The 82,143-nt window shown below is 68.1% G+C and carries 80 protein-coding genes, 1 tRNA gene, 1 rRNA gene and 1 other RNA gene (1 of these 83 only partly in view); 41 read left to right on the top strand and 42 right to left on the bottom strand.

Going from position 1 to position 82,143, the window contains the following annotated elements; all coding sequences use genetic code 11:
• Positions 1-76, bottom strand: a 16S ribosomal RNA gene (locus tag ACWEVR_RS26310); the annotation flags it as partial.
• 538 nt (positions 77-614) lie between these two features.
• Between ACWEVR_RS26310 and ACWEVR_RS26305 the strand changes: the two genes are divergently transcribed.
• Positions 615-1,193, top strand: coding sequence for a SanA/YdcF family protein (locus ACWEVR_RS26305; protein ID WP_452469129.1), 579 nt, complete (start codon positions 615-617; stop codon positions 1,191-1,193).
• 3 nt (positions 1,194-1,196) lie between these two features.
• Here the strand turns inward: ACWEVR_RS26305 and ACWEVR_RS26300 are convergent, their stop codons facing one another.
• Entirely contained in the window at positions 1,197-1,817 is a 621-nt protein-coding gene (locus ACWEVR_RS26300) for a hypothetical protein (RefSeq protein WP_452469128.1), read from the bottom strand.
• 145 nt (positions 1,818-1,962) lie between these two features.
• Here ACWEVR_RS26300 and ACWEVR_RS26295 point away from each other — a divergent pair, with 145 nt between their 5' ends.
• A complete protein-coding gene (locus ACWEVR_RS26295; RefSeq protein WP_067487404.1) occupies positions 1,963-2,217 on the top strand; it encodes a hypothetical protein in 255 nt (84 codons plus the stop codon).
• Between the two features lie 78 nt (positions 2,218-2,295).
• On the top strand, positions 2,296-5,640 hold the full coding sequence (locus tag ACWEVR_RS26290; RefSeq protein ID WP_452469127.1) for a DEAD/DEAH box helicase: 3,345 nt from the start codon (positions 2,296-2,298) through the stop codon (positions 5,638-5,640).
• On the opposite strand, the gene ACWEVR_RS26285 is transcribed toward ACWEVR_RS26290, so the two are convergent.
• The 3 genes from ACWEVR_RS26285 to ACWEVR_RS26275 form a co-directional block, all read right to left on the bottom strand.
• On the bottom strand, positions 5,622-6,677 hold the full coding sequence (locus ACWEVR_RS26285) for a class I SAM-dependent methyltransferase (protein ID WP_452469126.1): 1,056 nt from the start codon (positions 6,675-6,677) through the stop codon (positions 5,622-5,624). The two genes, ACWEVR_RS26290 and ACWEVR_RS26285, sit on opposite strands and share 19 nt — an antisense overlap.
• 496 nt (positions 6,678-7,173) lie before the next feature.
• Positions 7,174-7,623: a PTS sugar transporter subunit IIA gene (locus ACWEVR_RS26280; protein ID WP_452469125.1), complete on the bottom strand. Its 450-nt coding sequence runs from the start codon at positions 7,621-7,623 to the stop codon at positions 7,174-7,176.
• Positions 7,620-7,850 (bottom strand): glucose PTS transporter subunit EIIB, encoded by a 231-nt coding sequence (locus tag ACWEVR_RS26275; protein WP_067487390.1) that lies wholly within the window; start codon positions 7,848-7,850, stop codon positions 7,620-7,622. Before ACWEVR_RS26275 ends, ACWEVR_RS26280 begins: the two co-directional genes overlap by 4 nt.
• 174 nt (positions 7,851-8,024) lie before the next feature.
• On the opposite strand from ACWEVR_RS26275, the gene ACWEVR_RS26270 reads away from it, so the two are divergent.
• From ACWEVR_RS26270 to nagB, 4 genes are all read left to right on the top strand, one after another.
• Positions 8,025-9,350: a PTS transporter subunit EIIC gene (locus tag ACWEVR_RS26270; RefSeq protein WP_452469124.1), complete on the top strand. Its 1,326-nt coding sequence runs from the start codon at positions 8,025-8,027 to the stop codon at positions 9,348-9,350.
• A gap of 6 nt (positions 9,351-9,356) precedes the next feature.
• Positions 9,357-11,021 (top strand): phosphoenolpyruvate--protein phosphotransferase, encoded by a 1,665-nt coding sequence (gene ptsP / locus ACWEVR_RS26265; protein WP_452469123.1) that lies wholly within the window; start codon positions 9,357-9,359, stop codon positions 11,019-11,021.
• Between the two features lie 849 nt (positions 11,022-11,870).
• Positions 11,871-13,154 carry an N-acetylglucosamine-6-phosphate deacetylase gene (locus ACWEVR_RS26260; protein ID WP_452469122.1) on the top strand — a complete coding sequence of 428 codons (1,284 nt, stop codon included), beginning with the start codon at positions 11,871-11,873 and terminating at the stop codon, positions 13,152-13,154.
• A complete protein-coding gene (gene nagB / locus ACWEVR_RS26255; protein WP_439263267.1) occupies positions 13,154-13,933 on the top strand; it encodes a glucosamine-6-phosphate deaminase in 780 nt (259 codons plus the stop codon). The genes ACWEVR_RS26260 and nagB overlap by 1 nt, the downstream gene beginning before the upstream one ends.
• A gap of 2 nt (positions 13,934-13,935) precedes the next feature.
• On the opposite strand, the gene ACWEVR_RS26250 is transcribed toward nagB, so the two are convergent.
• Positions 13,936-14,577: an HD domain-containing protein gene (locus ACWEVR_RS26250; protein ID WP_452469121.1), complete on the bottom strand. Its 642-nt coding sequence runs from the start codon at positions 14,575-14,577 to the stop codon at positions 13,936-13,938.
• Between the two features lie 71 nt (positions 14,578-14,648).
• A complete protein-coding gene (locus tag ACWEVR_RS26245; RefSeq protein ID WP_452469120.1) occupies positions 14,649-15,314 on the bottom strand; it encodes a class I SAM-dependent methyltransferase in 666 nt (221 codons plus the stop codon).
• Between the two features lie 98 nt (positions 15,315-15,412).
• On the opposite strand from ACWEVR_RS26245, the gene ACWEVR_RS26240 reads away from it, so the two are divergent.
• Positions 15,413-15,994, top strand: coding sequence for a TetR/AcrR family transcriptional regulator (locus ACWEVR_RS26240; protein WP_067642187.1), 582 nt, complete (start codon positions 15,413-15,415; stop codon positions 15,992-15,994).
• Here the strand turns inward: ACWEVR_RS26240 and ACWEVR_RS26235 are convergent.
• Entirely contained in the window at positions 15,927-16,223 is a 297-nt protein-coding gene (locus ACWEVR_RS26235; RefSeq protein ID WP_452469119.1) for a hypothetical protein, read from the bottom strand. The two genes, ACWEVR_RS26240 and ACWEVR_RS26235, sit on opposite strands and share 68 nt — an antisense overlap.
• A 134-nt stretch (positions 16,224-16,357) precedes the next feature.
• Here ACWEVR_RS26235 and ACWEVR_RS26230 point away from each other — a divergent pair, with 134 nt between their 5' ends.
• From ACWEVR_RS26230 to ACWEVR_RS26220, 3 genes are all read left to right on the top strand, one after another.
• Positions 16,358-17,311 (top strand): NAD(P)H-dependent flavin oxidoreductase, encoded by a 954-nt coding sequence (locus ACWEVR_RS26230; RefSeq protein WP_452469118.1) that lies wholly within the window; start codon positions 16,358-16,360, stop codon positions 17,309-17,311.
• 37 nt (positions 17,312-17,348) lie between these two features.
• Positions 17,349-17,903 carry a TetR/AcrR family transcriptional regulator gene (locus ACWEVR_RS26225; RefSeq protein ID WP_452469117.1) on the top strand — a complete coding sequence of 185 codons (555 nt, stop codon included), beginning with the start codon at positions 17,349-17,351 and terminating at the stop codon, positions 17,901-17,903.
• Between the two features lie 73 nt (positions 17,904-17,976).
• Positions 17,977-19,686: an alpha/beta fold hydrolase gene (locus tag ACWEVR_RS26220; RefSeq protein ID WP_452469116.1), complete on the top strand. Its 1,710-nt coding sequence runs from the start codon at positions 17,977-17,979 to the stop codon at positions 19,684-19,686.
• On the opposite strand, the gene ACWEVR_RS26215 is transcribed toward ACWEVR_RS26220, so the two are convergent.
• Positions 19,683-21,326, bottom strand: a complete 1,644-nt coding sequence (locus tag ACWEVR_RS26215) for a CocE/NonD family hydrolase (RefSeq protein ID WP_452469115.1) — start codon at positions 21,324-21,326, stop codon at positions 19,683-19,685. The two genes, ACWEVR_RS26220 and ACWEVR_RS26215, sit on opposite strands and share 4 nt — an antisense overlap.
• Before the next feature lie 739 nt (positions 21,327-22,065).
• On the opposite strand from ACWEVR_RS26215, the gene ACWEVR_RS26210 reads away from it, so the two are divergent.
• Positions 22,066-22,899, top strand: a complete 834-nt coding sequence (locus tag ACWEVR_RS26210; RefSeq protein ID WP_452469114.1) for a lipase family protein — start codon at positions 22,066-22,068, stop codon at positions 22,897-22,899.
• Between the two features lie 130 nt (positions 22,900-23,029).
• Here ACWEVR_RS26210 and glnA (ACWEVR_RS26205) read toward each other — a convergent pair whose 3' ends face one another.
• Positions 23,030-24,466 carry a type I glutamate--ammonia ligase gene (gene glnA, locus ACWEVR_RS26205; protein WP_067642193.1) on the bottom strand — a complete coding sequence of 479 codons (1,437 nt, stop codon included), beginning with the start codon at positions 24,464-24,466 and terminating at the stop codon, positions 23,030-23,032.
• 253 nt (positions 24,467-24,719) lie between these two features.
• Here glnA (ACWEVR_RS26205) and ACWEVR_RS26200 point away from each other — a divergent pair, with 253 nt between their 5' ends.
• Positions 24,720-25,172, top strand: a complete 453-nt coding sequence (locus ACWEVR_RS26200) for an RDD family protein (RefSeq protein WP_067487354.1) — start codon at positions 24,720-24,722, stop codon at positions 25,170-25,172.
• A 39-nt stretch (positions 25,173-25,211) separates the two neighbouring features.
• Positions 25,212-25,595, top strand: a complete 384-nt coding sequence (locus ACWEVR_RS26195; RefSeq protein ID WP_452469113.1) for a YrdB family protein — start codon at positions 25,212-25,214, stop codon at positions 25,593-25,595.
• 52 nt (positions 25,596-25,647) lie between these two features.
• Here ACWEVR_RS26195 and ACWEVR_RS26190 read toward each other — a convergent pair whose 3' ends face one another.
• Positions 25,648-26,394 carry a DUF4191 domain-containing protein gene (locus tag ACWEVR_RS26190; protein ID WP_067487348.1) on the bottom strand — a complete coding sequence of 249 codons (747 nt, stop codon included), beginning with the start codon at positions 26,392-26,394 and terminating at the stop codon, positions 25,648-25,650.
• Between the two features lie 100 nt (positions 26,395-26,494).
• Between ACWEVR_RS26190 and ACWEVR_RS26185 the strand changes: the two genes are divergently transcribed.
• From ACWEVR_RS26185 to ACWEVR_RS26175, 3 genes are read left to right on the top strand one after another with little or no spacing between them, the layout of a single operon-like run.
• Positions 26,495-27,952 (top strand): M20/M25/M40 family metallo-hydrolase, encoded by a 1,458-nt coding sequence (locus tag ACWEVR_RS26185; protein WP_452469112.1) that lies wholly within the window; start codon positions 26,495-26,497, stop codon positions 27,950-27,952.
• On the top strand, positions 27,949-28,782 hold the full coding sequence (locus ACWEVR_RS26180; RefSeq protein ID WP_452469111.1) for an alpha/beta hydrolase: 834 nt from the start codon (positions 27,949-27,951) through the stop codon (positions 28,780-28,782). The genes ACWEVR_RS26185 and ACWEVR_RS26180 overlap by 4 nt, the downstream gene beginning before the upstream one ends.
• 24 nt (positions 28,783-28,806) lie before the next feature.
• The gene (locus ACWEVR_RS26175) at positions 28,807-29,268 is read left to right on the top strand and encodes a 6,7-dimethyl-8-ribityllumazine synthase (protein WP_452469110.1); all 462 of its coding nucleotides are present in this window, start codon (positions 28,807-28,809) and stop codon (positions 29,266-29,268) included.
• 1 nt (position 29,269) lies between these two features.
• Here ACWEVR_RS26175 and ACWEVR_RS26170 read toward each other — a convergent pair whose 3' ends face one another.
• A complete protein-coding gene (locus ACWEVR_RS26170; protein WP_452469109.1) occupies positions 29,270-30,721 on the bottom strand; it encodes a metallopeptidase in 1,452 nt (483 codons plus the stop codon).
• Between the two features lie 73 nt (positions 30,722-30,794).
• Positions 30,795-31,745 carry an endonuclease/exonuclease/phosphatase family protein gene (locus ACWEVR_RS26165; RefSeq protein ID WP_452469108.1) on the bottom strand — a complete coding sequence of 317 codons (951 nt, stop codon included), beginning with the start codon at positions 31,743-31,745 and terminating at the stop codon, positions 30,795-30,797.
• Between the two features lie 94 nt (positions 31,746-31,839).
• On the opposite strand from ACWEVR_RS26165, the gene ACWEVR_RS26160 reads away from it, so the two are divergent.
• Positions 31,840-32,097 (top strand): hypothetical protein, encoded by a 258-nt coding sequence (locus ACWEVR_RS26160; protein WP_452469107.1) that lies wholly within the window; start codon positions 31,840-31,842, stop codon positions 32,095-32,097.
• Here the strand turns inward: ACWEVR_RS26160 and ACWEVR_RS26155 are convergent.
• Together ACWEVR_RS26155 and ACWEVR_RS26150 are read right to left on the bottom strand one after the other, a co-directional pair.
• Positions 32,094-34,610: a GmrSD restriction endonuclease domain-containing protein gene (locus tag ACWEVR_RS26155; RefSeq protein ID WP_452469106.1), complete on the bottom strand. Its 2,517-nt coding sequence runs from the start codon at positions 34,608-34,610 to the stop codon at positions 32,094-32,096. The genes ACWEVR_RS26160 and ACWEVR_RS26155 overlap by 4 nt on opposite strands.
• 114 nt (positions 34,611-34,724) lie before the next feature.
• A complete protein-coding gene (locus ACWEVR_RS26150; protein WP_452469105.1) occupies positions 34,725-35,720 on the bottom strand; it encodes a hypothetical protein in 996 nt (331 codons plus the stop codon).
• 221 nt (positions 35,721-35,941) lie between these two features.
• On the opposite strand from ACWEVR_RS26150, the gene ACWEVR_RS26145 reads away from it, so the two are divergent.
• The gene (locus ACWEVR_RS26145; RefSeq protein ID WP_056821080.1) at positions 35,942-36,145 is read left to right on the top strand and encodes a cold-shock protein; all 204 of its coding nucleotides are present in this window, start codon (positions 35,942-35,944) and stop codon (positions 36,143-36,145) included.
• A gap of 59 nt (positions 36,146-36,204) precedes the next feature.
• On the opposite strand, the gene ACWEVR_RS26140 is transcribed toward ACWEVR_RS26145, so the two are convergent.
• The 3 genes from ACWEVR_RS26140 to ACWEVR_RS26130 form a co-directional block, all read right to left on the bottom strand.
• Complete coding sequence (locus ACWEVR_RS26140) at positions 36,205-39,216, bottom strand: bifunctional [glutamine synthetase] adenylyltransferase/[glutamine synthetase]-adenylyl-L-tyrosine phosphorylase (protein WP_452469104.1); 3,012 nt, start codon at positions 39,214-39,216, stop codon at positions 36,205-36,207.
• A gap of 61 nt (positions 39,217-39,277) precedes the next feature.
• Positions 39,278-40,618, bottom strand: coding sequence for a type I glutamate--ammonia ligase (gene glnA / locus ACWEVR_RS26135; protein ID WP_067487327.1), 1,341 nt, complete (start codon positions 40,616-40,618; stop codon positions 39,278-39,280).
• Between the two features lie 115 nt (positions 40,619-40,733).
• On the bottom strand, positions 40,734-42,275 hold the full coding sequence (locus ACWEVR_RS26130; RefSeq protein ID WP_452469103.1) for an alpha/beta hydrolase: 1,542 nt from the start codon (positions 42,273-42,275) through the stop codon (positions 40,734-40,736).
• A gap of 203 nt (positions 42,276-42,478) precedes the next feature.
• Here ACWEVR_RS26130 and panB point away from each other — a divergent pair, with 203 nt between their 5' ends.
• From panB to ACWEVR_RS26110, 4 genes are all read left to right on the top strand, one after another.
• Positions 42,479-43,336, top strand: coding sequence for a 3-methyl-2-oxobutanoate hydroxymethyltransferase (panB, locus tag ACWEVR_RS26125; RefSeq protein ID WP_357151621.1), 858 nt, complete (start codon positions 42,479-42,481; stop codon positions 43,334-43,336).
• 107 nt (positions 43,337-43,443) lie between these two features.
• Positions 43,444-43,875 carry a hypothetical protein gene (locus tag ACWEVR_RS26120; protein WP_357151623.1) on the top strand — a complete coding sequence of 144 codons (432 nt, stop codon included), beginning with the start codon at positions 43,444-43,446 and terminating at the stop codon, positions 43,873-43,875.
• A complete protein-coding gene (gene pip, locus ACWEVR_RS26115) occupies positions 43,875-44,837 on the top strand; it encodes a prolyl aminopeptidase (protein WP_452469102.1) in 963 nt (320 codons plus the stop codon). Before ACWEVR_RS26120 ends, pip begins: the two co-directional genes overlap by 1 nt.
• Positions 44,838-44,840: 3 nt before the next feature.
• Positions 44,841-45,689, top strand: a complete 849-nt coding sequence (locus tag ACWEVR_RS26110; RefSeq protein ID WP_452469101.1) for a CHAD domain-containing protein — start codon at positions 44,841-44,843, stop codon at positions 45,687-45,689.
• A 187-nt stretch (positions 45,690-45,876) separates the two neighbouring features.
• Here the strand turns inward: ACWEVR_RS26110 and ACWEVR_RS26105 are convergent, their stop codons facing one another.
• Positions 45,877-47,334, bottom strand: coding sequence for an RNB domain-containing ribonuclease (locus tag ACWEVR_RS26105; protein ID WP_452469100.1), 1,458 nt, complete (start codon positions 47,332-47,334; stop codon positions 45,877-45,879).
• Between the two features lie 19 nt (positions 47,335-47,353).
• Positions 47,354-47,686, bottom strand: a complete 333-nt coding sequence (locus ACWEVR_RS26100; RefSeq protein ID WP_067487308.1) for a hypothetical protein — start codon at positions 47,684-47,686, stop codon at positions 47,354-47,356.
• A 394-nt stretch (positions 47,687-48,080) separates the two neighbouring features.
• On the opposite strand from ACWEVR_RS26100, the gene ACWEVR_RS26095 reads away from it, so the two are divergent.
• Positions 48,081-48,443 (top strand): hypothetical protein, encoded by a 363-nt coding sequence (locus ACWEVR_RS26095; protein ID WP_067642205.1) that lies wholly within the window; start codon positions 48,081-48,083, stop codon positions 48,441-48,443.
• Between the two features lie 61 nt (positions 48,444-48,504).
• Here ACWEVR_RS26095 and rnpB read toward each other — a convergent pair.
• Positions 48,505-48,914, bottom strand: an RNA gene (rnpB, locus tag ACWEVR_RS26090) — RNase P RNA component class A.
• Between the two features lie 36 nt (positions 48,915-48,950).
• On the opposite strand from rnpB, the gene ACWEVR_RS26085 reads away from it, so the two are divergent.
• The gene (locus ACWEVR_RS26085; RefSeq protein WP_452469099.1) at positions 48,951-49,838 is read left to right on the top strand and encodes an alpha/beta hydrolase; all 888 of its coding nucleotides are present in this window, start codon (positions 48,951-48,953) and stop codon (positions 49,836-49,838) included.
• 48 nt (positions 49,839-49,886) lie between these two features.
• On the opposite strand, the gene ACWEVR_RS26080 is transcribed toward ACWEVR_RS26085, so the two are convergent.
• Positions 49,887-50,018 carry a hypothetical protein gene (locus ACWEVR_RS26080; RefSeq protein ID WP_452469098.1) on the bottom strand — a complete coding sequence of 44 codons (132 nt, stop codon included), beginning with the start codon at positions 50,016-50,018 and terminating at the stop codon, positions 49,887-49,889.
• A 115-nt stretch (positions 50,019-50,133) separates the two neighbouring features.
• Here ACWEVR_RS26080 and ACWEVR_RS26075 point away from each other — a divergent pair, with 115 nt between their 5' ends.
• Positions 50,134-50,919: an MmyB family transcriptional regulator gene (locus ACWEVR_RS26075; RefSeq protein ID WP_452469133.1), complete on the top strand. Its 786-nt coding sequence runs from the start codon at positions 50,134-50,136 to the stop codon at positions 50,917-50,919.
• Between the two features lie 30 nt (positions 50,920-50,949).
• Here the strand turns inward: ACWEVR_RS26075 and ACWEVR_RS26070 are convergent, their stop codons facing one another.
• The 3 genes from ACWEVR_RS26070 to ACWEVR_RS26060 all read right to left on the bottom strand — a co-directional run bounded on the left by ACWEVR_RS26070 (position 50,950) and on the right by ACWEVR_RS26060 (position 53,635).
• Positions 50,950-51,654, bottom strand: a complete 705-nt coding sequence (locus tag ACWEVR_RS26070) for a S1 family peptidase (protein WP_243749924.1) — start codon at positions 51,652-51,654, stop codon at positions 50,950-50,952.
• Positions 51,655-51,752: 98 nt separating this feature from the next.
• On the bottom strand, positions 51,753-52,880 hold the full coding sequence (locus ACWEVR_RS26065) for a bifunctional RNase H/acid phosphatase (protein ID WP_452469132.1): 1,128 nt from the start codon (positions 52,878-52,880) through the stop codon (positions 51,753-51,755).
• A 17-nt stretch (positions 52,881-52,897) separates the two neighbouring features.
• Positions 52,898-53,635 (bottom strand): zinc ribbon domain-containing protein, encoded by a 738-nt coding sequence (locus ACWEVR_RS26060; protein ID WP_452469097.1) that lies wholly within the window; start codon positions 53,633-53,635, stop codon positions 52,898-52,900.
• A gap of 73 nt (positions 53,636-53,708) precedes the next feature.
• Between ACWEVR_RS26060 and ACWEVR_RS26055 the strand changes: the two genes are divergently transcribed.
• A complete protein-coding gene (locus ACWEVR_RS26055; protein WP_452469096.1) occupies positions 53,709-53,987 on the top strand; it encodes a hypothetical protein in 279 nt (92 codons plus the stop codon).
• Position 53,988: 1 nt separating this feature from the next.
• Here ACWEVR_RS26055 and ACWEVR_RS26050 read toward each other — a convergent pair whose 3' ends face one another.
• Both ACWEVR_RS26050 and ACWEVR_RS26045 read right to left on the bottom strand, forming a co-directional pair.
• Complete coding sequence (locus tag ACWEVR_RS26050; RefSeq protein ID WP_452469095.1) at positions 53,989-55,104, bottom strand: Nif3-like dinuclear metal center hexameric protein; 1,116 nt, start codon at positions 55,102-55,104, stop codon at positions 53,989-53,991.
• 162 nt (positions 55,105-55,266) lie between these two features.
• Positions 55,267-56,511: an aminotransferase class I/II-fold pyridoxal phosphate-dependent enzyme gene (locus ACWEVR_RS26045; RefSeq protein WP_452469131.1), complete on the bottom strand. Its 1,245-nt coding sequence runs from the start codon at positions 56,509-56,511 to the stop codon at positions 55,267-55,269.
• 71 nt (positions 56,512-56,582) lie between these two features.
• Here ACWEVR_RS26045 and ACWEVR_RS26040 point away from each other — a divergent pair, with 71 nt between their 5' ends.
• Entirely contained in the window at positions 56,583-57,086 is a 504-nt protein-coding gene (locus tag ACWEVR_RS26040; protein ID WP_452469094.1) for a low molecular weight protein-tyrosine-phosphatase, read from the top strand.
• Positions 57,086-57,943 (top strand): SURF1 family cytochrome oxidase biogenesis protein, encoded by an 858-nt coding sequence (locus ACWEVR_RS26035; RefSeq protein WP_452469093.1) that lies wholly within the window; start codon positions 57,086-57,088, stop codon positions 57,941-57,943. The genes ACWEVR_RS26040 and ACWEVR_RS26035 overlap by 1 nt, the downstream gene beginning before the upstream one ends.
• A 3-nt stretch (positions 57,944-57,946) precedes the next feature.
• Here ACWEVR_RS26035 and ACWEVR_RS26030 read toward each other — a convergent pair whose 3' ends face one another.
• A complete protein-coding gene (locus ACWEVR_RS26030; RefSeq protein WP_452469092.1) occupies positions 57,947-58,864 on the bottom strand; it encodes a cobalamin biosynthesis protein in 918 nt (305 codons plus the stop codon).
• Between the two features lie 111 nt (positions 58,865-58,975).
• Between ACWEVR_RS26030 and sigJ the strand changes: the two genes are divergently transcribed.
• The 3 genes from sigJ to ACWEVR_RS26015 all read left to right on the top strand — a co-directional run bounded on the left by sigJ (position 58,976) and on the right by ACWEVR_RS26015 (position 61,449).
• Positions 58,976-59,914, top strand: coding sequence for an RNA polymerase sigma factor SigJ (gene sigJ, locus ACWEVR_RS26025; protein ID WP_452469091.1), 939 nt, complete (start codon positions 58,976-58,978; stop codon positions 59,912-59,914).
• Between the two features lie 128 nt (positions 59,915-60,042).
• Entirely contained in the window at positions 60,043-60,903 is an 861-nt protein-coding gene (locus ACWEVR_RS26020; protein ID WP_452469090.1) for an SDR family NAD(P)-dependent oxidoreductase, read from the top strand.
• A gap of 51 nt (positions 60,904-60,954) precedes the next feature.
• Positions 60,955-61,449 carry a nuclear transport factor 2 family protein gene (locus ACWEVR_RS26015; RefSeq protein ID WP_452469089.1) on the top strand — a complete coding sequence of 165 codons (495 nt, stop codon included), beginning with the start codon at positions 60,955-60,957 and terminating at the stop codon, positions 61,447-61,449.
• On the opposite strand, the gene ald is transcribed toward ACWEVR_RS26015, so the two are convergent.
• Positions 61,446-62,558 (bottom strand): alanine dehydrogenase, encoded by a 1,113-nt coding sequence (ald, locus tag ACWEVR_RS26010; protein WP_067642215.1) that lies wholly within the window; start codon positions 62,556-62,558, stop codon positions 61,446-61,448. The genes ACWEVR_RS26015 and ald overlap by 4 nt on opposite strands.
• Before the next feature lie 136 nt (positions 62,559-62,694).
• On the opposite strand from ald, the gene ACWEVR_RS26005 reads away from it, so the two are divergent.
• Both ACWEVR_RS26005 and ACWEVR_RS26000 read left to right on the top strand, forming a co-directional pair.
• Positions 62,695-63,210, top strand: a complete 516-nt coding sequence (locus ACWEVR_RS26005) for a gamma carbonic anhydrase family protein (protein ID WP_452469088.1) — start codon at positions 62,695-62,697, stop codon at positions 63,208-63,210.
• 313 nt (positions 63,211-63,523) lie between these two features.
• Entirely contained in the window at positions 63,524-64,141 is a 618-nt protein-coding gene (locus ACWEVR_RS26000) for a TetR/AcrR family transcriptional regulator (protein ID WP_067487261.1), read from the top strand.
• Here the strand turns inward: ACWEVR_RS26000 and ACWEVR_RS25995 are convergent.
• Positions 64,135-66,177 (bottom strand): Eco57I restriction-modification methylase domain-containing protein, encoded by a 2,043-nt coding sequence (locus tag ACWEVR_RS25995; RefSeq protein WP_452469087.1) that lies wholly within the window; start codon positions 66,175-66,177, stop codon positions 64,135-64,137. The two genes, ACWEVR_RS26000 and ACWEVR_RS25995, sit on opposite strands and share 7 nt — an antisense overlap.
• Positions 66,178-66,289: 112 nt before the next feature.
• On the opposite strand from ACWEVR_RS25995, the gene ACWEVR_RS25990 reads away from it, so the two are divergent.
• Both ACWEVR_RS25990 and ACWEVR_RS25985 read left to right on the top strand, forming a co-directional pair.
• Positions 66,290-66,577: a hypothetical protein gene (locus ACWEVR_RS25990; protein WP_452469086.1), complete on the top strand. Its 288-nt coding sequence runs from the start codon at positions 66,290-66,292 to the stop codon at positions 66,575-66,577.
• Positions 66,578-66,718: 141 nt separating this feature from the next.
• Positions 66,719-67,408: a nitroreductase gene (locus ACWEVR_RS25985; RefSeq protein WP_452469085.1), complete on the top strand. Its 690-nt coding sequence runs from the start codon at positions 66,719-66,721 to the stop codon at positions 67,406-67,408.
• Between the two features lie 67 nt (positions 67,409-67,475).
• Here the strand turns inward: ACWEVR_RS25985 and ACWEVR_RS25980 are convergent, their stop codons facing one another.
• The 7 genes from ACWEVR_RS25980 to aceE all read right to left on the bottom strand — a co-directional run bounded on the left by ACWEVR_RS25980 (position 67,476) and on the right by aceE (position 76,468).
• Positions 67,476-67,931, bottom strand: coding sequence for a winged helix-turn-helix transcriptional regulator (locus ACWEVR_RS25980; RefSeq protein ID WP_357151661.1), 456 nt, complete (start codon positions 67,929-67,931; stop codon positions 67,476-67,478).
• A 78-nt stretch (positions 67,932-68,009) separates the two neighbouring features.
• Positions 68,010-69,455, bottom strand: a complete 1,446-nt coding sequence (locus ACWEVR_RS25975) for an acyl-CoA carboxylase subunit beta (protein ID WP_452469084.1) — start codon at positions 69,453-69,455, stop codon at positions 68,010-68,012.
• Between the two features lie 106 nt (positions 69,456-69,561).
• On the bottom strand, positions 69,562-70,812 hold the full coding sequence (locus tag ACWEVR_RS25970) for a KasA/KasB family beta-ketoacyl-ACP synthase (protein WP_452469083.1): 1,251 nt from the start codon (positions 70,810-70,812) through the stop codon (positions 69,562-69,564).
• An 11-nt stretch (positions 70,813-70,823) separates the two neighbouring features.
• A complete protein-coding gene (gene acpM / locus ACWEVR_RS25965) occupies positions 70,824-71,150 on the bottom strand; it encodes a meromycolate extension acyl carrier protein AcpM (protein ID WP_067487247.1) in 327 nt (108 codons plus the stop codon).
• 56 nt (positions 71,151-71,206) lie between these two features.
• Positions 71,207-72,121, bottom strand: a complete 915-nt coding sequence (locus ACWEVR_RS25960) for an ACP S-malonyltransferase (protein WP_452469082.1) — start codon at positions 72,119-72,121, stop codon at positions 71,207-71,209.
• Between the two features lie 127 nt (positions 72,122-72,248).
• The gene (locus ACWEVR_RS25955; protein ID WP_452469130.1) at positions 72,249-73,550 is read right to left on the bottom strand and encodes a PucR family transcriptional regulator; all 1,302 of its coding nucleotides are present in this window, start codon (positions 73,548-73,550) and stop codon (positions 72,249-72,251) included.
• A gap of 44 nt (positions 73,551-73,594) precedes the next feature.
• Positions 73,595-76,468: a pyruvate dehydrogenase (acetyl-transferring), homodimeric type gene (gene aceE, locus ACWEVR_RS25950; protein ID WP_452469081.1), complete on the bottom strand. Its 2,874-nt coding sequence runs from the start codon at positions 76,466-76,468 to the stop codon at positions 73,595-73,597.
• 207 nt (positions 76,469-76,675) lie between these two features.
• Between aceE and ACWEVR_RS25945 the strand changes: the two genes are divergently transcribed.
• The 4 genes from ACWEVR_RS25945 to ACWEVR_RS25930 all read left to right on the top strand — a co-directional run bounded on the left by ACWEVR_RS25945 (position 76,676) and on the right by ACWEVR_RS25930 (position 78,416).
• Positions 76,676-77,233 (top strand): hypothetical protein, encoded by a 558-nt coding sequence (locus ACWEVR_RS25945; RefSeq protein ID WP_452469080.1) that lies wholly within the window; start codon positions 76,676-76,678, stop codon positions 77,231-77,233.
• A gap of 118 nt (positions 77,234-77,351) precedes the next feature.
• A complete protein-coding gene (locus tag ACWEVR_RS25940) occupies positions 77,352-77,774 on the top strand; it encodes a DUF3052 domain-containing protein (protein ID WP_067487242.1) in 423 nt (140 codons plus the stop codon).
• A 74-nt stretch (positions 77,775-77,848) separates the two neighbouring features.
• Entirely contained in the window at positions 77,849-78,313 is a 465-nt protein-coding gene (locus ACWEVR_RS25935; RefSeq protein WP_067487241.1) for a peroxiredoxin, read from the top strand.
• A 31-nt stretch (positions 78,314-78,344) separates the two neighbouring features.
• Positions 78,345-78,416: transfer RNA gene (locus tag ACWEVR_RS25930), tRNA-Val, on the top strand.
• Positions 78,417-78,439: 23 nt separating this feature from the next.
• Here the strand turns inward: ACWEVR_RS25930 and ligD are convergent.
• Both ligD and ACWEVR_RS25920 read right to left on the bottom strand, forming a co-directional pair.
• Positions 78,440-79,414 (bottom strand): non-homologous end-joining DNA ligase, encoded by a 975-nt coding sequence (gene ligD, locus ACWEVR_RS25925; RefSeq protein WP_452469079.1) that lies wholly within the window; start codon positions 79,412-79,414, stop codon positions 78,440-78,442.
• Positions 79,415-79,492: 78 nt separating this feature from the next.
• Complete coding sequence (locus tag ACWEVR_RS25920; protein ID WP_452469078.1) at positions 79,493-79,966, bottom strand: hypothetical protein; 474 nt, start codon at positions 79,964-79,966, stop codon at positions 79,493-79,495.
• A 51-nt stretch (positions 79,967-80,017) separates the two neighbouring features.
• Here ACWEVR_RS25920 and ACWEVR_RS25915 point away from each other — a divergent pair, with 51 nt between their 5' ends.
• Positions 80,018-80,920 (top strand): aminoglycoside phosphotransferase family protein, encoded by a 903-nt coding sequence (locus ACWEVR_RS25915; RefSeq protein WP_452469077.1) that lies wholly within the window; start codon positions 80,018-80,020, stop codon positions 80,918-80,920.
• Positions 80,921-80,953: 33 nt separating this feature from the next.
• On the opposite strand, the gene ACWEVR_RS25910 is transcribed toward ACWEVR_RS25915, so the two are convergent.
• The 3 genes from ACWEVR_RS25910 to ACWEVR_RS25900 form a co-directional block, all read right to left on the bottom strand.
• Complete coding sequence (locus ACWEVR_RS25910; protein ID WP_452469076.1) at positions 80,954-81,223, bottom strand: hypothetical protein; 270 nt, start codon at positions 81,221-81,223, stop codon at positions 80,954-80,956.
• Positions 81,216-81,767 (bottom strand): RNA polymerase sigma factor, encoded by a 552-nt coding sequence (locus ACWEVR_RS25905; RefSeq protein ID WP_452469075.1) that lies wholly within the window; start codon positions 81,765-81,767, stop codon positions 81,216-81,218. Before ACWEVR_RS25905 ends, ACWEVR_RS25910 begins: the two co-directional genes overlap by 8 nt.
• Positions 81,768-81,917: 150 nt before the next feature.
• Positions 81,918-82,143 carry the end of a class I SAM-dependent methyltransferase gene (locus tag ACWEVR_RS25900; RefSeq protein ID WP_452469074.1) on the bottom strand. The gene runs 536 nt beyond the window's last position, so the window shows 226 of its 762 coding nt (coding positions 537-762); its start codon lies beyond the right edge, outside the window; its stop codon occupies positions 81,918-81,920.

The raw sequence follows: 82,143 nt of genomic DNA, 5'->3' as shown, positions 1-82,143 counted from the left end.
GGCCTTACCGCTCGACTTGCATGTGTTAAGCACGCCGCTAGCGTTCGTCCTGAGCCAGAATCAAACTCTCCGTTGAAGACTCTCAACCACACCCCAAAAGGGGTGTAATCAGAAATATCTAACTAGAGTCCGAAAAATCTAGCAAAGCGAACACCAGCAAAAAGATTCGCTGTTGTTCAAAATGTCCAACCTCCCACGACCGGGGGGGTACGCGAAGGCTGGAACCAATAAAATATTGGCACTGACATTCATCGACACACTATTGAGTTCTCAAAGAACACACGCACAAACATTCACCCGATGAAGGGCTTCAGTGAGGCAAGGGTTCGTACTGTAGCCCAGAGCTTCGACCGGACGCAAATCCGGAGGACCTCTGAACACATGATCGGTCAGGCGCTCATCGTCCTACCTCGTTTCCCTGTACCGTAGCGGCCCTGTCGGACCAGCTCTTCGGCACCGGGTCGGTGTCCGTGTCGCTCTGACTGGAATAAAGTTACGTGGCTGGAATTCCGATGTCAAATTCCCTAGTCAGGCCGGGTTTCGAACCACAACAATGGGAGGGTCACGTGTTGAGCGAGGAACGTAGTGGAAGGCGGCGGCGGATACGTCGCGTTATGAAGGCCGGCGCGGTGTTGGCGAGTGGCGTGGTGTTGGTGACGGTGTGTGCCAATGCGGCCATGTGGATGTTGTCGTCGGGGCATCGCAGTGATGTGGCCGGAGCGCCCACTGTTCCGGTTGTCATCGTTCCCGGTGCGCGGGTCGCGCCGGACGGGACGCCGATGGCGTATCTACGGGGTCGCCTGGATGTGGCGATCGAATTGGTCGCGGCGGGGAAAGCACGGGAGATCCTGCTGTCCGGGGATGCCGGCGGGACTTCCGGCGACGAGATCGCGTCCATGCGGCGTTACCTCCTCGCGCGCGGGGTCGACCCGGGCATCGTGCGGGAGGATGGGGAGGGGCTGTCCACGCGGGAGACGTGTGAGCGGGCGCGGTCGATGTTCGGGGTCGATCGCGCGATCATTGTCAGCCAATACCAGCATCTGCCGCGGGCGGTCGCGTTGTGCCGGGCGGCGGATATCGACGCCGACGGGGTTGTCGCATATTGCGAGTGCAGGCGGGCCACCGAGGTGCGCAACAACGTCCGGGAATGGTTGGCGGCGCCCAAGGCGGTCGTCGAGATGATCCTGCGCTGACGGTTATCGCCGAAGTAGTGCTGCCATCCGGGCGCGCAGCGCGCCTACCAAAGTCGTGCCGGCTGGTGCTGCAGCAGGGGCCTGTTGCGGCGGTGTGGTTTCGTCCACAAACCGTTCGATCCGCTTGTACACGCGCTCGTACGGAGGGCCGGCCAGCAGGTTTCGGCATCCTGTGCGGATCTCGTCCCAGATGATCGCGGCATCCAGGCCGTCCTCCAGGCTGATTTGCATGGTGTAGAAGTCCCAGGCCAGTTCCTCCAACTCCGGTGGTTCGGGCTCGGGACGCATCGTCAGCTCGAACAGGTCAGTGAAGATCAGGCTCAGGCACTCGTCGGAGTCTCCCTCGTCGGCCAGTAGGGCGGCGGCGTTGCGATTCGCGCGACTGAGCCGGACAGCTACCTCCCGTTCGCGCCAACCCCCGACGTGAACGATCTCGAGTTCGGCGAGCGCAGTGCGGAACAGTTCCGGGGCGTCGCGGCAATCGGTTCGGTGCAGGCAGGCGAGTTCGATCAGCGCCGGGGAATCGACCCCTCGGGCCAAAGCCTCTGCACCGATCATCGTCAGATGCGACTCGTCCAGCTCGCCGAGTGCGAACAGGTCTGCGGCGCGGTTCAACTCGTCCATCGGGTCAGCGTGCGGTTCCGGGGGTTCGGCCGTCAACGCAAATATGGACCGGACTCGAGGTTTCTGTGGAGGGGGTTCGGTCAACCCTCTCGTCGGTCCGCGACCGGATGGACCGAGTCCGATCACCGCAATTCGAGGAGAGCTAGTGCGCATCGTCAAAGCTGTTGGGATCATGCTGGCCGTTGTGGCCGCCACGGCGGTGGGGGCCGGTTCGGCTGTCGCGGAACCGGAGTCCAAGGAGAACATTTACATCGACGTCAATGTGCTCGGGTGCTCGATCGGTGCCGGACTCGGTGGTGACGTGCTGGTGGCGCTCACCGGCGGCGGCGGGTCGAGCGCGATGGTGAATTCGTCGCTGGCGGCGCGGCTTCGGGCCGCCGGGTGCCTGCCTCGCCTGTAGGACCAGCGCCGATGGTCTCGTCGACGGCGACGGGACCATCGGCCTACCGTGCTCGTGCACGCGCCATCACGTACCGTGGTGCGAGTTGTCAGCATGCTGGCCGACGGAATGGGGTGCATCGTGAACGGGTCCGAGCATGCCGCGCGGCTCGTGCGTTTCTGGCGGACCGTCGAACTGTTCGGTCCGCAACTGGTACCGGAGGTCGGCGTCTGCCGCGAAACCGGTGCGCTGGTGGTGGAACTCGGCGCCGACGAACCGGCACCGTGGGAAGACCTCACCGCGCTCCCCGCGCTGCAACCGGGCCGGGTATGGCAGTTCGTGGTGTTCGGTGGGTTGTTCGAAGTGGGGCGTGCGCGTGAATCGCTGATGCGCGCCTTCGGTCGGGACGGCCTCGAGGCGGACGCGCGACAGTCCGGAACCACAGCTACTTTCGCGGTGACATTGAGCGACGACGGCATGGTCGTCGAGGGATCGGCGACGCTGTCGGGGCTGGCGTGGGCGATCAACCGGTTGCGCTCCCCCGGCCCCGCCGACCCGGGTTGGGCCGACGGGTTCGAGCACGATTCCTCGGCCTTCACCGCCGCGTTCGACCTGCTGACCACCGAGGTACCGAGCGTCGACCCGGAGGCCGACGATCCCGGCCCGCGTTGGCGTGCCCTGGATGTGGTCGGTCGTGGCGTCGGCGCGTCGCTGATCGCGGCGGGTGCGGACGGTGTCGTTTCGCCGGGGCTGGCGGGGATGTCGGCCACCGCATTCGTGCGCGGTGTCATGGCGAACGACGAATTCGGTACACCGCTGGTGACCGGGCGGGCATTGCAGACGTTCGCGGGGGATCTGTGCGGGGCACTCTCGATCCGGTCCGAATTACGGGCCGGCGGAGTGCGGGTGGCGTGCGTGCAGGTCGCGGCCAGGGATGCCGACAGCACGGCGGCCGAAGATCGGCTCAACAGCGGACTGGGCGCGGAGCTGCGAGCGCTCGCCGCGGCGGTGGAGCGCGGAGACGTCGGGGCAGCGCTGCGGGACTACCTCGCGGCGAGTGAAACCTTGCCCATAGATCAGCGGATCGACGTTCGTCAACGGCAGGACGTGATGGTCGAAGGGCTGCTGCCCCAGCGCGTGCCGGACGGGCGGTGGCCGGGTGATCCGCTCGTCGCGGGCCAGCAGTTCGCGGTAGATCAGGCGATGACCGAACTCCGCGACAGCGCGGGGATCTTCGCCGTGCATGGCGCGCCGGGCACCGGAACGACGACGATGCTGCGGGACCTGCTCGCGGCGATCGTGGTCGAAAGAGCGGAGCGGCTGGCCGCTTTCGACGACCCGATGGATGTGTTCACCGGTGTCACCGAGCAGGTGCAGGTCGCTAAGAACTACACCGTCGGCGCGCACCGGCTCGCCCCCGAGACGACCGGGTTCGAGGTGGTGCTCGCCACCGGTAGCGACCGGAGCGCCGCCGATGTGGTGGCCGAGATCCAGCACCGCCACGCGATCGACTCCGACGTGCGGCTCAACCACTTCGGCGAGCTGGCCGAATTCGTCAGCGGCGAACCCGCGTGGGGGTTGATCGCCGCGGCGCTCGGCGGGGCGCGACGAACCTTCGGGGAACAGTTCTGGTTCGGCGACCGGTTCGCCACCGAACGTAAGGCGCAGGCCGGTTCGGCGGGAATGCTCGATCTGCTCAAACAGGCCGAGGCGGACCCGGATTCGGTGCCCGACTGGCAGACCGCCGTGCGCGACTTCGAGAGCAGGCGCGAGCACGTTCGAACGCTCGCACAGCAGCGTCAGGACGTGGCCGACGCGGTCGCCGAACTGCCCGCGATGAACGACGACCTGCTGTCGCTGTCGGCGGAGATCGCCAATGCCGATGCGGCACACGCGCACTGGCGCGCACAGCATCAGCAGGCAACCGAACAGCTGCGTACGGCGCAGGCCACGCATCATCGGGTCAGCACGTTGCTCACCGAGCACGGCGGGCGTAAACCAGGGTTCGCGGAGTCGTTGTCGACCGGGTTCCGGGCGGGGCGGCGGTGGAGTGCGCGCTCCAACGAGCTGTTGCGTGAACGGCACGACGCCGAGTCAGAGATGCGGCGCAGGCAGGGCGAGGTCGACCATGCGCGTGAGCAGTGGGCGCAGGCGGCCGAGCACGGGCGCACTCTCATTCGTGACCACGTCGCTTTGACCGAGCGGCGGGCACGAGCACTCGACATCATCGAAGCGGCGCGCGAGAACTGGTCGGAGACAATACCTTTCGGTGATGTCGCGGCAGACGACGAGCAGTTCCAGCTGTGCAATCCGTGGGCCGACGAGCAGTACTCGACGGCTCGGCGTGAGCTCTTCCTCTCGGCGCTGCGGCTGCACCGCGCACTGCTGCTGAACGCCGCGCCGCGGGTGCGCGACAACTTGATCGTGGCGATCGCGCTGATCCGCGACGAGCTCGCGGTGGCGCCGAAGCCGGAAACCATCGCGGCCGCCTGGCAGACACTGTTCCTCGCGGTGCCGATGCTCACGACGACATTCGCCGCGCTGCCCAAGTTGTTCGCCGGGCTGGGGCGTGAAGCGCTCGGTTGGTTGTTCGTGGACGACGCGGGCCAAGCCGCGCCGCAGGCGGTGGCGGGTGGTCTGTGGCGTGCGCGCCGGGCGGTGATCGTCGGTGATCATCGTCAGCTGGGACCCGTTGTAACGCTGCCGACTTCGGCGCAGGAGGCGCTGGTTCGCCAGTACGGGCTCGATGCGGAGTGGATGCCGGATCTGGCCTCGGCGCGGCAGGCGGCAGATCGTGGAGTCCGGTTCGGGACCTGGCTGACGCCCGCCGATTACGACCGGCCGGTGTGGGTGGGAACACCGTTGCGAGTGCATCGGCGCAGCGACCTGCCGATCTTCGAGCTGACCCACCGGATCGCCTACGACGACGACCTACTCGTCTTCGGCACGCCCGAGCGGCCCGACTTCCCGGGGCACGATCGGTGGATAGATGTGAGATCCGCACGCGCCGAGGGGAACTGGATCCCCGGTGAAGGTGAGGCGCTCGGTGCCTTGCTGACGGAGTTGCGCGAGGACGGGGTCGCGGCCGACGACATCCGGGTGGTCAGCCCGTTCCGCGATGTCGCCGACGGTGCGCGTCGCGTCGCCCGCGAGGTGCTCGGAGACGAGTTCGCCGCCGCCCAGGTGGGCACGATCCATGGCATGCGTGGCAATTCGGCCGAGGTGGTCGTGCTGGTACTCGGCACCTCGCCCGCTGCGGGCGGTTCGCGGCGCTGGGCCGCGGCCAACCCGAACGTGCTGAACGCGGCGGTGTCGCGGGCGCGGCGGCGGGTGTACGTGATCGGCAACTACCGATTGTGGAGCAGCCAGCGGTATTTCGACGTGCTCGCCCGGCATTGGCCGGCCGAGGCCGATCAGCTGGTCGCTCAGACCGTCAACCGGTAGAACCGCCAGAAGCCGAAGTTCTCGATGGGCAGGATGTCGAGGGTGGTGAAGCCCGCCTTGTGCGCGTACTCCGCCAGCTGCCCGGCGCGCATCACGGTTCCGGTACCCGCCGAGCCGGGGTGTGCCATGCCGTCCGGCAGGCAGACGAGCAGGCTGAACCCGTACATGAGGCGGTCGACATCGCTTGCGGGAGAAGCGAAGTCCGGGTCGACGGCTTCGTCCATCACGATCACCACCCCGCCGGGACGCAGCGCACGGCGTGCGGCCGACAGCACCTCGATCGGGTACGGCATGTCGTGCACGCATTCGAAGGCGAAGACGGCGTCGTAGGCCGATTCCGGGAGGTCGGTCGTGACGTCGGCGTGGTGGAAATGGACGCGGTCGGCGAGGTCGGCGGCGTTGGCGGTGGCCATGGCGATCGACGGCGGGTCGATGTCGTAACCGTCGACCCGCAGGTCGGGGTAGGCGCGGGCCAGGGCGATCGAGGACCAGCCGCCGCCGGAGCCGATATCGGCGACTCGGGCGCCGGGAGCTGACAACAAGGTATGGATGTCGGGGACGGTGGCGAGGTCGGCGGCCAGGCGGTGTTCGAACCAGGGGCGGTTCATGTCGGCTTGGGATTCGCGCACGTCGGCGCCGTATTCGGACCAGCCGACACCGCCGCCGTCGCGATAGGCGCGCACCAGGGCGGGCAGCTGGACCGCCGCACCGGCCAGCATCCGGGCGAGCGGGGCGAGGTAGTCCAGGCTGTTGGTGTCGGTGAGCACCTCGGCCGCGCCCGCCGGGAGGGCGAAGCGGCCGTCCGGCGTCACCGTGAGGATGCCTGTGGCCGCTTGCTGTTCGAGCCATTCCTGCGCGTATCGGCGATCGCCGCCGGCTCGGGTGGTGAGCTCGGCCGCGTTGGCGGGGCCCGCGGCCAGCGCCGAATACCAGCCGAGCCGGTCGCCCAGATGGATGGCCAGGATGTCGACCGTGCCGAGCGCCGCTTCGAACAATCGCTGCGCGAACTGCTCACTGGTCTGCTCCACTGCGCTCACTTGGGTCCTCCCGATTCGATGCGGGCCGGAACGGCCTGCTGAAAGAAGAACGGACAAGGAAACGTCACGGTTCACAACGCGCCCAACGATTCGATCTCACCGCTGTCGGTTGCCGCCTGTTTGCGAGAGGCTGGGCAGAGTTCACAGGATCGGAGTCGTCATGAGGCCGAGCTCATTTCTCGGACCAGCCTGTTGTGCCGCGATAGCTCTTGCTGTCGTGCTTCCGGCGCAAGCCAGTGCTGATCCCGTCACCGATCTGCTGTGCAACAGCGGATCGAGCCAGTTCTGTCCACCGCCACCGCCGCCGCGCGAGTGCCATCCCTCCTACGATCCGTGCGTTCCGATCGCCCCCGATGTCGACTGTGCGGGCGGCAGCGGGGACGGGCCCGAATACACGGGCCCGGTTCGAGTAGTCGGCCCCGACGAATACGGGCTCGATGCCGACGGGAACGGGATCGGCTGCCAGAACAGCTGATTCTCGGCTGGCTACGCGCGGTTAAGGCGTATCGAACAGGGGTGCACCGGGTTCCACGTCTGTGTCGATCGTGTCGGGATTGATGGAGTTCTTCGGGGAGTCCATTACGACGATCGGGCAGATGATCGGGTTGCCGGTGGCGGCGATCTCGGTGGGGTCGAAGGTGACAATGGGGGTGCCGGTCTCGACGGTGTCGCCTTCGGCGGCGTGGAGGGTGAAGCCTTCGCCTTTGAGTTTCACCGTGTCGATGCCGAGGTGGACCAGGACACCGATGCCGCCGCCGAAGACGACGAAGGCGTGGGGGTGGAGTTTGAGGAGTTTGCCGCTGATGGGGGCGGTGACGGTGAGGGGGCCTCGGGTGCGGTCGGGGTCGATGGCCACGCCGGAGCCGACCAGTTGATCGGCGAAGACCTGGTCGGGAACTTCCGACAGCGGGATGACGCGGCCGGCGAGGGGGGCGGTGACGTTCACAGGATGTCCCCGATGTCCTCGGCCAGCGTGTCGGCTTCGGGGCCGACGACGACCTGCACGACGGTGCCCGACTTGAGGACGCCGTGGGCGCCTGCCGCCTTGAGCGCGGCCTCGTCGACCTTGGCGCCGTCGCGCACCTCGGTGCGCAAACGGGTGATGCATGCCTCGATCTCGACAATGTTCTCGGCGCCGCCCAGGCCCTGGACGATCGCTTCCGCTTTGGACATGTGTTCTCCCTTTCCGCAGTGATAGCCGGTTCCAGTATGGGAGCCTCGGTTGTGCGCCACGTCATATTTCACGGTTGACATCCGTCGGCCACCTGGTCAAACTGACAACTGGTTATGACCGGACAGTACCCGTCAGAGCCACTGGTTCACAACCGCTGGACGAAGAAGGTCGACATGACTGCCGTTACCGACAGCCCCAAGCAAGAATCCAAAACATTCGCGGGATTGCAGCGCCTCGGGCGCAGCCTGATGCTGCCCATCGCCGTACTTCCCGCGGCGGGCATCCTGTTGCGTCTCGGCCAGGACGATCTACTCGGCCGCTTCTCCGCGCTGGAAAGTGCGGCGTCGGTGATCTCGGCAGCGGGCCAGGCGGTGTTCACCTGGTTGCCGCTGATCTTCGCCGTCGGCATCGCCATCGGCTGGGCCAAGAAGGCCGACGGGTCGACCGCGCTGGCCGCGGTGGTCGGTTACATGGTGATCGACGGGGTTTTCAAGGCGATGTCGCCGATCGTGCTGGAAGGCAAGACCGACCCCAAGGGCGCCCAGGCGCTGATCAACTACGGCGTGCTCGGCGGCATCGTGATGGGTCTGCTTTCGGCGATCCTGTGGCAGCGGTTCTATCGCACGAAGCTGCCCGACTTCCTCGGGTTCTTCAACGGCAGGCGGCTGGTTCCCATCCTCACCGCCATCACCGGCCTGGTGGTCGGTGTCGCGATGGCCTTCCTGTATCCGGCGTTCAACTCGGCGCTCACCTGGGTCGGTGAGGCGGTCGCGGACAATTCGGTGGTCGGTGGCGGTGTCTACGGCGCGGCCAACCGGTTGCTGATTCCCACCGGTCTGCACCACATTCTGAACTCCACCGTCTGGTTCCTCGTCGGCGATTACACCGATGCATCCGGTCAATTGGTGCGCGGCGACCTGAACCGATTCTTCGCGGGCGACCCGAGCGCGGGCACCTTCATGACCGGCTTCTTCCCGATCATGATGTTCGCGCTGCCCGCCGCTGCCTTCGCCATCTGGCGCAATGCGCGGCCGTCGCAGAAGAAGCTGGTCGGCGGCATCATGCTCTCCACCGGGCTCACCGCGTTCGTCACCGGTATCACCGAACCGCTCGAGTTCTCGTTCATGTTCGTGGCGTGGCCGCTGTACGTGGTGCATGCGATCCTGACCGGCACGTCGATGGCCTTGGTGAACGCACTCGGCATCCACGACGGATTCACCTTCTCGGCGGGCGCAATCGACTATCTGCTCAACTTCGGCAAGGCGACCGATGCGTGGCTGCTGATCCCGATCGGCCTCGGCTACGCGCTGGTGTACTACCTGCTGTTCAGCTTCGTGATCAAGAAGTGGAACCTGCGTACCCCTGGCCGCGAGGCGGAGACCGATGACGAGGTCTCCGGCGTGGCCGAGGCGCAAGCCGAACCCGCAGCGGCGGACAGCGGCGATACTCGAAACGATGGAACCGAGACGAAGCTGGACAAGAAGCCGGAAGGTGAGTGACGCCCGATGCCGGAACAGGTGATCCGTGGGCTCGGAGTCAGTCCCGGGGTGGTGTGTGCGCCGTGGTTGCGATTCGGTTCGCAACTCGAGACCTCCGCGCAGGACCCGGTCGGCGGGCCACCCGACGAGGAACTGGCCCGGGTGAAAGCGGCGCTCGCGGGGGTGGCCGATGAAATGGCCGCCAGGGCGTCGCGCGTGGACGGTGTTGCGGCGGAGATCCTTTCGATGTCGGCGACGATGGCCCGCGACCCGGGCATCGTCGCCGCCGCCGAGAAGGAATTGAAGGCGGGAATGCCGACGGCACACGCCGTGCACCTGGCGTTCGAAGGGTTCTGCGCGAAGCTCGAGGCGCTGGGCGGGTACATGGCCGAACGCGCGACCGATCTGCGCGATATCGGCGGGCGAACCATCGCGGTGCTGCTCGGTGAACCGATGCCGGGCATCCCCGAGCCGGGATTTCCGTTCGTGCTCGTCGCGCGCGATCTGGCGCCGGCCGACACGGCGATGCTGGGTGGCAGTGATGTGGTCGGCCTGCTCACCAGTGAAGGCGGGCCGACCAGCCATACCGCCATCCTGGCGAAATCGCTCGGTCTGCCCGCTGTGGTGAACTGCCCGCAGACCGACGAGCTCGTCGAGGGCGCGCCGGTGCTGCTCGACGGCGCGACCGGTGAAGTGGTGATCGACCCGAGCGCCGAGCGTCAGCAGGCGGCGGCCGAGCAGGCGGCCGCCGACAAGGCGCGGCTCGCGGCGGCCAGTGGGCCGGGGCGCACGGCCGACGGCACCCCGGTGCACCTGCTGGTCAATATCGGCACGGTCGACGACGCGGTGAAGGCGGCGCCGGTCGACAGCGAGGGTGTCGGCCTGTTCCGCACCGAATTCATGTACCTCGGCAAGGCGTCGGAGCCTTCGCTGGACGAGCAGACCGCCTCTTACACAGCGGTTCTCGAACAGTTCGCGGGCCGCCGCGTGGTGGTGCGCACGCTCGACGCGGGCTCGGACAAGCCGCTGCCGTTCCTCGATCTCGGGACCGAGGAGAATCCGGCGCTCGGTGTGCGCGGATTGCGGATCGGGTCGGTGTTCCCGGAGACACTGGCCACCCAGCTCACCGCTCTGGCTCGCGCGGGTGAGGCGACCGGTGCCGATCTGTGGGTGATGGCGCCGATGGTCGCCACGGCCGACGAGGCCGCCGGATTCGCGGCGCTGGCAAGAGAATCCGGGGTACGCAAGGTCGGAGCGATGATCGAGATCCCGGCGGCGGCATTGCGGGCGGCCGATCTGCTGGCGCACTTGGACTTCGTGAGCATCGGTACCAACGACCTCAGCCAGTACACCTGTGCCGCGGACCGGATGGCGGGCAGCCTCGCGCAGCTCCTCGATCCCTGGCAGCCCGCGGTGCTCGACTTGATCGCGATGGTCGGCGCGGCGGGAACGGCGTCGGGCAAGTCCGTCGGTGTGTGTGGTGAGGCGGCATCGGATCCCCTGCTGGCCCCGGTGCTGGTCGGGCTCGGAGTGACGAGCCTGTCGATGTCGGTACCCGCCTTGCCCGCTGTCCGAGCTGCCTTGGCAGGGATCGACATTCAGCGTTGTCAGGAAGCGGCCGACGCGGCGTGTGCTGCGCGTGGGCCACAGACGGCACGTGAGGTGGTCGCGGCGATCGTTGGACGGGCATGAGGTGGTGACGGCGGGGTCGAGCGGCTCGGTGGTCGCTGCGGCTGCACGCGGGATGCGACGTTCGGCCGCCGACAGCGTGGTGGCAGCCGTCCCCTCGGCAGTGGGTATGTCACTGATCGGGCCTCCCGTCGCAACCGCGTCACCGGCAGGGTCGCCGCCTGCGGTCGGCGCGGGCGGGCCCCAGGCAGCAACGGTGCCACCGGTCGAATCTGCAGCGGCGGTAGTCGCCACCTGGCCATCAGTAGCAACGACTTCGCCCGGGCAACCGTTCGTAGGCGCGGCGGAGATGCCCCCAGTGGCAACGCTGTCACCGATCCTGCAACCAGCGGTCGCGGGACACCCGCCCGCGGTCATGGCGGGCACGCTCCCGGCAGCAACGGTGCCACCAGCCAGGCGGCCAGCGGCGGTCGTGGCAGCCGAACCAGTGGCAACTGCGTCACCGGCCGGGACGCCACCTTCGGTCGTGGCGATCATGTCCCCGGCAGTAACGATGCCATCAGCCGGGGCGCCGGCTGCTGTCGTGGCAGCCGAGCTTCCAGCAGCAAGGCTGTCCGCGATCGCGCAACCAGCGGTCGCGGGGCACCCGCTCACGGTAGTAGCGGGCACGTTCCCGGCAGTAACGGTGCAACCAGTCGAACCGTTGGCCGCGGCCATGGCAGCCAAGCTTCCGGCAGCAAGGATTTCAGCGGTCGAGCCAGTGGCGGGGATGGTGGTCGGCGCATACCGGGCAGTGACGCTGCCAACGGTTGGGCCGCTGCCGGCGCGCTGGTCGATCATCGGCCCCCGGGGTGCCGCGGTTGCGGGCAGGCCGGTATCCGACGGTGTCGGGAGAGGGCAAGGTGGGTCGGCATGACTGCCTTGCGGGGGTGTGTCGTCGGTGCGGATGAGGGTGAGATTGCCGATGGTGTGGTCGAATTCGATGGGGCGACGATTAACTGGGTTGGTGCGGCGGCGAATTATCCACGCCCGCAGGAACTTCCGGAGGCCACGGATGACCTTGTGCTGCCCGGGTTGATCGACCTGCATTGTCACGGTGGGGCCGGGTTCGGGTTCCCCAACGCTGACGGGGTGGGGGCGCGGATCGCGGCGGCACATCATCGCGCGCACGGTACGACTGGGTTGCTCGGCAGCTTGGTGTCGGCAGCGCCGGAGGTGTTGGTCGAGCAGGCGGCGGTGCTGGCGGATCTGGTGGACGACGGGGAGCTGCTCGGGGTCCACCTCGAGGGGCCGTTCATCAATGCGGTGCGGTGTGGTGCGCAGGATCCGGCGGCCATCGTCGCCGGTGATCCGGTGCTGTTCGAGCGGATCTACCTGGCGTCGCGCGGGACCGTCCGGTCGATGACGTTGGCGCCCGAAACCGCGCACTTCGGCGAATTGCTGGCCGCGATGCGCGAATACGGTGTACTGCCGAGCCTGGGGCATACCGATGCCGACGCGGCGACGACGTCGGCTCGGATCGCCGAGTGGGTCCACTCGCGTGGAACAACCGAGCAGGCATCCGCACGGCGAAGCCCCGATACGGCACCGCAGCCTGTCGAGAGCTCCGGAGCGACTCGAACCGACGCCCGTGGGCCAGTGCGGTTCGGTGGCGAACCGATCACCGCCACCCATTTGTTCAACGGGATGCCCGAGCTGCATCACCGCAGGCCCGGACCCGCTGCCGCCTGCCTGGCCGCCGCCGGCCGCGGCGAGATGGTCGTCGAGTTGATCGCCGACGGTGTGCATCTGGCGCCCGAGACCGTCGCGATGGTGTTCGACACCGTCGGCGCCGACCAGATCGCCCTGGTGTCGGACGCGATGGCGGCCGCCGGGATGAGCGACGGTGATTACCGGCTCGGCGCCCTGGATGTGCAGGTGCGGCACGGGATCGCTCGGCTCGCCACCGAAGACGGTTCGCCCGGCGCTATCGCGGGTGGCACGGCGACACTGCTCGAGGTGGTGCGGTGGTCGGTGGAGCATGCGGGTATCCCCCTCGTCGATGCGGTCAGGGCTGCCACGCGCACACCTGCGCGGGTGCTCGGGCTCGAGGCCGAACGCGGCACGTTGCGGGCGGGTGCGCGGGCCGATGTGCTCGTGGTCGATCGGCAATGGCAGGTGCGGCGGGTGTTCGTCGCCGGAACGGAAGGAAGCTGATGGAAATCGTGATCCGCGCGGACGAACACGAAGTGGCCACCACGGTCGCCGATATCGTCGGCGGCTATGTGCGCCAAGGCAACGCGATCCTCGGCCTGGCCACCGGGTCGTCGCCGCTCGGCAGTTACCGGGAACTGGCGCGCCGCTACCGCGACGGTGAACTGGACTTCACCACGGCCAGCGGGTTTCTGCTCGACGAGTACGTCGGGCTGCCGAAAAGCCATCCGCAGTCGTACTTCTCGGTGATCCGGTCGGAATTCGTCGATCATGTGAACCTCGATCCTGCGCGTGTGTTGAGCCCGAACGGGGAGGCGGGCGACATCGCGGGCGAGGGCAGGCGTTACGACGCCGCGATCGCCGCCGCCGGTGGGGTGGACGTGCAGCTGCTCGGTATCGGCACCGACGGACACATCGGTTTCAACGAACCCGGTTCGTCGCTGACCTCACGGACCAGGGTGAAGACGCTCACCGAGCAGACCCGCCGGGACAATGCCCGGTTCTTCGACGGCCCCGACGACGTCCCGCACCATGTGCTCACCCAAGGGCTCGGCACCATCTGCGAAGCCCGGCACCTGGTGATGATCGCCCTCGGCGCGGGGAAGGCCGACGCCATCGCGGCGGCCGCCGAGGGGCCGCTGTCGGCGTTCTGCCCGGCCTCGGTGATGCAGTGGCATCCGCATGTCACCGTGGTGATCGATGAAGCCGCCGCGAGCAAGCTGAAGCTGGCCGACTATTACAAGTACGCCCTCGCGAACAAGCCTGTATGGCAGTCGTTCTGAGGTCAGGCGCGTTCGGCCAGGATGCGTTCGGCTTCGCCGGGGTCGCAGTCGAAGGCAGCGCGGACGGCGGCCACCGCCTGTGCGTGTTCGCCCGCCGCGACGAGCCGGTCGATCTCGGCCCATTGCGCGGACGGCGCAGCCACCTCGGGGTCTAATCGGCGGTCGAGACGTTCCCACATGCGGGCGACCGTCGGGTCGTCGGCGAGCAATCCGCCGAGATGCGCTTTGAAGGTGGGGTGTTCAGTGCGGTACATGCCCATCCAACTGGAGGCGGGTGGGCTCGCCTCGGCATTGGCCGTGCGGTCGGCGAGTTTCAGGATCACGGCGCGGGGGTGGGCGGCGATCTTGGTGTAGGCGTCAAGGTTTCGAGCCTTGCGGTCCGAACCCACGCCGGTGACCGCCCAGACGAGATCGAGAACGGCACGCCCGAAACGGGATTCGACCTCTTCGGCGGTGACCGGGGTGTCCTCGATGACGTCGTGCAGCCAGGCCGCCACCGCGAGATCGCCGCCGAAGCCGAAGTCGTCGAGCACTCCGCGCACGGCCGCGAGATGGGTGACGTACGGCCGCTCCCCATATCGCTGGTCACCGTGCGCCGCCACGGCGAATTCCCGTGCCTGCGCTTCGCGCTGATCGAACTCCATGCGACACCCCCGTGCTCGATTGCGATCCTGTTGCCCCGACCCTAGCCGAGGGCACCGACAAGTAGAGCCGATCAGCGCTGAGCGGTCCCGGATGCGGGTTTCACACAGGTGAGAATGCCAGTCTGATAACGGCTCTGGGTGTAGTCGAGCTCGGTGAATCCGATGGCCGCCAGCTGGTCACGGTAGCGGCGGATATCGACAGAGTCGAAGCCGCCGAACATCGGTGCGAGCAATCTGCGCATTCGCGGCGACGGCGAGGCATCGGCAAGCAGCAACCTGCCACCGGGACGCAGCACACGCCACATCTGCGCCAACGCCTCCGTACGGTGTTGCTCCGGGATGTGATGCATGACGAAAGTGCTGGTCACCACATCGAATTCGGCATCACCGAAAGGCAATCGCTGCGCGGGCCCCTGCTCGTAGCGGTGATGAGGTGTGCGGTCGCGCCGCCGGTTGTCGTCGATGGCGGCCGCCGACGGGTCGACACCGACGGCGGCACCGGTCGAGCCCGTCGCGATACCGAGGGCGCGGACGAGTTTTCCCGGACCACAACCTATATCGAGCACACGGTCACCGGGGCGCACCCCTGCGGCCGTGACGAGTTCGGTGAGCAGCGCGCGATGCCTGCCGAGGAAGAACACGCTGGTGAACAAGTTGTACCGGCGCAGGCCGACGATGAGCAGACCAGTGTCGCCGTCGTCGACGAACATGGGGGTGAGAAGCTGATTTCCTGTCATGAACCTATGGTCGGGCGAGGTCGTGGCCGCGACCAGGCGCAAGATGTGGCGATCTGTCCGTTTCCGCACAGATCCGGGAAATCCGTCCGGGAGGCACGATGTCCGAGCACACCGATCGCCGTGTCCGGCGCACCCGCGACGCCCTGCACCGCGCGCTGATCGAGCTGATGATCGAGCGTGGCTACGAGCGGGTGACGGTGAGCGACATCATCGAACGCGCCGACGTGGGCCGGTCCACCTTCTACGCCCACTACCGGGACAAGGACGACCTGTTGCTGGTGAGCTGCACCGAATTCCTGCGCCGCGAAATCGCGAACACCGCGGCCGGGGCCTCTCCGCTCGGCCGGCTGCGGGTCCTGTTCCAGCTCGCGGGCCGGTATCCCGAGGTGTACCGGCCGCTGGTGGGGCCCAAGGCGGCGACCACCGTGATCCACGCCTACCGGCGCGGATTGGCGGAGCTGATCGCCGAACTGTTCGGCGATTGGCCCGCGACCACCGTCGCGTTCGTGTCCTGGGGACTGCTCGGCCTCACCGCGGAGATCATCGACCCGGCCGATCCGCTGCCCGCCGAGCGAGCATGGCAGCAGTTCGAGAAGCTGGTGGCGACCGGGATCAGTGGCGGCGCAGATCCGGCCACGGCGGACGGCGCAACAGGGCGAGCGCCAGGATCACGCCGGTGAGCAGACCGATCCACTCCCCCAGTTGGGCAATGCGATTGGCGTCGACCGCCGGTGACCAGTGCGCTCGGCCTTCGTGAATGACGAAGACACCGACGGGCCGTGCGGGCCTGCCGAATCCGCCGGCGCGAGCGACGGTGATGACGGTGGCGCCATCGGCCGTGTCGGTAGGTTCGCCGAAGACTGTCGGCGGTTCGGTGATGGCCTGTTCCAGTCGATCTCTGATCGTCATCCGGACCCCCGTTGGTGTCGATGCGGCAGTGCCGTCGAACATACGCGCCCAGGCCGACAGGTCGCGTTCATTCGGGCTGTCATGATGGGAACTGCCGCGCCCGGCGCCCGTCCGGGACGAGAGGAGCCGCGCCGATGACCCCCGATCCGGTCCTGTCCACCGCCTGGTCGCGCTCGCTCGGTCTGCGGGTCCCGATCGTGAACGCGCCGATGGGCGGCGCGGCGGGTGGGCGGCTCGCGGCCGCGGTGACCGAGACGGGTGGGCTCGGCATGATCGGGATGGGCAGTGCCGGATCGGCGCAGGCACTGCGCCGCGAACTGAGCGAGGCAGGCGGCGCCCCGGTGGGGATCGGGCTGGTCGACTGGGTACGCACACGCGAAACCGACCTGCTCGACACCGCTCTCGCCGCCCGGCCACGGGCGTTGTCGATCAGTTTCGGTACCGATTTCTCGTGGGTGCCCGAGGTCCGAGCGGCGGGCATTCTCGCGATCACGCAGGTCTACGACGTGCCCGGCGCACACCGAGCACAGGAGGCGGGCATCGACGTGATCGTCGCGCGCGGCAGCGAAGGCGGCGGGCACGGCGCCGACCGGCTGGCGCTCATGCCGCTGCTCGACGCGGTGCTCGACATCGCGAGCGTGCCGGTGCTCGCCGCGGGCGGCATCGGTTCCGGACGGACACTGGCCGCGGTTCTGGCCGCCGGGGCGTCGGGCGTGTGGCTCGGTACTTGTCTGGCCGCCGCCGAGGAGTCGCTGCTGGGTGAGAACGCGCGGCGGGCCATGCTCGCCGCCGACTCCACCAGCACCGTGGTGACCACCGAATTCGACGAGGCACTCGACCTGCCGTGGCCGCCGATCTATCCGGCGCGGGTGCTGCGCAACGAATTCACCGATCCGTGGACCAGGGCCGAGGGCGACGAGAACCCGCCCGGTGTCGATGATCTGCGCGCGGCCATTGCCGCCGACGATCCACGGATCGCGCCGGTCGACGCGGGTCAGGGCGTCGGGCTGGTCGCGCATGTGGAACCGGTCGCCGAAACCATCGCGCGCCTCTGCGCCGAAGCCGCCGAGCTGCTCACGGCAAGCTGACCTTGCGAAAATATATTGACCGGTCTAGTTTTATCTCGTGGGTGCAAAAGGAGCCGAAACCCGGTGCAAACTGATCAGGACCACCAGGTCGCTGATCGAATCGCGCGGCTACTTCGGCACCGGACTCAAGCAGATCGTCGAGGACAGTGGAGCGCCGCGCGGGTCGCTGTATTTTCACTTCCCCGGCGGTAAGGACGAGCTGATCTCGGCGGCACTCACCGACAGTGGCACCGAGATGGCGCAGTTGATCCGCACTGTCGAAGCGAACGACGCACGGGAATTCGCACACACCATGCTGCGGCTGCTCGGCGACCAACTCGAAGCCTCCGACTGGACCATCGGCTGCCCGGTGGCGGCAGTGGCATTGGATACCGCGTCGACCAATGACGCTGTGCGACAGACTTGTTCGGCTACCTACCGCCTCTGGGAAGACGCCATTCGAGAGCGCCTGACCGGGTTCGGCCACCCCGAGCCCGAACGCCTCGCCACGGCGTCGCTCGCCCTGATCGAGGGCGGACTGGTGCTGGCCAGAGCACACCGCGATCGTCGACCTCTCGATCAGCTGGCCGACACCATCGACCTCCTCGTCTGACCCCGCAGCGCCCGCGGCGGGGCTCTTTGATCACCACAAAATATGCCAATCGGTCTACTGAAAGTAGGACACCATGGTTCATACCGATTCGATCGTTTTCGGGGCGGCCGGATTCATCGGCCGCTCACTGGTCGCGGAATTGCTGCGCACGGGGCACACCGTCACGGCTGCCTTGCGCGCCGGCAGTGAGCAGCGCCTGTCCACGTGGCTGGTCGAGCAAGGCGTGGACACCACCGGTCTCACGATCACCACCACCGATATCGCCGAACCAGATCTGGCATTGGGTGACTCGATCGAAGGGGTACGCGATGTGTACAACGCGGCCGCGTTGATGAAGTTCGGGCTCGATGCCGACGTGGCGCGTCGGGTCAATCTCGACGGTGCGCTGCACGTGCTGGAATGGGCGGCGCGGCAGCCGGATCTACGCAGAATCGTGCACATCACCGGATATCGCGCCGAGGCCGGACACACCGACTACCGTTCCGGCGCCTACGAGGCTTCGAAAGTCGAGGCCGACGCGTTGCTGCGAAAAGTTGCTGCCGACAGGGACATTCCGCTGACCTTCGCCAACCCGTCCGGCGTGGTCGGCCCCGGTCAGTTCTTCGGGCTCGCCGACCTGATCGACTTGCTGTGGCACGGAAAGTTGCCCGTGCTGCCGGGGTCGGCCGACACGTTCATCCCGGTCGTCGACCTGGACTACCTCACCCGTTTCATCGTCGGGCTGCCCACCTTGCCCGACACAGAGGGGCGTTCCTATCCCGTCCTCGACGCCACAACCCCGAATCTTCCCGAGCTGATCCGCCTCGTCGCCGATCACTTGCATGTCCGCGCGCCGCGCTTCACTGTCCCCGCTGAACTGTTGCGGCGGCTACCCCAGGCGCTGACGAGGACCGATCCCGAGACGCTGTCGTTCATCAGCAGCGACCGATACGACACCTCGGCCAGCGACGAAGTCGCCGCACGGCTAAGTATCACGCAGCCACCGGTCGGCGATCTCCTGCGGTCCTATGCCGACCGGATCATCGCGACTCGTAACGGTGCCGTGGAGACGACGCGGGCAGCCGGCTTCCGCACGGGAACCTGGCTGAGTGGCGATGATGCCGACCCAGATTATGTGCTGCTGCACGGCATTCCGCTCGACAGCGATTCATGGGCTGATCTCACCGATGCGCTGGACGGTTCGGTCCTCGCCGCGGATCTGCCCGGACTCGGCCGCTCGGCCGCGTCGGACATGTCGACAGCCGAGTGGATCGACGACCTGCTCGCGCCGGTACGCAGCACGCCCGTGCTCGTCGGGCACTCCCTCGGCACCGGCGCCGCCGTCGAATACGCGCTGCGCCACCCGGATCGGGTTTCGCGGCTGGTGCTGATCGCACCGTGGTTCCTCCAGTCACAGCTGCCGTGGATTACCGCTTCGCCTCTCGCTGCCGCTGTCGTGAAGCGGCTTCCGGCCGCGAAACTGGCCGCGCGTCTGGGTATTCCGAACGGCACGGCGATCGAATCGGCGGTCGCGGGCTTGCGGCGCAACGGGGTGGCTCAGCGTACGTTCGCGATCATGCGGTCGGTACGCACTGACCGATACCGTGCCGATCTGGCCGCGAAACTCGCCGAGGTCCGGGTCCCGGTCGACATCGTGGTCGGTGCCGACGACCCGCTGACGCAGCCGACCGCACACCGGGTCACTACCATCGCCGGTGCCGGGCACTATCCGCAGCTGACCCATCCCGACCAGGTCATCCGCGTGCTCGAGGGCTCGGAAAAGGCTGTCTCCCAGCAGGTTTAAGCAGGCAGTTCGACCCGCACGGCCGGATCGTTCAGCAGCGCCTGCCCGAGTTCGACGGTTTCGGCACCGCGCCACCGCGCATGCCAGGTCGGCACACCACCGGACAGGTTCAGCTCGCGGGCGGCGGTGAGCAACGGCAGTTCCACCCGGGCCGCCTCGACGGTGACCCGCGCATTGGTCGGGGTATGCGACCACACGTCGTCGACCACATCGGTGATGCGCACGCCCAGCCGATGCCCGACAGCCAACCGCGCGTCCTGCCACAGCAGCCGGACCTGGGTTTCGGTGCGAACCGGGGCGATCCCCCGGCTCATCACCGTGGCGCGGCCATCGGGGGCGATGTCGTAGAGCTCGAGCGCGACCGTCGCCTCGGGCGGGCCGGACAGCGTCAGGGACGCGGTGGGGCGGCCCGCCAGGTGCACCGGCTGGGTGACCGGATCCGAGATGGACCAGATCTCCCGGTCGGCGCCGGGCAGCAGACCTCGATCGACATAGGTTCCGGTGCGCAACTGGACCGTCGTGCGGCGGGTGTCGACCGGCGGCCACACGTCTTCGCTGCGCCACCCGCCGTCGAACTGGCCGACGGTGACCGGCGGGCCGGGCACCTCGACGTCGGCGCCGGCCACATGCCGGTCCAGGAATGCGTACAGTTCGGCGGCGAAATACGGTGTGCCGCACTTCTCCCGGCAATCGGAGTGACCCCACTGTCCGAACCAGGCCCGATGCTCGCCCGGGCCCCGCGCTTCCCAGGCCTCGATGACCCGGTCGGCGCGGGTATTGGCGTCGAGGAAGCCCTGGCCGAGGAACAGCGGGGTGGTGTTGCCACGCAGGTCTTCGACCATGTCGCGCTCCCGCCAGCCGGGGTCGGCGCCGTTGTGGTTCATGGTGAGCCCGAGGTAGCTGTCGGCGCAGGCCTGGGTCATCTGGACGGCGTTGGATTTGTACTCTTCGCTGTCGGCCCAGTGGCCGGGGGTCGACGCGATGGCCAGGTGCTCACCGCCTGCCATGTCGGCGGGGCGCACACCGTCCTCGGTCAACGGTTTGCCGCCGAACTTCCACGAGGTGCCCTGCATGTACAGGTACGAATACGGGTCGACGACCGGCGCGAACGCCGCGACCGCCGCGAGCCCCTTCGGCTTCTCGGCCAGCGCCATCATCCCGGTCCAGCCCTCGTAGGAGGTGCCGACCATGCCGACCCGGCCGGTCGACCACGGCCTGCTCGCCGCCCACTCGACCGCCGCGACCACATCCGAGCGCTCCCCCGGCCCGCCGTAATCCGGACATCCGTTGGACCCGCCGAAGCCGCGCAGATCGACGATCACATAGGTGTAGCCCGCCTTCAGCGCCCATTCGACCGGCAGATTCTCGGTCGAAGGCCCGCCCTCGGGTCGAGGCACACTGAGATAGGCCAGATGCGCTCGGTACGGGCTGGCGGTCAACAGCACCGGCGTCCGCACATCCGGCGCCAGACCGGGAGGCCGCAACACATCCGCGTGCAACCGGGTTCCGTCGGCCGCGGTCAGATACTCCTGCGTCCACGTGAACTCCACCGGCGCCTCGGCCACCACCGGCGCCGCCGCCATCCCGACCACCAACGCCACGCCGGCCATCGCCCGCGCCGCCACAACGCCCCATCGCACCCCTGGACTATTACCGCAATCCGCTCACCCGTCCAGCCCCGATATCCGGGGGCCGCTCGCCCTCCCCGACCATCCGTCGTCGGCGGCCTCGAACCGCCTCTGGAAACACCCAACGCTCCCCTGAGACGGAACAGGTATTTCCGGTCGATCGTCGAACCTTCTGCGACTTGCACTGCTGTCATTTCGGATATTTGTCGCGATCGGCGGATGTACTCTGACTGCCTTCAGGGGGATTCTCGGGTGGCAGTTCCCCTCGAGGGAGGGATGGTCCCCAGGATGGGCAGAGCCGTATCAGCCTGTGGTGCAAGGCGTTCAGTCGAGCGCGGTCAGATGCGCTCGATCCTGATCGCGGCTGCGGCCGCGCTGTGCTTCACCAGTACTTCCATGGCGGTCGGTAGTGCGGATCCGCTGACCACTCCGCAGCACGACTCGTTCTACACCCCGCCATCGGGATGGGACTCGACCGCGCCTGGCACCATTCTGAACTCGCGGCCCGTCGAGGTGGCCTCGCTCGGACCTCAGGCGCAGAACGCCCACGCCTGGCAGTTGCTGTATCGGACGACCGATACCGACGGCAGACCCATGGCGACCGTGACGACGGTGCTGCGCCCACGAAGCGGGCAGGTCAAAGGGTTGATCAGCTATCAGGCCGCCACGGATGCATCGGCCCCACAGTGCGCTCCCTCGTACGTGCTGCGCCCAAGGAGCGCCCGACAAGTACGACTCCTCACTGGATCTCATGCAGATCGACCAGATGTTGTCGTCCGGTCATGCGATTTCCGTACCCGACTGGGAGGGCCCGAAAGGGTCGATGTTCACCCCGAGACAGCCGGGTTACGCCGCGCTCGACGGCGTGCGCGCGGCCGAGGCTTTCACACCGCTCGGACTGTGGGGCACCGAGACCCCGGTCGCCGCGATGGGCTACTCCGGCGGGTCGTTCGGTACCAGCTGGGCCGCGCAAGTCCATCCGACCTACGCTCCCGAAATCCACTTGGTCGGTGTAGCCATGGGTGGTTGGACCGCGCCGATCGGCCGCTATCTGGAGGAGCTCGACGGCGGCCCGTTCTCCGGCTTCCTGCCGTCGCTGCTGCCGGGCATGATGCGCGCCGATCCACGGCTGGCGGCGGCTTTCGCCGAATATCTGACGCCGGCCGGACACGCTCTGATGGCCGCGGGCGACAGCAAATGCGTGACACCGAACGTGGCTCAGCACGCGTTCCTGCGCATGGACGACTACCTGACGATCCCGTTTTCACAACTGATGGACCAGGTACAGGCATCGTTCACCGGCCTCGAATTCGGCACCGTGGTACCGACCGCACCGCTGCTCAGCTACAACGCCGTGCACGACGAGATCCTCGACATCACCTGGGCCGACCAGGCGACGGCGTGGTGGTGCGCAACGGGAGCACGGATCACCTCGGTGCGCGACCAGTTGAGCGAGCACGTGAGCCTGCAGATCAGTGCGACGACCGCGGTCCTGCGCTGGATCGATGACCGTCTCGCTGGGCAGGCCGCGCCGGAGGGTTGCTCGACGCGCACGGTGCCGACCATGGCACTCGAGGGCGCTTAGCTCCGTCGCGAACCTCGGATACGGAAAAGTCCACCCGCCGTGTGCTCACGGAACGGGTGGACTCAACCATTTACTGCGTACCCACTGCGTATGGAAACGGGCCGATCAGGCCCGTCCCCGCAGGTCAGGCTTACACGTCGTAGTAGAGCTCGAACTCGTACGGGTGCGGACGCAGGTTCACCGGCGCGATTTCGTTGTCGCGCTTGAGCTGGATCCAGGTCTCGATCAGGTCCTCGGTGAAGACGTTGCCTTCGGTGAGGTAGTCGTGATCCTGCTCGAGGCGGTCGATGACCGTCGCGAGGCTGGTGGGGGCCTGCGGGATGTTCTTGGCCTCCTCGGGCGGCAGCTCGTAGAGGTCCTTGTCGACCGGAGCCAGCGGCTCGATCTTGTTCTTGATGCCGTCCAGGCCGGCCATCATCATGGCGGCGAAGGCCAGGTACGGGTTACCCGAGGAGTCGGGCGCGCGGAACTCGATGCGCTTGGCCTTCGGGTTGTTGCCCGTCACCGGGATACGCACGGCAGCCGAGCGGTTGCGCTGCGAGTACACCAGGTTGATGGGGGCCTCGTAGCCCGGCACCAGACGGTGGTAGGAGTTCACGGTCGGGTTGGTGAACGCCAGCAGCGACGGGGCGTGGTGCAGGATGCCGCCGATGTAGTGACGCGCCAGATCCGACAGGCCGCCGTAGCCGGCCTCGTCGTGGAACAGCGGCTTGCCGTCCTTCCACAGCGACTGGTGCACGTGCATGCCCGAGCCGTTGTCACCGAAGAGGGGCTTCGGCATGAAGGTGACGGACTTGCCTTCCTGCCACGCGGTGTTCTTCACGATGTACTTGAACAGCTGCAGGTCGTCCGCAGCGCCCAGCAGGGTGCCGAACTTGTAGTTGATCTCGGCCTGACCGGCGGTGCCGACCTCGTGGTGGCCGCGCTCGAGCTCGAAGCCCGCGTTCTGCAGGTTGGTCGAGATCTTGTCGCGCAGGTCGACGTAGTGGTCGTACGGGGCGACGGGGAAGTAACCGCCCTTGTTGCGGACCTTGTAGCCGAGGTTGCGGCTGCCGTCCGGGTTGAACTCGTTGCCGGTGTTCCACGAGCCCGAGATCGACTCGATCTCGTAGAACGAGCCGTTCATGCCCGAGCCGTAGCGGATGCCGTCGAAGATGTAGAACTCGGCCTCGGCACCGAAGTACGCCGTGTCGGCGATACCGGTCGAACGCAGGTACTCCTCCGCCTTGCGCGCGATGTTGCGCGGGTCGCGGGAGTAGGCCTCACGGGTGAACGGGTCGTGCACGAAGAAGTTCAGGTTGAGCGTCTTCGCGGCACGGAACGGGTCGATCCGGGCGGTGCTGAAGTCGGGGAGCAGGAGCATGTCCGACTCGTCGATCGACTGGAAGCCACGCACCGAGGAACCGTCGAACGCGAGACCCTCTTCGGCCAGGTCGGCGGTGAACGCCTTGGCCGGGATCGAGAAGTGCTGCTGGACGCCGGGAAGGTCCGAGAAACGGATATCGACGTACTCGATGTCCTGTTCCTTGATGTACTGGATGACCTCTTCGGCCGTGCTGAACGTCACTTGTTCTCCTTACGGATCGGTTCCCAGCCCGTCACGATGCGTGGGTTCGTCGCGACCTGACGTTATGGACGCGGTGTTTCCCTACAGTCAAGGCTGTGTTTCGCCAGTGTTACGCGCATGCCGGGCGACGGTGATGTCTGCCATCCGGGCGCGACCTGCAGGCCCAATCCTGCCATCTCCACCCGCGCGCGCTCACGTGACCTCCGTCAATGCGGTCGGTAGCCGCCCCCGACCCGGCTCTATCCTGGAACTCATGGCGCGCATCACCGGCACATGGCTCTCGGGCAATCCCACCGAAGGCGACGACGAGACAGCGGGTTACCCCGGCGAGCTCTACGGGTTGCCTCGCGAGGGCGCTGGCTCGCTGGCTCCGACGTGGCGGCGGGTGGTCGCGTTGTTCGTCGACTGGTTCATCGCGGTGGGTATCGCGGCCGTCATCACCGGCAGTTTCGCGTCGTCGTCGGTGCCGCTGCTGGTGTGGTTCGTGATCGGTGTGCTCGCGGTGACGCTGTTCGGGTTCACCCCCGGCCAGTACTTCCTGCGGATGCGGGTGGCGCGGATCGACGCGCCCGTGCCGGTCGGGTTCGTGCGCGCGCTGGCCCGGCAGGTGCTGGTGTTCTTCGTGGTGCCCGCCCTGTTCACCGATGCCGACGGCCGCGGCATGCACGATCAGGCCACCGGCACCGCGCTGGTCAACGCCCGCTGATCGAGCGCGCGGCGTGCGGCGCGGCCATACGATCAGGCCGTGTCACTGAATCCGGCCCTGTTGGCCGTACGTTTTCTGCTCGAACTGATCGCCATCACTTCGTTCGGGGTGTTCGGCTGGCGTGCCTTCGATTCCCCGTGGCGATATCTGCTCGTCGTGGTGCTGCCGGTCGCGGCGGCTGTGCTGTGGGGCACGCTCGCGGTCCCCGACGACCCGAGCCGCAGCGGTGACGCGCCGGTGCCGGTCCCCGGTCCGGTGCGGCTCGGGGTCGAGCTCGCGGTGCTGTTCGGCGGGGCCGCGGCCCTGTGGGCAGCGAGTCTGCCCCGATTGGCACTGATCTCGGCCGCTGTCCTCGTCGGCTATCACCTGCTGGCCTACGACCGTGTGCTGTGGCTGCTGACCGGCCGCACGTCCCAGGCCTGAAAAAGCGGCGAGCCCGTCACCTTGCACGGTGACGGGCTCGCGACGGGGTGGATCAGCGGCGACGGATGGCGCGCTGCATGCCCTTCATCTTCGCGCCGGGGGGCATCGGGCCCTTCGGCATCGCGGGACCGCCGCTGCGGGAGCTGAGGGCCGAGAGCCTGCCCTCGATCTGGTCGATCCGCTTGACGTCGATGTTGCGCGGCAGCTTGGTGAGGAACTTCTGCAGGTCCTTGAGCGGGGTCTGGCCTTCCTCGTTGCCGACGATCACCTCGTAGATGGGGGTGTCACCGATGAGGCGCCCGGTGCGCTTCTTCTCCTGCGCGATGAGCGACTTGACCCGCTGCGGCGAACCCTCGGCGACGAAGATGACGCCCGGCAGACCGATCACGCGGTGCACCGCGTCGAGCTGGGTGGTCGCGGCCACGCCGTTGGCGACCCGCCACTTGCCCTGCAGGTTCTCCAGCACCCACGCCGCCGCGCCCGCCTGGCCCTCGGCCTTGCGGTAGACGTTCTTCTGCACGCGCCGCCCGAAGATGATGAAGGCGAACAGCACACCGAGCAGCAGACCGAGCGGCAGCAGGAACCACTGCATGTCGAAGATCAGGCCGATGACGAAGAACACCACCGTCGTGGCCACGAGTGCGCCGATCATCAGCGGCAGCAGCGCCTTGTCTTCCTTGCGCTGCATGTTGAACGCCTGCCACAACTGCTGACGACGTTCGCGTGATGCCTGCTTGCGGGCCGCTTTAGCCGCGGCCTTGGCTTCCTTCGACGGCTTGCCGCCCTTGCCTCCTGCCATGGTGTTCAGCTTAGATGCACGCTCGCTCGCCGGTCGGACCGCATGACACTCGCGACGATTCGTCGCGCTTTCCGCCGCGTGTCCGGCGAGAATGGCGCAGGTGCGCCCGATCACCGACAACAGTGCCCACTCCCCCGTCACCGACGGTGCCGACGACGAGGTGGCCGAACGGCTGGCCGCGGCCCTGCGCTGCGCCACGGTCTCGGCCGACGATCCCGCCCGCAGCGCCGACGCCGAGTTCGCCCGCCTGGCCGAGCACCTCGAGGCCGCGTTTCCGCTGACCCACGCCGAGCTCGAGCTCACCGTGTTCGGCCGCAGCAGGCTCTACCGCTGGCCGGGCGTCGAGGAGGGTGTGTCGGCGATTCTGCTGGCCCATCAGGACGTGGTCCCGGCCGACGACCCGCAACGCTGGACCTATCCGCCGTTCGCCGGTGTGGTCGACGACGAGTTCATCTGGGGCCGGGGCGCGATCGACGACAAGAGCCGCGTGCTCGCCGTTCTCGAGGCCGTCGAGTGGGCATTGCGGAACGGGATCCGGCCGAGCCGCACGGTCTACCTGGCCTTCGGTCACGACGAGGAGGTGTTCGGTGACGGCGGCGCTGTGCGTATGGCCGGGCACCTGCGCGACCTCGGCGTACGGGCCGATCTGCTGCTCGACGAGGGCGGTGTCATCACCGACGGGGTCGCCGACGGCGTCGACCGGCCGGTCGCCAGCATCATGCTCGGCGAGAAGGGCTACGCGACGGTGCGGCTTTCGGTGACCGAGACCGGCGGCCACTCCTCGATGCCCGGGCGCCAGACCGCGGTCGGCAGGCTGGCTCGCGCGGTGGCCCGGGTGCAGGACCGGCCGATGCCGTTGCGGCTGACGCCGGTGATCGCCGACATGCTGGCCCGGATGCGCGTGGCCCTGCCCGGGCCACGCCGCAAGCTGCTCGGGCTCACCGATTCCGAGGTGCTGTCGCGGCTCGCGGCACCGCTGCTCACCCGGATCATGGCGCTGGCTCCCAGCACCGAAGCGCTCGTGCGCACGACGACGGCACCCACGGTGATCGCGGGTGGGGTGAAGGCCAATGTGCTGCCGCAGAGCGCGGAGGCGCTGGTGAATTTCCGTATCCTGCCCGGTGATTCGGTCGCGGCCGTCCTCGCGCACTGCCGCCGGGTGATCGGCGACGACGGCGTGACGGTCGAACTCGTCGGCCCCACCTCCGAGCCGTCACGGGTCGACGGCCCCGGGCCCGCGTACGAACTGATCGCCGAGCTCGCCACCGGCCTGGTGCCAGGCATCGTCACCACCACCGGTCTGGTGCCGGGTGCCACCGATTCGCGCCACTACGACGATCTGGTCGAAACGCGCTGTAATTTCGCGCCGATTGTGCTCGACGCCAAAGACCTGGAGCGGATACACGGAACCGACGAACGGATCTCGCGGCTCAACTACGCTCGGCTGATCGAATTCAACCGGCGTCTGATCCAGCGGCTCGCCGCACCGAGCGACCGGCCCGAGCAGGCCGCGTCCACCGACCGGACAGCGCCCGAGCCGACAGGAACGCAGCAATGACCACCGAGACCGGTGAATTCGCGGGCAACGGCGGGCGGATCGCCTGGCGCGCATGGCAACCCGACGCGCCGCGAGCCGTGGTGACACTGGTCCACGGCGTGGCCGAACATTCCGGCCGCTACGAATATGTCGGTGCCGCGCTGGCCGAGGCCGGGTTCGCGGTGTACGCCCTCGACCATGTCGGGCACGGGCACTCGGCGGGTCACCGGGCCAATATCGGTTCGATGGATGCCGCCGCCGACAATGTGGCGGCCCTGCTGGAAATCGCCGGTGCCGCCAACCCCGGCCTGCCACGCTTCCTGCTCGGGCATTCGATGGGCAGTCTCGTCGTCCTGCATCTGGCCACCCGCGCGGCCGTCGACGTGACGGGTGTCGTGGTGTCCGCACCGCCGCTCGACATCCCGCTCGGCAATCCGGTGCAGCGTGCGGCGGCGCCACTGCTCACCCGGTTCGCCCCGAATCTCGGTGTGCTGAAACTGGATTCGTCGGAGATCAGCCGCGATCCCGAGGTGGTCCGCGCCTACGACAACGACCCGCTGGTGTTCCGAGGGAAGCTGCCCGCGCGCACAGCCGTCGAGATCCTGCGCCACACCGAACTGGTGAAGCAGCGCCTCGGCTCGCTCACCGCACCGCTGCTCGTGCTGCACGGCACCGGCGACGCGATCGCCGCGCCGTCGAGCGCCGACGTGCTGGAACGCGACGCGGGGTCGGCCGACAAGACCGTGCGCCGCTATGCGGGCTACTACCACGAGGTCTTCAACGAACCCGAGCGCGACGAGGTGATCGGCGACGTCGTCGAGTGGCTCACGAACCATATTACCGACAAGTAACTTGTCGCCTAGTAGACTCCGACCATGGGAAACACCACTTCCGGCGCCGTCGCCTTCGTCCGCGCCAGCTGGCACAGTTCCATCGTCAACAAAGCACACGAGGGCTTCCTCGCCGAGTACGCCGACCTGGGCTTCGACCAGGCGGTGGTCGAGGTGTTCGACGTGCCGGGCGCCTTCGAGATCCCGCTGCACGCCAAGCGCCTGGCCACCACCGGCCGCTACGAGGCGATCGTCGCCGCCGCATTGGTCGTCGACGGCGGCATCTACCGCCACGACTTCGTCGCCTCGGCGGTGATCGACGGGCTGATGCGCGTGCAACTCGACACCGATGTGCCGGTGTTCTCGGTGGTGCTCACCCCGCACCACTTCCACGAGCACAGCGAGCACGTGGACTACTACACCAACCACTTCGTGACGAAGGGAGCCGAGGCCGCCCGCGCGGTGGCGAACACCCTCAGCTCCCTTCGATCGCTGCCGGTTTCCTGATTTACTCGAACTGAGTCCAGCAGACCTGCTCGCCCTGCAGGACGCCGGTGCGGAAGGCCTCGAGGCGCTGGTATCCGCTCGGCACCACCTTGCCGTCGACATCGCTGGCGGCGAGGCCGTCGGCGAGCAGGCCGGAGACCGCTTCGTCGAGGTCACCCGCCGACAGTCGCGGATCACTGCCCGGCTCACTGAGTTTCGTGGTGAGCGCACCCGACAGGCAGGCCGTGCGAAGGCCGGCGGTGGCCGCGCCGGTCAGCGAGACCTTCCGATCCTGTTGCAGCGCAAGGGCGTAGCGGGAGACGAACACCACGGCGGCGTTGTAGTCGCCGGTGACGACCGCCGACAGCGGTTCCTCCTCACCGCTCGCGCCTTCTCCGGCCCGCTTGGCCATGGCGGGCACGTCGGTGCCGATGGTGTTGGACGACGGGCAGTACGAGACCGGTTCGGTCGTGGTCGTTTTCGCGCAGTTGCGGGTGACGCCGCTGTAGTCGAACTTGGGCGCGTTCTGCACCGGCATCGACTTGCCGAGCTGGGTGGCGAGCGTGCTGAGCGTTTCCTGGTCCACCGGCAACTGCTTGTCGCGCTCGTCCTCCTCGAAGGTGACCGGCAGCCCCTCGCGGCGCTTGGCGATCTCGTCCTTGTCGATGGCCTTGCACGCCTTGGCGCCGTCGGTGTACCCCATCTGCACCGCGGTGACCCGCTCGAACGCCGAGCCGTGGATGGCGTCGGGGTCGTTGGGGTCGCGGTCGCGCACGGCGACGGTCGCGCCGAGGACACCGTTGAGGCCGTCGGTGGTGTTGAGGGTGAAGTGCTTCGAATTGCCTTCGGCCACATGGCGGAGGAACACACCGGCCAGGCAGTCGGCCTGCTGTTCCTTCACCAGGCCGTCCATCAGGAAGCCGCGCAGCAGGTCGGCCTGCGCCTGGATGGCGTGCCCGTACTCGTGGGCCAGCACCATCACCACCGACATCTCTTTGTACTTGTCGACCAGCAGCGGCAGCAGCACCTCACGGTCCCAGCCGATGGTGTGGTCGAGCGGGCAGTACGCGGCATTGACCAGCTTGTAGGTGCTACCGAAGCAGAACTCCACCGACTCGGCCTCCGAGGCACGCGCCGACCAGGAGATGTACTTCGAAGCCGGTTTGAAGTCGCCGCGGAAAGTCTTGGAATACTCCCCCTGCCAGTACTCTTCGATGTCGGCGATCGCGTTCATCGCGAGCTTGTCGATGGCACCGTTGTCGGTGTTCTCGGCCTTCTTGTCGGTGTCGGGCACACCCGGGCGCGGGCCGCTCGGCCCCTCGCTCGAGGTCGCGCCCGCCACCTCCCACGGGTTGTCCTGCGTAGGTACCGCCTGGTCGCCGGTGACGGTGTTCGCCGTCGAGCAACCGGTGACCAGCACCCCCACACTCATCAGTGCCGCGGCCACGGCCACGCCGAACCGATGTCTTCTCATACGCTGTCCTCCCCGGAAATGACGCGGACACGAAGCCTCCGCTGTCGAGCGCTCACATGGTAATCCAGAAGTGTCAGCGGTCCATTCGGAGCGTGGCGAGCACAGCGCGATGGTCGGTTCCCGGAAGGGTCAGTGTGCGAACGTCTTCGGCGACGCCACCGGCGACGAGCACGTAGTCGATACCGAGCAACGGACCCCAGCGGCGGTCGGCGGGGTAGGTGAGCAGGATGCCGTCGCCGGTCTGGTCGGCGGCCGAGGCGAACGGGCCGTCGAGCAGTGCCCGGTAGGCCGAATGATTCTGGGTCGCGTTGAAATCCGCGCCGACGATCGCGGGCGCGCTGGTGGCGGCGAGGATCTCGTCGACCCGGCGCATCTCGTTCGACCACGCCACGAAGTCCAGGTTCGGCGGCATGGGATGGAAGGCGAACACCGAGATCGGACCGCGCTGCGGGTGTTCCATGGTCGCGCCGAGGTTGCTCATCACGAATCCGTCGAACTTCTCGGTGTCGCGCAAGGGATAGCGGCTGTAGATCCCGGTGCCACCCCCGCCCGCGTGGGCCGCTTCGAGGTAGACGTGCGGAAGCTGCTCCTCCAGCCCGGCCGCGCGCAGCGCCGTGATCGCGTCGAAGGTCAGTTCCTCGACGGTGAGTAGATCGACATCGTTGTCGCGCACCGTCGAGACCACCGCTTTCGGGTCGGCCTTGCCGAAGAGGATGTTCGACTGCAGCACAACTACTTCCGGCCCGTCGGCGGCACGCGCCTCGGGCACATAGGACGGCACGACCAGCGCACCGGCCCCCACCAGCACCGCGGCCCCCGCGGCGGCGCTGCGCCACCCGCGCGCGAGCATCAGCAACACCACCCCCACCACGGCACCGAGCATCAACCACATCGCCCCCGAAGCCAGCAAGACCAACGTTCTCTGCTGCCAGTTCCCGACGTGCAACACGATCCCGGCCACCGCCGCGATCACTGCGCCCCACCCCAGGACGAGCAGCGCTCGATCCATCCATTCACGCATCATGCGAGCAGCCTAAGCGGGCACGCATCGGGTCTGGATGTGGTGCCTCTGAGGATTCTCTGAGGGGCCTACACTGGCCGCCGAGAAGGAGGTGGCCGTGTACATCGAACAATTCAGTGCCGCCGGACAGCTCACCGAGCAGGCGATCGAGGACCTGATGACCGTCGCGACGAGCCGCACCCCCGCGATCACGGTGACCGTCGGTACCAGGACCGTTCAGCTGCCGGTCCTGCCCGTCTGCTGGCCGGAACTCGACGTCCGTGCGGGCACCCCGATCACCGTGGAAACGGCCGACCCCGATGCCCTGCGCGAGTTCGTCACGACCTTCCAGCGCGTGACCGGTGCGCCGGACTAGAGCGGCATGCCCGCTTCGATCCAGTTGTAGGCCTGGATCTTTCGCGACGCCGGATCGTTGACGACCTGGTTGATGAGGTCGTTGATCTGATCGGTCGACAGCGGATAACCGTAGTGTTCGGCCGCGCCCGCCGAGGCCCAGAGCGAAGCGAACAGGCCAGGCCCGCCCAGGATGTGGGTGAGCGCGTTGGCCACCTCGTCGACGGTATCGATGACGCCGTGCACCAGGGCGATCGCGATGTCCTCGTCACCGGGGACCGCACCGGGCGCCAGCGCACCGGACTCGACCGCCCGCGCGGCGAGCCACTCACGCGGGATCAGCGGGTTGGAGCCGATGGCATCGCCGAGGTAGTAGCGCCATTCACCGGGGTTGCCCTGGTCGAAGGCGTGGATGTAGAAGGTGCGCGTGAGCGCCCACAGCGCGATGTAGCGCAACGCGACCTGTTCGGGGCTCAGTTCCACCACCTCGGGACCGCTCGCCCGGTCCTGCTCGAGCAGCCCCCACGAGTAGGTGAACCAGACCAGTTCGGAATTGCCGACCCAGGTGGCGGGCAGCCGTTCGGCCAGCGCGGCCACATCGGCGGCGGGGCCGTCGAACCCGGGAGCACCGGACGCCTCGGCGCGCAGGTTCTCCACGTAGCCGCGCAGGGCGTCGACGGAGGTGAACACCGCGTAGCCCAGCTGGGAGAAGCGGGTGAGGTCGGCATCGGCCGGTTCGAGCAGCAGCACCACGGGCATCCCGACACCGGGCTGCAGGCCCTCGGGCCAGAACGCCTCCGCCACCGCGAGTTCACGGCCGGTGATGGGGTCGGAGACCTCGCTGTCGAGCAGCGGGAAACCGAAACCGTCGGCGACGAGATCCTCGACGAGGGCATTCACCTGGTCGACGGCCGGGTCACCGACCGTGACACCGGCAACGCCGACAGTCAGCAGCGTCGGCCGGTGCAGGTTGCCCGTACGCAGCTTCTCCAGGAACGTATCGGCCGCCCGCGACAGCTGCATGCGCCGCGCGCGCAGGAATTCGCGATAGTTCTCCACGCGCCAGAGGTTGGGGTCGGTGGGTATCCACTGTGAGGCGAGGACGCCCGGGTTGCGCCGCTCCATCTCCGCGAAGTAGTCGGCCGGTTCGCGCTCGCCCACTTCGGCTTCCGAGCCGGGACTCAGGAAGCAGAAGTTGGCGATCGCATTGATCTCGTTGCGTTCGTAGCCGTATTCGCGCAGCAGGGTTTTGGGGAACAGGTAATGCACCTGCACCGGGGTGCGGTCGCCGAACTGTTCGATGCCGAGTTCGGTTCCGGTGCCGAGATCGCGCGAACCGTCCACGCGGGTGAGCAGGTACAGCAGCGGGTAGAAGCGCGAACCGCGGGTGGCGCCTGCGAAGTCGTCGGCGCACAGGTCGAGCGAGCCGCCGCGCAGGCGTTCCAGGGAGGCGATCAGCGCGTCGATACCGCCGCGTTCGAGGGTGTCGTAGTCCTGCTGCAGGAAAGTCTCGGTCGACCCGCTGAAGCGGCCCCACAGCGCCGAATGGATGTACCAGTACAGCACCCGGTCGCGGTGCAGGTCGTTGTCGAACTGCCCGCCGTTGAGGAAAAGCAGCCGGGTGATGACCGGAATCGCGTAGCGGCCCATCAGGACTCGGTCGTGGTCGAGGCCGAGCCTACCCGCGACGGTGTCGAGGAAGGTGTCGACCTGGCGCGCCGACTCGCTCAGCGCCAGCTCGAATTCGGCGGGCCCGAGGTCGCCGAGCGCGTCGAAATGCGAGCGGCCGTTGCCGACCGCGATCACATTGCGCAGCAACCAGTCGAGGGTGAAGGTGTAGCCGTCCTTGTCCCAGCGGATGAGGTGATCGCGCAGGTTGCCGCGCGCCTGCGGCCACTGGGCGCACAGGGTGGCCAGCGCCAGGTCGCCCTTGGAGAGTTTGGTGCCACCGGAGTTCACCCGGTTGAAGATGTCGACCACCTCGTCGACCGTGCGGTCCGAGCCGGTGATGGTCTCGACATTGAACTCGCGATGGGTGATCTCGCGCAGCTTGTTCAACCGGTCCAGGTACAACGCCAGCGTTTCCGGCGACTCGTCGGGGAACCGGGACATGTAGTGCATCGGGCCGAGCGCGAACAGTTCGGTGACATCGATCCACGCCGGACTGATGTCGCGACCGGGCACCTGGAACTCGAAAAGCTCACGCTCGACATCGAAATGGAGGCCGGTGAACGCGACCGCGTCGCCCTCGAAGAACGACGGCGCCTTCCCGCGCACGATGCCGTAGAGGGTGGTGATGCGCTGCTGGCCGTCGAGCAGCAACTGCCGCAGGCCCGAGCCGGCGGCCGTGCCGCGCACCGCGATGTCGTCGGATCCCGTCTCCCACACCAGCAAGCCACCGACCGGGTACCCCAGGTACAGCGACCGCATGAGCCCACGCACCTGATCGCGGTTCCACACGTACCCGCGCTGGAACTCCGGCAGCAGCACGGCCCCGGAATCGATCTGGTCGAGCAGGGTGGACAGACGTGTCACGACAGCCTTTCGATCGCGTTCTCCCAGCGGCGAACCGCCCCATCGTCGCACGGATCGTACCGACAGGCTCCGACATCCCAGCGCCCGAACAGGACTGGCGGGTCGAGTGCCGCGCTACCCGGTCCCGGCCACCGCGGCACGGAACTCCGCCGAGGCGTAGAACGGTGCGAGCCTGCGCCGCAACAGTGCGTCGAGATAGCCGCGTTCGTCGAGCTTTTCGAGCACCGACGGGCCGAAACGCAGTGCCTCCTCCATGATGTCGGCGCGGCTCACGCCGAGCTCGGCCAGGAGTTCGGTGAGCGCGGTGTCGCCGTACTTGTCGAAGACGTGGTCGATGCCCTCGTCGAGCAGCGCGTGGAAGTAATCGGTGTCGCGGAACGAGCGCCAGAACTCGAAGGCGAGCACGACGATGTCCTCGACGTCGTCGGCCGAGACCACCTCACGGAACGTGCCGACCGAATCGCCGACGTGCTTGCGCCAGGTCTCGCGGGCGGTGTCGATGAGTACCTCGTCGGCGTCGTTGCTGTTGCCGCGCAACACGAATCGCGCACCGGTGCGGGTGATGCGGCCGACACCGTTCTCGATCACGGGCATCGCCGGTTCGGCCAGTCGCGACAGCGCCCCGCGCAGCGAGGCGGCCAGCCCGCCGCCCTCCACGTGACGCCCGTCGTCGACCGCGGTCACCACCGCGCGCTGCACGGCCTCCACGCAGGCGTCGACGGTGACGGGGCTGTTCAGCACCATGCGCAGCAGCCGGTGCGTCACCTCCATGCCCGCGATCGCGTCGACGAGGTCGTCGAAGTGGCGGGTGTCGACCACCTCGCCGACCTCGATCTCGTCGTTGACGCGATGGTTGTACAACCGCGCGGCTACCTCACCGACGAGTTCGGGGATGGCGCCCTCGACGGGGAACTGCACCGCGTACTTGTGCGCGACGGCCTTGATCTGCTCGCGGGTGACGGCCTCGGCCAGGGTCAGCACGTCGGCCTCGGCGAGCGCGCCGTCCACCTCCTCGGTGATCAGTTCGAGAAAACCCGCGGGATCGCGCAGCCGCCGCTTCTCGAAGGCCACGTGTGCGTCGAGTACCCGCATGGCGAGGTCGATGTCCATGGTGCCCAGATTGGCACACTTCGCGGCGGCGGGTGAGCGAGGTCGAAGGATGACCGAAACCGCGTGCGACACGCCCGGGAATTTCCGCAGACTCCGCCCATACGGTGGTGTGATGCAGCCCAATGCGCGGTTTGCTGACGAGTGTGGCATACTTGGACGCTGAGACTGGGCTGATCGCAAGTGATCGCCGTGGCTCACCTACGGAAAAGACTTTTAAAAACATGACTCAAGGCACTGTTAAGTGGTTCAACGGCGAAAAGGGCTTCGGCTTCATCGCCCAAGACGGAGGCGGCCCCGACGTCTTCGTGCATTACTCGGCCATCGGCGGCTCGGGCTTCAAGTCGCTCGAAGAGGGCCAGCGCGTGGAGTTCGAGGTCGGTCAGGGCCAGAAGGGCCCCCAGGCTCAGGACGTCCGCGCCATCTGATTTCGGCGTGATGCTGTAGAAAGGCCCCGCACCACTGGTGCGGGGCCTTTCTCATGTCCTCATACCCCGAAGACACGCTCGACGACGGCCCGGGCCCGGCGCGTGATGCGCAGGTAGTTGTCGAGGAATTCGCTGCCGTCGTCGTTGGGCCAGCCGGCCACGCGCGCCACCGCCGACAACAATCGACCGGGACCGGGCAGCTGATCGGTCGGCTTGCCCTTCACCAGCACCAGCGCGTTACGGGCCGCCGTCGCCGTGAGCCACGATTCCCGCAGCAGCGCAACGTCTTCCGGCTCGAGGATGCCCTCGGCCTCGATCACGTCGAGCGACTGCAGTGTCGAGGTGTTGTGCAGGGCGGGCACCTCGTGGGCGTGCCGCAACTGCAGCAGTTGCACCGTCCACTCGATGTCGGCCAGGCCACCGCGACCGAGTTTGGTGTGGGTGGCGGGATTGGCGCCGCGCGGCAGCCGCTCGGAATCCACGCGCGCCTTGATCCGGCGGATCTCGCGCACCGCCTCGGGCGACACACCGCCTGCCGGGTAGCGCACCGGGTCGATGACATGCAGGAACCGCACACCAAGGTCCTGATCCCCCGCAACCTGGTGTGCGCGCAGCAGCGCCTGCACCTCCCACGACTGCGCCCACTGGGCGTAGTAGGCCTGATAGGCCGCGAGCGTGCGAACCAGGGCGCCTTGACGACCCTCGGGGCGCAGGCCCACATCGACCTGCAGCGGCGGATCGACACTCGGGGCACCGAGCAGCCGCTGCACGTTCTCGGCGACATTGGTCGCCCATTTCACCGCGGTCGTCTCGTCTTCGCCGGGCCGAGGATCGCACACGAACAGCACGTCGGCGTCGGAACCGTAGCCGAGTTCCTTGCCGCCGAGCCTGCCCATGCCGATCACCGCGATGTCGGCGGGCGCCGGTGCGCCACGCTCGGCTTCCGAGGCCCGGATGACCGCGCTGAGCGCCGCCTCGAGCACCGCGACCCACACCGACGACAGCGCCGCGCACACCTGCGGCACGTCGAGCATGCCGAGCAGGTCGGCCGAGGCGACCCGGGCCAGTTCGTGTCTGCGTAGCGAACGAGCCGCCGCCACAGCGCGTTTCGGGTCGTCGTAGCGGGCGGCGGCGGTCTGGATGCCGCGTGCCACGTCCTCGGGTTGCGGTCCGAGCAGCTGGGGTCCGCCCGGACCGTCGGCGTACATGCGGATGGTCTCGGGGGCGTTGATGAGCAGGTCGGGCAGGTACTCCGAGGAGCCGAGCACGATCATCAACCGCTGGGCGATGGCGCCCTCGTCGCGCAGTTCGCGCAGGAACCAGATCTGGTCGTCGAGCCCCTCCGACACCCGGCGGTACGCGAGCAGGCCCGCATCGGGATTCGGTGTGTCACCGAGCCATTCGAGCAGAGTCGGCAGCAGCAGCGCCTGGATGCGGCCCTTGCGCGACACTCCACCGGTGAGCGCCTTGAGGTGACCGAGCGCGTTCTCCGGGGCGGCGTAGCCGAGGGCGGCGAGCTGGCGCACGGCGGCGTCGGGGCTCAGGCGAAGCGCGTCGGAATCCATCCGGGCCACCGCGTCGAGCAGCGGCCGGTAGAACAGCTTGGCGTGCAGGCGGCGCACCCGCACCGCGTTGCGGCGGATCTCGGTGTCGAGCACGCCGACCGCGTCCTGGCGGCCGTCGGGCCGGATGTGGGCGGCGCGCGCCAGCCAGCGCATGCCTTCCTCGTCGTCGGCGGCGGGCAGGGTGTGTGTTCGTTTCAGCCGCTGCAGCTGCAGGCGGTGCTCGAGCAGGCGCAGGAATTCGTAGGAGGCGGTGAGATTGGCGGCGTCGTCGCGCCCGACGTACCCGCCCGCCGCGAGCGCGGTGAGCGCCTCGACGGTATTGGTGACGTGCAGCGAGTCGTCGACGCGCCCGTGCACCAATTGCAGTAGCTGCACAGCGAATTCGACATCTCGCAAGCTGCCCGCACCGAGTTTGAGTTCGCGTTCGCGCAGGTCGGCGGGCACCAGGTCTTCCACCCGGCGGCGCATGGCCTGCACGTCCGCGACGAAGTCGGTACGTTCGGAGGCGGCCCACACCATCGGCATGAGCGCGTCGCGGTACTGCTGTCCCAGTTCCAGATCGCCGGTCATCGGGCGGTTCTTCAGCAGGGCCTGGAACTCCCAGGTGCGCGCCCAGCGCTTGTAGTAGGCCAGGTGCGAATCGAGGGTGCGCACCAGCGCACCGGCCTTGCCCTCGGGGCGAAGCGCGGCGTCCACCTCGAAGAAGGCCGAGCTCGCGACACTCATCATCTCGGCGGCCAAGCGCGTGGCGGTGGCGTCGGCGGGCTCGGCGACGAAGACCACGTCCACGTCGCTCACGTAATTCAGTTCGCGCGCACCGCATTTGCCCATCGCGATCACCGCGAGACGCACCGGAACCTCGCCGTTCTTGCACACCCGTGCCACCGACACCGACAGGGCGGCGGTGAGCGCGGCGTCGGCCAGATCCGACAGGTGCCTGCCGACCACCTGATACGGCGGCACCGGTTCGTTCTCGACGGTGGAGGCCAGGTCGATCGCGGCGAGGAGCATGAGCTGATCGCGATACCGGTCACGCAGCAACGCGATCGACTCGGGACCGGAGATACCTGCCCGGAACAGCATGGGTCCCGCGTTGGGGCCGGTCTCGGGTTTCGCATCGACGGCGTCGAGCAGGTCGGCGATCAGTTCGTCGCGATCAGGAAGCCGACCGGCGCGCAGCACTTTCCAGCGCCGCGGTACGGCGACGAGGTGGTCGCCGAACGCCGTCGAGGAACCGAGCAGCGCGAAGAGCCTGCCACGCAGCGTCGTTTCGGAACGGATCGCCGAATCCAGTTCGCCCCAGTCGTTTCCGAGCGCTTCGCGCAACCGCACGAGCGTGGACAGGGCCAGATCGGCGTCGGGCGAACGTGACAGCGCCCAGAGCACGGGCACGCCGTCGACATTGTCCCAGCCGAGCTGGTGCAGGGAGTCCGCCGCGGTGGGTTCGAGTAACCCGAGCCGACCTACGCCGGGAACAGCGGAGCGGGCAGTCGGTGGCCGGACCATGCGTCAAAACTTACATGGTCCTGGCAACGACAGCGTCACGCCGGATCCCCCGGCGCAGGAATCACAGGCTGAGGTATTCCTTGAGCTCCCAGGGGGTGACCTGGCTGCGGTAGTCGGCCCATTCGCGGCGCTTGTTGCGCAGGAAGAAGTCGAAGACGTGCTCGCCGAGGGTCTCGGCGACCAGCTCCGAGCGCTCCATCGCCTGTAGTGCCTCGTCGAGGGTGCCCGGCAGCGAGCGGAAGCCCATCGCGCGGCGCTCGGCGTCGGTCAGCGACCACACGTCGTCCTCTGCCTCGGGCGGCAGGTTGTACCCCTTCTCGATGCCGCGCAGACCGGCCGCGAGCAGCACCGCGAAGGTGAGGTAGGGGTTGCAGGCCGAATCTGGGCTGCGGATCTCGACGCGCCGCGACGACGACTTGTTCGGCGTGTACATCGGCACGCGGACCAGCGCCGAGCGGTTCGAACGGCCCCACGACGCGGCAGTGGGGGCCTCGCCGCCGTGGATGAGGCGCTTGTAGGAGTTGACCCACTGGTTGGTGATCGCGCTGATCTCCGGGGCGTGCTCGAGGATGCCCGCGATGAACGAGCGAGCGGTGCTCGACAGGTTGTTGGGGTCGTCCGGGTCGGCGAAGGCGTTGGACTCGCCCTCGAACAGGCTCATGTGGGTGTGCATGGCCGAGCCGGGGTACTGGGAGAACGGCTTGGGCATGAACGTCGCGCGCACACCCTCGTCGATCGCCACCTCCTTGATGAGGTAGCGGAAGGTCATCACGTTGTCGGCCATCGATAGCGCGTCGGCGTAGCGTAGGTCGATTTCCTGCTGACCGGGCGCGCCCTCGTGGTGGCTGAACTCCACCGAGATGCCCATCGACTCGAGCGCGTCGATGGCGTGGCGGCGGAAGTTGGGGGCGGAGTCGTGCACGGCCTGGTCGAAGAAGCCGCCGTTGTCGGCGGGCATCGGCTGGTAGCCGTCCTTGAGCTGGTTCTCCAACAGGAAGAACTCGATCTCGGGGTGCACGTAGCAGCTGAACCCCACGTCGGCGGCCTTGTTCAGCTGACGGCGCAGCACGTGGCGCGGGTCGGCCCACGACGGCGAACCGTCGGGCATGGTGATGTCGCAGAACATGCGCGCCGAATGCTGGTGGCCCTTGGAGCTGGCCCAGGGCAGCACCTGGAAGGTCGACGGATCGGGCCGCGCGACCATGTCCGCCTCGGACACGCGCGCGAAGCCTTCGATGGCCGAGCCGTCGAAGCCGATGCCCTCCTCGAAGGCGCCTTCGAGCTCGGCGGGGGCGATGGCGACGGACTTGAGGTAGCCCAGCACGTCGGTGAACCAGAGACGTACGAAGCGGATGTCCCGCTCTTCGAGCGTCCGCAGCACGAATTCCTTCTGGCGATCCATACGGCGAGCGTAGGCACCCGGCGTTAAATCCGTGTTACATACGCCGACTCGTTTGCTATCACGTCACATCGTCCGCACTTCTCACCTGGCGTGACCGGGCGGTGTGCGCGGTCTCTCACCCGCCGCAGGTGAGTCCGGGCGCGGGCGTGGCGAGTTCGGTGAGGTAGGCGATGACGGCGTCGTCGAGGCATCGGTCACCGGCGACGAGGGCGGCGGTGTGCCGGTTGCCCCGGAAGGTGACGAGCGCGGCGCCGAGTTGCTCGGCCAGGTCGACACCGGCCTGGTACGGGGTGGCCGGGTCCTCGGTGGTGGAGACGACCACGATCTTCGCGACGCCGGGCGCCGATACCCGGTGCGGTTCGCTCGTGTTCGGCACCGGCCAGGACGCGCACAGTTCCAGCGGAGCGGCGCCGGTACCCTTGCCGTCGTCGAGAAAGGGTGCGGCCCTGCGGTATTCGGCGTCCTGACGGGCCACGACCGCGGGGTCGGTGATGCGCGGGTCGTCGACGCAGCGGATGGCGTTGAACGCGTCCTGGGTGTTGGCGTAGGTGCCGTCGGCCCGGCGGCCGTCGTAGAGGTCGGCCAGTTGCAGCAGGGTGTCCCCCGTGCCGCCCTGCAGCTCGGTGAGGCCGCGGGTGAGCAGGGGCCACATCTCGTCGCTGTAGAGGGCCTGCTGGACACCGGTGATGGCGTCGTTGTAGCTCAGGCCGCGCGGATCCTCGGTGCGGGCCGGGGCGGCTTGCAGCGGGTCGACGAGTTGCCGGAAGCGGGCGACGGCGCCGGCGGGGTCGGTGCCGAGCGGGCAGTCGGCGCTTTGGGCGCAGTCGGCGGCGTAGGCGTCGAACACGCCTTGGAAGCCGGCCGCCTGGCGCAGCGATTCCTGCACCGGCTCCTGGGAGGAGTCGACGGCGCCGTCGAGGACCATCGCGCGCACGTTCTGCGGGTACTTCTCGGCGTAGGCGGCGCCGAGGCGGGTGCCGTAGGAGTAGCCGAGGTAGGTCAGTTTCGCGTCACCGAGGGCGGAGCGCAGCACGTCCATGTCCTGGACGACTTCGCGGGTGCCGACATGGCCGAGCAGATCGAGGCCCGAGCGCTCGGCGCAACGACCGGCGTATTCGCGGTTCTCGGCTTCGGCCTCGGCGATGCCCGCGGGGGTGTTGTCGGTGGGTGGTTCGGCGCGCTCGGCATCGGCTTCGGGCGGGGTCAGGCAGACGATCGCGGGCAGCGACGAGCCGACGCCGCGCGGATCGAACCCGATGCGATCGAATCGTTCGGCCAGCTCGGTGCGGTGTCCGACGGTGACCATCGACAGCCCGGAGACGCCTGGGCCGCCCGGGTTCATCAGCAGCGACCCGATCTTGTCTCCCCTGGCCGGGATGCGCGACAGGGCGATCTGGGCGGTCGGGCCGTCGGGCCGGGCGTAATCGATCGGCACGGTGACGCGCGCGCACTGGGTGCTCGGCGGCAGCCGTTCCTCCGGGCTGCCGAACTCCTCGCAGGAACCCCAGTCGATGCGCTGTTCGTAGAAATTGTTCAGGCCGGGGGGTGACGGCGGCAGCGGAGTGGGCGGGGTGGCGCTGTCGCTGCCGGTTCCGCATCCGGTGGCGACCAGCGCGCAGATCGCGCCGAGAACAACGACGAGCCTGCTTCGCTGCACAGTTGGCCAACCTTTCCGCGCCGGGCGGCGCAACACGACGCACCCGAACGGGCTCGCCATCACGGTAACCGAAGCGCGGGTGTGACCGATCCCACCGGCCACGCCCTTAAAACGGTTCGGGGCGAGGTGGCACACTGGATGCGTCAGAAAAACCCGGGGACCCGCTACGGGCCTCGAGGAACCAGACGAAAGTAGGGACGATGATGTCCGTATCCGATGAGCAGAGCCCTGCCTACGGTGCCGCTCCCGCTACCACCCCCAAGCCTCGCCGCAAGACCCGCGTCCAGCATCTGCAGCAGATGAAGGCCGAGGGTGAGCGCTGGTCGATGCTGACCGCCTACGACTACTCCTCGGCCCGCCTGTTCGAAGAGGCGGGCATCCCTGTCCTGCTGGTCGGCGATTCCGCCGCCAACGTCGTGTACGGCTACGACACCACCGTGCCGATCACCGTGGACGAGCTGATCCCGCTGGTCCGTGGCGTGGTGCGCGGTGCCCCGAACGCCCTGGTGGTCGCCGACCTGCCGTTCGGCACCTACGAGTCCTCACCCCAGCAGGCGCTGGCCACCGCCACCCGCTTCATGAAGGAGGGCGGTGCGCACGCGGTGAAGCTGGAGGGCGGCGAGCGGGTCGCCGAGCAGATCGCGCTCATCACCGCCGCGGGCATTCCCGTGATGGCCCACATCGGTTTCACCCCGCAGAGCGTGAACACGCTCGGCGGTTTCCGGGTGCAGGGCCGCGGCGACGGTGCCGAGCAGCTCGTCGCCGACGCCATCGCCGTGCAGGAGGCCGGTGCCTTCTCCGTGGTGATGGAGATGGTCCCCGCCGAGCTGGCCGGGCAGGTCACCCGCAAGCTGACCATCCCGACCGTCGGGATCGGCGCCGGTGCCGATTGCGATGCCCAGGTGCTGGTCTGGCAGGACATGGCCGGATACACCAGCGGCAAGACCGCCAAGTTCGTGAAGCGGTTCGGCAATGTGGGCGACGAATTGCGTTCCGCCGCAGCGGCTTACGCCGACGAGGTGCGTCAGGGCACCTTCCCGGGACCCGAACACAGCTTCTGATCCGCACGCATCCGACCCCGTCACCCGGCGGGGTCGGGCAGCGGCGCGGCGGACGGCGAGATGGCAGACTCGGAGTCGAAACAGCCGACTCGAAGAGGTACTTACGCATGCATCGCCGATGGAAGACCAGTCCCGGGCTCGTTGTCACCGGTGTCCTCGCCGCCGTGACCCTGACGGCCTGTGGCGGTGCAGAAGTCACCCCGAGCGGGTCCGCCACGACCACGACCGCCGGCGCCACCACCACCAAGACCGCGACGCCGAGCACCACGCTGGAGATCAGCGACTCCTCGGCGAACCAGTTGTGCGACATGATCCGCCCTGAGCTGTCGAACTTCCGGGTGCAGGGCCCGACGCTCGGCCGGCTCGCGCTGAACACGATGGTGCACGAGTGGGCGCTGCGCAACGGCGGCATCAACGGGCACGTGCTGGCCGACAAGGCGATGATCGACCGGGTGACGACCGAGGCCTGCCCCGATGTGCGCACCGAAACGCTCACCGCACTCGACCTGCCGAACCTCGCCGCGGGATTGGCGTTCTGATGCGCACTCTGTACCCCGAGATCGAACCGTTCGACAAAGGTCTTCTCGATGTCGGCGACGGCCAGTCGGTGTACTGGGAGGTCAGCGGCAATCCCGATGGCAAGCCGGTGGTGTTCGTGCACGGCGGACCCGGCGGCGGCACCGGTCCGCTGCAACGCCGGTTCTTCGATCCGGCGGTGTACCGGATCGTGTTGTTCGATCAGCGCGGGTGCGGAAAGTCGGTGCCGCACATCGCCGACGGGGCGAGCCTCGAGTTCAACACCACACCGCACCTGATCGCCGACATGGAGGCACTGCGCGAGCACTTCGGTGTCGAACGCTGGCAGGTGTTCGGCGGGTCGTGGGGTTCCACCCTCGGCCTCGCCTATGCCCAGGCGCATCCGGAGCGGGTCACCGAACTGGTGTTGCGTGGCATCTTCCTGTTGCGGCGCAAGGAGATCGACTGGTACTACAACGGCGCGGCGGGCAACATCTACCCCGCCGAATGGGCGAAGTTCCTGGCACCGGTGCCGCCCGAGGAGCGCGGGGACGACCTCGTCGAGGTGTATCACCGGCTGCTGCATTCGCCGGATCCGGAGATCGCGCTCGGCGCCGCCGTCGCCTGGTCGACATGGGAAGGCGCCACGAGTTCGCTACTGCCGCACCCGGATCGGGTCGCCGAGACCGGTGAGCCACGCTTCGCGCTCGCCTTCGCCCGCATCGAAAACCACTATTTCCGGCACGGCGGATTCCTCGACGAGGGACAGTTGCTGCGTGACATCCATCGGATCGCCGACATCCCCGGAGTGATCGTGCAGGGCCGCCACGACGTGGTGTGCCCCGCGGTGAGCGCCTGGGAACTGCACAACGCCTGGCCCGGCTCCACCCTGCACATCGTCGAGGACGCCGCACACACCGCGCACGAGCCCGGCATCACCCACCACCTGGTCGAGGCGACCGACCTGTTCGGGAAGCGAGGCTGACCCATGGCGATCGAAGCCGGACCCGCCGTCGTCGCGGCACTGCGCGAGGACATCGACCGGCTGCTCGCCGCCGAACCCGATGTCCGCGCCGACGCCGAGGACTCCGTGCACCAGATGCGGGTGGCCACGCGCCGGTTGCGCAGCGTATTGCGTTCCTACCGCAAGCTTTTCGACAGCGACGCCGCCGCCGAGACGGTGACGGAGCTGAAGTGGCTCGCGGAACTGCTCGGGGTCGCCCGCGACGCGGAGGTCCGGGGTGAGCGGTTCGCGAAACTGCTCGACGGGTTCGGCGAGGTGCCCGTCGAGGTCACCCGCCGCCTCGTCGGCGCCGCCGACGACGCCTACGCCCAGGCCCATGAGGAGATCCTCACCGCTCTCGACGGCAAGCGGTACGCGGCCCTGCGCGAGGTGCTCACCACATGGCGCACCGATCCCCCGCTCGACGATTCCCTCGCCGGTGACGACGCGGACGACGTGTTCGCGCGCGTGCTCGGCCGCGACCGCAAACGCCTGCGCAAACTGGTCTTCGCCGAGCCGACCGCCACCCCCGCCGACCGGGTGGAACTGCTGCACGACATCCGCAAGGGCGCCAAGCGTTTACGTTATTCCTGCGAAGCGGCGGGCGAGGTTCTCGGCACCGACGCCACCGACCTCGGCACGCGTGCCAAACGCCTGCAATCGGTCCTGGGCGACCACCGCGACGCCGTGGAATCCCGCGAAGCCATCCTCGCCGCCGCCTCCGATGCCACCGACGCCACGGTCTACGAACTCCTCGCCGACACCGAGGAAGCCGCGGCGGGCCGGGCGATCGCGGGTTATCCCGCTGCTGCTGCGTTCATCTCGACCGACTGATCGTCGGGCGGACGCGGCCGCCCGACGACCTCACCGGCACTCGCCCCGCACGGCGTCGAGTGACCACCGCAGCCGAGCCGTCACTCACGACACCGTTGCGGCCGCCCATGCCGAACAGAATCGATGTCACGTCGCTCGCGGCGGGGTTCGAACCTTGGGAGCGCGCCGACACCGACGCGCGCCGGGTTCACCCGATGTGGGCGGGCTCGCCGTTTCGGTCGGCGGTATAGGCGAATTCGATGGTTCTCGTCGCGGGATCGGCGGTGCGCAGGCGCACGGAGACCCGTTCGCCTTCCGGTGGCTTGCCCGCGCAGCGCGCCAGGATCGGGGGTTCGGCGACGAAGATCTCCGCGTCGCGGGAACCGTTGGCCTCGCGCAGGACCAGGGCGGCGAAGTCGGTGCCGACGCGGGGGCCGAGGATGGTGGCCTCGGTGAGGTCGACGCACGCGCGGTCGACCTTGTTGGCGAGCGAATCGGTGCGGCGCAGTGTTTCCGCGGCGGGCGCCAGGCCGTCGAGCACCCACTGCGGTACCTCGGTGCCCGCGCAGTGCGCCAGGCAGATCTCGGTGGTGAAGCGGTCGGCCAGGCGGCGCAGCGGGGCGGTGACGTGGGCGTAGGGGGCGCCGATGGCGCTGTGCGTCAGCTGGTCGGGAGTGGGGTCGTCGAGGTCGGCGAGCAGGGTGTAGCCGGCGCCGCGCAGCAGGGTGGTCGCCTCCGACATCAGGACCAGCCCGGCCGGAGTGTTGGGGTCGAGTGCTGCCAGCATGCGGCCGACCGGCAGGTCGTCGGGCCAGGCGATGTCGAGGGCGGCGGCGGTGCGACGCATCGAGGCGACGGCGGTGTCGGGCGGCGGCGGCATCGTGCGCAGCAGGCCGACCCGGGTGCCCTTGTGGTCGAGCATGATTCGCGCCGCGCACATACCGGTGAGCAGGGAGACCTGCTCGTTCCAGTCGTCGGCGGCGGTGCGCGGTTCCAGGTCGAGGCGCCAGTTGTCGCCGTGGCGCACCACGTCCTGGGCAGGCAGGCGCAGCGAGATCGCGCCACGCTCGAGACCGGCCTCGATCCGCAGCCGCCCGAATTCGGGCAGCGCGGCCAGCGAGGGGTGCAGCGTCCCGGCGTCGGCGGCGGCCTGGACCTGCTGGTAGTCGAAGCGTTCCCGGGAGCGCACCAGGGCGCGCTCGACCGAAAAGCGAAGGGGCGCGGCGTCGTTGTCGAGTTCGACGGTCCACAGCGCGACGGGCCGGTCGACACCGGGCAGCAGGCTCGCGGTCCCCTCCGACAGCACGGGCGGATGCAGCGGTACGGTGCCGTCGGGGAGATAGAAGGTCTGGCCGCGTGATTCGGATTCGCGGGCGAGGGCACCGCCGGGCACGATCACCGCGCCGAGATCGGCGATGGCGTAGTGCAGGGTGAAACCGGTCGCGGTGCGTTCGAGGTGCAGTGCCTGGTCCAGATCCATGGCGCTGGGTGGGTCGATGGTCACCAGCTCGAGGTCGGTGCGGTCCACCCGGGTGCCCGCGAACGCGTCGACCGCGTCGCGGGCCTCGGAGACAGCCTCGGCCGGATAGTCCGAGGCCAGTCCGAATTCGGAACGGATGGCGCCGAAATCGACCGGCGCCGAGACGATCCGTTGATGGAGTTCCATCCTGGCAGCGTAGCGAGTTCTACTGCAGTGCCAGCATGGTGCCGTTGAGCTGATCGAACGGGCCGTACACGGTGAAGGTGACCCGGCCACCCGGCACCGACGACGACACGGCGGCCGCCGCGTCGAGCGCCTGACCGAACGAGGCCGCCGACGGATGCGGCAGACCGGCGACGGTCCGGCCGAACTTGTTCTGGTGCACCCAGGCGGTATCGGCCGGGCTCAGGTCGACCTGGACCCCGCCGGGCAGCGGGGTCACCGCGACCGCACCCGCCGAACCGGCACCCATCGAGGTGAGCACCGCGGCGGCTCCGGCGATCAATGCACCGGCGACAATGGAACGAACTACCCGCATGGAAATGTGACCTGCTTCCGCGATCGATGTGTTGAGCCCGCACAACGGGCCCTGCCGACGGGCAACACTCTATGACCTCGCTCACGTTCCCGACGAGTTCCCGCGCATATTCACCGCCCCGTCGCGCGTCTCGCACGAATTGTTACTGTGGCGGCGGCACACCCGGCACAAGCCGGAAAGTGTTGCACCCACGTCGATAAATGGGAGTTCCGAGCGTATGTCGTCGCTGATTTACGATTACCTGTTGCCGATCCTCGGGCCTGACCAGGCCACCTACTGGGCCCAGGTGCTGATGATCAACCCCGCCTGACTCACCGCCTCACGAATCAACATGTCGCCTCCCGTTAACCTGACGGGAGGCGCCTTGTTTCCTGGGCCGCTAGCATCCCGCTGCGTGAGTAGAACTACCGCCGCCCTCGCGGCAGGCACCGCCGTCTTCGCCCTGCTTCTGACCGGTTGCGGCGAGGACTCGTCCACCGCCGCAGCCCCCGCAACCACCACCCCGGCCGTTCAGGTCGATCCCGGCAAGGCCGGCATGTTCGTGGTGAGCTATCGCAACGCTTTCCCGAAGCTGGCCGCAGGCCGTGACGACCTAGCGGTGAGCGGGGTGCTCAACCAGACGTGCTCCGACATCAAGGCGGGCAAGTCCGAGGCCGACACCATCGCCGGCATCGTCAAGAGCTCGACCAACGGCTCCGTCTCGGCCACAGAGCAGGAAGCGCGCGCGGTCTACGACATGGCCAAGCTGATGTGCTGAGTCCCCCGGACAGACGAGGCGGCGGTCCCGTGCGGGACCGCCGCCTTCGTCGTTTCCTGGGCGGGCGAGCCGGCCTGTAAGCCGGATCCTGTCCCCGGCTCGCGCCGGGGGGCGACCATCCATCTGGACACACCGTCGCCGGGTGCCTCGAGCGGTCCACCCGCAGGCTCGGGCGAGCAGCCCTCGAACACCTGCGCAGCCGCACCGTCGCCGGTGCGGCCTTCGACCTTGCTCCGGGCGGGGTTTACCTAGCCGCCCCGGTCACCCGGGGCGCTGGTGCGCTCTTACCGCACCGTTTCACCCTTACCGCACGTTGGGCGTGCGGCGGTTTGTTTTCTGTGGCACTGTCCCGCGGGTCACCCCGGGTTGCCGTTAACAACCGCCCTGCTCTGTGGAGTCCGGACTTTCCTCGGTGGCGGGCGGCGACACCGATGTGCCCGTTCCCGTCACCGCGGTCGCCCGGCCGACTCGTCCGCTCCGCCATGGTACTCGGTACGGTTGTCAGTCATGGAACGTGTCGACGTCAGTTTCCCATCGGGTGACCAGCAATGCGCCGCATGGCTCTACCTCCCCGATGGTGCGCCGAGGCCGCGTCCGCTGGTGATCATGGGACACGGGCTGGGGGCGACCCGCGAGATGGGGTTGGATCGGTATGCGCGACGGTTCGTCGCGGCGGGAATGGGGGTGCTGGCCTTCGACTATCGGCATTTCGGCGCCAGTGAGGGTGCGCCCCGCCAGGTGCTCAATATCGCCAGGCAGCGCCAGGACTGGAAGGCCGCGATCGCCTACGCGCGCAGCATCCGCGGCTTCGACGCCACCCGGATCGCGTTGTGGGGCACGTCCTTCGGTGGCGGACACGTGCTCTCCGTCGCTCCCGACGACGACTATCTGGCGGCCGTGGTCGCCCAGGTGCCGTTCACCAGTGGCTGGGCGTCGGCGCGGGCCAAGGGACCGATCAGCCTGACCAAGGTGGCGACCGTCGCCGTGACCGATCTGCTGTTCGGCCCGTTGCGCCGCAAGCCGATTCGCATCCGCCTGGCAGGCCGCAAACGCGCCGCCGCCCTGATGAGTGCCTCCGATGTGCCCGAGGGCTTCGGCAGGCTCGCCGAGGAGAGCCCGACCTACGATCCCAAAGTGGGTGCGCGCGTGGCTTTCTCCACCCTGTTCGACGCCCCCGGCCGACGCGCCAAGGCGCTGAAGGTCCCCGTGCTGTACACGATCGCCGAGAACGATTCCGTCGCACCGTCCGGCCCCACCCGCAAGGCCGCCGCACGCACCAAACACGCGGTGGTCAAGGAATACCCGGTCGGCCACTTCGACGTGTACTTCGACGACGTCTTCGAACAGGTCGTGCGCGACCAGACCGACTTCCTGGTGTCGATCCTGCGCCCCTGATCAGGCGGTCAGCCGTCCGCGCGCCGAGCAGGACGGCATAGGGGTGGCTCATCGGGTGGCCTGCCGCAGGCCCGCGTATTCGAGGGCGGCGAAGATTGCCACCAGGGCCGCACCGGTGGCGAAGAAGGCGATGCCGAGGCCGGTGAGGTCGAGGATGCCCGCGGCGGTGATCGTGGTCATCGTTGTGCTCCTGTTCCTTGGTCGCAGAACAACAGTGCGCAGGTGGTGGTCATCGCCGCAATGACCTCGGAGGTCATGGTGGCGCTGTCGGCGGGGTGGATAGGGTCGGGTGGTGATGGGGGCGCGGATCGGTTCGCTGGTGCGGGAGTGGCGGCAGCGGCGCAAGCTGAGTCAGCTCGATCTGGCATTGGTGGCCGATACTTCGGCACGGCACCTGTCGTATGTGGAGACGGGGCGATCGCAGCCGAGCCGGGCGATGGTGCTCCGATTGTGCGAGGCGCTGGAAGTGCCGCTGCGGGAACGGAATACGTTGTTGCTGGCGGCCGGGTTCGCCCCCGCCTACCGGGAGTCGCGGCTCGATGACGCCGAACTCGCGGCCGCGCGAACCGCGATCGACACCATGCTGCGCGCGCACGAACCGTATCCGGCGGTGGTCGTGGACCGGTGGTGGGATGTGGTGGCGGGCAATGCGGCCATGCCACTGCTGATGAGCGGAGTACCCGAGCACCTGCTGCTCCCCCGGCCCAATGTCTACCGCCTGGTGCTGCACCCCGACGGTCTGGCCGGGCGCTTGGAGAACCTGCATCAGGTCAGGGAGCTGTTTCTCGAACGTCTGCTGCGTCAGGCCGAGTCGACCGGCGACGCACGACTGCGCGCGCTCTACGACGAGGTGAACGACTATGTGGCGCCGCGGGATTCGCCGGGCAGACCCGAACCGACGGGCCCGTTCCAGGTGCCGATCCGCATCACCAGCCCGGCGGGCACGCTGTCGATGTTCTCCACCATGGCCACCTTCGGCGCACCGGCCGACGTGACCCTGTCGGAGCTGGCCGTCGAGTTCTTCTACCCGCTCGACGACTTCACCGCCGCCGTCATGAAACAGGGCGCAGCATCGCGATGATGCTGCGCCCCTGAGTGTTTCGTGCGGTGGTCAGATCGGCTGGAAGCCCGCGCCGACCCCACCCGCGCGGTTCACCACGTCGAGGATCACCTCGATCGGCTGGAAGTAGGCGGGCGAGTGGATCGGATTGGCGCCGTTGGTGCACGGCACGTCGAAGTCCACCGGGCCGAGGCCGGTGAGCCTGCCCTGGTTCATGCCGACGAGCCGGTCACCGACAACGACCGGACCACCGGAATCGCCCGGCTGCGAGCAGTACTGGTTGATCGAGTTGCCCTCGAGCTCACCCCACACCACACCGCAGCTGCGGCCGCTGGTGCGCCCGTCGGAGCACACGGTGGAGCCAGGCGCAGGCGCGGGGCCCAGGCCCGCCACGGTGGTCTGGCCGATCGTGCGCGTGGGCACCACCTTGGACGCATCCAGTTGCAGCACAGCGAAATCCAGGTAGTCACCGTCGTCGGAGAAGGCGACGGTACCGATCACGCCGGCGTGCAGCGCCTGCTCCGCGCCGACCTTGGCACCGGTCGACGCGCAGTGCCCGGCGGTGAGACCGACCAGCCGGCCCGCGTTGTCGTGGCCGATGGCCGTGAGCGAGCAGCCGGAGTTGTTGTCGAAGACGATGCCCGAACCGGCACCGAGCACCACGCTCGGATCAGCCGAAACGCTGCCTACACCGGCAGACGTGGTGAGCGCCCCCGCGATGGCCGCCGCGAACGCCGCCATCCGTAGAAACTTCATCAAGTACCTTTCTCCACGGCCGCGACCGGCTATGCGTCGACGTGACGCGCATCGCGAACCCGGGCGACCGTACCGCGCCCGGGTGACACGGGGCCACCTCAGAGATAGGAAGTGTCGTTGACCAGGCGCACCGAAGCGCCACCGTCGGGATAGAACTCGGCGACACACAGCGACGCCAGGTCCAGATGCAACCGGTAGAGCAGCGACGGGCCGACCCCGAGCGCCAGCTGCAGCAAGGTCTTGATGGGGGTGACATGACTGACCACGACGACGTTCTCGCCGGGATACAGCGCCACCAGGTCGCGGCGCACACCCTCGATCCGTTCGCGCACCTGGTCGAAGCTCTCGCCACCGGGCGCGGGGATCGACGGGTCGCCCAGCCAGTCCGCGTGCAGCGCCGGATCGCGCTGTGCCGCTTCGGCGAAGGTGAGTCCTTCCCACTGGCCGAAATCGGTTTCGATGAGGCCGTCGAGAATGCGCAGGGGCACATCGAGTGCGGTGGCGGCGGCCTCGGCGGTGGACCGCGCCCGCTGCAAGGGTGAGCTCACGACGGCGGCGATATCACCTTTGGCGGCAAGCATTTTCGCGGCGCGGTCGGCCTGCTCGCGGCCGAGGTCGGTGAGGGGCGGGTTACCGCGGCCGGAGTAGCGGCGTTGCACCGACAGCTCGGTTTGGCCGTGGCGCAGCAGGAGTAGGCGGGTGGGGCGGCCGATGGCGCCGGTCCACCCCGGGGAATAGGTGGTGGGGGCCGCCGCGCCGGGGGCTACCTGATCTCCCGGCGTGTAGCCCGCGGCGAGCGATTCGCGGACGGTGCCGACGAGGGCGCCATCGTCCATCGCTTCGTTCGCCAGCCGGTCGGCGTGGGAGTTCTCGGCGCGTGGGATCCAGGTGAAACTCACCCGGTCGAAACCGGCGACGAGCCGACGTGCCTGTTCGGCGAGCGGAATCATGGAGGCGTGCTTGATCTTCCAGCGGCCCGACATCTGTTCGACGACGAGCTTGGAGTCCATGCGCACCGTCACCACCCGCGCACCGAGTTCGGTCGCGGCTTCCAGACCCGCGATCAACCCACGGTATTCGGCCACATTGTTGGTGGTGACGCCGACGTATTCCTTGCGTTCGGCCAGCACGCGCACATGGTCGTCGGCGAAGACCACCGCGCCGTAGCCGGCCGGGCCGGGATTGCCGCGTGAGCCGCCGTCGGCTTCGACGATCACCTCACGCACACCAACCGGCCCAGCGCTCACAGTCCGGATTCCTTGGTGCGCACCATGATCGCGCCGCATTCGGGGCAGCGGACCACCGCGTCGGGTTCGGCCTTGGCGATGCGCTGCATCTCACCGCGGTCGATCTCGATGCGGCACGCGCCGCAGCGGCGGGCCTGCAGTAGGGCTGCGCCGACACCGTGGGCGGCGCGCTGCTTGTCGTAGACGGCGAGCAGTTCGCCGGGGAACAGGCCGATCAGGGCGGCGCGGTCGTTCTCGCACCGTTGCTGCGCGACCTCCAGGTCGGCCATCGCCTCGTCGCGCAGGCGTTCGGCGTCGGCGAGGTCCTGGTCGGCCTTGCTGAGCCGGGCACCGGCGTGGTCGTGGTCGGCGGCCATCGCCTCGCGCTGCTCCATCACGGTCAGCAGTTCGTCCTCGAGGACGGTGCGACGGCGTTCCAGGCTGCCCAGTTCGTGCTGGAGTTCGGAGAGCTGTTTGGCGGCGACGGAGCCCGAGGTGAGCATGGCGCGGTCGCGGTCCTCGCGCTTGCGCACCGCCTCGACCTCACCCTCGAGTTTGCGGATGTCGCGATCCAGGTCGTCGATGCCGATCTCGACCGCGACCGCGGCGTCCTTGTAGCCGTTGCGTTCGGCCGCCAGCCGCGCGACCTCCTGCTGCTCGGGCAGCGCGGTGCGCCGGTGCGCGATCCGCGTCAGCTCGGCATCGACAGCGGCGAGCTGCAACAGCTTGGACTGGACCGACGGTTCGACATTCAACGGGCACGAACTCCTGAACACGGTGGACGGATGGATCGATCAACCGTACCGCGCCGCACGAGGCGAACACGCCATGACCCGGTTCCGCGACCGAGCGGAACCGAACGTCATCTACTTCGGTCTTGCCCCGACCTCCCTGATGATCGGCATCGCGTTGCTGACGATCCATGCGTCGGCGTTCGCGTTCCTGACCTGTGTCATCTCCGCGCTGGTGATCCTTTCGCTCGCGTTGTTCGCGGGGCAGGCGGTTTTCGTGAAGGACGAGCGATACCTCGAGGCCGAGCCGGCGCCGGACGGGAGCCGGTTGACCGTCCCGGATTTCGTGGCCGCGTGGGGGCAGCGGGTGCGGTGACTCAGCCGGTGACCGTCCACGGATCCGTGCGGAGGGTCGACACGCGGGTGGTGAGGGCGGGCAGCGCGCGCGTGACGACGGATTCGGCCTGGGCACACCATGGGAATTCGGTGGCCCAGTGGGCGGCGTCGATGAGGGCGGGGCCGCCTCGGCGGAGGTGTTCGTCGACGGGGTGGTGGCGCAGGTCGGAGGTGAGGTAGGCGTCGACGCCCGCGCGGATGGCGGCGTCGAGGTAGGAGTCGCCGGCACCACCGCAGACCGCTACCCGCTCGATCGTCCGGTCCGGGTCGCCCGCGGCTCGCACGCCCCAGACGGTGCGCGGTAGACCGTTGCCTACGCGGGCGGTGAACTCGCGCAGTGTCTCGGGTTCGGCGAGTTCACCGATGCGGCCGATGCCGAGGGACGACGGCAGGGGTGCGCGTTCGGTGACGTGATAGGCCGGTTCCTCGTAGGGGTGGGCGGCGCGCAGGGCCGTAAGGACAGCGGTGCGCGCGGACGGCGCCGCGACCACCTCGACCGCGTCCTCGGTGACGGTCTCGACGGTTCCGACGGCGCCGATGGCCGGGTTCGCGCCGTCGACCGGCAGGAACTGGCCGGTACCAGCGGTGTACCAGGCCGCCTCGCGGTAGTCGCCGATCGCGCCCGCACCGGCCGCGAACAGTGCCGACATCAAAGCGGCGGTGTGCGTCTGCGGCACCTGGATGACCCACTTGTCCATCGGGGCAACCGGTTTGGGGTCGAGCGGGCCCGTGACGGTGAGGCCGACCGCGGCGGCGAGCGCGTCGGAGACGCCGGGCTCGGCGGAATCGGCATTGGTGTGCGCGGAGAACAGTGCGCAGTCCGAGCGGATCAACCGGTGCAGCAGAGCGCCTTTCGGTGTATTCGCGGCCACGGTGTCGACGCCGCGCAACAGCAGCGGGTGGTGTACGACCAAAGCCTGTGCGCCCCAAGCGATCGCCTCGTCGACGACGGCGGCGGTGGCGTCTACGGCGAACAGCACCTTCGAAACCTCTTGCGCCGGATCACCACACACCAGGCCGACCGAATCCCACGATTCGGCCAGTTTCGGTGGGTACGCCGCGTCGAGCACCCCGATCAGTTCGGCCAGGTCGGTCACCGCTGCCTCCTTCGCTCCACTGGAACCGTCCCCGTAGTGGGTAGGTTCGCCACTCGTATCATTTCGGGCCACCGCATATTTCATCGTGGGCTACGGCACGTTCCGGCCATCGACCGCCCGCCCGGCCTCTTGATCGCATAAGACCCCCGCGAGGAATCGGCATCACCACAGCGCGGCCCGCAACCCGTCGATCAACTGATCCACCTCGGCGCGGCCGCGCACGGCGACGCGCAAATAGTCGGGGCCGAGACCCGGGAAGGTGTCGGCTCGGCGGACGGCGATGCCACGGTCGGCGAGATGCTTGCGGACCAGGGCGCCGTCCGTGACGCGCAGGAGCAGGAACGGGCCGGTGGCCGGGGTGTGCACGTCGATACCGAGCGCGGTGAGACGGTCGATCATGGCGTCACGGTCGGCGGCGATGCGCTGGGCGAGGTGCTGGGATTCGGCGACGGCGGCGGGTTCGGCGGTGGCGCGGATCGCCTCGAGCTGCAGTGTGCCGAGCGGCCAGTGCGGGCGACCCGCGGTCAACCGGGCCAGCACCTCGGGAGCACCGAGTACATATCCGCAGCGCAGACCGGCCAGCGCCCACGTCTTGGTGAGACTGCGCAGCACCAGAACGTCCGGTGCGCTCAGCCCGGCCAGCGACTCGAGTTCGCCACCGATGCCCTTCGGACGTACCGCACCGGGGACAGCGTCGGCATCCGCACTTAGGGGCGCAGCACCACCGGCATCCCCACGGTCGGCCGCAGCACCACCGGCATCCCCACGGTCGGCCGCAGCGCCACCGGCATCCCCACGGTGGGCCGCAGCGCCACCGGCCTCTACACGCTGGGTCGCAGCGCCACCGGCCTCGGGTCGTGCAGTCGACGAACCCGCCGACGCTCGGAGGTAGCCGACCGCGTCGGCGAAGGCTTCGTCTACGACGACGATGCGGCCGGGGCGGCGCAGGGCCTGGATGGTTTCGGCGGGGTGCAGGATCGAGGTGGGGTTGGTGGGGTTGCCGAGGACGACCAGGTCGGCTTCTTCCGGTACCCGGGCGGGGTCGAGGGTGTACGGGCGTTCGAGGACGACGCGGGTCACCGGGATGCCTGCCTCACGCAACGCCAGTTCCGGCTCGGTGAAGGACGGGTGGATGACGGCGGCGAGGCGAGGGCGCAGGCGGGGCAGCATCGCGAAGCCTTCGGCGGCGCCTGCCAGCAGCAGGACTTCGTCGGGGGTACGCCCGTGGCGGGCGGCGACGGCCGTGCGGGCGGCGAGTTCCTCGGCTGCGTCCGGGTAGCGGCCCAGGTCGGTGAGGCGGGCGGTGAGGCGGTCGCGCAGCCAGGCGGGTGGGGCGGTGCCCTGGACGTTCACGGCGAAATCGAGCATGCCCGGGCGCGCTTCCACGTCGCCGTGGTGGCGCAGCATCGCGGGGTCGACCGAGTCCTCGAACACAACTGAACACCCTACGTGGCACCGCCACGGCCCTACCGGCGACAATGGGTGCCGTGGGAGAGCTGCACGTGACCTTCGTCTGCACAGGGAACATCTGCCGGTCGCCGATGGCGGCGAAGATGTTCGAAGCGCATCTGTACCGTGCCGGTCTGGCGAACCGGGTGCGGGTGAGCAGCGCGGGCACCGGATCGTGGCACGTCGGTGACCCGGCCGACCCGCGTACCGCCGCCACCCTGCGCCGCGCCGGTTACGCCGCCGAACACATCGCCGCCACCTTCGGCGACGAGCATCGCGACGCCGACCTGATCGTGGTGCTCGACACCAGCCACGACCGGGAACTCGCCCACCGAGGCGTCCCCACCGAACAGCGCAGACTGCTCCGCAGCTTCGACCCCGCCGCGGACGGTGTCGACGTGCCCGACCCGTACTACGGCGACCAGACCGACTTCGACCTGGTCCGCGACCAGATCGAGGCCGCTGTCCCCGGCCTGCTCGACTGGGTGCGGGCCGAACTCGAGGCCCGCGACCCGGCCGCCGCGCGACGCTGATGCGCAAACTCACCTTTCTGCTGCGCCCGAGCTGGTTGATCCTCGCGCTCGTCGTCGTCGCGTTCGCCTACCTGTGTTTCACGATCCTCGCGCCGTGGCAGCTGAACAAGAACAGCAGCACCGAGCACCGCAATCAGCTGATCGCCGATTCGGTGCAGGCCGATCCGGTGGCTGTTACCGACCTCCTCGCCGGTGATCCCGGTACGCATACCGAGTGGCGTAAGGTGATCGCCACTGGCACCTTCCTGCCGGATTCGACGGTGCTCGTCCGGTTGCGCCACCTCGACGGTGCGCCGGGATACGCGGTTCTCGCCGCGTTCCGGCTCGATGACGGTCGCACTCTGCTCGTCGACCGTGGTCTGGTTGCGGCCGTCGACGGGACGCGGCCGCCGGCGATTGCCGAGCCGCCGGGCGGGGCGCAGCGGATCGAGGCGCGAGTGCGGGCTTCCGAAGGGGTCGTTCCCGATAAGGTGCCGAGCACGCAGGACGGGTTCCGGCAGGTGTACACGGTCGACACCACTCAGGAATCCACAGTTCTCGGTATCCCGCTGACGCCGATTCCTACCGGTACCGACAAGGGCGGTTATCTTCAGCTTGCCGAGGGGCAGCCGGGGGCGTTCACGCCTGTTCCCCTCCCCCAACTGGATGCGGGTCCCTACCTCTCCTACGGCCTTCAATGGCTGGCCTTCGGTGTGATGGCTCCGCTCGGGCTCGGGTATTTCGTGTTCGCCGAAATGCGGGCTCGCCGTCGTGAGCGTGGCGAGGTCGGAGCCGAGGTGACCGATCAGCCTGCTTCGACTTCCCAGGAGACCACAACGGAAGCACGTCTCGCTGATCGGTACGGCCGCACTCGCTGACGCTCACCTACGCAGCAATGCCAGCGCGGCGCTGACTGCTACGGCTCCGATCTGTACTGCTTCCGACATGCGGACGGCTCTGCGGAGATCTTCGGTTTCGGGGGCGCGCCCGGTTCCCAGTGTCGGGCGCAGTTCCGCTCCGTAGCGGTACTGGGTGCGGCCTCCGAGTCGGACCCCGAGTGCGCCTGCCATCGATGCCTCGACAACACCGGCGTTGGGGCTCGGGTGTTTGCGCGCGTCCTGGCGCCAGGCTTGCCAGGACTGGCCGGGGGTTCCGCCGACGAGCGGCGCCAGCACGACCGTGAGCAGTCCGGTCACCCGCGCGGGGACGAGATTCGCCACATCGTCGGTGCGGGCGGCTGCCCAGCCGAAACGCAGGTAGCGCTCGTTGCGGTAGCCGATCATCGCGTCGAGCGTGTTCACCGCTCGATATCCGAGCAACCCGGGCACTCCGGCCACAGCACCCCACAGCAGCGGTGCGACGGTGGCGTCGGAGGTGTTCTCGGCGATGGATTCCAGTGCGGCGCGGGCCAATCCGTCGGCGTCGAGGACCGAGGGGTCGCGTCCGCACAGTGAGGGCAGCACTTCGCGGGCGGCGTCGATATCGCCTGCGTCGAGCCGGTCGGCCATGTCGTGGCCGGCCCGGGCAAGACTGCGGCCGCCTAGAACCGTCCAGGTGGCGAGGGTTGTCGCGAGGAGGCCACCGCGCGCGGCTACGGCAGCGAACGCGAGGACCGAGCCGACCGTCACGGTCTCGTGCAGGATTCCGGCGCGGTGGGTGTCGGCGTAGGTTCGCTGCTCCAATGCCGCTGCCGCCGTGCCGAATCCGGCTACCGGATGCCAGCGGCGTGGGTCGGCGAATACCCGGTCGAGTGCGAAACCGAGCAGCAGTCCCGCGGCGGTCGAAATCCCCTTGTGCACGGGGCGAGGTTAACCGGTGGGGCAGCGATGTCACACCGGATGCGTCCGCTTCGTCGTCTCCATGACAGCATCCTGGGCGACCCGCCCACTCTCGACCGAACGGCTGGCACGATGACCGACACCGCGAACCTCGACCGCGCGGAACTGGCGCGGCGCTTCGAGGAGCACCGCGCCTACCTGCGCAGGCTCGCCTACAGCACCCTCGGCAGCTTGGCCGACGCCGAGGACGTGGTGCAGGAGGCGTGGCTGCGGCTGCAACGGCAGCACGAGGCGGGCAAGGCGGACGAGATCGACAATCTGCGCGCCTGGCTCACCACCGTGACGGGCAGGCTCGCCCTCGACCAGCTCGGGTCCGCGCGGGCCCGGCGCGAACAGTACGTCGGCGAGTGGTTGCCGGAACCGGAGGTCAGCACCATGGACGATCCAGCCGACCGCATCACCCAGGACGAACGGGTCACCACCGCACTGCTTGTCGTGCTCGAATCGCTCTCACCCGCCGAACGCACGGCCTTCGTGCTCCAGGATGTGTTCGGCATGTCGGGTCCTGAGGTCGCCGAGGTGGTCGGGCGCACCCCGGCCGCGGTGCGTCAGCTGGCCTCGCGTGCCCGCAAGCACGTGGAGAGCGGCACGCCGCGATTCCCGGCGTCGCCCGCCGAACAGGAGAAGGTGGTTTCGGCCTTCGCCCTGGCCTGGCGCTCGGGTGACCTGAGTTCACTGCTCGGCGTGCTGGACGAGAAGGTGGTGCTCACCGCCGACGGTGGCGGCAAGGTGCCCGCGATCCGCCAGCCGGTGCGCGGCGCCGAACTCATCGCCAAGATGCTGCTCGGCTGGTACCACGCACCGTCGGCGACCGATGCCTGGGGCCGTGCGGTGCTGGTCAACGGCGCACCGGGGCTGGTGGTGTTCGACGGCACCCACATCGGTGTCTTCTCGTTCGTCGTCGACAACGGGCGCATCGTCGCCATCAACGTGGTCCGCAACCCCGACAAGCTGCGCGACCTGCCGACCGATGGCGCACCCGACTGGTACATGGGCCGCGCCGAGGACTAGCCCTACACGCGACATGTCGAGCCTTCGCCTTCCGGCTACCGGGAAGGTCTCTGTGCCACCCCCGGCCGGTCCGGTTCAGTAGTGGAACGTGTCGCACGGTGTGACCCGTCGGACAGGGTAGGGAGTCGATGGTGGGTTCGGAACGAATCGTGGTGGTGACCGGCGCGAGTCGCGGTGCGGGCAAAGGCATCGCGCTCGCGCTGGGGGAAACCGGGGCGACGGTCTACGTCACCGGGCGAACGCGGAACGAAGGCGATTCCCCACTGCCGGGCACAGTGTTCGCGACCGCCGAGGAGATCACCCGCCGCGGCGGCCACGGCGTGCCCGTAGTCCTCGACCATCGCGACGATGCCCAGGTCGAGTCCTTCTTCGCACGTCTTCGCGACGAGCACGGACGGCTCGACATCCTGGTCAACAACGCTCTCGCGGTACCCGACGGCCTGACCGAGAAGGGGCCGTTCTGGGAAAAGCCGCTCACCTTGCTCGACCTGCTGGATGTGGGTATGCGCTCGAGCTACGTCGCCACCTACTACGCCGCACCGCTGCTGGTGGCCAATGGGGCGGGGCTGGTCGTGAACACGTCGTCGTTCGGCGGCACCTGCTATATGCACGGGCCCGCATACGGTGCGGGCAAGGCGGCAGTGGACAAAATGGCGCACGATATGGCCGTCGACTTCCGTCCGTGGAACGTGGCGGTCGTCTCGATCTGGATGGGTCTGCTCGCGACCGAGCGCACGCTCGCCGCCTTCGCCGCGAATCCGGGCGCCTATGACGGTCTCGCCGCGACCGCCGAATCGCCGGAATTCACCGGTCGGGTCATCGATGCCCTCGCGCGCGATCCCCAGTTGATGGACCGTACCGGCCAGGTGCTCATCGGCGCCGAGATCGCACAGGAACTCGGCGTCGAGGACACCCGTGGCCAGCAGCCACCTTCGCACCGGCCATTCCTGGGTAACCCTCCGGCGTTCTCCGACGCGGTCGTCGACTGACCTCGCAAACCCGACATTCGCTCATAACCTCCACACCCGGGCAGGCAACCGATGGATCTCGCACAACGCATCGACACCCTCGAACAGATCGAAGCGATCAAACAACTCAAGCACCGGTACTGGCGGGCCTGTGACAGCAAGGACCCGAAGACGATGCGGGACTGCTTCATCCGGTCCGGCGCCGACCTGGACTACGGCCGTATCGGCACCTTCGACGACGCAGGGCCCCTGGTCGACATCTTCACCCGCATCGCGTTGCACAAGGTCGACGGCAAACACGTCGTCCTCGACATGCATCACGGCATCCACCCCGACATCACCCTCACCGGGGAAAGCACCGCGACAGGCCGGTGGACCCTGCGGTTTCGCCAGGTGAACCTGATCGACAACACCGAGTTCGTCTCGACGGGCGACTACGACGACGACTACGTGATCGAGGACGGCCGCTGGAAGATGTCACGCAGCCATTTCACGGAGCGCTGGTCGATCACCCGCCCGCTCCTGGCGGACTCGGTCATCGCCGAGGGAATCTTCGCCGAGCCCTAGACCCCGAGCGAATACCCGTGCGCTGCGGCCACTTCCGCCGACAGCAGCTTCCCGTCGACCGCCGTGAGCCCCGCCGACAACCCCGGGTCGGCGGTGCATGCCCCACGCCAGCCGTTGTCGGCGATGGCCAGCGCGTAGGGCAGGGTGGCGTTCGTGAGCGCCACGGTGGAGGTGTGCGGGACCGCGCCGGGCATGTTCGCGACACAGTAGAACAGCGAATTACCCACGGGAAAGGTGGGATTCGCGTGCGTCGTCGGCCGGGTCGACTCGAAGCAACCGCCCTGGTCGACGGCGATGTCGACGAGTACCGACCCCGGCCGCATCCGCGCGACCAGCTCGTCGGACACCAGCTTCGGCGCCTTGGCCCCTGGCACGAGCACCGACCCGATCACCAGATCGGCGGCGAGCACGGCCTTCTCGATCTCGAGGGCGTGCGAGGCCAAGGTGCCGACCCGACCGGCGAACCGGGCGTCGAGCTCACGCAACCGGGCCAGATTCGTATCGAGCACGCTCACCCGCGCACCCATCCCCACCGCGACGCTCGCCGCGTTGGTGCCCGCCACGCCACCGCCGAGCACCACCACGTCGGCGGGCCGAACCCCGGGCACGCCGCCGAGCAGCACGCCTTCCCCGCCCATCGGCGCCATCAGGTGATACGCACCGACCTGCGCGCTGAGCTTGCCCGCCACCTCGCTCATCGGCGCGAGCAGCGGCAACGAACCGTCGGCCGCCCGGACCGTCTCGTAGGCGATGGCGGTGATCCCCGACGACAGGATCGCGTCGGTACAGTCCTTCGACGCGGCCAGATGCAGATACGTGAACAGCACCTGCTCGCGCCGCATCAGCGAATACTCCTGCGCGATGGGTTCTTTCACCTTCAACACCAGATCGGACTCGGCCCACACCTGGTCGGCGTCGACCGCGATCCGCGCACCGGCGGCCCGGTAGTCGTCGTCGGCGAAGCCCGAGCCGACGCCCGCACCCGCCTGCACGAGCACCTCGTGCCCGTGGGCGGCGAGCTCCGCGGCACCGGCCGGAGTCAGCGCGACCCGGAATTCTTGCGGTTTTACCTCGGCCGGAACACCGGAAGTTACGCCCGTTGCCGTCATTCACCCAGACTAGATCCTGTTTCGACGGCCCGCAGTCGAATCCGTCGCGTGTCCGGATCCCTACCTGGGAGGCGCTGGGACCTCCTGGCGGCGGCCCACCGCGCCCGGCGCCGGAGCACAGCGCGATAATCGCCGCATGATCATCAAGGTGAGCGGGTTCGCGCCCGAGATCGACGAGTCAGCATGGATCGCGCCGAACGCGACCGTGATCGGGCGGGTGCATCTGGGCGCCGAGGTCGGCGTCTGGTACTCGGCGGTACTGCGCGGGGACCTGGAACAGATCACCGTCGGCGCCCGCACGAACATCCAGGACGGGTGCGTGCTGCACGCCGACCCCGGTTTCCCGCTCACCGTCGGTTCCGGTGTGTCGGTGGGGCACAACGCGATTCTGCACGGGTGCACCATCGGCGACGACGTGCTCGTCGGCATGGGCGCCACCGTGCTCAACGGCGCGGTGATCGGGGCGGGCACCCTGATCGCGGCCAACGCGCTCATCCCCGAGGGCGCCCAGATTCCGCCCGGCTCGCTGGTTGCCGGGGTGCCCGGCAAGGTGCGTCGCGAACTCACCGAGGCACAGCAGGACGGCATCAAGCTCAACGCCGCTGTGTACCTACACAATCTCGCCAACCACCGGGATGCCGAATTGTTGTGACGCATCACACTGAGCAAATGACCAGTAGGGAAACCTGATAGCATTTGCCCTGCGTATCGCGACCGGTCCACCGAGTCTTCAGGGCCGGCACCGGTACGCGGGGCAGGAGGTATCACGGTGGCATACGCGCAGGTAGGTGTGCACCGATCCGGGGGCAGGCTCAGCGTGGCCGATATCGCGGCACAACCAGGCGGTATCGAGGCACTTCAGTGCCGTGTTCACGAATTACGTTCCCGGGGTGTGCATTTCGCGGCAAACGCGATAGAGCAAGAGATGGTCGCGCTGGATCTCCCACCACGGGGATAATGGGCTGATGCCCACTGTCTCGACCATCCTCGCGCGGATCCTGGAAAAGCCCGTCACCGACGGGGAGAAACTGCTCGACAGCGCGCTGTCGGCGTTTCTGGATTTCGGGATCAAACGGACAAGCATGGGCGAGATCGCGCGCCGCGCCGGCATCAGCCCGGCCACCCTGTACCGACGCTTCGAATCCAAGAACGACCTGGTCGAAGCAGTCGGCGTGCGTGAGGCGCAGCGCTATGTCGGCGAGATCGACGAGCGGGTCCGCGCGGTCACCGAGCCCGAGGACCGGCTGGTCGAAATCTTCGTCGCCTTCGTCACGACCATCGCGGGCAACGAACTGCTGCGGCGGTTGCTCGGCACCGAGCCGGAGATGATCCTGCCCAAACTCACCACCGACGCCGGGCCCATCCTGGCGGTGGGACGCGAATATCTCGCCGACAAGTTGCGTGAGGTGCAGGCGGGCTCCCCCGACTTCGACCCCGACCTGGTCGCCGAGATCATGGCCCGGCTCGCCCTCTCGCTGGCGCTGACACCCGACGGGCTGATCCCGCTCGACGACGCCGAGGCCGGGCGGGAGTTCGCGCGCCGCACGCTGCTGCCGATGGTCGGCGTGCGGCCCTCCTACTGAGCGGACACCCCGAACGCCTCGGCGACTGCGTCGTCGACGGCGGCATCGGATACCGGCACACCGTCCTCCATGAGCTCGCGCACGCGGCGCACGATCTCGACGGCCGCCGGACTGCATGGATCAGGCAGGGGCAGCCGGGCGACGTACTGGGTGATCCAGCGCCGCCTGCCCGAATACAGACGGTTGCCGCAGACCGCGTCGTAGAAACGCAGGCCCAGCGCCGAATTCGCCACGCCCATCAGGAGATACGCCAGGTCGGTCGCGGACTTTCCTGCGTCGAGGTCGGTGAGCGAGATCCAGTAGCAGTCGCCGTTCACCACGGCACCGGAGCGGTCGAGGGCGAAGCGGGGACGTTCGCTGATGTCGGGGAAGACGAGTTTCGGCGCACCCCACAGGTGCGGTCGTTGCGGCACCCAGATCTCGTACCACTTGCGGCCGCCGTCGAGAACATAGCGTCGACCGGACAGAGCCTTCTCATGGGTGCGCAGATACTCTGCTGCGCAAGGGAATTCGGCCAGATCGACCGGGGTGCGCCGTGTTTGCCGCAGGTCGTAGGGGTAGAGCACTCTGGTGCCACGATCCTTCTTGATCTCCCATCGCTCGAGGTCGTGGTGAGTGATCAAGGGCTGCAGCAGTTCTCGCTCGGGCGTGGGGTCGAAGTCGTCCCAGTGGTCGGAGATGAACACCCGATCGGCGGTCGTCTTGATACCCACCCGGATTCGCGCGGTCTCGCCGAAGGTGTGCCAGGTTCGGTCGGCGATCTTGTCGAGCCAGCGGTCGACGGCCGGACGCGACATCCGCCAGACCGTCTCGCCGTGCGGAGGTTCGTGATCGGTGATCACCCGGCCGGCCGCCGCTTCCCGCCCCTGCGATGCCAACGTCCCCACTTCAACCGCGAATACGCGTCCGCCGGCCCCGATCAGGCAGTCGGTCTCCCCGGCCAGCGCGTCGAACAGATCTGTACCGCAGCCTGTTTCGTCGCCGGTTCGCTCATAGACGGAGACGTACCGGCAACCGACCGAGCTCTCGGCAACGTTCGCCGGATCGCTTCGCTTCGAGAATCCGCCGGCGGACAGGGAATCTCTGGGCACGATCGCGGGCGCCGCAGCACCGCCCGCCGCGGCACCGCCCGCCGCAGCAACGCCCGCCACAGCAACGCCCACCGCAGTGCCGCCCGCCGCAATGCCGCCCGCCGCAATGCCGCCCGCCGCAGTTCGGCCCGCCGCAGTGCCGGACGCCGAGGTGGAAGCTGCGGCATACGTGCGCGTTCCGCGGTTCTGATGCGCGTTGTCGGCGCCTACACCGCTCGCACCGTCACCGACCGGGATCGTGTCGTCGCCGGGAAGCACGCGGGCATGCGCGACGCTCGCGGCTGATCTGGTGGCGATGGTGATCGCGGGGAGGACGGCGGCGGAGAAGAGTTTGGTGTCGCCGAGGTCGTAGAGCTCGACCGGGCTCAGATCGGCGGTCAGGATGCGGCGCAGGTTGGCACCCGCTCGGGTGGTGAGAAACCTGTTGGCGCAGAGCAATCCGAGCACTCCACCCGGCGCGAGGAGACGCGGCGCCAGGGCGACGAAGGGGTGGGTGAGATCGATGCGCCCACGAAGCCCGAATTTTCGGCTGAGCAGTTGCGCGGTGGCCCCGCCGAGCTGCTGCGTGCGCACATACGGCGGGTTGCTGATGATCAAATCGAAGGAGCCCTTCGCCAGACGCGGCGCCTTCGCCAGGAAATCCCCGGCCCGGCACTGGATCTCGACCCCTTCGGCCGCGGCCCGCGCCACCGTTTCACCGACGGCGGCACGGTCCAGGTCGTACCCGGTGAGCCGGACCGCGACATCCGGTGCGCACGACACCATCTCCCGATGCACCGCGAGCAGCAGCTCCCCGTCCCCACAGGCCGGGTCGAGCACCCGCAACTCGGCGCGGTACGGGGCGTACAGCAGTGCCCGACGCGCCAGAAACCGCGCCAGCTCCGGCGGGGTGTAGTGCCTGCCGTGCCGTTTGCGCTCCTGCGCATCGCGGGACTGCAACGCCATGGGTCCGATTCTGCCCCGCCACGCCCCGATTGCGCGTCAGGCGCGGGCCGCCGTCGCCCCCGGCCACAGTCGGCCGCCCCCGACCCGCGCGTAGCCGTCGGGCGCGGATGTGATGCCGCCGACGCCGGTGCAGCTCGACGTCAGCGTCTCGGGCACGGCCGAACCCGGCCCGGCCTATCGCGGTGGTAGCGACGTGCTCGGCGAGCAGAGCCAGAACCAGCTGGTGACGGTGGACGGATCAACGGCCACCACCCGCCCGTGGACCCTGTACGCGCTGTCGGCGCGGGCATCGCATTGCTCGTCGGTATCGGCGTCGCCGTGGTCGTGGTCGTGCGCCGCCGAGCTTGATCCCGCCCGGATCCCTTCTCGCGCCCCTACCGTGCCAGTCGGCGGTCCATGACCGTCGGACGACGGACTCGCCGATCAGAACCCGCCCCCGCCCGAATCTTCGTGGCGCGGGCGGGTTCCGCGTTTCCGCCCCGACTGCTAAGTTGGTCTCAAAATGAGACCAGTTCTCACGACCGACCGAGGGAGCCGCGCGATGGCGCCGACCGATCACCCCGATTTCGACGCTCTACGGCGCCTGGCCGACGAGCGCTGGACCTGCCGCCAGTTCAAGCCCGACCAGGTCGAGCGCGCCACGATCGAACAACTCCTCGCCCTCGGGCAGCGCACCCCGTCCTGGTGCAACACCCAGCCCTGGCAGATCGTCGTGACCGCGGGCGACGGCACCGACCGATTCCGCAAGGAACTGTTGGCTCACATCCAAACCGCCGCCAACACACCGGATTTCGAATTCCCGGCCGCGTACGAAGGCGTCTACCGGGAACGGCGGCGCGCCTGCGGTTTCCAGCTCTACGACAGCGTCGGCATCGTCAAGGGCGACCACGAGAAGACCATGCGCCAGATGGTCCGCAATTTCGAACTCTTCGACGCACCGCACGTCGCGATCGTCACCTCCGAGGCCGACCTCGGGGTGTACGGCGCCATCGACTGCGGGCTGTGGCTGGAGAACTTCCTGCTCGGCGCCCAGGCTCTCGGCCTCGGCGCCGCACCGCAGGCGGCGCTGGCCTCCTACTCCCCCTTCATCCACGAGTACTTCGACATTCCCGACACCCGCAAGGTCGTCTTCGGCGTCTCCTTCGGCTACCCCGACCTCGACCACCCGATCAACGGCTTCCGCACCGCCCGAGCCCCCCTCGACGACCAGGTCACCTGGCACACTTCCTGAATCACGCTCTGGTGGCGGCATCGCCCGAGAGGGAAACGCCAGCAGAGCGTGGTGATCGGTTGACCAGTCAGGCGACGCCGGTGATGCCGGGGCCCGCCTGCGGATCGATGTCACGGGCGGTGACCTCGGCGTGACACGCGTCGCAGGTGAGGTGGACGTGGGCTTCGCCGGTGCAGTCGTGGTGGCGGTACTCGACAGGTGGGCCTTCGGGGGCCATGTAGGCGTCGCCCCAGTCACGGATGGCCATCAGGATCGGGTAGATGGCGTGCCCTTTTTCGGTGAGGCGGTATTCCTCGTAGGCGCCGTCGTCGACGGGGCGTTTGACGAGGATCTCGTGCTCGATGAGGCGATCGAGTCGGTCGTGCAGGCGGCTGCGGGAGATGCCGAGCGCGCTCTGGAAGGCGTTGAACCGGCGGACGCCCGCGAAGCAGTACTTGAGGATCAACAGGGTCCAGCGGTCACCGAGGATCACCAGGGGCCGCGTGATGGAACACGGGGCATCGGCAAGCTCCTCATAGCGCACCCTGCCATTATGCGCCGCGGTGCTGTGCGGACAGGAAAACGGCCGCCTCGACGACGAGGCGGCCGTTTCCCGGTCAGCTCACAGCGGGATGTTCTTGTGGTGACTCTTGCGGGCAGGCGCCGAGGCCAGCGCCGCGGCGAGGGTGCTGCGGGTCTTGGCCGGGTCGATCACCTCGTCGACCACGCCGATCGCGACGGCGCGTTCCACTCCGCCCGCGATCCGCTCGTGCTCGGCGGTGAGCCGCTCGTGCAGCGCCTCACGCTCCTCTTCCGGTGCGGCGGCCAGCGCCTTCTTGTGCAGGATGCCGACCGCGGCCTTGGCGCCCATGACGGCGACTTCCGAACCGGGCCAGGCGAATACGGCGGTGGCACCGAGGGCGCGCGCGTTCATGGCGATGTAGGCGCCGCCGTAGATCTTGCGGGTCACCAGGGTGACGCGCGGAACGCGGGCCTCGGCGAAGGCGTGCAGCAGCTTGGCGCCGCGACGCACCACACCCTCGAGTTCCTGACCGACACCCGGCAGGTACCCGGGAACGTCGGTGACCACGATCAGCGGAATGCCGAACGCATCGCACAACCGCACGAAACGTGAAGCCTTCTCGGCACTTTCGGAGTTCAGGCAGCCGCCCAGGCGCAGCGGGTTGTTGGCGAGCACACCGACGGTTCGCCCGCCGAGACGGCCGAGACCGGTCACCATGCTGCGGGCGTAACCACCCTGCAGTTCTTCGAACGACGACTCGGTCGTGCCGTCGGGCGATTCCACATTGTCGAGCAGCTCGTGGATGATCGGCTTCACGTCGTAGGCGCGTTTGGCCGACTCCGGCATCATCGCCTTGAGGTCGACATCGCCGTGCGCGGCGGCGACCAGGTCGAACTCGCCCTGCTCGGCGAACATCGACACCAGCCTGCGGGCCCGGTGCAGCGCGTCGGCCTCGTCGTCGGCGGCGATATGGCAGACGCCGGACTTCTTGAAGTGTGTGGTGGGACCACCGAGGGTCTCCATGTCGACGTTCTCGCCCGTCACCGAACGAACCACGTCGGGACCCGTGACGAACACGCGGCCCTCCGGCGCCATGATGACCACATCGGTCAGCGCGGGACCGTAGGCGGCGCCACCGGCGGCGAAGCCGAGCACCACCGAAATCTGGGGAACGAGCCCGGACGCGCGGACCATGGCCTCGAAGACCAGCCCGACCGCGTGCAGAGCCTCGACACCCTCGGCCAGGCGTGCGCCACCGGAGTGCCACAGGCCGACGACAGGGATGCCGGATTCGATAGCAGTGTCGATCGCGTCGACGATGTGCTTGCAACCCTCGACGCCCATCGCACCACCCATCACGGTGGCGTCGGAGCAGTAGGCGACGGTACGAACACCGTCGACCTCGCCGATCGCGGCGAGCACACCGGAGCGGTCGCGGGGATGCAGCGGCAGGATCGTGCCGGGGTCGAAGAAGCGCTGGAGCCGGCCGAGCGGGTCACGCGGGTCGGTGACCGAATCCTGAAACGCGGGAGCAATGATGGTCATCGCGTCCACTCCTACCTTCGTTGTCGAAAATCTCTCGGCCTCCGCCGGATCACGGCGGAGGGTCGAACCATTCAGTTGGCCGACCCCCCACCGGGAAATCCGTGCGTCAGGCCCGACCGAAGGCGAGCGCGACGTTGTGCCCACCGAAGCCGAAGGAGTTGTTGATCGCGTACTCGATTTCCTGGCGACGGGCTTCCCCGTGCACCACATCGAGATCGATCTCCGGATCCTGGTTGTCCAGGTTCAGCGTCGGCGGAACGATGCCGTCCCGAATCGCGAGCACAGTGAGCACCGACTCGAGGGCACCGACTGCACCGATCGAGTGACCGAGTGCCGACTTCGGCGCGTACACCGAAGCGTGGTTGCCCACCGCCAAGTTGATCGCGTTCGCCTCGGCGGTGTCGCCGATCGGAGTCGCGGTCGCGTGGGCGTTGATGTGGGTGATGTCGCGCTTGGTCAGACCGGCGGACTGGATCGCGCGGGTCATCGCCCTGGCCGCACCGGTGCCCTCGGGATCGGGGGCGACCAGGTGGAAACCGTCGGAGGTGATGCCCGCACCGAGCAGACGCGCGTGGATGGTCGCACCGCGAGCCTTCGCGTGCTCCTCGGTCTCGATCGTCATGAGCGCGCCCGCTTCGCCGAAGACGAAACCGTCACGATCCTTGTCGAACGGACGCGAAGCACCCTTGGGGTCGTCGTTGCGCGTGCTCATCGCCCGCATCATGGAGAACGCCGCGATCGGCACCGAGTCGATGAAGCCCTCGACACCACCGGTGACGACCATGTCGGCGTCACCCATCACGATCATCCGCCACGCGTTGGCGATGGCCTCCGAACCCGACGAGCACGCCGAGACCGGAGTGACCACTCCCGCCCTGGCCTTCAGCTCTAGACCGACGACCGCCGACGGACCGTTCGGCATGACCATCTGAACAGCCAGCGGCGAGATCTTGCGATAGCCGCCGTTCTTCAGCTTGTCGACCGAGTCGATCAGCGCGTCGCCGCCACCGAGGCCGGTACCGATCGCGACACCCAGGCGGTCGTGGTCGACCTCCGGGCTGCCCGCGTTCTTCCACACCTCGCGACCGAGCACGGTCGCCAGGCGCTCGACATACGCCATGCGGCGGATCTCGACCCGGCTCAGGAGGGTGTCGGGGCTGACTTTCAGGTGACCGCCGATACGCACCGGCAGGTCGTATTCCTCGATGAAGGAATCCTCGAGAACGTCGATTCCGCTCTCACCGTTGAGGAGTCCCTTCCACGTCGCATCGACATCACCCGCGATCGACGTGGTCGCCGCCATGGAGGTGACGACGACGTTGGGGAAATTCCCGTTCAAGGTGGAAGGAGTGGTCACTGGTTCAGCCTCTATTCGGCGTCGAACTTGGCCTTGAGCTCCGCGGCGGCGTCGGAGTTCTCCGCCTCGAGCTTCTGGATGTAGGAGACAGCGTCACCCACGGTCTTCAGGCTGGCGAGATCCTCGTCGGGGATCTTGACGCCGTACTTGTCCTCGGTCTGCACAGCGATCTCGACCATGGACAGCGAGTCGATGTCCAGGTCGTCGACGAAGGACTTCTCGATGGTCACCTCGGAGGGTTCGATACCCGTAACCTCTTCGATGATCTTGCCGAGTTCTTCGACGATCTGTTCCTGGGTCAGAGCGGCCACTTTGGTGGCTCCCTTCTTGTTTCTCATTTGTAGGGTCTTGAACAGCCGGCGCACTTCGTCGTGCGTGACTGCCGGGGGGAAAGCTAGCCCGCGGAGGTGAGTTCGGCCAACGCGGGGAGGTCTTCGGGAGTCTTGAGGGCGAGGTTGGGGGTGCCCTTCAGTTCCCGTTTGGCAATGCCGACCAGGGTGCCCGCCGGTGGCAGCTCGGCCACCGCCGAGACGCCCGCGGCGCGGACGGTCTCGGTGCACAGGTCCCAGCGCACGGGCCGGGTGACCTGCGCGGCGAGCTTGTCGATCGCGTCGGCGCCCGAGGTGACCGGTTGTCCGTCGAAGTTCGACAGCAGGGTCCGGATCGGGTCGCTCGGCGAGATCTGGGCGATGGCATCGGCGACAGCTGCCTGTGCCGGGGCCATGAAAGCGGTGTGGAACGCACCGGCGACGGGCAATGCGCGGACCCGTGCCTTCTCCGGCGGGTTCGCGGCGAGCTCCGCCAGAGCTTCCAGGCGGCCCGCCGCGACGATCTGGCCGACCGCGTTGCGGTTGGCCGGGACGAGATCGAGTTCGGCGAGCCGTGCGAGCACGGTGGCTTCGTCGCCACCGAGCACCGCGGACATGCCGGTCGGTTCCTGCGCACACGCCTTGGCCATCTCCCGGCCGCGGATGGCGGCCAGGCCGACAGCCTCGTCGGGGGTGATGACGCCCGCGACAGCGGCCGCGGCGAATTCGCCGACCGAATGCCCGGCGACGATCGTATCCGCGGGAAGGGTTTCGGGGGCGATTTCGGCGAAGGCCAGCAGTGCGGCCGCGACCACGAGCGGCTGCGTCACCGAGGTGTCGACGATCTCCTCCGCCGTCGCGGTGGTGCCGAGACGGACCAGGTCGAGGCCGGCGGCCTTCGACCACAGCTCGAGGCGATCAGCCGCACCGGGGAGTGCGAGCCAGGGCGTGAGCATGCCGGGTGTCTGGGACCCCTGTCCAGGGGTGAACAACGCGATCACCCCCTAAGAAAACACTGTGACCCCCGCCGCACGAGATGTCGGCGCGAATGAAGGTTTGGAACGCGTTTTGTAGGGGTCCCACAAAATCCGAGGTGGGGCGTCCGGATCGACCGATTCACGAATCCCGTTACAGGGGGTCGTGAGCCACTGGGGTTGACGGGGTTTCCGTGACAGAAGTGGATGATTCGTTATGCGTTCGTGTCAAACGGCCCACTGTGGCCGCGATCCGGAGCACATACGCGTCGCGAGGATTGAGCGGATCACGTCCGGTCACCTCGCCGATTCGCTTGAGGCGATACCGGACAGTATTTGGATGGACGTACAGCTGACGTGCGCACGTTTCTACTGCTCCGCCACAATCCAGGTAGGCGTCCAATGTGTCGGACAACGAAGATCCGGCCGACGCCAACGGGAGGACAACATACTCGTTCAGCGCCTCTATCGCAGCTCTATCGCCCAGCAGGGCCCGTTCCGGTAACAACTCCGCGGCGTGAACGGGCCTTGGCGCGCCTCGCCACCCGACAACGGCCTCCATTCCGGCCAATGCCTCGATGGCGGAGGCGTGCGCGGCGCCGAGGGTGCGCATGGTCGGGCCGATCACCACCGGACCGTCGGAGAACACCTCGGCGAGCAGATCCGACAGGAACGGCGAACCGATCCCCGCGTCGCCCAGGTGCCCGCTGACCACCATCACCAGCCGCGCGCCCTGCACCACCGCGAGCGCGGCGCGACCGTGCCTGGTCGCGATGGTGTGCACCGCCCCGACCGTCGACACACCCTGGTCCTGCGGCGGGGTGCCGACGAGCACTGTTGCCGGTGCGGTGGCGTCCCAGTTCAACGTGGCCGCCCGGGAGAGCATGTCCGGGCCCGTGTCCCCGCGCACCACCGCGTCGACCACCAACGCCTCCAGGCGGGTGTCCCAGGCGCCCCGCGATTCGGCCGCGCTGGCGTACACCGAGGCGGCCGCGAAACCGAGCTCACGCCCGTATCGCAGCACCGCCTCGGTGAGTGCGACCAGCTGGCGGTCGTTGCGGGCCAGGGCGGGCAGCCACTGTTCGAAGAAGTCCATGGCCACCCGGACCATGTCCACGGTCTGGCGCAGCGTGAGCCGCCGCGCCAGATCCTGCGGAATCACCTGGAAGGCGTCCAGGCTGAAGCGGATGTCGGATTCGGGATCCTGCAACCACTCCAGGAAGTTCACCACCGCGGTCTGCACCAGCATCTGGACGCCTGCCCGCTGGGCGGCGTCCAGATCGGCGAAGAACGGCAGCCGGTCCTGCATCGCGCCGACCGCCTCGGTCGACAGCCGGCCCGAGAACTGCTTGACCCGTCGCAGCAGCGTGTCGGGCAGCGGGTCACGGGTCTGCCGGTTCGGGGACAGCGCCCCGGTCGGCAGGTAGACCTCGTGCGTGCTTGTGCCCTCGGTGATCCGACGGGGCCGCGGCGGTTTGCGCTCCACAGTCCAATAGTCCGCTACGCCAGTTCCTCCGGTGCGTCCGCACTCGGCTTCGGCGCGGCGGACACATCGTCGATGCGGTATTTCGCGGCCGCTTCCACGGCTTTGGCCTTGTCGAAGGTGCCGTCCTTCACCAGGCCTTCGAGCACCGCGACGACAATGGACTCCGCGTCGACGTTGAACACCCGACGGGCGGCGGGACGGGTGTCGGAGAAGCCGAACCCGTCGGTGCCGAGGGTGATGTAGTCGCCGGGCACCCACTGCCGGATCTGATCGGGAACCGCGCGCATCCAGTCGGTGGCGGCCACCACGGGTCCACGTGCCGAGGCGAGCGCCTCGGTGACGTAGGCGACGCCGGGGTCGGCATCAGGGTGCTTGAGCGCGTGGATCTCCTTCTCGACGGCTTCCTTGCGCAACTCGCCGAACGAGGTCACCGACCACACGTCGGCGGCCACATTCCACTCCTGCGCCAGGATCTGCTGGGCGCGCAGACCGGCGGGCACGGTCACGCCGGAGACCAGGATCTGAGCGCGCACCTCGCCCTCACCACCGCGCTGGTACAGGTACAGGCCCTTGAGCAAGCCGGCCACGTCGAGGTCGTCGGGCTCGGCCGGCTGCTGGTAGGGCTCGTTGTAGAGCGTGATGTAGTAGAAAATGTTCTCCCCGCCGAAGGTTCCGGTCTCCTGCGGGTGGGTGCCCGGCAGCGTGCCCGGCTCCGGGTTGCCGCCGCCGTACATGCGGCGCAGACCGTCGCGCACGATGTGTGCGATCTCGAACGAGAACGCCGGGTCGTAGGTGACCACGGCCGGGTTGGTCGAGGCGAGCAGCAGCGAATGCCCGTCGTTGTGCTGCAGGCCCTCACCGGTGAGCGTGGTCCGCCCGGCCGTCGCCCCGAGGACGAAGCCGCGGGCCAGCTGGTCGGCCGCGGCCCACAGGCCGTCGCCGGTGCGCTGGAAACCGAACATCGAATAGAAGATGTAGAGCGGGATCATCGGCTCGCCGTGCGTCGCGTACGCGGTGCCCGCCGCCGTGAACGACGCCGTCGACCCGGCCTCGTTGATCCCCTCGTGCAGGATCTGGCCGACGTTGCTCTCCTTGTAGGCGAGCATCAGTTCCGCGTCGACGGAGGTGTAGAGCTGGCCGTTGCGGTTGTAGATCTTCAGCGACGGGAACCAGGAGTCCATGCCGAAGGTGCGTGCCTCGTCCGGGATGATCGGCACGATGCGCTTGCCGATCTCCTTGTCGCGCAGCAGTTCCTTCATCAACCGGACCAGCGCCATCGTGGTGGCCACGTTCTGCTTGCCCGAGCCCTTGCGCACCGAGCGGTAGGCCTCGTCACCCGGCAGCGTCAACGGCTTTGCCGCACTTCGCCGTTCGGGCAGGTACCCACCGAGCGCCTTGCGCCTGGCCTGCATGTACTGGATCTCCGGCGCGTCCTGGCCGGGGTGGTAGTACGGGGGCAGATACGGGTCCTTCTCCAGTTCCGCGTCCGAGATCGGGATGCGCTGCAGATCGCGGAAGTCCTTGAGGTCCTGCAGCGTCAGCTTCTTCATCTGGTGGGTGGCGTTGCGGCCCTCGAAGTGCTTGCCGAGGGTGTAGCCCTTGATGGTCTTGGCCAGGATCACCGTCGGCTGGCCCTTGTGCGTCATCGCCGCCGCGTACGCCGCGTAGACCTTGCGGTAGTCGTGGCCGCCGCGCTTGAGGTTCCAGATCTCGTTGTCGGACATGTTCTGGACCAGCGCCTTGGTGCGCGGGTCGCGGCCGAAGAAGTGATCGCGCACATAGGCGCCGTCGTTGGCCTTGTAGGTCTGGAAATCGCCGTCGGGGGTGGTGTTCATCAGGTTCACCAGGGCACCGTCGCGGTCGGCGCCGAGCAGCGCGTCCCACTCCCGGCCCCAGACCACCTTGATGACGTTCCAGCCCGCGCCGCGGAAGAACGACTCGAGTTCCTGGATGATCTTGCCGTTACCGCGCACCGGCCCGTCGAGGCGCTGCAGATTGCAGTTGATGACGAACGTCAGGTTGTCGAGCGCCTCGTTGGCGGCCACCTGGATCAGGCCGCGCGATTCGGGTTCGTCCATCTCGCCGTCGCCGAGGAACGCCCACACGTGCTGGTCGGAGGTGTCCTTGATGCCGCGATCGTGCAGGTAGTGGTTGAACCTGGCCTGGTAGATCGCGTTCATCGGGCCCAGGCCCATCGAGACCGTCGGGAACTCCCAGAAATCGGTCATCAGGCGCGGATGCGGGTAGGACGGCAGGCCCTTGCCGAGGCCGCCGTGGCTGTATTCCTGCCGGAACCCGTCGAGCCGGTCGGTGCTCAGGCGACCCTCGAGGAACGCGCGCGCGTAGATGCCGGGCGAGGCGTGGCCCTGGATGTAGATGTGGTCGCCGCCGCCGGGATGGTCCTTGCCACGGAAGAAGTGGTTGAAACCCACCTCGTAGAGCGCCGCCGACGAGGCATACGTCGAAATATGCCCGCCCACACCGATTCCGGGACGCTGCGCGCGATGCACCATGATCGCGGCGTTCCAGCGGATCCAGGCGCGGTAGCGGCGCTCCACTTCCTCGTCGCCGGGAAACCACGGCTCGTTCTCGGTGGGGATCGTGTTGACGTAATCGGTGGAGGTGAGCGCGGGAATCGACACGCGACGCTCACCGGCGCGTTCGAGCAACCGCAACATCAGGTAGCGCGCACGGCCCGGGCCTTCCCGGTCGAGCATCTCGTCGAAGGACTCCAGCCATTCGCTGGTTTCCTCCGGATCGATATCGGGTAGATACGATGCCACGCCTTCGCGGATCACCCGCACGCGTTCCCCGGTGGGTTTGGCACCGGGCGCCGCGGGGTCGGTCGGCGAATCGGAAGAAGCTGCAGAGTGGATCAGGTCGGTCAAATCTGCTCCTCGTACTGGGGGCTGAACTGCTTGTCGGCGTCGCGGTCCCCGGGCTTGCCCGCTTGGTGTGCGGAGCACCCGTCTCGAAAGGTTCGGGCGACCCCCATCCTTGCCGAAAGGGTCGCCCAGGTCATCATCCCAGCAGGAAATCCACTAGATTTGCGATGGGCCTACCGGTCAGTGAAGTGAGAGGGAACGGGTTCGACGATGAGGGTGCCGCACGCGCGCAGGCTCGGGCTGATCTGCGCATCGGTCGCGGTGATCGCCGGTTCGGTGATCGCCGGGTGCGCCCAGCAGGTCACCGGTAACCCGACCACCGACCCCGCCGAAGTCGCCGCCTACAAGACCGCCGCGGCCGCGTCGTCCTCGGCGGCCGCGTCCTCCCGTGCGGCGGCCGCCAGAACCAAGGCCATCGAGGACAACTGCGGGCAGTTCCCCACCACCACCGGTGCGGGCGTCACCGCCTACAACGACTTCGTGAAGGCCCACGACGAGAACGCCCCCGACTACGCCGCCAAGCGCGAGGCCGCGGCCGTCGCGCTCGACACCGCCGCGACGGCCGTCGAGTCCGGTGTCGCCGCCGCCGCGGGCGCCCTGCCGACCGAGCTGGCCGACAAGTTCACCGCCTATGTCGTCGCCGCGCGCGAGCTGTCGGCCGAGACGCGGAAGATGACCTACAGCTCCGCGGTCGGCGGTCTCAACGACGCGAGCCGCAAAATCAATCAGGCGCGTACCGAGGTACAACAGGCCTGCCCACGGCGCTGAATTCACGTCGCCGACACGCGGCGTACGGTACCGATTCATCCGATCGGCTTGCGCTGCGGCCGATAACCATGTTCGCTTGCACGTATCTTACTGTCGGCAGTTTAGGGAGGACACCACCGTGGTCGCCGCGGCGGACGCGCAGAACTACGCTCAGAAGCTTGGCATTTCTCACGGCTTGGTTGTTCAGGAATTGGGCTGGGACGAGGACACCGACGACGCATTGCGCGCCGAGATCGAGGAGATCACGGGCGGCGAGATGGTCGACGAAGACTCCGACGAGGTCGTCGACGCCGTCCTGCTGTGGTGGCGAGAAGGTGACGGCGATCTGGCCGACGAGCTGATGGATGCCATCAGCCCGCTGGCCGACGAAGGGTTCATCTGGGTCCTCACCCCCAAAACCGGTCAACCGGGCCATGTCGATCCGAGCGAGATCGCCGAAGCCGCACCCACGGCCGGCCTGACCCAGACATCAACCATCAGCCTCGGCAGCTGGACGGGCTCGCGCCTGGTTCAGCCGAAGGCACCGTCCAAACAGCGCTGAAACCGCCGTTCGCTAAGGTCTCAGCCGGACGAGAACGCTCGGCTGAGACCCGACACGACGACAGGAACTCCCCTATGCCGCTAGAGGTTGGCACTCTCGCGCCGGATTTCACGCTCAAGGACCAGAACAACCAGCCCGTCACCCTGTCGGACTACCGGGGCAAGAAGAATGTCCTGCTGGTGTTCTATCCGCTCGCCTTCACCGGCATCTGCCAGGGTGAGCTGTGCAAGGTGCGTGACGAGCTGCCCAAATTCCAGAACGACGACGCCGAGATCCTCGCGATCTCCGTCGGCCCACCACCCACCCACAAGATCTGGGCGGCCGAACAGGGCTACCTGTTCCCCCTGCTGTCCGATTTCTGGCCGCACGGCGCCGTCGCCCAGGCCTACGACGTCTTCAACGAGAAATCCGGCTACCCGAACCGCGGCACCTTCGTGATCGACAAGTCCGGATACATCACTTTCGCGGAGATGAACGGCCCCGGAGAGGCCCGTGACCAGGCGGCTTGGGAGAAAGCGCTGGCCGCGCTAGATTCATAACCCGACACCGCCGGTCCCACCGGCGATGCAGGGGCGTATAGCTCAGCGGTAGAGCACTGGTTTTACACACCAGCGGTCGGGGGTTCGATCCCCTCTGCGCCCACATCTTGTCGCACACCACCGCAGTCAGGTGGGTAGCCCGATCTCCTCGGGTGTTTTGTCGGTGCGGATCCCGCGGAAGCTCGGGTGCCGGAGCAGTCCGTCGCCGCTGATCTCGCGGTATTCGATATCGGCGACGAAAACCGGTTCGACCCACCAGGCCGTCCGGGCGACCGGTGCCGGTGGTGGATCATCGAGCGGTGTCGTCTCGCGGCGCACTTGGTCCAGGGCGGCGCGGATGCTGCGGCGGGAGGCGGCGGTGAAGCCCGTGCCTACTCCACCCACGCAGCGCAGACGACCCTCCGGAGTGTGGCCGGCCAGGACAAGGCCGCCGAAGGTCGCGGCATTGGCGCCGTTGCCGGGGACCGCGCCGACGATCACGGCCTCGGTCGTGAGTCGGAGGACGACTTTCGTCCATGCCGAGGAGCGGCGGCCCGGTTCGTAGATCGAATCGCCGTGCTTGCAGACGATCCCTTCCAACCCGGAGTCCGTCGCCACGCGCAACAACTCCTCCGCGCTGGTGTCGGTCAGCGACCACATCGGTGGAACCCGCACGCGCGCACCGTCGTCGAGGGTGAGGTCGGCCAGTTCGGCGCGGCGGGTGCGGTAGGAGTCCTCGAACAGCACCTCCTCGTCGACACCGAGCACATCGAAGACGAGATAGTCGACGCGGACCTGCTCGATCAGCGCAGGTGTCGGCCGCTGGACGTGCATGCGCTGTTGCAACCGGGAGAACGAAGGTGCCCCGCGCTCGTCCGGAGCGACGAGTTCGCCGTCGAGCAGCAGGGTGCGTCCATCGGTGATCTCGGTGAGCGCGGTGACGACCTCGGGGTAGGAGGCGGTGATGTCGCGCAGGTTCCGGCTCCACAAGCTGATCCCCGCCGGGGTGCAATGGGCGATCGCGCGCACACCGTCCCATTTCATTTCCGCGCACCAGCCGCCTGGCGGCTGCGGTGGCCGTCCGGGTTTGGCCAGCATCGGTGCCGGGACCGTGAACCCCACATGACCAGCCTATTCCCGGCGTGGGCCGGGCTCCGCTCACGCGGCCGATCCTCGGCGCGTCCGACCAGGCCGAATCCGCTATCGACCGGCCGGCAGGGCACGGTGGGCGGCACGGAGGAGGAAGGCTGTCACGATCGTCGCGCCCGCCGATCCGGCCATGACGATTCTCGCGATCCAAGGCCCATAACTGATTGCCGCCACACAGCCGAGCGTCACAAGGACGCCGACAGCGAACAGCATCACAGCCGCCCTGCCGATTCCTGCGGTCTTCCCACGCAGAACCTGCTGGGAGGCGAACAGCAGGCCGAGGCCCGCCAGCCCGGGAACGGCGCCCACCACGCAGATCATCAACAGATACGGCGAGTCGAGACCGGACACGATCACTCGGGACGAGCAGGCCAGCAGCACCGCTCCGAGCGCACACCCGGCCGCACCCGCAGCCCACATTGCTCGCCGCGCCTTGGAATCGGCGACATCCGGCGCTCGGACGTCATCGACCCGGTCCATCTGAAACCCCCACGGCAGCGCGATCAGCGACAGGGGCGTAGCCATTGCCCCACATCCGACCGTACCGGCCTACGGTGAACCCGTGGAGGCACCGAGATGATCGAAATCCCCGAGGCTTTCGCGCACGAGACCATCGGACGCGAAGGTGAACCGGGCCGCGCCTGGATCACCTCACTCCCCCAACTGCTCGATGATCTGCTGCAACGCTGGTCCTGCAGACCGGACGGGCCACTGATGCACGGAAATGTCGGGGTCGTGCTGCCCGTCGTCCACACAGACCATCCGCCTGCGGTCATCAAGGTGTCCTTTCCCCACCCCGGCAACGACTTCGAGGCCGACGCCTTCGACACGTGGAACGGCGCGGGCGCGGTGCGGCTGTTCGAACGTGACACCGCGCACTACGCGATGTTGCTGGAGCGCGCCCCGGGCGGAGCGCTGTCCGAGGTAACCGACTTCGACGAAGCCGTGACCGCCCTGGGTGAACTGTCGTGGCGGCTGGCCGTCGAAGCCCCACCGACTCTGCCGCGCCTGAGCCGCTTGGTCGCCGCATGGCCGGACGAAATAGCGTCTGCCGCAGCAGAAGTGGGCAATCCACTGCCTTGTCACGTCATGGGTGCCGCTCTTGCCACTCTGCGAGAGCTCGGCCCGAACCAACCCGAGACGCTCGTCCATGGCGATCTCCACGACGCCAATGTCCTGCGCGGCGACCGAGAGCCCTGGCTGGCGATCGACCCCAAGGGTTACGTCGGTGACCGTGCCTACGACACGATCACCGTGATCCGCAGCTACCGGTTCGCTCCCCTGCTGTTCAGTGCCGACCCGGCGCGTGGCCTCCGTCGCGGCCTCGACATGTATTGCGAGGCAGCCCGGATCGATCGTGAACGGGCACGCCGGTGGGCGCAGGTGCGAGCGGTGAGAGCCGCGCTGTGGGGACGACAGCACGGTGAACCGGACTGGGTCGTACAGGTCACCGACCGGCTCGCCGAGATGCTCGTCTGATCTCGGCGCAGCCCTTCGCATGGTCGGCGGGTACTACACAGCCGCCTTCGCGACCGTGAGCGTGCACTGCCCGTTGTCGCAGGAACGGCGGAGTCGCCCCCGGGAGAGGGTTTGAGCGAGGCCGATGGCCCAGCACATCGGGCATCCACGCAGCGCGACGAGGCCGACGGGTAGCAACAGCAGGCTGATCGCACCGATGAGGGGTAGCAGGGCGATCGAGCCGATCAGCGCGCCGAAGCCTAGGAGCCCGCGCGTCAGGTGGCGGGGCAGTGACGCGCTGGCGAAGTCGGGTCGGTCAGACATTCTTCCCTCCGGGAGGTGGATCGGACTGGAGTGCTTGGCGCACCGACGCGCGGGCACGGTGCAGGCGCGATTTCATCGCGGTGGTGCTGAGGCCGAGCGTGTCCGCGACGATGCGTCCGCTGAGGCCCTGGATATCGCGCATGATCAGGACCTGGCGCTGGTCGTCGGGCAGCGTGGCGACGGCGGCCGCCACCCTCGCCGCTTCCAGGCGACGCAGCACTTCGTCCTCGGCAGAGGCTGTCACAGTGACTTCCGTCGGTGGGTGCTGCGGCCTGATCCGCGCCCGCCGCAGGCACTCGTTGCGCACGATCCGGAACATCCACGACGCCAGCGCTCCCGACGCCCGCAGCATCCCGATCTTGCGATACAGGATGATGAGGGCTTCCTGAGCCGCGTCCTCGGCGTCTTCCGGTGTGGCACAGAGCGTTCGGGCGAAGCGCTGGATGTTCGGGTAGGAACCCGACACCAGCGCGGCGATCGAATCCATGTCCCCGTCGCGGGCGGAGATGATCAGTTCCGCGGCAGGCCAGCGCGAGTCAGTCACGCCCGGCCCGTTTGCGGCGCAGGGCGTACACGCACGTGCACATCAACACCAGGCCGACGACGATTCCGGTTCCGATGATCACAACAACCTCCGTTTCGTCCCCGCACCGTGCGCGGACACCTATAAGAGGTGCGAGACGCGGAAAAGGATTCACGGCCGTTTCGCGGTGACGATCCACGCTCGCGAATCGAACAGCACGCCCCGGTCGGTCTCGTGCGCGGCGAGCACCTCGCGCAGCCGTGCGCGAGCCTGCTCGCCTTCGGCCGGTTCGAGGCTGTCGAGATAGGCACGGAAGCCGGTGAGCAGACGCAGGTTGCTGTAGGCGGCAGCACCGTCGGCACCCAGGTACACCGGCTCGTGCACCTCACTGAAGCCG

The sequence above is a fragment of the Nocardia sp. NPDC003979 genome (genome assembly GCF_053605015.1).
The sequence above is the reverse complement of the archived record's forward strand: the minus strand, read 5'-3'. Positions and strand labels throughout refer to the sequence as shown.

Bases quoted from the DNA above. Each gene is read 5' to 3' on its own strand.
- ACWEVR_RS25995 (WP_452469087.1), bottom strand. From the start codon at position 66,177: ATGGCGTTGCAGTCCCGCGATGCGCAGGAGCGCAAACGGCACGGCAGG.
- ACWEVR_RS26100 (WP_067487308.1), bottom strand. From the start codon at position 47,686: ATGCGGGTAGTTCGTTCCATTGTCGCCGGTGCATTGATCGCCGGAGCC.
- ACWEVR_RS26075 (WP_452469133.1), top strand. From the start codon at position 50,134: ATGGGGGCGCGGATCGGTTCGCTGGTGCGGGAGTGGCGGCAGCGGCGC.
- ACWEVR_RS26120 (WP_357151623.1), top strand. From the start codon at position 43,444: ATGCATCGCCGATGGAAGACCAGTCCCGGGCTCGTTGTCACCGGTGTC.
- ACWEVR_RS25975 (WP_452469084.1), bottom strand. From the start codon at position 69,455: ATGACCATCATTGCTCCCGCGTTTCAGGATTCGGTCACCGACCCGCGT.
- ACWEVR_RS26150 (WP_452469105.1), bottom strand. From the start codon at position 35,720: ATGGACATCGACCTCGCCATGCGGGTACTCGACGCACACGTGGCCTTC.
- ACWEVR_RS26145 (WP_056821080.1), top strand. From the start codon at position 35,942: ATGACTCAAGGCACTGTTAAGTGGTTCAACGGCGAAAAGGGCTTCGGC.
- ACWEVR_RS26245 (WP_452469120.1), bottom strand. From the start codon at position 15,314: ATGACAGGAAATCAGCTTCTCACCCCCATGTTCGTCGACGACGGCGAC.
- nagB (WP_439263267.1), top strand. From the start codon at position 13,154: ATGGAAATCGTGATCCGCGCGGACGAACACGAAGTGGCCACCACGGTC.
- ACWEVR_RS26005 (WP_452469088.1), top strand. From the start codon at position 62,695: ATGATCATCAAGGTGAGCGGGTTCGCGCCCGAGATCGACGAGTCAGCA.
- ACWEVR_RS25935 (WP_067487241.1), top strand. From the start codon at position 77,849: ATGCCGCTAGAGGTTGGCACTCTCGCGCCGGATTTCACGCTCAAGGAC.
- ACWEVR_RS26210 (WP_452469114.1), top strand. From the start codon at position 22,066: ATGCAGATCGACCAGATGTTGTCGTCCGGTCATGCGATTTCCGTACCC.
- ACWEVR_RS26055 (WP_452469096.1), top strand. From the start codon at position 53,709: ATGACCCGGTTCCGCGACCGAGCGGAACCGAACGTCATCTACTTCGGT.
- ACWEVR_RS26270 (WP_452469124.1), top strand. From the start codon at position 8,025: ATGACTGCCGTTACCGACAGCCCCAAGCAAGAATCCAAAACATTCGCG.
- ACWEVR_RS26165 (WP_452469108.1), bottom strand. From the start codon at position 31,745: ATGATGCGTGAATGGATGGATCGAGCGCTGCTCGTCCTGGGGTGGGGC.
- ACWEVR_RS26070 (WP_243749924.1), bottom strand. From the start codon at position 51,654: ATGAAGTTTCTACGGATGGCGGCGTTCGCGGCGGCCATCGCGGGGGCG.
- ACWEVR_RS26235 (WP_452469119.1), bottom strand. From the start codon at position 16,223: ATGACGATCAGAGATCGACTGGAACAGGCCATCACCGAACCGCCGACA.
- ACWEVR_RS26305 (WP_452469129.1), top strand. From the start codon at position 615: ATGAAGGCCGGCGCGGTGTTGGCGAGTGGCGTGGTGTTGGTGACGGTG.
- ACWEVR_RS26180 (WP_452469111.1), top strand. From the start codon at position 27,949: ATGACCACCGAGACCGGTGAATTCGCGGGCAACGGCGGGCGGATCGCC.
- ACWEVR_RS25990 (WP_452469086.1), top strand. From the start codon at position 66,290: ATGCCGCCGACGCCGGTGCAGCTCGACGTCAGCGTCTCGGGCACGGCC.
- ACWEVR_RS26080 (WP_452469098.1), bottom strand. From the start codon at position 50,018: ATGACCACGATCACCGCCGCGGGCATCCTCGACCTCACCGGCCTCGGC.
- ACWEVR_RS26240 (WP_067642187.1), top strand. From the start codon at position 15,413: ATGTCCGAGCACACCGATCGCCGTGTCCGGCGCACCCGCGACGCCCTG.
- ald (WP_067642215.1), bottom strand. From the start codon at position 62,558: ATGACGGCAACGGGCGTAACTTCCGGTGTTCCGGCCGAGGTAAAACCG.
- ACWEVR_RS26220 (WP_452469116.1), top strand. From the start codon at position 17,977: ATGGTTCATACCGATTCGATCGTTTTCGGGGCGGCCGGATTCATCGGC.
- sigJ (WP_452469091.1), top strand. From the start codon at position 58,976: ATGACCGACACCGCGAACCTCGACCGCGCGGAACTGGCGCGGCGCTTC.
- ACWEVR_RS25945 (WP_452469080.1), top strand. From the start codon at position 76,676: ATGAGGGTGCCGCACGCGCGCAGGCTCGGGCTGATCTGCGCATCGGTC.
- ACWEVR_RS26020 (WP_452469090.1), top strand. From the start codon at position 60,043: ATGGTGGGTTCGGAACGAATCGTGGTGGTGACCGGCGCGAGTCGCGGT.
- panB (WP_357151621.1), top strand. From the start codon at position 42,479: ATGTCCGTATCCGATGAGCAGAGCCCTGCCTACGGTGCCGCTCCCGCT.
- ACWEVR_RS26040 (WP_452469094.1), top strand. From the start codon at position 56,583: ATGGGTGCCGTGGGAGAGCTGCACGTGACCTTCGTCTGCACAGGGAAC.
- ACWEVR_RS26175 (WP_452469110.1), top strand. From the start codon at position 28,807: ATGGGAAACACCACTTCCGGCGCCGTCGCCTTCGTCCGCGCCAGCTGG.
- ACWEVR_RS26300 (WP_452469128.1), bottom strand. From the start codon at position 1,817: ATGGACGAGTTGAACCGCGCCGCAGACCTGTTCGCACTCGGCGAGCTG.
- ACWEVR_RS26170 (WP_452469109.1), bottom strand. From the start codon at position 30,721: ATGAGAAGACATCGGTTCGGCGTGGCCGTGGCCGCGGCACTGATGAGT.
- ACWEVR_RS25915 (WP_452469077.1), top strand. From the start codon at position 80,018: ATGATCGAAATCCCCGAGGCTTTCGCGCACGAGACCATCGGACGCGAA.
- ACWEVR_RS26035 (WP_452469093.1), top strand. From the start codon at position 57,086: ATGCGCAAACTCACCTTTCTGCTGCGCCCGAGCTGGTTGATCCTCGCG.
- ACWEVR_RS26275 (WP_067487390.1), bottom strand. From the start codon at position 7,850: ATGTCCAAAGCGGAAGCGATCGTCCAGGGCCTGGGCGGCGCCGAGAAC.
- ACWEVR_RS26140 (WP_452469104.1), bottom strand. From the start codon at position 39,216: ATGGTCCGGCCACCGACTGCCCGCTCCGCTGTTCCCGGCGTAGGTCGG.
- ACWEVR_RS26260 (WP_452469122.1), top strand. From the start codon at position 11,871: ATGACTGCCTTGCGGGGGTGTGTCGTCGGTGCGGATGAGGGTGAGATT.
- ACWEVR_RS26085 (WP_452469099.1), top strand. From the start codon at position 48,951: ATGGAACGTGTCGACGTCAGTTTCCCATCGGGTGACCAGCAATGCGCC.
- ACWEVR_RS25985 (WP_452469085.1), top strand. From the start codon at position 66,719: ATGGCGCCGACCGATCACCCCGATTTCGACGCTCTACGGCGCCTGGCC.
- ACWEVR_RS26105 (WP_452469100.1), bottom strand. From the start codon at position 47,334: ATGGAACTCCATCAACGGATCGTCTCGGCGCCGGTCGATTTCGGCGCC.
- ACWEVR_RS25920 (WP_452469078.1), bottom strand. From the start codon at position 79,966: ATGGCTACGCCCCTGTCGCTGATCGCGCTGCCGTGGGGGTTTCAGATG.
- ACWEVR_RS26045 (WP_452469131.1), bottom strand. From the start codon at position 56,511: ATGCTGCGCCACCACGGCGACGTGGAAGCGCGCCCGGGCATGCTCGAT.
- ACWEVR_RS26200 (WP_067487354.1), top strand. From the start codon at position 24,720: ATGGCGCGCATCACCGGCACATGGCTCTCGGGCAATCCCACCGAAGGC.
- ptsP (WP_452469123.1), top strand. From the start codon at position 9,357: ATGCCGGAACAGGTGATCCGTGGGCTCGGAGTCAGTCCCGGGGTGGTG.
- ACWEVR_RS26110 (WP_452469101.1), top strand. From the start codon at position 44,841: ATGGCGATCGAAGCCGGACCCGCCGTCGTCGCGGCACTGCGCGAGGAC.
- ACWEVR_RS25910 (WP_452469076.1), bottom strand. From the start codon at position 81,223: ATGTCTGACCGACCCGACTTCGCCAGCGCGTCACTGCCCCGCCACCTG.
- ACWEVR_RS26230 (WP_452469118.1), top strand. From the start codon at position 16,358: ATGACCCCCGATCCGGTCCTGTCCACCGCCTGGTCGCGCTCGCTCGGT.
- ACWEVR_RS26190 (WP_067487348.1), bottom strand. From the start codon at position 26,394: ATGGCAGGAGGCAAGGGCGGCAAGCCGTCGAAGGAAGCCAAGGCCGCG.
- ACWEVR_RS26000 (WP_067487261.1), top strand. From the start codon at position 63,524: ATGCCCACTGTCTCGACCATCCTCGCGCGGATCCTGGAAAAGCCCGTC.
- ACWEVR_RS26250 (WP_452469121.1), bottom strand. From the start codon at position 14,577: ATGGAGTTCGATCAGCGCGAAGCGCAGGCACGGGAATTCGCCGTGGCG.
- ACWEVR_RS26015 (WP_452469089.1), top strand. From the start codon at position 60,955: ATGGATCTCGCACAACGCATCGACACCCTCGAACAGATCGAAGCGATC.
- glnA (WP_067487327.1), bottom strand. From the start codon at position 40,618: ATGGATCGCCAGAAGGAATTCGTGCTGCGGACGCTCGAAGAGCGGGAC.
- acpM (WP_067487247.1), bottom strand. From the start codon at position 71,150: ATGAGAAACAAGAAGGGAGCCACCAAAGTGGCCGCTCTGACCCAGGAA.
- pip (WP_452469102.1), top strand. From the start codon at position 43,875: ATGCGCACTCTGTACCCCGAGATCGAACCGTTCGACAAAGGTCTTCTC.